The 84,076-nt window shown below is 36.4% G+C and carries 79 protein-coding genes, 9 tRNA genes, 3 rRNA genes, 1 pseudogene and 2 other annotated features; of the genes and pseudogenes, 75 read left to right on the top strand and 17 right to left on the bottom strand.

What is annotated here, in order from left to right:
- Nucleotides 1-532 precede the first annotated feature (532 nt).
- From rpmH to jag, 4 genes are all read left to right on the top strand, one after another.
- Entirely contained in the window at nucleotides 533-667 is a 135-nt protein-coding gene (gene rpmH / locus AC806_RS11585; RefSeq protein WP_014125892.1) for a 50S ribosomal protein L34, read from the top strand.
- Between the two features lie 133 nt (nucleotides 668-800).
- A complete protein-coding gene (rnpA, locus tag AC806_RS11580) occupies nucleotides 801-1,136 on the top strand; it encodes a ribonuclease P protein component (RefSeq protein WP_014125891.1) in 336 nt (111 codons plus the stop codon).
- A gap of 19 nt (nucleotides 1,137-1,155) precedes the next feature.
- Nucleotides 1,156-1,998 carry a YidC/Oxa1 family membrane protein insertase gene (locus AC806_RS11575; protein WP_014125890.1) on the top strand — a complete coding sequence of 281 codons (843 nt, stop codon included), beginning with the start codon at nucleotides 1,156-1,158 and terminating at the stop codon, nucleotides 1,996-1,998.
- 20 nt (nucleotides 1,999-2,018) lie between these two features.
- Nucleotides 2,019-2,792, top strand: a complete 774-nt coding sequence (jag, locus tag AC806_RS11570) for an RNA-binding cell elongation regulator Jag/EloR (RefSeq protein WP_069029351.1) — start codon at nucleotides 2,019-2,021, stop codon at nucleotides 2,790-2,792.
- Between the two features lie 219 nt (nucleotides 2,793-3,011).
- Here jag and AC806_RS11565 read toward each other — a convergent pair whose 3' ends face one another.
- Complete coding sequence (locus tag AC806_RS11565; RefSeq protein ID WP_014125888.1) at nucleotides 3,012-3,323, bottom strand: heavy metal-binding domain-containing protein; 312 nt, start codon at nucleotides 3,321-3,323, stop codon at nucleotides 3,012-3,014.
- A 241-nt stretch (nucleotides 3,324-3,564) separates the two neighbouring features.
- On the opposite strand from AC806_RS11565, the gene mnmE reads away from it, so the two are divergent.
- The 5 genes from mnmE to AC806_RS11540 all read left to right on the top strand — a co-directional run bounded on the left by mnmE (nucleotide 3,565) and on the right by AC806_RS11540 (nucleotide 8,737).
- Nucleotides 3,565-4,959 (top strand): tRNA uridine-5-carboxymethylaminomethyl(34) synthesis GTPase MnmE, encoded by a 1,395-nt coding sequence (gene mnmE, locus AC806_RS11560; protein ID WP_014125887.1) that lies wholly within the window; start codon nucleotides 3,565-3,567, stop codon nucleotides 4,957-4,959.
- Between the two features lie 13 nt (nucleotides 4,960-4,972).
- Nucleotides 4,973-6,868 (top strand): tRNA uridine-5-carboxymethylaminomethyl(34) synthesis enzyme MnmG, encoded by a 1,896-nt coding sequence (mnmG, locus tag AC806_RS11555; RefSeq protein ID WP_061840910.1) that lies wholly within the window; start codon nucleotides 4,973-4,975, stop codon nucleotides 6,866-6,868.
- Nucleotides 6,869-7,008: 140 nt separating this feature from the next.
- Complete coding sequence (locus tag AC806_RS11550) at nucleotides 7,009-7,509, top strand: phosphatidylglycerophosphatase A family protein (protein ID WP_069029350.1); 501 nt, start codon at nucleotides 7,009-7,011, stop codon at nucleotides 7,507-7,509.
- Nucleotides 7,510-7,632: 123 nt separating this feature from the next.
- On the top strand, nucleotides 7,633-8,256 hold the full coding sequence (locus tag AC806_RS11545; RefSeq protein ID WP_069029412.1) for a phosphoribosyltransferase: 624 nt from the start codon (nucleotides 7,633-7,635) through the stop codon (nucleotides 8,254-8,256).
- A gap of 22 nt (nucleotides 8,257-8,278) precedes the next feature.
- Nucleotides 8,279-8,737 carry a GNAT family N-acetyltransferase gene (locus tag AC806_RS11540; protein ID WP_014125883.1) on the top strand — a complete coding sequence of 153 codons (459 nt, stop codon included), beginning with the start codon at nucleotides 8,279-8,281 and terminating at the stop codon, nucleotides 8,735-8,737.
- 72 nt (nucleotides 8,738-8,809) lie between these two features.
- On the opposite strand, the gene AC806_RS11535 is transcribed toward AC806_RS11540, so the two are convergent.
- The gene (locus tag AC806_RS11535; protein WP_014125882.1) at nucleotides 8,810-9,706 is read right to left on the bottom strand and encodes a LysR family transcriptional regulator; all 897 of its coding nucleotides are present in this window, start codon (nucleotides 9,704-9,706) and stop codon (nucleotides 8,810-8,812) included.
- A gap of 207 nt (nucleotides 9,707-9,913) precedes the next feature.
- On the opposite strand from AC806_RS11535, the gene AC806_RS11530 reads away from it, so the two are divergent.
- The 3 genes from AC806_RS11530 to AC806_RS11520 are packed head-to-tail and all read left to right on the top strand — an operon-like array spanning nucleotide 9,914 to nucleotide 12,171.
- Nucleotides 9,914-10,297 (top strand): CidA/LrgA family protein, encoded by a 384-nt coding sequence (locus AC806_RS11530; protein WP_014125881.1) that lies wholly within the window; start codon nucleotides 9,914-9,916, stop codon nucleotides 10,295-10,297.
- On the top strand, nucleotides 10,290-10,994 hold the full coding sequence (locus AC806_RS11525; protein WP_069029349.1) for an LrgB family protein: 705 nt from the start codon (nucleotides 10,290-10,292) through the stop codon (nucleotides 10,992-10,994). Before AC806_RS11530 ends, AC806_RS11525 begins: the two co-directional genes overlap by 8 nt.
- Nucleotides 10,995-11,025: 31 nt before the next feature.
- Nucleotides 11,026-12,171, top strand: coding sequence for a lactate oxidase (locus tag AC806_RS11520; protein ID WP_069029348.1), 1,146 nt, complete (start codon nucleotides 11,026-11,028; stop codon nucleotides 12,169-12,171).
- A gap of 72 nt (nucleotides 12,172-12,243) precedes the next feature.
- Here the strand turns inward: AC806_RS11520 and AC806_RS11515 are convergent, their stop codons facing one another.
- Entirely contained in the window at nucleotides 12,244-12,609 is a 366-nt protein-coding gene (locus tag AC806_RS11515; protein WP_069029347.1) for an MFS transporter, read from the bottom strand.
- 599 nt (nucleotides 12,610-13,208) lie between these two features.
- On the opposite strand from AC806_RS11515, the gene AC806_RS11510 reads away from it, so the two are divergent.
- The 13 genes from AC806_RS11510 to guaB all read left to right on the top strand — a co-directional run bounded on the left by AC806_RS11510 (nucleotide 13,209) and on the right by guaB (nucleotide 25,454).
- Nucleotides 13,209-13,568, top strand: a complete 360-nt coding sequence (locus AC806_RS11510; protein WP_014125875.1) for an ArsR/SmtB family transcription factor — start codon at nucleotides 13,209-13,211, stop codon at nucleotides 13,566-13,568.
- A gap of 116 nt (nucleotides 13,569-13,684) precedes the next feature.
- The gene (arsB, locus tag AC806_RS11505; RefSeq protein WP_069029346.1) at nucleotides 13,685-14,764 is read left to right on the top strand and encodes an ACR3 family arsenite efflux transporter; all 1,080 of its coding nucleotides are present in this window, start codon (nucleotides 13,685-13,687) and stop codon (nucleotides 14,762-14,764) included.
- A gap of 525 nt (nucleotides 14,765-15,289) precedes the next feature.
- Nucleotides 15,290-15,796, top strand: a complete 507-nt coding sequence (locus AC806_RS11500) for a hypothetical protein (RefSeq protein WP_014125873.1) — start codon at nucleotides 15,290-15,292, stop codon at nucleotides 15,794-15,796.
- Entirely contained in the window at nucleotides 15,793-16,587 is a 795-nt protein-coding gene (locus AC806_RS11495; protein ID WP_069029345.1) for a DUF6681 family protein, read from the top strand. Before AC806_RS11500 ends, AC806_RS11495 begins: the two co-directional genes overlap by 4 nt.
- A 110-nt stretch (nucleotides 16,588-16,697) precedes the next feature.
- Nucleotides 16,698-18,014, top strand: coding sequence for a C1 family peptidase (locus AC806_RS11490; protein WP_014125871.1), 1,317 nt, complete (start codon nucleotides 16,698-16,700; stop codon nucleotides 18,012-18,014).
- A 173-nt stretch (nucleotides 18,015-18,187) separates the two neighbouring features.
- A complete protein-coding gene (locus AC806_RS11485) occupies nucleotides 18,188-19,012 on the top strand; it encodes a glycosyltransferase family 8 protein (protein ID WP_014125870.1) in 825 nt (274 codons plus the stop codon).
- Between the two features lie 203 nt (nucleotides 19,013-19,215).
- A complete protein-coding gene (gene rsmG, locus AC806_RS11480) occupies nucleotides 19,216-19,932 on the top strand; it encodes a 16S rRNA (guanine(527)-N(7))-methyltransferase RsmG (protein WP_069029344.1) in 717 nt (238 codons plus the stop codon).
- 66 nt (nucleotides 19,933-19,998) lie between these two features.
- Complete coding sequence (locus AC806_RS11475) at nucleotides 19,999-20,769, top strand: ParA family protein (protein ID WP_014125868.1); 771 nt, start codon at nucleotides 19,999-20,001, stop codon at nucleotides 20,767-20,769.
- Entirely contained in the window at nucleotides 20,753-21,637 is an 885-nt protein-coding gene (locus tag AC806_RS11470) for a ParB/RepB/Spo0J family partition protein (RefSeq protein WP_014125867.1), read from the top strand. Before AC806_RS11475 ends, AC806_RS11470 begins: the two co-directional genes overlap by 17 nt.
- Nucleotides 21,638-21,651: 14 nt before the next feature.
- Nucleotides 21,652-21,840: a DUF951 domain-containing protein gene (locus AC806_RS11940; RefSeq protein ID WP_014125866.1), complete on the top strand. Its 189-nt coding sequence runs from the start codon at nucleotides 21,652-21,654 to the stop codon at nucleotides 21,838-21,840.
- A gap of 6 nt (nucleotides 21,841-21,846) precedes the next feature.
- Nucleotides 21,847-22,947 (top strand): redox-regulated ATPase YchF, encoded by a 1,101-nt coding sequence (gene ychF, locus AC806_RS11460; protein WP_014125865.1) that lies wholly within the window; start codon nucleotides 21,847-21,849, stop codon nucleotides 22,945-22,947.
- Nucleotides 22,948-23,032: 85 nt separating this feature from the next.
- Complete coding sequence (locus tag AC806_RS11455; protein WP_069029343.1) at nucleotides 23,033-23,728, top strand: DUF1129 domain-containing protein; 696 nt, start codon at nucleotides 23,033-23,035, stop codon at nucleotides 23,726-23,728.
- Nucleotides 23,729-23,969: 241 nt separating this feature from the next.
- The gene (guaB, locus tag AC806_RS11450) at nucleotides 23,970-25,454 is read left to right on the top strand and encodes an IMP dehydrogenase (RefSeq protein ID WP_061841390.1); all 1,485 of its coding nucleotides are present in this window, start codon (nucleotides 23,970-23,972) and stop codon (nucleotides 25,452-25,454) included.
- Between the two features lie 63 nt (nucleotides 25,455-25,517).
- Here guaB and serS read toward each other — a convergent pair whose 3' ends face one another.
- From serS to croR, 3 genes are all read right to left on the bottom strand, one after another.
- Nucleotides 25,518-26,789, bottom strand: coding sequence for a serine--tRNA ligase (serS, locus tag AC806_RS11445; RefSeq protein WP_014125862.1), 1,272 nt, complete (start codon nucleotides 26,787-26,789; stop codon nucleotides 25,518-25,520).
- A gap of 58 nt (nucleotides 26,790-26,847) precedes the next feature.
- Nucleotides 26,848-27,051 (bottom strand) — a binding site (T-box leader).
- A 34-nt stretch (nucleotides 27,052-27,085) separates the two neighbouring features.
- Nucleotides 27,086-28,255, bottom strand: coding sequence for a sensor histidine kinase (locus AC806_RS11440; RefSeq protein WP_061841389.1), 1,170 nt, complete (start codon nucleotides 28,253-28,255; stop codon nucleotides 27,086-27,088).
- A complete protein-coding gene (croR, locus tag AC806_RS11435) occupies nucleotides 28,245-28,934 on the bottom strand; it encodes a response regulator transcription factor CroR (RefSeq protein ID WP_014125860.1) in 690 nt (229 codons plus the stop codon). Before croR ends, AC806_RS11440 begins: the two co-directional genes overlap by 11 nt.
- A 592-nt stretch (nucleotides 28,935-29,526) precedes the next feature.
- Here croR and AC806_RS11430 point away from each other — a divergent pair.
- The 18 genes from AC806_RS11430 to AC806_RS11345 all read left to right on the top strand — a co-directional run bounded on the left by AC806_RS11430 (nucleotide 29,527) and on the right by AC806_RS11345 (nucleotide 41,066).
- Nucleotides 29,527-31,085, top strand: a 16S ribosomal RNA gene (locus tag AC806_RS11430).
- A gap of 68 nt (nucleotides 31,086-31,153) precedes the next feature.
- Nucleotides 31,154-31,226, top strand: a tRNA-Ala gene (locus tag AC806_RS11425).
- Between the two features lie 182 nt (nucleotides 31,227-31,408).
- Nucleotides 31,409-34,321 (top strand): 23S ribosomal RNA (locus AC806_RS11420).
- Nucleotides 34,322-34,402: 81 nt separating this feature from the next.
- A 5S ribosomal RNA gene (gene rrf / locus AC806_RS11415) occupies nucleotides 34,403-34,518 on the top strand.
- The 16S, 23S and 5S rRNA genes sit together here with 9 tRNA genes alongside, the layout of an rRNA operon.
- Before the next feature lie 7 nt (nucleotides 34,519-34,525).
- Nucleotides 34,526-34,598 (top strand) — tRNA-Val (locus AC806_RS11410).
- A 2-nt stretch (nucleotides 34,599-34,600) separates the two neighbouring features.
- A tRNA-Lys gene (locus tag AC806_RS11405) sits at nucleotides 34,601-34,673 on the top strand.
- Between the two features lie 13 nt (nucleotides 34,674-34,686).
- Nucleotides 34,687-34,768, top strand: a tRNA-Leu gene (locus AC806_RS11400).
- Between the two features lie 11 nt (nucleotides 34,769-34,779).
- A tRNA-Thr gene (locus AC806_RS11395) sits at nucleotides 34,780-34,852 on the top strand.
- An 11-nt stretch (nucleotides 34,853-34,863) separates the two neighbouring features.
- Nucleotides 34,864-34,935, top strand: a tRNA-Gly gene (locus tag AC806_RS11390).
- A 15-nt stretch (nucleotides 34,936-34,950) separates the two neighbouring features.
- Nucleotides 34,951-35,036, top strand: a tRNA-Leu gene (locus AC806_RS11385).
- Between the two features lie 13 nt (nucleotides 35,037-35,049).
- Nucleotides 35,050-35,123, top strand: a tRNA-Arg gene (locus AC806_RS11380).
- 3 nt (nucleotides 35,124-35,126) lie between these two features.
- Nucleotides 35,127-35,200: transfer RNA gene (locus tag AC806_RS11375), tRNA-Pro, on the top strand.
- 138 nt (nucleotides 35,201-35,338) lie between these two features.
- Nucleotides 35,339-36,217, top strand: coding sequence for a ribosome small subunit-dependent GTPase A (rsgA, locus tag AC806_RS11370; protein ID WP_061841192.1), 879 nt, complete (start codon nucleotides 35,339-35,341; stop codon nucleotides 36,215-36,217).
- A 10-nt stretch (nucleotides 36,218-36,227) separates the two neighbouring features.
- The gene (gene rpe, locus AC806_RS11365) at nucleotides 36,228-36,878 is read left to right on the top strand and encodes a ribulose-phosphate 3-epimerase (protein WP_061841191.1); all 651 of its coding nucleotides are present in this window, start codon (nucleotides 36,228-36,230) and stop codon (nucleotides 36,876-36,878) included.
- Nucleotides 36,878-37,516 (top strand): thiamine diphosphokinase, encoded by a 639-nt coding sequence (locus tag AC806_RS11360; RefSeq protein WP_061841190.1) that lies wholly within the window; start codon nucleotides 36,878-36,880, stop codon nucleotides 37,514-37,516. Before rpe ends, AC806_RS11360 begins: the two co-directional genes overlap by 1 nt.
- 126 nt (nucleotides 37,517-37,642) lie before the next feature.
- Nucleotides 37,643-38,500, top strand: coding sequence for a rod shape-determining protein MreC (gene mreC, locus AC806_RS11355; RefSeq protein ID WP_061841189.1), 858 nt, complete (start codon nucleotides 37,643-37,645; stop codon nucleotides 38,498-38,500).
- Nucleotide 38,501: 1 nt separating this feature from the next.
- Entirely contained in the window at nucleotides 38,502-39,008 is a 507-nt protein-coding gene (gene mreD / locus AC806_RS11350; RefSeq protein WP_061841188.1) for a rod shape-determining protein MreD, read from the top strand.
- 189 nt (nucleotides 39,009-39,197) lie between these two features.
- On the top strand, nucleotides 39,198-41,066 hold the full coding sequence (locus AC806_RS11345; RefSeq protein ID WP_069029342.1) for a C40 family peptidase: 1,869 nt from the start codon (nucleotides 39,198-39,200) through the stop codon (nucleotides 41,064-41,066).
- Between the two features lie 65 nt (nucleotides 41,067-41,131).
- Here the strand turns inward: AC806_RS11345 and AC806_RS11790 are convergent, their stop codons facing one another.
- On the bottom strand, nucleotides 41,132-41,821 hold the full coding sequence (locus tag AC806_RS11790; RefSeq protein WP_083207589.1) for a prepilin peptidase: 690 nt from the start codon (nucleotides 41,819-41,821) through the stop codon (nucleotides 41,132-41,134).
- A gap of 168 nt (nucleotides 41,822-41,989) precedes the next feature.
- Here AC806_RS11790 and AC806_RS11340 point away from each other — a divergent pair, with 168 nt between their 5' ends.
- The 5 genes from AC806_RS11340 to AC806_RS11320 all read left to right on the top strand — a co-directional run bounded on the left by AC806_RS11340 (nucleotide 41,990) and on the right by AC806_RS11320 (nucleotide 45,542).
- Nucleotides 41,990-42,460: a Dps family protein gene (locus AC806_RS11340; RefSeq protein WP_061841186.1), complete on the top strand. Its 471-nt coding sequence runs from the start codon at nucleotides 41,990-41,992 to the stop codon at nucleotides 42,458-42,460.
- A 215-nt stretch (nucleotides 42,461-42,675) separates the two neighbouring features.
- The gene (gene rplM / locus AC806_RS11335) at nucleotides 42,676-43,119 is read left to right on the top strand and encodes a 50S ribosomal protein L13 (protein ID WP_041591865.1); all 444 of its coding nucleotides are present in this window, start codon (nucleotides 42,676-42,678) and stop codon (nucleotides 43,117-43,119) included.
- A gap of 15 nt (nucleotides 43,120-43,134) precedes the next feature.
- A complete protein-coding gene (rpsI, locus tag AC806_RS11330; protein ID WP_061841185.1) occupies nucleotides 43,135-43,527 on the top strand; it encodes a 30S ribosomal protein S9 in 393 nt (130 codons plus the stop codon).
- 259 nt (nucleotides 43,528-43,786) lie between these two features.
- On the top strand, nucleotides 43,787-44,683 hold the full coding sequence (locus tag AC806_RS11325; RefSeq protein ID WP_061841184.1) for a proline iminopeptidase-family hydrolase: 897 nt from the start codon (nucleotides 43,787-43,789) through the stop codon (nucleotides 44,681-44,683).
- 121 nt (nucleotides 44,684-44,804) lie between these two features.
- Nucleotides 44,805-45,542, top strand: a complete 738-nt coding sequence (locus tag AC806_RS11320; RefSeq protein WP_069029341.1) for an alpha/beta hydrolase — start codon at nucleotides 44,805-44,807, stop codon at nucleotides 45,540-45,542.
- Nucleotides 45,543-45,572: 30 nt separating this feature from the next.
- Here AC806_RS11320 and AC806_RS11315 read toward each other — a convergent pair whose 3' ends face one another.
- On the bottom strand, nucleotides 45,573-46,049 hold the full coding sequence (locus AC806_RS11315) for a GNAT family N-acetyltransferase (protein ID WP_014125845.1): 477 nt from the start codon (nucleotides 46,047-46,049) through the stop codon (nucleotides 45,573-45,575).
- Between the two features lie 164 nt (nucleotides 46,050-46,213).
- Here AC806_RS11315 and AC806_RS11310 point away from each other — a divergent pair, with 164 nt between their 5' ends.
- The gene (locus tag AC806_RS11310; protein WP_069029340.1) at nucleotides 46,214-46,966 is read left to right on the top strand and encodes a DeoR/GlpR family DNA-binding transcription regulator; all 753 of its coding nucleotides are present in this window, start codon (nucleotides 46,214-46,216) and stop codon (nucleotides 46,964-46,966) included.
- 72 nt (nucleotides 46,967-47,038) lie between these two features.
- Here AC806_RS11310 and AC806_RS11305 read toward each other — a convergent pair whose 3' ends face one another.
- Genes AC806_RS11305 through AC806_RS11295 form a run of 3 tightly spaced genes read right to left on the bottom strand, consistent with a single transcriptional unit; the run spans nucleotide 47,039 to nucleotide 49,269 of the window.
- Nucleotides 47,039-48,448: a PTS galactitol transporter subunit IIC gene (locus AC806_RS11305; RefSeq protein WP_061841181.1), complete on the bottom strand. Its 1,410-nt coding sequence runs from the start codon at nucleotides 48,446-48,448 to the stop codon at nucleotides 47,039-47,041.
- Between the two features lie 19 nt (nucleotides 48,449-48,467).
- Nucleotides 48,468-48,773 (bottom strand): PTS sugar transporter subunit IIB, encoded by a 306-nt coding sequence (locus AC806_RS11300; protein ID WP_069029339.1) that lies wholly within the window; start codon nucleotides 48,771-48,773, stop codon nucleotides 48,468-48,470.
- Nucleotides 48,766-49,269 carry a PTS sugar transporter subunit IIA gene (locus AC806_RS11295; protein WP_014125840.1) on the bottom strand — a complete coding sequence of 168 codons (504 nt, stop codon included), beginning with the start codon at nucleotides 49,267-49,269 and terminating at the stop codon, nucleotides 48,766-48,768. The genes AC806_RS11300 and AC806_RS11295 overlap by 8 nt, the downstream gene beginning before the upstream one ends.
- A gap of 183 nt (nucleotides 49,270-49,452) precedes the next feature.
- On the opposite strand from AC806_RS11295, the gene lacA reads away from it, so the two are divergent.
- The 7 genes from lacA to AC806_RS11260 all read left to right on the top strand — a co-directional run bounded on the left by lacA (nucleotide 49,453) and on the right by AC806_RS11260 (nucleotide 55,999).
- Nucleotides 49,453-49,881, top strand: a complete 429-nt coding sequence (gene lacA, locus AC806_RS11290) for a galactose-6-phosphate isomerase subunit LacA (protein ID WP_038024324.1) — start codon at nucleotides 49,453-49,455, stop codon at nucleotides 49,879-49,881.
- 28 nt (nucleotides 49,882-49,909) lie between these two features.
- The gene (gene lacB / locus AC806_RS11285) at nucleotides 49,910-50,425 is read left to right on the top strand and encodes a galactose-6-phosphate isomerase subunit LacB (protein WP_014125838.1); all 516 of its coding nucleotides are present in this window, start codon (nucleotides 49,910-49,912) and stop codon (nucleotides 50,423-50,425) included.
- A gap of 26 nt (nucleotides 50,426-50,451) precedes the next feature.
- Entirely contained in the window at nucleotides 50,452-51,384 is a 933-nt protein-coding gene (locus AC806_RS11935; RefSeq protein ID WP_069029338.1) for a tagatose-6-phosphate kinase, read from the top strand.
- Nucleotides 51,385-51,399: 15 nt separating this feature from the next.
- Nucleotides 51,400-52,353 (top strand): tagatose-bisphosphate aldolase, encoded by a 954-nt coding sequence (lacD, locus tag AC806_RS11930; RefSeq protein ID WP_231960497.1) that lies wholly within the window; start codon nucleotides 51,400-51,402, stop codon nucleotides 52,351-52,353.
- A 94-nt stretch (nucleotides 52,354-52,447) separates the two neighbouring features.
- On the top strand, nucleotides 52,448-52,798 hold the full coding sequence (locus AC806_RS11270) for a PTS lactose/cellobiose transporter subunit IIA (RefSeq protein WP_069029336.1): 351 nt from the start codon (nucleotides 52,448-52,450) through the stop codon (nucleotides 52,796-52,798).
- Nucleotides 52,799-52,800: 2 nt separating this feature from the next.
- Nucleotides 52,801-54,228: a 6-phospho-beta-galactosidase gene (lacG, locus tag AC806_RS11265; RefSeq protein WP_069029335.1), complete on the top strand. Its 1,428-nt coding sequence runs from the start codon at nucleotides 52,801-52,803 to the stop codon at nucleotides 54,226-54,228.
- Nucleotides 54,229-54,292: 64 nt separating this feature from the next.
- Entirely contained in the window at nucleotides 54,293-55,999 is a 1,707-nt protein-coding gene (locus AC806_RS11260; protein ID WP_069029334.1) for a PTS transporter subunit EIIC, read from the top strand.
- A gap of 425 nt (nucleotides 56,000-56,424) precedes the next feature.
- Here AC806_RS11260 and AC806_RS11255 read toward each other — a convergent pair whose 3' ends face one another.
- From AC806_RS11255 to AC806_RS11245, 3 genes are all read right to left on the bottom strand, one after another.
- A complete protein-coding gene (locus AC806_RS11255) occupies nucleotides 56,425-57,747 on the bottom strand; it encodes an IS1380 family transposase (protein ID WP_014124116.1) in 1,323 nt (440 codons plus the stop codon).
- Nucleotides 57,748-57,999: 252 nt separating this feature from the next.
- A complete protein-coding gene (locus tag AC806_RS11250) occupies nucleotides 58,000-58,488 on the bottom strand; it encodes an arginine repressor (RefSeq protein ID WP_069029333.1) in 489 nt (162 codons plus the stop codon).
- A gap of 80 nt (nucleotides 58,489-58,568) precedes the next feature.
- Complete coding sequence (locus tag AC806_RS11245; RefSeq protein ID WP_014125834.1) at nucleotides 58,569-59,054, bottom strand: arginine repressor; 486 nt, start codon at nucleotides 59,052-59,054, stop codon at nucleotides 58,569-58,571.
- A gap of 361 nt (nucleotides 59,055-59,415) precedes the next feature.
- Here AC806_RS11245 and arcA point away from each other — a divergent pair, with 361 nt between their 5' ends.
- The 5 genes from arcA to AC806_RS11220 all read left to right on the top strand — a co-directional run bounded on the left by arcA (nucleotide 59,416) and on the right by AC806_RS11220 (nucleotide 64,960).
- The gene (gene arcA / locus AC806_RS11925; protein WP_069029332.1) at nucleotides 59,416-60,648 is read left to right on the top strand and encodes an arginine deiminase; all 1,233 of its coding nucleotides are present in this window, start codon (nucleotides 59,416-59,418) and stop codon (nucleotides 60,646-60,648) included.
- Nucleotides 60,649-60,663: 15 nt separating this feature from the next.
- Entirely contained in the window at nucleotides 60,664-61,686 is a 1,023-nt protein-coding gene (gene argF / locus AC806_RS11920) for an ornithine carbamoyltransferase (RefSeq protein ID WP_180991272.1), read from the top strand.
- 138 nt (nucleotides 61,687-61,824) lie between these two features.
- The gene (gene arcC, locus AC806_RS11230; RefSeq protein WP_014125831.1) at nucleotides 61,825-62,757 is read left to right on the top strand and encodes a carbamate kinase; all 933 of its coding nucleotides are present in this window, start codon (nucleotides 61,825-61,827) and stop codon (nucleotides 62,755-62,757) included.
- Nucleotides 62,758-62,778: 21 nt separating this feature from the next.
- On the top strand, nucleotides 62,779-63,471 hold the full coding sequence (locus AC806_RS11225) for a Crp/Fnr family transcriptional regulator (RefSeq protein ID WP_069029330.1): 693 nt from the start codon (nucleotides 62,779-62,781) through the stop codon (nucleotides 63,469-63,471).
- Between the two features lie 43 nt (nucleotides 63,472-63,514).
- Nucleotides 63,515-64,960, top strand: a complete 1,446-nt coding sequence (locus AC806_RS11220) for a YfcC family protein (protein WP_069029329.1) — start codon at nucleotides 63,515-63,517, stop codon at nucleotides 64,958-64,960.
- A gap of 251 nt (nucleotides 64,961-65,211) precedes the next feature.
- Here the strand turns inward: AC806_RS11220 and AC806_RS11215 are convergent, their stop codons facing one another.
- Complete coding sequence (locus AC806_RS11215; RefSeq protein WP_014125828.1) at nucleotides 65,212-65,667, bottom strand: MarR family winged helix-turn-helix transcriptional regulator; 456 nt, start codon at nucleotides 65,665-65,667, stop codon at nucleotides 65,212-65,214.
- Nucleotides 65,668-65,672: 5 nt separating this feature from the next.
- A pseudogene (locus AC806_RS11210) lies at nucleotides 65,673-66,142 on the bottom strand (YbaK/EbsC family protein).
- Nucleotides 66,143-66,243: 101 nt separating this feature from the next.
- Between AC806_RS11210 and AC806_RS11205 the strand changes: the two are divergent.
- The 6 genes from AC806_RS11205 (at nucleotide 66,244) to AC806_RS11180 (ending at nucleotide 73,782) form a co-directional block, all read left to right on the top strand.
- Nucleotides 66,244-66,825 carry a B3/B4 domain-containing protein gene (locus AC806_RS11205; RefSeq protein ID WP_014125826.1) on the top strand — a complete coding sequence of 194 codons (582 nt, stop codon included), beginning with the start codon at nucleotides 66,244-66,246 and terminating at the stop codon, nucleotides 66,823-66,825.
- Nucleotides 66,826-66,941: 116 nt separating this feature from the next.
- On the top strand, nucleotides 66,942-68,048 hold the full coding sequence (locus AC806_RS11200; RefSeq protein WP_069029328.1) for an IS4 family transposase: 1,107 nt from the start codon (nucleotides 66,942-66,944) through the stop codon (nucleotides 68,046-68,048).
- A 321-nt stretch (nucleotides 68,049-68,369) separates the two neighbouring features.
- Nucleotides 68,370-68,819 carry a GNAT family N-acetyltransferase gene (locus tag AC806_RS11195; protein WP_014125824.1) on the top strand — a complete coding sequence of 150 codons (450 nt, stop codon included), beginning with the start codon at nucleotides 68,370-68,372 and terminating at the stop codon, nucleotides 68,817-68,819.
- Nucleotides 68,820-68,890: 71 nt separating this feature from the next.
- Nucleotides 68,891-69,084: a binding site (T-box leader), on the top strand.
- A gap of 58 nt (nucleotides 69,085-69,142) precedes the next feature.
- Nucleotides 69,143-70,834: an arginine--tRNA ligase gene (gene argS, locus AC806_RS11190; RefSeq protein ID WP_014125823.1), complete on the top strand. Its 1,692-nt coding sequence runs from the start codon at nucleotides 69,143-69,145 to the stop codon at nucleotides 70,832-70,834.
- 596 nt (nucleotides 70,835-71,430) lie between these two features.
- On the top strand, nucleotides 71,431-72,753 hold the full coding sequence (gene ltrA / locus AC806_RS11185; protein ID WP_231960495.1) for a group II intron reverse transcriptase/maturase: 1,323 nt from the start codon (nucleotides 71,431-71,433) through the stop codon (nucleotides 72,751-72,753).
- 162 nt (nucleotides 72,754-72,915) lie between these two features.
- Nucleotides 72,916-73,782: a GRP family sugar transporter gene (locus tag AC806_RS11180; RefSeq protein WP_014125821.1), complete on the top strand. Its 867-nt coding sequence runs from the start codon at nucleotides 72,916-72,918 to the stop codon at nucleotides 73,780-73,782.
- Between the two features lie 54 nt (nucleotides 73,783-73,836).
- On the opposite strand, the gene AC806_RS11175 is transcribed toward AC806_RS11180, so the two are convergent.
- Nucleotides 73,837-74,847, bottom strand: coding sequence for a helix-turn-helix domain-containing protein (locus AC806_RS11175; RefSeq protein WP_061841020.1), 1,011 nt, complete (start codon nucleotides 74,845-74,847; stop codon nucleotides 73,837-73,839).
- A gap of 305 nt (nucleotides 74,848-75,152) precedes the next feature.
- On the opposite strand from AC806_RS11175, the gene AC806_RS11170 reads away from it, so the two are divergent.
- The 8 genes from AC806_RS11170 (at nucleotide 75,153) to AC806_RS11140 (ending at nucleotide 84,008) form a co-directional block, all read left to right on the top strand.
- Entirely contained in the window at nucleotides 75,153-75,935 is a 783-nt protein-coding gene (locus AC806_RS11170; protein WP_061841019.1) for a sulfite exporter TauE/SafE family protein, read from the top strand.
- Between the two features lie 170 nt (nucleotides 75,936-76,105).
- Nucleotides 76,106-77,527, top strand: a complete 1,422-nt coding sequence (locus AC806_RS11165) for a cytochrome ubiquinol oxidase subunit I (protein WP_061841018.1) — start codon at nucleotides 76,106-76,108, stop codon at nucleotides 77,525-77,527.
- On the top strand, nucleotides 77,520-78,539 hold the full coding sequence (cydB, locus tag AC806_RS11160; protein WP_061841017.1) for a cytochrome d ubiquinol oxidase subunit II: 1,020 nt from the start codon (nucleotides 77,520-77,522) through the stop codon (nucleotides 78,537-78,539). The genes AC806_RS11165 and cydB overlap by 8 nt, the downstream gene beginning before the upstream one ends.
- Nucleotides 78,536-80,254 (top strand): thiol reductant ABC exporter subunit CydD, encoded by a 1,719-nt coding sequence (cydD, locus tag AC806_RS11155; protein ID WP_061841016.1) that lies wholly within the window; start codon nucleotides 78,536-78,538, stop codon nucleotides 80,252-80,254. Before cydB ends, cydD begins: the two co-directional genes overlap by 4 nt.
- Entirely contained in the window at nucleotides 80,247-81,992 is a 1,746-nt protein-coding gene (cydC, locus tag AC806_RS11150; protein WP_069029327.1) for a thiol reductant ABC exporter subunit CydC, read from the top strand. Before cydD ends, cydC begins: the two co-directional genes overlap by 8 nt.
- A gap of 239 nt (nucleotides 81,993-82,231) precedes the next feature.
- Nucleotides 82,232-82,342 carry a putative metal homeostasis protein gene (locus AC806_RS11915; protein WP_094244093.1) on the top strand — a complete coding sequence of 37 codons (111 nt, stop codon included), beginning with the start codon at nucleotides 82,232-82,234 and terminating at the stop codon, nucleotides 82,340-82,342.
- Nucleotides 82,343-82,367: 25 nt separating this feature from the next.
- Entirely contained in the window at nucleotides 82,368-83,348 is a 981-nt protein-coding gene (locus AC806_RS11145; protein WP_014125814.1) for a metal ABC transporter substrate-binding protein, read from the top strand.
- A gap of 219 nt (nucleotides 83,349-83,567) precedes the next feature.
- Nucleotides 83,568-84,008 carry a NusG domain II-containing protein gene (locus AC806_RS11140; protein WP_083207588.1) on the top strand — a complete coding sequence of 147 codons (441 nt, stop codon included), beginning with the start codon at nucleotides 83,568-83,570 and terminating at the stop codon, nucleotides 84,006-84,008.
- Nucleotides 84,009-84,076: the final 68 nt, after the last annotated feature.

The raw sequence follows: 84,076 nt of genomic DNA, 5'->3' as shown, positions 1-84,076 counted from the left end.
AGCAAATCCTCCTATAATAAATTAATTGAGATAGTATTAATTTATCATGGATTTTAAAAGTTTTCCACAGCTATAAAAGAAAAAGGAAAATAATTTTTTCCACACTGTGCACAAAAAGAATAAAGTAAAAATCCTCAAGGTGAAAAATTAATTATCCACAACCATATATTTTTGTGGGCCTTTTCCTCTTTTCTAGTTTTTTTCCACAGCAATAAAAAGAAATAGCTTGTTGATGTAAAAGCATTTATAAGATGTATCCACAAAGTTATTCGCAGCTGTGGATAACTTTGTTCAGGTATGTTTAGTTGTGTATAAACTGGGGAAAATCATGAGGATTTTTTATATGTGGATAACTAAAAAATTTTAGTTTTCCCAAGACTGTAAACAAAAAAATGTGGATAACTAAAGTAAAAAAAAGCAATAATAAGCAAGAAAGATAGGATTTTTTGTTGACAAAATAGGCAGATAGTCGATATACTATCAAAGTATGTCGTATAGACTTAAATTAGAAACCTTGATGGAGGTGGAATAGATGAAAAGAACATACCAACCTAATAAACGTAAACACCAAAAAGTTCACGGTTTTCGTAAACGTATGAGCACAAAAAACGGACGCCACGTCATTGCTAGTCGTCGTCGTAAAGGCAGAAAGGTTCTTTCTGCATAAGCCACTGAGCTTTCAGTGGTTTTTTTTATTCTTTTTTATACAAAGTTTTTTGTATAAGGGATGATTCATCTTTGCAAGTTATGGTATTATTTAGAAGTGAGTAGCTAGAATAGAAGGAATTGATGAAAAGGACATGAGAAAGTCTTATCGCGTAAAAAAAGAAAAAGAGTTTCAATATGTTTTTAAAAATGGAAAATCATATGCGAATAAAAAGTTTGTAGTCTATGTATTAGTGAAAGAGCAACCTCATTTTCGTGTAGGAATTTCTGTCGGTAAAAAAATAGGAAATGCGGTTACACGTAACGCTGTTAAACGTAAGATTCGCGCAAGTATCTATGAAATGAAAGACAGGATCGATCCTTCGCTTGATTTTCTTGTTATTGCACGTCCGTCCGTTTCAAATTTATCTTCCAAGGAAGTGTACTCGAATTTATTACATGTCTTCAAGTTATCGAAGATTATTAAATAAACGAAAGGAAAATTGTTCAGTGAAAAAAAGAAAACGTCTACTACTGATTTTAGGACTTATTTCATTAGTGGTATTTTTATCCGCTTGTGCTATGACAAATGAAGTGACATCTGAAAGTACTGGTTTTTGGGATCGCTACATTGTTTACACTTTTGCTCAAGTAATCCAATGGTTGTCTCTTGGAGGAAACCGTGGCATAGGGATTATTTTATTTACAATAATTGTAAGGATTATTTTATTCCCACTAATGAACTTTCAAACGAAAAGTATGCGAAAAACGCAGGAAGTGCAGCCTAAAATCACTGCATTACAAGAGAAATATTCTTCAAAAGATACAGAAACACAACAGAAATTACGTGAAGAGCAACAAAAATTGTATCAAGAACATGGGGTAAACCCTTATGCTGGATGTTTACCACTTTTAGTACAAATGCCGATCCTTATGGCAGTTTATCAAGCGATCTCTCGCGTACCAGAGTTAAGAGAGGGAAGCTTTTTATGGCTTCGCGTACTAGGAGAGCCTGACCCCTATTATATATTACCTGTTCTTGCCGGGATTTTTACTTTTTTAAGTACATATCTTTCAAGTATGAGTCAAGTAAATCCTAACTCTAGTGTTAAGATCATGAACTATGTGATGCCGATAATGATTTTGGTTATGGCAACAAATTTGCCGGGTGCTTTATCGTTATATTGGGTTATTTCAAATGCTTTTCAGGTTGGACAAACATTGTTGATCAACAATCCATTTAAAATTCGTCGTGAACGTCAAGAGGCAGAGCGTCAAGCAAAACAACGTGAACGCGAGTTGGAAAAAACTAAGTATCCAGGTAAAAAACAACGACATAAAAAACGTAAATAATCCAGAAAGGAGAGTTATTTATGCCAATTTATGAAGGACAAAGTGTGGAAGACGCGATACAAAATGGGTTAAAGGCACTTGGTGTGACTCAAGATGAAGTACAAACTACGATTATTGAAGAAGGTAAAAAAGGTTTTTTAGGTGTAGGTAAAAAGAATGCGCAAGTGTCATTAGAATACATGGCAAAACAAGAAACTGAAAATAAATCTGAGACAGTAAACAAAACAGAAGCAGAAGAAGATAATGAAAAATCGTCAGAAGAAATTGAGACAGTGGAAGAAGTTTCAGATAAGGAAGCTGAACAAGCAGAAAAACTATCTGAAGGTTTAGATAATCAAGAAGCACTAACACAGTTGGGCATTTATCTAACAGATATAACTAAAGAATTGAATGCACCAGCAACGATAAAAACTAGCCGGGATGCTGGCAGAATTGTTTTTGATTTAGATACTTCTAAAAAAGGTCTTTTGATCGGACGACATGGTAAAACACTCAATGCTTTGCAGTATTTGGCTCAAGTATATATTCATCGAATTGCTAAAGATAAACTTCCTATCGTGGTAAATGTAGGAAATTACCGACAAAAACGTGAAGATATTTTAGAAAGTTTGGCTGAAAGAACAGCGGAAAAAGTAGATCGTACAGGTATGCCAGCATTTTTAGAACCTATGCCAGCATTTGAAAGAAAGCACATCCATGCTGTTTTAAGTAAAAAAAGTTACGTTACTACTCATTCTGAAGGAGACGAGCCTTATCGTTACTTAGTTGTTGAACCAGCTAAAAAGTACTATTAAGTCAATTTATCTCTGAAAAACTTATATTGAACGCTTTTCTTATGTCTATAATTTGATCATAAGAGAAGCGTTTTTTGTTATGAACCATAATTAATAGGACATTTTATTAATAGGCGTTTGACTTCATTTCTATTTTTAAGTATAGTTTACCTAGATCATTCTTATCAGAGCTATTACTTTGGTAAAAAAGAGAAGCTGTATTTTCGACAGCTTCTTTTTTTATCCACCAATCGTTGATTGGGTAAATTGAACGACAGTGCCATAGGCAAAAATTTCAAAGAAGGGACCGTTATCACCATTGATTCTTTCATGTTCGAAATGGCAATTGATGACGGCATTTGCTCCATAAGCAAATGCTTTTTCTTTTAATTGGTAGCCGACTTCTTTTAAAGCTTCATTTGGATCAAAATCAGGGTCAAAAATATCAACGGTAAATCTTTCTGCAACAAAAACCAGATCTCTTACGATATAAGGTTTGTTGACATTTCCAGTAGATAATAAAATCCGTTCGACGCGTTCTTCATGTTCCATAATGAACCCTCTTTTCTCCTTATTGTTAATTTTATTTTAGCTTTTTTTTAAGTTAATGGCAAAAGTTTCTAGTAAAAAATCAGAATGCTTGATAACATCACTAAATTATGCTAATCTAAAGCCATAATTTTATAGATAAGCAGTCAAAGTGCGAAGTCTATCCATGTAGAAAAATGGGTGGAGTGGGCACTTTTTTTTGTGCGATTGATACGATAAAAAATGATACATAGGAGGAAGAAACGTGGCAGAAGTATTGCAAGAATTTGACACAATTGCAGCGATTTCTACACCACCGGGTGAAGGAGCAATTAGTATTGTTCGTTTGAGTGGCGAAGAAGCTATCTCTGTAGCAGATGGTATATTTAAAGCAAAAGATGCATTAGCTCAAGCGTCTAGTCATACGATTCATTATGGTCATATCGTGGATCCTAAAACTGAAAAAACCCTAGATGAAGTAATGGTATCTGTAATGCGTGCACCTAAAACATTTACTAGAGAAGATATTGTCGAGATCAATTGCCACGGAGGCATGATTGTCGTTAATCAGATCTTGCAATTGCTCTTAAGAACTGGTGCACGTTTAGCTGAACCAGGCGAATTTACCAAACGAGCTTTTCTAAATGGCAGAATTGATTTATCACAAGCTGAAGCGGTGATGGATTTAATTCGGGCAAAAACAGATAAAGCGATGAATGTGGCTTTAAATCAACTAGATGGCGACTTATCTCGTTTGATTCGAACTTTAAGACAAGAAGTATTAGATACGCTAGCGCAAGTTGAAGTGAATATTGACTATCCTGAATATGATGATGTTGAAGAAATGACAAGTCAATTATTATTAGAAAAAGCAGGACAAGTTAAACAGCAGATACAAAGCTTGTTGGAAACAGCGCAGCAAGGAAAGATTTTACGAGAAGGATTGAATACTGCAATTATCGGTCGTCCTAATGTCGGCAAATCTAGTTTACTTAACCAGTTATTAAAAGAAGAAAAAGCAATTGTTACAGAAATTGCGGGAACGACAAGAGATGTCGTTGAAGAATATGTCAATGTCCGAGGCGTACCGCTTCAATTGATTGATACAGCTGGTATTCGTGATACTGAAGATACCGTTGAAAAAATTGGTGTTGAAAGAAGTCGTAAAGCATTGAGTGAAGCGGATTTAGTGCTTCTAGTCTTAAATCAAAGTGAACCCTTGGCAAAAGAAGACAGACAATTACTTGAAATGACAAAAGGTAGTAAAAGAATCATTCTGCTTAATAAAACAGATTTAATACCACAATTAGATCTTAATGAGTTAAATGATCTGCTGCAAGGTGACCCGATGTTTGAAGTTTCTGTTACCAATAACCAGGGGTTGGATCAGTTAGAAGAAGCAATTTCTGCTTTATTTTTCGGTGGCCAAACCCAAGATAAAGATGCTTCTTATCTGTCTAACACACGACATATCTCATTGCTTGAAAATGCTTCTTCTGCTTTAGATGAAGTGATTGCAGGTATTAAAGCAGGGATGCCGGTAGATCTTGTACAGATTGATATGACACGTTGCTGGGATTATTTAGGAGAAATTGTTGGTGATAGTGTGCAAGATGAATTAATTACGCAGCTATTTAGTCAATTTTGTTTAGGAAAATAGGAGGAAAAACGTAATGCAAGAATATCAAGCTGGTTCCTATGATGTAATTGTTATTGGCGCAGGACACGCTGGAGTAGAGGCTGCTCTTGCAGCTAGTCGCATGGGAAAGCAAACATTACTGTTAACAATAGATTTGGGAATGGTGGCCTTTATGCCATGTAATCCCTCCATTGGCGGTCCGGCTAAAGGTGTCGTTGTAAGAGAAATTGATGCCTTAGGCGGTGAAATGGGCAAAAATATAGATAAAACATATATTCAAATGCGTATGCTTAATACAGGAAAGGGGCCCGCAGTAAGAGCTTTACGGGCACAAGCAGACAAACATGCTTACTCTACAGAAATGAAGCATACAATTGAAAAAACAGAAAATTTAACTTTAAGACAAGGTATTGTTGAACGTTTAATTGTAGAAGATAATGTTTGTAAAGGTGTGGTGACAGCAACTGGCGCACGTTATGCTGCTAACGCAGTAATCATTACAGCTGGAACTGCTTTAAGAGGGGAAATTATTATTGGGGAATTGAAGTATTCTTCTGGACCTAATAACTCACAACCTTCTATCAGTTTAGCAGATCATTTGGAAGAATTAGGATTGGAGATTGATCGCTTTAAAACAGGCACGCCCCCTCGTATAAAATCGTCGTCTATCGATTATGAAAAAACGGAAATCCAACCAGGAGACAAGGCAGCTAACCATTTTAGTTTTAGTACGCCAGATAGTATTTATAAAAAAGAACAAATTCCTTGTTGGCTAACTTACACTAATCCAGGGACACATCAGATTATTCGCGAGAATTTAGACCGTGCACCCATGTTTACTGGTATTGTTGACGGAGTTGGCGCAAGATACTGTCCATCGATTGAAGATAAGATTGTTCGCTTTGCTGATAAGAAACGACATCAACTCTTTTTAGAACCTGAAGGAGCTGACACAGAAGAAATTTACGTTCAAGGTCTTTCGACTTCTTTGCCTGAAGGTGTTCAAACCGATGTTCTTCATTCCATTGAAGGTTTGGAAAAGGCAGAAATGATGCGCACAGGTTATGCTATCGAATATGATGTTGTGCTGCCTTATCAATTACGTCCTACTTTAGAAACGAAAGTTATTGATAATTTATTTACTGCTGGTCAAACAAATGGTACGAGTGGTTATGAAGAAGCGGCAGGACAAGGTTTAATAGCAGGAATTAACGCTAGCTTAAAAATACAAGAAGATGAACCATTTATTATGAAGCGTAGTGACGGTTATATTGGCGTTATGATCGATGATCTAGTGACCAAAGGAACCAACGAACCTTATCGCTTATTAACATCACGTGCAGAATATCGCTTATTATTACGTCATGATAATGCGGACTTACGTTTGACTCAAAAAGGCTATGATATGGGTCTTGTTGGAGAAGATCAGTATCAAGTATACTTGAAGAAGAAAACAGCGGTTGAACAAGAAATTGAACGTTTAAAATCGATCCGTATTAAACCAGCAGAAGTTCGAGATTTCTTAGAAGAAAAAGGTTCAGCGCCTTTAAAAGACGGCGTATTAGCCAATGAATTTTTACGCCGTCCAGAAGTAAGTTATCAAGATTTATTGCAATTTATAGCAAGGAATGAAGAGCTAACTGATAAAGAAGTTGAACAAGTTGAAATCCAAATTAAATACGAAGGCTATATTAATAAGGCCATGACCAAGGTTGATAAATTAAAACGAATGGAAGCCAAACGCGTGCCTGAAAATATAGATTATGAGGCCATTGATGGTTTAGCTACAGAAGCGAAGCAAAAATTACAAAAAATTCATCCCGAAACCATCGCGCAAGCAAGTCGTATTAGCGGTGTGAATCCTTCTGATTTGAGTATTTTGATGGTGTACATTCAAGAAGGAAAAGTTGCAAAACATTCTTCTATTTAATAATTTTAAACTTACTGTTTCTGTATAATATAGAGCAGTAAGTTTTTTTATATCAGAAAGTAATGGTTTAGCTCATATAAAAGTTTTCTTTGGAAAAAACACTTGTTTTCCTAGTATAATGAAAAGTAGGAGGGAAATGTATGAGAGAAGAAACATTTAAATATCCAGATACAGAGGCGTTTGAATTTGTCGAAAGGGAACTAAATAAGCGTGATATCACCTCTCAAGATATTGCTAAAATGGCTTATGATGTAGCTTATGAATTTATTCCTGAAGCAAAATTAACAGAATTTGAAACAGCAACGGTTGATGTGTTGCATAAAAGAGAAGTCTTGAATAATGCTATGGTGGCTTTAGATTTGGATCGCTTAGCAACAGAAGAACAATTGAGTCAGCCGTTACAAAAAATTATCGAGAATGATGCTGGCGTTTTTGGTGTAGATGAGACACTTGCTGTAAGTATCGCTAGTATTTATGGAACAATTGGTGTGACTAATTTTGGTTATCTTGATCGTGTAAAAAGCGGTGTCATTCGAAAATTGGATACCGAAAAAGAAGGACGAGTAAATACATTTATTGATGATTTGATTGGTGCGTTAGTTGCAGCTGTTGCAGGAAAAATGGCTCATAAATATGCCTAATTATATTTAATGTAGAAAACTTTCTGTTAAGTGTTAAGTAACAAAATGATGCAGCTTTTTGTCTTGAAGTTTGAAAGAAGAATTTTTGCTAAAACTTTTATACTAAGAAAGGGGCGTTTTGCTGTGTTATTTCGAGACCGGATGGATGCAGGTGAGCAACTGGCAGAGGCTATTGGTTTATTGGATGTTAAAAATGTCGTCATTTTAAGTTTACCTAGAGGTGGCATTCCTCTTGGAAAAATCATAGCTAAAAAACAAGGTGCGCCATTGGATATTATCTTAGCAAAGAAAATTGGTCATCCAACCAATCCTGAATATGCAATTGGTGCTATTGCAGAAGGTGGGATACCTATTTTAGGAGATGGTTATGTTGAGAAACTCCATGCACAATGGGTACAAAAAGAAATTCCTTTCATTCGAGTAGAAATGGCACGTAAACGAACGCTTTATAGAGAAAGTTTAAAAGATAGCACGCTAAAAGATAAAAATGTCGTTATTGTTGATGACGGTATTGCAACGGGCTTAACGATGTTTGCGGCAATAAAAGCTGTAAAAGAGGCGGGACCCAAAAGTGTAAGCGTTGCTGTTCCAGTAATCCCTAAAACAATATACGAACAGTTAAAACAAACAGTGGATAAAGTTTACGCTGTAAAAGCCCCTGATGATTTCTTAGGCGGGGTTGGCGCTTATTATGCAAGTTTTCCGCAATTAAAAGATGAGCAAGTTAAAGAAATATTAAAAAGCTAAGGATTGGTATCAAGGGAGAAAAATGGAAATCTATTTAAAAAGTATAGAAAAAGAGGCAGTTTTAGTTACTGAAATTATGACGGATGCGTTTAATTATGATGCTGAAATATATTTTGGTAAAGGAGCTGAATTCGGACCGCCTGGCTATTCGGACGGAACGCTAGCGCGTAAAGTTCTGCAAAACGTTCATGTGAATAATTATTTTATTTATTTATCCAATAAACAACTCGTAGGTTTCCTTAGTATTGATATAAAAAATGGTCAATTAGACTATTTTTGTATTCGATCAAATTTTATCAACCAAGGGATTGGCACAGCAACTTGGTCTGAAATTGAAAGAATATTTCCTGAGAAAAAATGGCAGGTTGAAACGCCTGCCTATTCTTTAAGGAACCATCGTTTTTATGAAAAATTAGGATTTAAAAAAATCGGAGAAAAACCCTATGACTCAGAAACTGCAGCTTTCTTATTCGAAAAATAGTTTGTTTAATTATTTAGGTGCTTTTTCTTATTATCTAAACACTTAAAGTTCTAGGTATTAAATTTCTGCCTTTTAAAAAGCTTCTTCAGATTGTTGCATAGCAATATCAAGTAGCTTTTGATTAAATTCCTTTTGCAGCGGGTTTATAGCTGCATTTTTATTTATGATTAGGTTAATATAAAATTTTGGCGCATTTTCTAAAGGTAAGCTAATAATATCTGTACGATTTTTGACTAGTAAATCAACCATAATTCCTACAGAAATGCCAGAAGCAATGAATGACCCCGCTGTCTGTATTTCTTTTGTATAAGAGATTTGTTTGGAATTAATCTGATTGTTTTTTGCCCAATGATCGAATATTGCATAATGTGTATATTCTTCATCTAAACTAATAAAAGAATAGTCTGAAAGCATTTCAGCTGTAACCAAAGATTCTTTAGCTAAGGGGTGGTTTGGCGCTACACATACTTGTAAAGGGCGTTCGTCTATTAAGTACTGCTCTAGCCAAGTTTCTTCAACGTTTGGAGAATCACTGCCACTAATTGCAATTGATAACTTATTCTCGTGTAACAAGTCCATCATGATTTTTGAACTTTCTTCTTCAACCAATTGTAAATTTGCAATAAATTGATTCATAGAGGGAAGCAAGTCTGATAAATAAGCACCACCGATGGTTGGTAAAAAACCTAATTGAACCGTATTTGTTTCAATATTAGCCATCTCTTTTTTGGTTGCTGTTAATAAATCAATAACTTTGCCTGAATTTTTATATAAGATTTCTCCGGCAGCTTCTAAATGAAAACTTCTTTTTGAGCGATCACGTGTAATTAATTTTGTATTAAACTCATTTTCTAATCTTTTCAAAGAAAGAGAGATTGAGGGCTGGGAGACATAAAAAGCTTCGGCTGTTTTAGTAAAACTAGAACTTTCTACTAGATGTTTAAAGTAAACCAAGTCTTGTATTTTCATCGTTTTTAACCTTCTTATAAATTTTATTTATAATAGCATAACAAAACTATATTTCACAAAGAAGTTGTTCGATGATATATTGAATCTAAGCTTAAAAAAAGCGATTACAAAGCTGATTTAAAAACATCTTTAGCTATTTGCTTTCAGAAAAACGAAAAGTTTGTTCATTTTTTAATTGTTTTGGTAAAAATAAGAAAGGAGAATTTTGTGGAGTATATCAAACAGATTTTTTTGATCTTTTTGTTTGCGCTTGCAGGAGAAGCTTTATCCTTACTTATTCCCATTGCTATTCCTGGAAGTGTCATTGGCATGGTACTATTATTTTTTTCCTTACACTTTGGTTGGTTAGAGATGGAAAAAGTTGCTGATGTAGGAAATTTTTTAACTAATAATATGGCGATCTTTTTTGTTCCAGCCGGCGTAGGTTTAATGTCTCATTTAGATATTTTAGCTTCAATTTGGGGGCGGCTTTTAATCATTATCTTTATTTCTTTAATTACTGTTTTAACTTTAGTGGGTATTATAGTGCAAAAAATAAAAAATAAGGCTGAAAAAAGTGCTTCTGTAAAGGAGGTAGAAGAAAATGCTTGAGGAATTTGTTAATGATCCTTTTTTTGGGATTTTTTTAACTCTTTTTTTCTATCTCATGGGTTTAAAATTGCATAAAAAATGGCAACTTGCTATTTTTACACCATTGATTTTTGCGATTGTTTGTGTAATCATTTTCTTATTGGTCTTTAGTATTCCTTTGACAGCCTATGATAATGGTGGGCAATTTATAAGTATATGGATCACGCCTGCTACTGTTTGTCTAGCAATAAAATTAGAAAATAATTTTCAATATTTAAAGGATAATTATATTCCCATACTTACAGGACTTATCTCTGGGGTATTGATACATACTGCTTTGATTTTAGCTCTTTGCTTACTTGTATCATTTAATGGTGATTTGTTTGCAACACTTTATCCAAAATCAATTACTACAGCAATTGCCGTAGGTGTCTCAGAATCTCTAGGTGGCATTGAATCATTGACGGTTGCCGTGGTTGTTTTCACTGGTATTTTAGGAGCTGCGATTGCTCCGGGCCTGTTTAAACTGATGAAAATTAACGATCCAGTAGCTCAGGGGATTGCGCTTGGTTCAGGAGCGCATGCTATGGGTACAACAAAAGCAATTGAAATGGGAGAAGTGCAAGGCGCAATGTCAAGTTTATCTATTGTTGTAACCGGTATTACTGTGGTATTGATTTCCCCAGTTGCCGAGGTTTTACTGAATGTGTTTTTTTAAATTAAATTATTTGTAGAAGGAGAAATTATAAATGGCAAAAAAAGATATTACAGAAGAAAATAAAGAAGACGTAAATAACGGCGGTTATGATGCGCCAAGTAATGTAAATGAAGTCGAAGTGATCAATACTTATGAACTAGAAGAAAAGGCGAAAGAAGTGGTTCCTAAAGGCGGCTTTGATTATATGTCAGGAGCATCTGGGGATGAATTTACTTTACAACAAAACACGAAAGTATGGGATAAAAAAGGCATACTACCTCGTGTGTTAGCAGACGTTGAATTCCCGGAAACGAGTACATCGATCTTCGGTCAAGAATTAAAAGTTCCCTTTGTTATGTCGCCGATTGCCGCTCATGGGCTAGCACATCAAACGAAAGAAGCTGGAACAGCAAGAGGGATCGCAGAGTTTGGTGGTTCTATTATGTCCATTAGCGCTTATTCTGGCGCTAGTTTTTCTGAAATAGAAGAAGGACTAAAAGATAATAAGCGTTGGTTCCAAATTTATATGTCAAAAGATGATGAAATGAATAAAAACATTATTGATGAAGCTAAATCCGATGGTGCCAGTGCCATTATTTTAACAGCAGACGCAACTTTAGGTGGGAACCGTGACAGAGATGACCGTAACAAGTTTGTGTACCCATTTGGCATGCCCATTGTTTCTCGTTATTTAAAAGGTGATGCAAAAAATATGTCGCTAAATAATATCTATGCGCAATCTAAGCAAAAAATTAGTACAGATGATGTTCACTTCTTAAAAGAGTATTCTGGCTTGCCCGTATTTGTCAAAGGAATACAAACGCCAGAAGATGCGATGTCAGCGCTTGGCGCAGGGGCTGATGGCATTTGGGTATCCAATCATGGAGGTAGACAGTTAGATGGTGCACCAGGTTCTTTTGAAGCTTTAGAACCAATCAGCCAAGCAGTTCAAGGACGCGTACCGATTGTTTTTGACAGCGGCATCCGTCGTGGCGAGCATATGTTTAAAGCCTTAGCTTCTGGTGCGGATATTGTAGGTATCGGAAGACCTGTCTTGTACGGCTTAGCCTTAGGTGGGTGGAAAGGCGTCCAATCTGTTTTTGAATACTTTGAGAATGATCTAAGACGAGTAATGCAATTAGCCGGCACGCAAACAATTGAAGATATCAAAAAAGCACGTTTATTTGATATTAAATAATGAAAAAGATATAACTTAGAAGTATATAGCGGAGGATTACGTATTTTAGTAACCCTCCGCTATTTCACTGTTTTAATTATGTTTTTTTATAAATAAATGATCTTTTTTCACTGATTTCACTACCCTTGGAAAAACCAAAAAACCAAAAATAATACACAAAACACCATTTCCCATAAATATATACGAGCCAAACGTTATACTATCAAATAAAAAAGTATAAATTAAAGAGCCGATGGGCAAAAGAGCCCGGTTAGCTATAGTAAGAATGGACATGACGCGACCAAGAAATTCCGTTGTGATTGTTTTTTGTAAGTAAACCATATTATTCACTTCTATGATAGCTAATGAAAAACCAATGAAAAATGAAACAACGCCTCCGTATAAAGTGATTGAGAATAGTTGATTCATATTTTGGAAAAGAATTCCTAATAATAACACTTCTATCCCCAAGGAAAATACTGGAATCATTATTTTAAAAATAAATGAACACCAGCTTGATTTAGAAGGAAAAATCAAGCTAAAATTTTGGTTGGCAATATATGAGCTTTATTTTGGTGATTTTGAAAGTGGTGAGGAAATGGTCCATCAATTAGAAAATGTCCAAAGATTACTTTCCGATAGGGGGAAACTAAACTTAAGAACTATTTTTGACATTCGCAGAAAAGATGCAATAAATTACAGAAAAAATATTCAGTAATCCATTATTATTTTGGTATTTTAATCTTTTTAACTTCTTTTAGCCTGATAAAAATGAACGCGATGATTTATAAGATCAGTTTGACAAGTTATGTTAAGTATCCGAATCTATCAATTATGGTCGTAATTTAAATTGCTCTATGACTGCTCGAATCTCATCTCTAACACGTTGAAAATCTGACCAATCTTTACCTGCTGGGTTATCGAATTTTCAGCTTGTGAGTAAAGAAATTTATATTGTCTTTTTTCTCTCATGAGCTTTTTTATGATAACTATTGACGTAAGATAGATAAACATCTATATTATATATAGAAAAACTTCTATATATGGAGGGGAAGAAAATGGATTATGGATTAACTGCGAATGTTTTTAAAGCTTTAGGTGATCCGAAAAGGGTACAGATTGTAGATATGTTATCTTGCGGTGAAATGTGCGCATGCGATTTATTAGAACGTTTTAACTTTACTCAGCCTACACTATCGCACCATATGAAAGTATTGATCAACGCAGGTATTGTACAAACTAGAAAAACAGGGACTTGGCATAATTATTCATTGAATGAAGAGAATATGAAGTTTCTTTCCAACCTTATTCAAAACTTGATTCAAAATACTGAAGAATGCCGTTGTCATACAATAGAAAAAAGTGATTGTTCCTCTAGTAATGAAAGTAAAGAGACATGCAACGCTATCAACCAGTAATTGTTAAGCTGTAGTCAAATGGCATCCAGAAGAAATTACTGGTGCAGCTTTGCATAATATTTTAGTTTAGAATCCTAGTTTTTTAACCGAATAGTTTGTTTAAAGGAGAAAAAAACATGAAAAATGATGTAGCTCAAGAACCAACTTTACAAGGAAGTGGCGGTATGGGACTATGGGAACGCTATTTGTCCCTTTGGGTGGCACTTGCTATGATCGCAGGGGTTTTATTAAGCCAACTTTTACCAGTAGTTCCAGAATTTTTAAATCAATTTGAATACTATAATGTCTCCATTCCCACGGCGATTTTGATTTGGCTGATGATTTTTCCAATGATGTTAAAAATAGACTTTAGTAGTCTGTTACATGCAGGAAAAAAACCGAAAGGACTCATGCTAACAACTACAATTAATTGGTTAGTCAAGCCTTTTACCATGTTTGCAATCTCTGCTTTCTTCTTTTTAGTTGTATTTAGACCATTCTTAAGCCCCGAGTTAGGTAGAGAATACATAGCTGGAGCCGTCCTTTTAGGTGCAGCCCCTTGCACAGCAATGGTGTTTGTATGGAGCAGTTTAACCAAAGGGGACCCAGCATACACGTTATTACAAGTTTCTATTAATGATGTTATTGTCCTCTTTTTATATGCGCCTATCGTTGCTCTTTTATTAGGCGTAGGAAATGTTTCTGTACCGATGGGAACTCTTTTTCTTTCAATCTTTGTATTTATTGTAATCCCACTTGTGTTGGGAATTATTGTCAGAAAGTACGTAGTAAAAAATAAAGGGAAAGATTATTTTGAAAATACGTTTGAAAATAAGTTTGACGGAACAACAAGAGTAGGTTTGTTATTAACGTTAGTTATTATTTTTTCCTTTCAAGGAAATCAAATTATAAGCAATCCTTTTCATATTCTATTGATTGCCATTCCGTTAATTATTCAAAACATCGCTGTTTTTTTCCTTGGATATGGAGGAGCGAAAGCATGTAAGTTACCATTTTCTATAGCAGCACCAGCGGCAATGGTTGGAACAAGCAACTTTTTTGAACTTGCAGTAGCTGTCTCGGTTTCTTTGTTCGGGTTAAATTCTGGTGCGACATTAGCAACTGTAGTTGGTGTTTTAATAGAAGTTCCTACCATGTTATTACTTGTTAAATTTGCTAATAAAACAAAGCATTGGTTCGATGGATATACGTATTAGTAATACATTTTTATAGATGAAATGGAAACGAAAGGAAGATAAAGCTTTAAAAATCAGTTCTAATCCTCTTTTTCTAAGAATTTCCAATATTTGTTTTCCTCTTGCTCAGATATTGCTTCTCGATTACCCGGTATTAGACCAGTAAAGACAGGAAACATCCTTTCTATTTTCAGTTATTTTTGTTCAACTGTTTTTGATTCTTTAGGAAATCATCTTACTTTGTGGTGGACGGTTTCCTTATTTTTTAGTTATTATAGGGACCAGCTCCGTTTTTCCATGTATCGTGACATAATCAATCAATTTATCGACTAAATCTTTGGTTCATTGATAGTTTTCATTCGGTGATATAAGTGTGGATAAATTGCTGTTTATATGGAAAATTGAATAAATGGCATTCAATTAAAATATTTAGCAAACCCTTATTATTTTGTTATTTTTCATGAAATAAACAAATTCTTCAAATATTCGTAAGAAAAAAATAATCTTTGGGTGCTATAATGAAAGAAATAAAGGAGGAACATTTACATGAAAAAGCTACCACCGATTCTAAAGCCATTTGCGCTGGTGACTTTTTCTCTTATCATTGCAACGGCTACAGGGGTTGTAAATGGAAGGAGTTATCGTCAACCAGTGGCAGAAACAGAGACAACGACTACTGAAACCACTACAGAAGGTTCTGTAAGTACAGATGGAACAATGGAAACCTCCGATACAGCACCTTTGAATGAAGGCGAAAATAGTAGCTTACAACAAACACATGAAACGGATAACGACCTTGAAGAGGGTTCTGCAAATTCGGATGAAGGTGTACAAGAAGGAACGCAATCAAGTTCAGCCGTTGAACAAACGCCAGATAATGGGGAACAACCTGCAAGAGATCAACAGGAATCTCCTAATCAGCAAGATACGCCAGAACAAGGAAATGAACCACAAGAACAAGAGGAACAGAGTGGTCAGCAACAAAATCAACAAGACGTGCCTGATAACCAACAAAATCAACAACAGACACCTGAAGAAGGTGATGAACAATGACGCTTCTATTAGATATTATTAATGGATTTCATAAGTTTTTGTGGTATTTGAACATTAGTCCGAAGTATTTAAATCGTGCGTATACGATATTAAGCCTATTTCCTACACTTTATATTTTACGTATCGTGTATGGGCTATGGGTTAATCAAAATTATATTCAATTTAGTTTATATCTTCTTGTTTTTGTTATTTTGCTTTACTTTGTGGTTTTAAATTTCATCTACTATTTTTTTGACAAAAATGTTAAGGGTGATGTTACGCGATTATTTGCTAAGTATTTACCAGAAGATGTCTTTAATATCGAAGGTGATAATCAAATTTCACACAATTTGATGCCGAATACAAGCGAAGTGGCAATAGACTTTGTCGATCATTTTGAATTACAACTAGAAGAAAATATCCAAACTTTGATCAGTGAAGATAAGATACCTACAAATAATTTAACAAACAGCGATGGCTTTTTACTTATGAAAAATACCTTGCACCCTTACTATTACTTGAAAAAGGTAGAAGAAGATCAATATGAACTACAAATCGGTACAAGCTATCGGGATTTAGAAAAAATTGGGACAATTCATCAAAAAGAAGCATTAGATCCGGTGGGTTTGTTTATTGTAGGCGGAGATTTTGTTAAAGAGGGCGTTCGCTATCATGAGCGTTATCATCTGAAATTATTGGTAAAAGATAATCCAACTCAGGATGTAAGTGCTGAAAAAATAAAGAATGAAGCAGAAACAACGAGTGAAGTGGGTAGTCGTAGCCAACGTCATAAAAAGAAAAACGCTAAATAAACCTATGCCCATGAATGTCTAACTCTGACATTTGTGGGTTTTGTGTTTTTTATTGGACAATGATAGACTTTATTCAGTATTAAAAATAATAAGTAGAAAAGAGTGAAAAGATGACGAAAGATTTGACTCTTACAGATTTATCTAATTTTTCCAATGATTTAAAAGAAGTACCAGCTAGCAATGTAATCGCTCGTGCTGTTCAAGAAAACGGTGTGGATGCTGCTAGTAAAAATTTTGCTGCAAAAAAAGCGTTAAACCGAGTCTTTTCTATTGAAGTAGAAACTGGAGAAGTGACTCATCAAAAACAAAGCGGACGTTGTTGGTTATTTGCTACTTTAAATACATTGCGCCATGATTTTGCTAAAAAATATCAGTTAAAAGATTTTCAGTTTTCACAGAACTATCTGTCTTTTTACGATCGCCTAGAAAAAGCCAATAAAATGCTAGAATGGGCTATTCGTTTGATTGACCAAGCAGAAGATGATCGTGAGTATTTAGCAATGCTTGAATGGGGCGATGAAGATGGCGGCCAATGGGCGAACGGTCCTGCTTTGATCAATAAATATGGATTAATTCCGCAGAGTGCGATGCCAGAAACCTATAATAGCGATAAAACAGCAGAGATTTCTAGAGTAATCAATTTGAAATTACGTAAAGCTATTGCTCATATGAAGACAATGGTGATCACGCCTAGCCATGAAGCGGATTTGCGTACTTATAAATTAGAATGTTTAAATGAAATTTATCGGATGTTAGTTTATGCTTTCGGGCAACCTCCAGCTTCTTTTGATTTTGAATATCGTGATAAAGATAATAATTATCATAATGTGCGTAATCTGACCCCAAAAACCTTTTTTACTGATTATGTAGCTGTTGACTTTGATCAATATACGGATTTAATTGATGCGCCTGATCATGAATACGGTAAAAATTATGGTCTGCCAAATCAGGATTATATATTTGACGGTAAAAAAATTGAGTTAGCTAACGTTGGCCTAACTGCTATGAAAAAAGCTGCTATTGCTTCTTTAAAAGATGGGCAAACAGTTTGGTTTGGTTGTGATGTAATAAGGGATATGGATCGAAAAGAAGGTATCTTGGATCCAAATTACTTTAAAAAAGGAGAACTTTTTGCAGCAGATCTCCAATTAGATAAAGCAGAGCGCTTAGCAACACGTGATGCTGAAGTCAGTCATGCGATGACATTAACTGGTGTAGATATTGTGGATGGTCAACCTACGAAATGGAAAGTTGAAAATAGCTGGGGGGATAAAACCGGCGATAAAGGCTATTTTATAATGTCAGATGCATGGTTTGATGAGTATGTATATGAGGTAGTTGTTCAAAATCAATATTTACAAGAAGAAGACAAACATGTTGCCTCTAAGGAAAAAGAAGACTTGACACCATGGGATTCTTTAAACTAATAGAAGGTGCTTGGGAATGAACCCAAGTATCTTTTATTGTTTTTAATTTTAAGCAGATAAAAATAAGTAATGAAAAGTGTTGAATAAATTTTTGTTTCACGTGAAACGTATTTAGCTGCTAATGCTTATTAAAATGAAGCTAAATTTTGATTTTAGAGCCAAGGAGATAAGTAATGAAGATAAACTTACTTTTTTCAATTGATGATCAATTTGTTGAGCAAATGAAGACTACATTGTTTTCTATTTATCAAAATACAGATGCTAGTCATCAATTTACAGTTTATGTTTTACAAAAAAAGTTACTAGAACAAAATGAAGCGATAAAGAGTTTTTGTACTCAGTGGGGTATGAACTATGTCCCGCTTGTAATTGGCGATGATTCTTTATTTGAATATGCTCCGGTTTCCTCACGTTATCCAGAAACCATTTATTATCGATTAATGGTACATAAATTTCTTCCTTGTAGTGTAGATAAAATTCTTTATTTAGATGCAGATATTCTTTGTATTAATGACTTCTCAGATTTGTATCAGCTTGATCTTAAAGAGTATTTGTATGCAGCAGCAAGCCATAAAAAGCTGACAAATATGACGAAAATGATCAATCAAGTACGATTAAAGACTTACGAGGCTGAAGGGTATTATAACTCAGGTGTTTTACTAATTAATGCGAAAAAAGCACGAGAAGAGGTTCAAGCAGAGGATATTTTTCATTTTATTAAAGAAAATCAATACAATCTTTTATTACCTGATCAAGATATTTTAAATGGTTTATATGGAAATAAAATTTTGCCTATTCCAGATGAAATTTATAATTATGATGTAAGAAAGAATGCTACTTATGATGCAATTAGTATGGGAGAATGGGATTTAGACTGGGTTAGCCGCAACAGTGTTTTTTTACACTTTTGCGGAAGAGAAAAACCTTGGGAAGACAAATATCGTGGCCGTTATGCTGCTTTGTACAAACATTTTTGGTATAAAGCAAAGAATGAATAGTATAAATACACTTGTTTTTAATGCAAGTGTATTTATTTTTAAAAGGAATAACTTTTAGACAGTTGATGGTAGTGTTTTCTTGTTATAAAAAAAGTAAAAAGCTTTTGTAAAAGACTATCAAACTATTGCATAGCTAGCTATTTTGCGTTACAGTAGAGGATAGTCCGTGAAACATTTCTGTTTCACAAGAGAAAGGAAATCCTATGTTAGCTGAAGAATTTCAACAAAAGCTTTATCAACATCATATTGAGTTGTCACAAAAACAAATACAGCAATTTGAACATTATTATAAGCTTTTGATAGAATGGAATCAGAACATAAATCTTACTGCAATAACGGATAAAAATGAGGTCTATTTAAAGCATTTTTATGATTCAGTGGCGTTAGCTTTTTCAGTCAATCTGGATAAAAAAGCCTCAATATGTGATATCGGTTCTGGCGCAGGTTTTCCTAGTATTCCCTTAAAAATTGTTTTTCCTGAATTAAAAATAACCATCGTTGATTCATTAAATAAACGGATCAATTTTTTGCATACATTAGTTAAAGAACTAGGGCTAACAGAAGTTTATTTATTTCATGATCGAGCAGAAAATTTTGGTCAAGATTTAAAAAATCGGGCTTCTTATGATTATGTAACTGCAAGAGCAGTTGCACGTCTAGATGTTTTATGTGAACTTTGTTTGCCACTTGTAAAAAAGAATGGCTATTTCTATGCTTTAAAAGCTGCCAAAAGCCAAGAAGAATTGACTGAAGCCCAAAAAGCAATAGCAATTTTAGGGGGTAAATTCATAGAAGATAAACAATTGATTTTACCTAACACACAAGATGAGCGAAATATCTTAGTCATTGAAAAAACAAAAGAAACCCCTAAAAAATATCCAAGAAAACCTGGCTTACCAAACAAAAAGCCTATAAGGTAAAATTATAAAGGCAGTGATGGGAGGAAAACCTTCTTTTATCAGCTTCTAACAGAGGAGGAAAGTTTAATGGTTCGTATTATTTCCGTAGCTAATCAAAAAGGTGGCGTAGGAAAATCGACTACAGCGGTTAACCTAGGTGCTTGTCTAGCTTACCTAGGTAAAAAAGTTTTGCTAGTAGATATTGATGCACAAGGAAATGCCACCAGCGGCGTGGGTATACGAAAACCCGACGTGGCACAAGATGTGTATGATGTATTAATTAATGAAATTAAGTTAGAAGATACAATTTTACCTAGTTCCCGTGCCAATTTGGATGTCGTACCGGCAACGCTTCAACTAGCTGGCGCAGAGATTGAGCTAACAGCGATGATGGCTAGAGAGTCACGTTTGAAAACAGCGATAGATGAACTCAAGGAACAATATGATTTTATTTTAATTGATTGTCCACCATCACTAGGGCATTTAACGATTAATGCCTTTACGGCAAGTGATGGCATTTTGATACCTGTTCAGTGTGAATACTATGCTTTGGAAGGCTTAAGTCAACTGTTAAATACTGTTCGTTTAGTACAAAAGCATTTTAATCCTGAGTTGGAGATTGAAGGTGTCTTATTGACGATGTATGATGCTCGTACCAATCTAGGGGTAGAAGTTGTAGAAGAGGTTCGTCGTTATTTCCAAGAAAAAGTTTATCAAACGATTATCCCAAGAAATGTCCGTTTATCTGAAGCACCCAGTCATGGTTTATCAATTGTTGATTATGACTTACGTTCTAAAGGTTCTGAGGTCTACCAAGCACTAGCAAAGGAAGTGTTGGCTCGTGAAAAAGCAAAATAAAAGTTTAGGTAAGGGCATAAATGCTTTGTTTCAAGATCTTTCAGATATTGAAGAGGTTGAAGCAACGGAAAAAATTGTTGAGTTATCCTTGAATGAATTACGGCCGAACCCTTACCAACCACGAAAAACATTTGAAGAAAAATCATTACAAGAATTAGCAAATTCGATTGAAAAATCAGGTGTTTTTCAACCAATTATTGTACGTAAATCAAAGGTAAAAGGCTATGAAATTATTGCTGGTGAGCGCCGCTTCCGTGCTTCTAAGTTGGCCAAAAAAGAAATGATCCCAGCGATCGTTCGCGACTTTGACGAAGAAGCAATGATGCAAGTAGCTGTTCTAGAAAATTTACAAAGGGAAGATCTGAACCCCTTAGAAGAAGCAGAAGCCTATGAAATGTTAATGAACAACCTGCATTTAACGCAAGCTGAAGTAGCTGAACGTTTGGGAAAAAGTCGTCCTTACATAGCGAATTACCTTCGTCTTTTAACTTTGCCAAAACTAGTAAAAGAAATGGTGCAAGAAGATCGCTTATCGATGGGGCAAGCCCGGACTTTACTGGGTTTAAAAAACAAAGAGCAGATGCTAAAACTTGCGAACCGTTGTGTAAAAGAAAACTTGACCGTACGACAATTAGAACAGTTAGTCGTCGATGCAAATGAAGCAAAAGATAAAAAGAAAGTACCTCGTGTGGTTAAAGAAAAACCTTACTATCTACGAGAAAGTGAAGACCGTTTAATGGATAAGTTTGGAACGAGTGTACAGATTAAAGAGAAAAAAGGCAAAGGAAAAATTGAGATTGATTATTTGTCTCAAAATGATTTAACACGTATCTTGGACATTTTGAATATTCACTTTGATGAAGAATAATAAGGAGAATGCTTATGTATGATCTAGGGGATACTGTAGAAATGAAAAAGCCTCATGCTTGTCAAACAAATCGTTGGCAAATTATCCGTATGGGTGCTGATATTAAAATAAAATGTGAAAATTGCGGACATATTGTTATGATGACACGCCGTGAATTTGAAAAGAAAATGAAAAAAGTTATAGAAAAGAAAAAGGAAGAGTGAAATTAGATGGCATTGACCGCTGGAATCGTAGGTTTACCTAATGTAGGGAAGTCTACTTTATTTAACGCAATTACAAAAGCTGGTGCAGAAGCAGCGAATTATCCGTTTGCCACGATTGATCCTAATGTAGGAATTGTCGAAGTGCCTGATTGGCGTTTGCAACGCTTGACGGATTTATTTCAACCCAAAAAGACAACTCCTGCAAGTTTTGAATTTACTGATATTGCAGGTATTGTTAAAGGAGCAAGTCAAGGCGAAGGGTTAGGAAATCAATTTTTAAGTCATATACGTCAAGTAGATGCTATCTGTCATGTAGTACGTTGTTTTGATGATGACAATATTACTCATGTTGATGGAAAAATTGATCCTTTGGCTGATATTGAAACAATTAACTTAGAACTAATTTTGGCTGATCTAGAATCTGTTAATAAACAATATAACCGTGTTGAAAAAGTAGCTAAGACAAAAGATAAAGCAGCGATGGCAGAATTAGCAGTTTTAGACAAAATCAAGCCGGTTTTAGAAGCAGGAAAATCTGTTCGTACAATTGAATTTTCAGAAGATGAACAAGCGATTGTTAAGGGCCTATTCTTATTGACGGCTAAACCTGTTTTATATGTGGCTAATGTGGCAGAAGATGATGTTCAAGATCCAACAAGTAATCAATATGTTCAAAAAGTACAAAATTTTGCTGCAACTGAAAATGCTGAAGTTATTACTGTTTGTGCTCAAATTGAAGAAGAGATTGCTGAATTAGATGATGAAGATAAAGCAGAATTTTTAGAAGATTTAGGTATTAAGGAAAGTGGTTTAGATCAGTTGATCCGCGCATCATTTAATCTATTAGGTCTAGCAACCTACTTTACCGCTGGGGAACCCGAAGTTCGTGCTTGGACCTTCCATAAGGGAATTAAGGCGCCACAAGCAGCAGGTATTATTCATTCGGATTTTGAACGTGGTTTTATTCGTGCTGAGACGGTATCTTTTGCTGATCTTGATAAGTATGAAAGTATGCATGCAGCAAAAGAGGCTGGTCGTGTTCGACTTGAGGGCAAAGATTATGTGGTTCAAGACGGTGATGTTATGTTATTCCGTTTTAATGTATAATAAACCGCCAATTTATAAATAAACTATGTTAAAATAATTCTTGTCAAATGCTTGTTTACCAGGCAAGAAGGGAGAAACGACGAACATGGAAGCAGAAAAACTGCGAGAATACGTTGCCCAAAACCGTGAATGGGAGAAGCAACTAACAAAAAGAAACCAACAATATATTTTTGATTTAAACAAAGCACTTGATGCTGCGAATTTACCAGAAGAAGAAAAAGTACAAGTTTTACATGAAATGTTGCCAGTGTTGGTAAAAGAGCAAAAAGACGGTCGAACCGCGCGGCAACTTTACGGAACAGTCTCAGAACGAACGGAAGCTATTTTAGCTGAACCTACCAAAGTTGAAAGTTCCAGACCTGTTTTGATGTGGGTAGATAATACCTTGCTTATCTTAGGGGTATTTGGTTTAATGATGGGAATCATAGGAGTGCTGTCTTCACAAAACAACCAAGTTTACGGCATTGTCACATTAATATTAATGGCAATGGTTGGTGGTTGGGTCTTTTACTTGATGTATAAATATATGTATCAATATGAACGACCAGGAGCGGATAAAAGCAAGCGTCCTAAATTATGGAAATCGATATTGATTTTAATAGGTTCTTTTTTCGTATGGACCGCTGTGATCTCTTTATCAGCCTTACTTCCAGACGTGATCAATCCGGTTTTAGATCCGTTCTTTTTAGTTATCATTGGTGGTGCTTCATTGTTACTTCGTTATTATTTAAAGAAGAAGTACAACATTATTGGCAGTTTATCAATGCCTAAAAATAAGTAAAAAAATTGTAAGATAAACTTTTATAATAAATCATCCGAACTATAATGAGACGATCCTTGTGTTTTAAGGTTCTTGTCGTAATCTTGCGACAATTTAGAGTCTTATCAAATATAGTTCGGGTATTTTTGTCTTTTTCTTATATCATAGTATGTTTCTTATTGTGAAGCTTGACTTCATGCATGTTTTTTGCTATTTTCATTAAAATATATTGATTTTATAAAATAAAGGAGTGTTATAACAAATGACTAATTGGGAAACTAAGTTTGAAAAAAAGGGGATAACATTTGATGATGTATTACTTGTCCCGCAAGAAAGTCATGTGTTACCCAATGATGTTGACATGAAGGTAAAATTAGCCAAAAATATTCAGCTTAATATCCCGATTTTAAGTGCCAGTATGGATACTGTAACAGAAAGTAATATGGCTATTGCTATGGCCAGACAAGGCGGACTTGGCGTAGTTCATAAAAATATGTCGGTTGAAGCACAGGCCGATGAAGTAAGAAAAGTAAAAAGGTCTGAAAGTGGCGTAATTATTGATCCTTTCTTTTTAACACCAGAACATTCAGTTTCTGAAGCAGAAGAATTGATGAGTCGTTATCGAATTAGCGGCATACCAGTAGTGGAAGCGATGAAAAACCGAAAACTAGTGGGGATTATGACCAACCGTGATCTACGCTTTGTTACTGATTATTCAATCTCTATTGGCGAAATTATGACCAAGGATCATTTGATCACAGCTCCTGAAGGCACTTCTTTAAAAGATGCAGAGAAAATTTTACAGGCTCATAAAATTGAAAAATTACCTATTATTGATAATAAAGGTAGCCTAAGTGGGTTAATTACAATAAAAGATATTGAAAAAGTGATCCAATTTCCTAATGCGGCTAAAGATGAACATGGAAGATTGTTGGCTGCGGCAGCTGTCGGGATCACTAGTGACACCTTTGAACGAACCCAAGCCCTATTAGAAGCAGGTGCTGATGCTATCGTCATCGATACAGCGCACGGTCATAGCTCAGGTGTACTGCGTAAAATTAAGGAAATCCGTGCAGAATTCCCTCAAACAACTTTAATTGCTGGTAATGTGGCAACAGCACAAGGAACAAAAGCTTTGTATGATGCTGGCGTCGATGTGGTAAAAGTAGGCATCGGTCCTGGTTCAATTTGTACAACCCGGGTTGTTGCTGGTGTAGGCGTACCACAATTGACTGCGATTTATGACGCAGCTTCTGTTGCTCGTAAGTACGGTAAGACAATTATCGCAGATGGAGGAATTAAATTTTCTGGTGATATTGTAAAAGCTTTAGCTGCTGGTGGTTATGCGGTAATGTTGGGTAGTATGCTTGCAGGAACAGAAGAATCGCCAGGTGAATTTGAAATCTATCAAGGTCGACGTTTTAAAGCTTATCGAGGTATGGGCTCATTAAGTGCGATGGAAAAAGGCTCAAGTGATCGTTATTTCCAAGGTGGTGTCAATGAAGCAAATAAATTAGTTCCAGAAGGTATTGAAGGGCGCGTTGCTTATAAAGGTAGTGCATCTGACATTATTTTTCAAATGTTAGGTGGATTAAAATCTGGTATGGGCTACGTTGGGGCAGCGGATTTAAAAGCTTTACGCGATGATGCTCAATTTATTCAAATGAGCGGTAATGGTTTAAGAGAATCCCATCCTCATGACATTCAAGTGACAAAAGAAGCGCCCAACTATTCAGTAGAACAATAATTCAATTTAATATAATAATTAAAAGACGCGACAAAATAATTAACGTTGTCGCGTCTTTTGTGTTTATCCAATTTTAGTCATGCCGCCCATGTAAGGTACGAGAACTTCAGGAATTGTTACAGAACCATCTTCATTTTGATAATTTTCTAAAATAGCAGCTACTGTACGACCTACTGCCAAACCAGAGCCGTTTAATGTGTGTGCATAATGGAGTTTACCTTCTGTATCGCGGTAACGAATCATTGCACGCCGCGCTTGAAAATCTTCACAGTTTGAGCAAGAACTGATTTCTCTATAAGTATTTTGTGCTGGAATCCATACTTCAAGATCATAAGTTTTTGCTGCGGAAAAGCCCATATCTCCTGTAGATAAAGTCATTACTCGATAAGAAAGTCCTAATTTTTGTAGGATAGATTCTGCGTCAGCTGTCATTTTTTCTAACTCATCATAAGAATGCTGGCTATCTGAAAACTTAACCATTTCTACTTTATTAAATTGATGTAAACGGATCAGGCCTCGAGTATCGCGGCCAGCACTTCCTGCTTCTGAACGAAAAGCTGGGCTTAAGGCAGTGAAATAGACTGGTAATTGACTTACATCTAAAATCTCGTTGCTATAGTAATTTGTTAGAGGAACTTCAGCTGTCGGGATCAAAGTTAAGCCACTATCTTCTAACTGAAAGACATCTTCAGTGAATTTAGGAAACTGGCCAGTACCAAACATCGCTTGACTATTGACTGCATAGGGAGTAATCATTTCTGTATACCCTTGTTGGTATACATGTTGGTCTAACATAAAATTGTATAGTGCACGTTCTAGACGAGCGCCCAGTCCTTTGTAGTAAACAAAACGGCTACCAGAAACTTTTGCTCCTCGTTCAAAGTCGAGTATATTTAAGTTTTCACCAATCTCCCAATGATTTTTAGGTTCAAAAGAAAAAGTTTGAGAAGCTCCCCATTTGCGAATCTCGACATTGTCCTCTTCATCTTTTCCAACGGGTACACTGTCATGAGGGAGATTAGGTAAAGTTGTAGCGATGGTGTTTAATTTTTCGTCAATTGTTGCAATCTCTTTATCCAACGCTTTAATTTTGCTACCTACTTCACGCATTTCAGCGATTTGTTCAGAAGTATCTTCTTTATTACGCTTTGCTTGCGCAATTTTTTCGGATACATTATTACGATTCTTTTTCATTTCTTCTGTTTCCACTAACAAACTACGGCGTTTTTTGTCCAAACGGAGAAATTCGGTTAGCGTTTCTTCTGGAACATCCCTAGTTTGTAATTTTTCTTTTACTTGTTCGAAATTCTCACGAATCATTTTAATATCTAACAATATTTTTTCCTCCTTAAAAATTATAAAATAAAAAAACTATTTCATCCTAAGCGAGTATGCTTGGGACGAAATAGTTTGCTTCGCGGTGCCACCCAAGTTCGGCTAAATTGCCGCACTTGACTCTTGTAACCAAAGAGTGCAGGTTCTTTTTTTAAAAGAAACATTAAAAACTGGATTCTACCGTTTTTCTTTACTGATTCACACCTACCATCAGCTCTCTGAAAAGAATAAACGATATACTAGGTTTTTTGCTTGTTGATATGACGCTTTTAGCATAGCTGAAAAAAATTGTTTCGTCAACTAGAAGATTGATTATTACCAACTAACGGTAGATGGATAATAAATGAAGTCCAATCGGGATTAGACTTGGCATAAATATAACCACCATGCAAAGCAACAATGCTTTGAGCAATAGCTAATCCTAAGCCGGTCCCACCTGTTTCTTGTGAGCGTGATTCTTCCACGCGATAAAAGCGATCAAATAAAGAATCTAATGATTGTTTGGGAATCATTTTACCATTATTTTTCACTGAAATAACAGCTTCAGTGCCCGTTTTTTCAAGTTGGATAACTATTTTATCAGCACCTTCACCATATTTTAAAGCATTTGAAAGTAAGTTATTGAATACACGGACTAGTTTTTCTGTGTCGCCTTCCATTTCAAGTTGCTGAGGTTGTGCAGTTGTTTCAATGCTGATCCCCTTATTACGTGCTTCAAGTTCAAAGTCAGCAGCGAGTTGCTCTATTAATTGAACCATATCAAAGGTGACTAAAGTGACCGGACTACTTGGTTGGCGAGCTTTAGTATACTCAAATAAATCGTCTACCAGAGATTTCATCTGCTTTGTTTTGACAAAAGCAGTATGAGTATATTTTAATAACTCTTCTTCTGAATGATACTGCCGGTCTTCAATCAGTCCCAAATAACCTATGATTGAAGTTAAAGGTGTCCTGATATCATGACTGATATTTGTTATCAGTTCATCTTTTGACTTTTCAATACGCCGCTCTTCTTCAATAGCTGTTACTGTACTATCTACTAAACCATTAATACTATCAACTAAACGTGCTAGGTCACCACGTAGTTCAAAAGGAATACGATGCCCGTAATTTCCATTTGCAATATAATGAAGCTCGCTAATAATATGACGTTGTTGCATTTGACGGTAACGACGAATTAACCGCCAATATAAGAAAATAATATCTAAGATAAGTAAAACAGGAATTAAGATATTTTTTCCACTAAGAAAGATATCTGTATTAAGATTTCTTACAAAACTCGTTCGTGATTCAAAAACTGCTTCGTTTAAAGCTGGTGTATTACTTATTATAGAAGAAAGCATCACCAATATTGCTATATTAACAATAATCAACAAAATAATTGTAACGATTGCTTCAACGAATAATTCACTAATTTCTTTTGAGGTAAGAATAACTTTGTTTTTTGGTTCTTTTTTATTTCGCATCGATCTTGTAGCCAACTCCCCATACGGTTTGAATGATTTTTTCTCCTCCAGTGGCTTCTTCAATTTTATCACGCAAGTGGCTCACATGTACCATGACTGTTTTTGCCGAGACGACACTTTCTTGTTTCCAAACACGTTCAAAGATTTCATCAGCACTGAAAACGCGATTTGGATGTGAAGCCAACAAGTAAAGAATACCAAATTCTAAAGCAGTTAACTGAATTTCTTTTCCACCAATGGTTCTTACTTCATGAGAGTCCCGGTTAATAACCAGTGAACTAATTTCTAAAATATCAGGTTGTTCTGAAGATATTTGTGTTTGTGTTCTCCTTAGTAAGGATTTAACACGAGCCATAACTTCCAATGGATTGAATGGTTTTGTCACGTAATCGTCGGCACCAGCGACTAACCCTTTAATTTTATCCATATCTGTAGTTTTAGCGGTTAATAATATGATTGGAATCTGCGACTCTTTCCTTAATGTTTTAACAATTTGCATTCCATCTAATTCTGGCATCATAATATCTAAAATGACCAGTTCTATATCAGAAAGAGTATGTATCTTGGAGAGTACTTCTTTCCCATCGTAGGCTACAATGGGTTCATAACCTTCATTGTGTAAATAGATACTTAATAATTCAACAATTTCTTTATCATCATCGGCAACTAATATTTTCATTTAGAGCCCTCCTTTTATAATTAAAGGTAATTCTTAATTACATTTTACCAAAAAACGAAACAATTTGATAAATTTATACTTATTCTTTAGAGAATAATAGAAATTATTTGTACAAGAATTTAAAAAAAGCGAACATTGTTATTCAAAAAGAAGGAATTTTAACCAAATTTTTTATTGGAAACGAACAAAAGTCAGCTATAAAATAAAAGAAAGCGAAATAACTAGAAACGTTGGCAGAAAGACATTTCGTTGTTGACGGATCGTTATTTTATTGGTATATTATATTTTGTCTTCAGGCAAGCCATTATCTTTAAGTTAATAAATAATAAGACATTTCTTTTTAAAAAAAGAAAATAAAATAAAAATTAGCTAACTTGCAAAAAGATATTGACAAACACTTGTCGAATTGATAAGATATAAAAGTTGCTACGGCAACAAGCAGTAGACCTTTGAAAACTGAACAAAGCAAGCAAACGAACCAATGTGTCGGGCGCTTCTTTGAAAGAAGAAGCAACCAAGCAATAAACGCGAACAACACGCGAGCAAAAAGTTGAAGAGCTAAGTACGATCAACGGTGTTGATCGATCAAATTCAAGATGAGAGTTTGATCCTGGCTCAGGACGAACGCTGGCGGCGTGCCTAATACATGCAAGTCGAACGCTGCTTAAGAAGAAACTTCGGTTTTTTCTTAAGCGGAGTGGCGGACGGGTGAGTAACACGTGGGGAACCTATCTATCAGCGGGGGATAACACTTGGAAACAGGTGCTAATACCGCATATGGCTTTTTTTCACCTGAAAGAAAGCTCAAAGGCGCTTTACAGCGTCACTGATGGCTGGTCCCGCGGTGCATTAGCCAGTTGGTGAGGTAACGGCTCACCAAAGCAACGATGCATAGCCGACCTGAGAGGGTGATCGGCCACACTGGGACTGAGACACGGCCCAGACTCCTACGGGAGGCAGCAGTAGGGAATCTTCGGCAATGGACGCAAGTCTGACCGAGCAACGCCGCGTGAGTGAAGAAGGTTTTCGGATCGTAAAGCTCTGTTGTCAGCAAAGAACAGGAGAAAGAGGCAATGCTTTTTCTATGACGGTAGCTGACCAGAAAGCCACGGCTAACTACGTGCCAGCAGCCGCGGTAATACGTAGGTGGCAAGCGTTGTCCGGATTTATTGGGCGTAAAGCGAGCGCAGGCGGTGATTTAAGTCTGATGTGAAAGCCCCCAGCTCAACTGGGGAGGGTCATTGGAAACTGGATCACTTGAGTGCAGAAGAGGAGAGTGGAATTCCATGTGTAGCGGTGAAATGCGTAGATATATGGAGGAACACCAGTGGCGAAGGCGGCTCTCTGGTCTGTAACTGACGCTGAGGCTCGAAAGCGTGGGTAGCAAACAGGATTAGATACCCTGGTAGTCCACGCCGTAAACGATGAGTGCTAAGTGTTGGAGGGTTTCCGCCCTTCAGTGCTGCAGTTAACGCATTAAGCACTCCGCCTGGGGAGTACGACCGCAAGGTTGAAACTCAAAGGAATTGACGGGGGCCCGCACAAGCGGTGGAGCATGTGGTTTAATTCGAAGCAACGCGAAGAACCTTACCAGGTCTTGACATCCTTTGACCGCCCTAGAGATAGGGTTTCCCCTTCGGGGGCAAAGTGACAGGTGGTGCATGGTTGTCGTCAGCTCGTGTCGTGAGATGTTGGGTTAAGTCCCGTAACGAGCGCAACCCTTATTGTTAGTTGCCAGCATTGCGTTGGGCACTCTAGCAAGACTGCCGGTGACAAACCGGAGGAAGGCGGGGATGACGTCAAATCATCATGCCCCTTATGACCTGGGCTACACACGTGCTACAATGGGAAGTACAACGAGCGCGCCAAGCCGCAAGGCCGAGCGAATCTCTGAAAGCTTCTCTCAGTTCGGATTGCAGGCTGCAACTCGCCTGCATGAAGCCGGAATCGCTAGTAATCGCGGATCAGCATGCCGCGGTGAATCCGTTCCCGGGCCTTGTACACACCGCCCGTCACACCACGAGAGTTTGTAACACCCAAAGTCGGTGCGGCAACCCCTAGGGGAGCCAGCCGCCTAAGGTGGGACGAATGATTGGGGTGAAGTCGTAACAAGGTAGCCGTATCGGAAGGTGCGGCTGGATCACCTCCTTTCTAAGGAAAAACACGGAAGGTCGACACATCGTTTGCGCTTTGTTCAGTTTTGAGAGGTCTACCCGTAGGGGGCCTTAGCTCAGCTGGGAGAGCGCCTGCTTTGCACGCAGGAGGTCAGCGGTTCGATCCCGCTAGGCTCCATAAACGATCGATTTTGGGTCGTTTGTTTGGTTCTTTGAAAACTGGATAGAAAAACAACAATCAACACCAACCGAGAATCCGCGTTGAACACGTTTTTTAACGAAGTTTACGCACATGTTCGAAGGGCTTTGATCGCTCAAAGCAAGAACCTTCGAGAAACCCTTGACCGCAAGGTCAAGTCAGGTTAAGTAAGAAAGGGCGCACGGCGGATGCCTTGGCACTAGGAGCCGATGAAGGACGGGACCAACACCGATATGCTCTGGGGAGCTGTAAGTAAGCTAGGATCCAGAGATTTCCGAATGGGGAAACCTCGCATTTTTCATCGAATGCGGCTTGTTCTGTGAATAGATAGCAGGCAAGCGGAAGACGCAGTGAACTGAAACATCTTAGTAACTGCAGGAAGAAAAAGAAAAATCGATTCCCTGAGTAGCGGCGAGCGAAACGGGAATAGCCCAAACCAGGATGCTTGCATTCTGGGGTTGTAGGACGTTTATGAACGGATGGGAATGTTAGCCGAAGGCTTTGGGAAAAGCCGCCGAAGCGGGTAAGAGCCCCGTAGGCGAAAACAGTTTTGTCCGTAAACGGATCCTGAGTACGACGGGACACGTGAAATGCCGTCGGAAACCGGGAGGACCATCTCCCAAGGCTAAATACTCCCTAGTGACCGATAGTGAACCAGTACCGTGAGGGAAAGGTGAAAAGCACCCCGGAAGGGGAGTGAAAGAGATCCTGAAACCGTGTGCTTACAAGGAGTTAGAGCCCGTTTATGGGTGATAGCGTGCCTTTTGCAGAATGAACCGGCGAGTTGCGCTGGCTGGCGAGGTTAAGTCTGAAAAGACGGAGCCGCAGCGAAAGCGAGTCTGAAATGGGCGTTGAGTCAGACGGCGCAGACCCGAAACCAGGTGATCTACCCATGTCCAGGTTGAAGGTGCGGTAAAACGCACTGGAGGACCGAACCCACGTACGTTGAAAAGTGCGGGGATGAGATGTGGGTAGCGGAGAAATTCCAAACGAACTTGGAGATAGCTGGTTCTCTCCGAAATAGCTTTAGGGCTAGCGTCAAGGAAGCAATGATGGAGGTAGAGCACTGTTTGGACGAGGGGCCCGTCTTGGGTTACCGAATCCAGATAAACTCCGAATGCCATTGATTGCCCCTTGGCAGTCAGACGGTGAGTGATAAGATCCATCGTCGAAAGGGAAACAGCCCAGACCACCAGCTAAGGCCCCTAAATGTATGTTAAGTGGAAAAGGAGGTGGGGTTGCTTAGACAACTAGGATGTTGGCTTAGAAGCAGCCATCATTGAAAGAGTGCGTAATAGCTCACTAGTCGAGTGACCCTGCGCCGAAAATGTACCGGGGCTAAACATACTGCCGAAGCTGTGGAAAACACCATAGGTGTTTTGGTAGGAGAGCGTTCTAAGGGCGGTGAAGGTCGACTGAAAAGACGGCTGGAGCGCTTAGAAGTGAGAATGCCGGTATGAGTAGCGAAAGACAGGTGAGAATCCTGTCCACCGTAAGACGAAGGTTTCCTGGGGAAGGCTCGTCCGCCCAGGGTTAGTCGGGACCTAAGCTGAGGCCGAAAGGCGTAAGCGATGGCCAACAGGTTGATATTCCTGTACCTGTTATCTTCATTTGAGTGATGGAGGGACGCAGGAGGCAAAAGAAAGCAGACGAATGGAAAGGTCTGTCCAAGCAGTGCATCGGAGAAAGAGTGAAAGGCTTTTTCTTGTCAACGATAAGCTGTGACGGGGAGGGAAATTGAAGTACCGAAGTTCTGGCGTCACACTGCCAAGAAAAACTTCTAGCAAGAAGGTAATGGCCCGTACCGCAAACCGACACAGGTCGTCGAGGAGAGTATCCTCAGGTGAGCGAGCGAACTCTCGTTAAGGAACTCGGCAAAATGACCCCGTAACTTCGGGAGAAGGGGTGCTGCTCTAACGAGCAGCCGCAGTGAATAGGCCCAAGCGACTGTTTATCAAAAACACAGGTCTCTGCAAAATCGTAAGATGACGTATAGGGGCTGACGCCTGCCCGGTGCTGGAAGGTTAAGAGGAGTGCTTAGCGTAAGCGAAGGTACGAATTGAAGCCCCAGTAAACGGCGGCCGTAACTATAACGGTCCTAAGGTAGCGAAATTCCTTGTCGGGTAAGTTCCGACCCGCACGAAAGGCGCAACGATTTGGGCACTGTCTCAACGAGAGACTCGGTGAAATTTTAGTACCTGTGAAAATGCAGGTTACCCGCGACAGGACGGAAAGACCCCATGGAGCTTTACTGTAATTTGATATTGGGTGTCTGTGACGCATGTACAGCATAGGTAGGAGCCGTAGAATTCGGGACGCGAGTCTCGAAGGAGGCATCCGTGGGATACTACCCTTGCGTTATGGCCACTCTAACCCGCGCCACTGATCGTGGCGGGAGACAGTGTCAGATGGGCAGTTTGACTGGGGCGGTCGCCTCCCAAAAAGTAACGGAGGCGCCCCAAGGTTCCCTCAGAATGGTTGGAAATCATTCAAAGAGTGTAAAGGCAGAAGGGAGCTTGACTGTGAGAGCAACAACTCGAGCAGGGACGAAAGTCGGGCTTAGTGATCCGGTGGTTCCGCATGGAAGGGCCATCGCTCAACGGATAAAAGCTACCCTGGGGATAACAGGCTTATCTCCCCCAAGAGTCCACATCGACGGGGAGGTTTGGCACCTCGATGTCGGCTCGTCGCATCCTGGGGCTGTAGTCGGTCCCAAGGGTTGGGCTGTTCGCCCATTAAAGCGGCACGCGAGCTGGGTTCAGAACGTCGTGAGACAGTTCGGTCCCTATCCGTCGCGGGCGTAGGAAATTTGCGAGGCGCTGTCCTTAGTACGAGAGGACCGGGATGGACCTACCGCTGGTGGACCAGTTGTCGTGCCAACGGCATCGCTGGGTAGCTAAGTAGGGCAGGAATAAACGCTGAAAGCATCTAAGCGTGAAGTCCCCCTCAAGATGAGATTTCCCTTTTCTAAAAGAAAGTAAGATCCCTGAGAGAAGATCAGGTAGATAGGTTCGAAGTGGAAGACCCGTGAGGGTTGGAGCGGACGAATACTAATCGATCGAGGACTTAACCACAAAGGTTTGGATTGTCGGTTAATTGAAATTGTTTTTCATCCAGTTTTGAGGGAACCAAAAGGTTCACTCAACGTCAAGTTGTGTGGTGATGATGGCAAGAAGGAGACACCTGTTCCCATGCCGAACACAGTCGTTAAGCTTCTTAGCGCCAATTGTAGTGAGGGGCTTCCCCTTGTGAGAGTAGGACATCGCCACGCAGCAAGCGGAGGTTTAGCTCAGCTGGGAGAGCATCTGCCTTACAAGCAGAGGGTCATAGGTTCGAGCCCTATAACCTCCATTGAGTCGTTAGCTCAGTTGGTAGAGCATCTGACTTTTAATCAGAGGGTCACAGGTTCGAATCCTGTACGACTCATTACACAAAATCAGCGGGTGTGGCGGAATTGGCAGACGCACTAGATTTAGGATCTAGCGCCGCAAGGCGTGGGGGTTCAAGTCCCTTCACCCGCATGTAGGAAAAAGCCGGCTTAGCTCAGTTGGTAGAGCATCTGATTTGTAATCAGAGGGTCGAGGGTTCAAGTCCTTTAGCCGGCATCCGACAAGTTGCGGAAATAGCTCAGCGGTAGAGCACCACCTTGCCAAGGTGGGGGTCGCGGGTTCGAATCCCGTTTTCCGCTTGATGCCAAAACCACGCCGGGGTGGCGGAACTGGCAGACGCACAGGACTTAAAATCCTGGGGTAAGTAATTACCGTACCGGTTCGATTCCGGTCCTCGGCATTGAACAACATATGCGCCCATAGCTCAACTGGATAGAGTGTCTGACTACGGATCAGAAGGTTGAGGGTTCAAATCCTTCTGGGCGCGTAACGGGAAGTAGCTCAGCTTGGTAGAGCACTTGGTTTGGGACCAAGGGGTCGTAGGTTCGAATCCTGTCTTCCCGATGGATTTGATTTTTCATTTAAAAAGGCGTTAGAAGAAGAGAATTTTCTTTTTTTCTAGCGTCTTTTTTTGAATGAAATAAAATATAATAGACAGTTAATATGATACAATATGATTAAAAAGATAAAGGAGGAGGATTTTTGAAAGGACAAATCCAAAAAGCACTAAGTGGATTTTATTATATTTATTCAGAAGGTGAAATTTACCAAACAAGAGCTCGCGGAAATTTTCGCAACCGAAAAATCACTCCTTTAGTAGGTGATTATGTTGTTTTTGAAAGTGAAAATTTGACAGAGGGCTATTTACTTGAAATTTTGCCAAGAAAGAATAAATTGTTACGTCCACCGGTGGCAAATGTCGATCAAAGTGTTATCGTAATAAGCTTAACTGAACCTCAATTTTCTTATTTTTTATTGGATCGTTTTCTGATAAGTATTGAGTATGAAGATATTGAACCGCTCATTTATTTAAGTAAGGCTGATTTATCGGTAGCACCTGAGTTGATTGAGGAAGTTGCCACGACCTATAGGAAAATAGGTTACACAGTTATTGTCTCAACCGAAGAAAAGGCAATGTCAAATTTACAAAATTTATTTTCTAAACGTTTAACTGTTTTTACTGGTCAGTCTGGTGCAGGAAAATCTGCTTTGTTAAATCGTTTAATGCCCCAGTTAAACTTGGAAACAGCAGAAATTTCTGATGCGCTAGGACGTGGCCGTCATACAACTCGTCATGTTGAATTACTTCCTGTTGCAGACGGATTAGTTGCTGATACGCCAGGTTTTAGTGCCATTAATTTTTCTACAATTACGGAAAAAGAGTTAGCAAAACAGTTCCCCGAATTTGTGCAAGCCTCAAGCTATTGTCGTTTTCGGGAATGTCTACATTTAAACGAACCTGACTGTGAGGTTAAACGGCAAGTAGAAACAAATGATATTGCTAAGAGTAGGTATGATAATTATGTGTATTTTTTAGATGAAATAAAAAATAGAAAACCTGTTTATAAAAAGAAAAGGTAGGGATATAAAGATGAAAATTTCACCGTCTATTTTAAGCGCTGATTTTGCAAATTTACAACGGGATATTGAACTAGTAGAGGAAAATGGAGCAGATTATATTCATGTAGATGTCATGGATGGACATTTTGTACCTAATATTACATTTGGTCCAGATGCGATCAAAGCGATTCGACCTGTAACTAAATTACCATTAGATACGCATTTAATGATTGAAAATCCGGAAAGTTATATAGATGACTTTGCTGAGGCAGGAGCTGATATCATTGGTGTGCATGCTGAAGCGACAGCCCATATTCATCGCGCGTTACAAATGATAAAAAATAAAAATGTTCAAGCAGAAGTGGTTATCAACCCTGGCACATCTGTTGATTCTATTTATCATGTATTATCTATGGTGGATCAAATACTTGTTATGACAGTTAACCCGGGTTTTGGCGGTCAATCTTTTATTAAAGAAACGCTTTACAAAATTGAGCAATTAGCTAAGTTAAAGGTTGAAAACGGTTATAAATACGATATAGAAGTCGATGGTGGAATTGTTCCTGAGACCGCAAAGCAATGTAAAGCAGCAGGCGCAAATGTCTTTGTTGCTGGTAGTTATATTTATAGTGCAGAGCAACCTAAAAAACAAATTCAACTTTTGAAAGAAGCGGTTGAATAATGAATATTTTACTAGCAGCGGGAGGTCCAATTTCTAAGTGGCCAGATATAGAGACAAATTATGATTTGTATGTCGGCGTTGATCGGGGAAGCTTTTTTTTACAACAAAAAGGATTGCCTCTAGATGTTGCTGTTGGTGATTTTGATTCCTTGGATTCACAAGAGCAAACGGATGTTTTTGATTTAGCTAAAAAGGTAATAACTTCCCCTGCGGAAAAGGACGATACAGATACACAGCTGGCTTTAGAAATGGTCTTAAAAGAATATCCAAATGCTAAAATTACAATAGTTGGCTCAACCGGTGGAAGAATTGATCATTTTTTAGCAAATTTATGGATAGTGTTAGAACCACGATTTGCCAAATATTGTCAAAATATTTATTTACAAGATAGACAAAATACAATTGCCTTTTTACTACCGGGAGAGCATACAATTACAAAAGAAGTTGACAAGCAATACTTAGCTTATTGCTGTCTAACACCGGTCTCTGATCTAACGTTAACTAAAAGTAAGTATACCTTGGATAATCAACAAGTGCTATATCCCACTTCTTATGCAAGTAATGAGTTTATGGGAAGTCAAGCAGGTGTTACTTTTTCAAAAGGAATTATTGCTGTTATTCAAAGTAAAGATGGATGATAAATGCAACACATTATTTTCTATAAAAATAGTTTAAAAAAAGTTAAGAGTGTCTAGTTATCTTTTGTTTAGTGCTATTTAGTGGTACAATCTATCCATTGAGTTTGAAGTAATTGAGGTGCACTTGTGAAAAAATTTAATCCAAATAAAAATATTATTATTACCTTAATTATCGTAATTATTATCGTTACTGTTTTAAGTATCACTATGGCTAGACGTGCTGTTGCTCAAAAGACTTCTTTTGCGCAGGTAATTGTCAATGATACTGTTGCTGTGGTGGATAAAACTTTGTATACCCCGGTGCGTTGGTTTGAAAATGGTGTGGCGTCTATTCAAGATTTGTTTGTTACCTATCAAGAAAATGAACGTTTAAAGGGTAAAATCGATAATTACGATGAAGTTGTTCAGCAAAATGAAAGTCAGAAAAGAGAGATTTCAAATTTAAAGGAAGAATTAGATTTGAATGAAACGCTGACAAATTATGAAAAAAAACCGGCTAATGTGATCTCGCGTTCACCAGATTCTTGGCAAGATATGATGATTGTTGATCAAGGTTCAGAAGAGGGGATCAGCGACAATATGGCTGTCATGGCCAAAAATGGCTTAATTGGTCGAGTTCTTGAAGTTAACGCACATTCTTCAAAAGTAGAATTATTAACTTCTGATAACCAGACGAGTAATCATTTCCCAGTTCGAATAACAACTGAAGATGGAGATGCTTTTGGTTTGCTAAAAGGCTATGATCGGCGTAATCAAGCATTGGTTGTTGAGGAATTGACTGGTGAAAGTGATATTAAAGAAGATGATACAGTGCAAACATCTGGACTTGGTGGTAATTCTCCATCAGATCTGAATGTTGGAAAAGTCATTGAGGCAGAGCCTGATGATTTTGGCTTAGATAGAAAAGTTTATGTTCAACCTGCAGCTGATGTTAATGATGTGTCAGTTGTTACAATCATCGAGCGCACAGTAGGTGAAGACTAATATGGATAAAGTTAAAAAACAATATGTGGCAGCTCCGATTTTCTTTTTGGTTATGTTATTAGATAGTCACTTGACTCGTACCTTTTTGGCTTGGAGTAGTGAGGCTAATATTTGGAAGACACATTTACTATTATTGATATTGATGTTTTGTGTTCCAAAATTTTCAAAACGCTATATGATAACAACAACTATTATCCTGGGGACTATCTTTGATTTATATTACATAGGAGTCTTAGGGATTTATGCGGTTAGTTTACCGTTAGCTGTTTGGGGGATGTATCTATTATACGATCTTCTTTACCAAAATATTTTTACTATGTTTTTTGGCTGGATTATTTTAGTAACAGCTTATGAATTAGCGGCGGCGGGTATACAAGTCGTTTTTAAAATTTCGATGATCAACCCTGTTTTTTTTGCTACCAACTTTTTAGGTCCAACTTTGTTAGTTAATATTTTATTCTTTTTCATTATTTATTACATTGTCAAGGTGCTATTCCGCTGGGAGTAGCACCTTTTTTAAGTCAAAATTATGACGAATGGTTAAAATATATTTCAGAATTGAAATATATTTGTAACAATTCTTTTATTGTAATGTCATATTGCTGTGTTACAATCATTTTATCGGTGAAAAAGAGTTTAAGAATTCTTATACTTCTTAAGCAATTATAAAATAAAGTTAAGGTTGGAGGAATGAAAAGTGAAGAGACGTGTATTGACGGCGTTACTATCATGCTCATTAACACTTGCTGCAGTTGCAGCTCCAAGCGTAGTCTTGGCTGATGATTTTGACCAGCAAATTGAAGAAAAAAGTAAAGAAATTGATGACTTGCAAGGAAAACAAGCAAGTGTTCAATCAGAAATTGATTCATTAGAAGGAGAAATTTCTGGTATTAATGAAAAGGCACAAAACTTGCTTGCAGAGCAAGAAGAATTGGATGAGCAATCTAAGCAATTGGAAAATGAAATTGCTGATTTGCAAAAGCGTATCGACAAACGCGAAGAAGCAATTCGTGAACAAGCTCGTGATGTACAAGTGAATGGTTCAGATACCAATATTGTTGATGCAGTTTTAAATTCTGATTCATTAACAGATGCATTCGGACGTGTACAAGCAATGAACACGATCGTAGATGCTAATAATGATTTAATAGAACAACAAAAAGAAGATAAAAAAGCTGTTGAAGATAAAAAAGCTGAAAATGATGAGAAGCAAAAAGAAATTCAAGCTAATCAAGCAGCTTTAGAAGAACAAAAAGGTCAATTGCAACAAAGCCAAGCAGATTTAGATTATAAAAAAGCTGATTTAGCTTTACAAGAATCTTCTAAAAATGACGAAAAAGAAGATCTTCAAAAACGTAAAGATGAAGCAAAAGCGGAATTAGCACGCATCGCTGAAGAGCAACAACGCGCTGAAGAAGCACGTCAACAAGCTGAAGCTCAACAAGAAGCTGATAAAGCAGCTGCTCAAGAAGCAGAGCAAACTGAAGCTCCTGCAGAAGAAGCAGAAGTACCAGCTGAATCAAGCGAAGTAGAAGCACCAGAAACTACTGAAACTTCTGAAGAAACAGTTGAAGAACCAGAAGCAACAGAAGAAACAACGACAGAAGAAAGTGAAGAAGCAGAAGTACCAGCTGAATCAAGCGAAGTAGAAGAGCCAGAAACTACTGAAACTTCTGAAGAAACAGTTGAAGAACCAGAAGCAACAGAAGAAACAACGACAGAAGAAAGTGAAGAAGCAGAAGTACCAGCTGAATCAAGCGAAGTAGAAGAGCCAGAAACTACTGAAACTTCTGAAGAAACAGTTGAAGAACCAGAAGCAACAGAGGAAACAACGACAGAAGAAAGTGAAGAAGTAGAAGTACCAGCTGAATCAAGCGAAGTAGAAGAGCCAGAAACTACTGAAACTTCTGAAGAAACAGTTGAAGAACCAGAAGCAACAGAGGAAACAACGACAGAAGAAAGTGAAGAAGCAGAAGTACCAGCTGAATCAAGCGAAGTAGAAGTACCAGAAACTACTGAAACTTCTGAAGAAGTAGTAGAAGCACCAGAACCTTCTACGCCGGTTGAAGAAAATATTCAACCAGAAGCACCAGAAAGTTCTGAACCAGAAACACCTAATAACGATAATCAAGGTAACTCTGGAAACCAAGGAGCTTCTCAACCAACAGATGTATCACAACCTAAAGAAGAAACATCAGAACCTTCTGCAAACGCTGATAGTTCAGCAATTTTGGCTGAAGCACAAAAACATATGGGCACACCATATGTGTGGGGTGGAAGAACACCAGACGGTTTTGACTGTTCAGGCTTTACACAATATGTTTATAAACAAGTAACAGGCAAAGATATTGGTGGCTACACTGTACCGCAAGAAAATGCTGGTCCTCAAATTTCTGCTAGCCAAGCAAAACCAGGAGATTTGTTATTCTGGGGCTCTAAAGGAAGCACTTATCACGTAGCAATTTCTATGGGTGGAAGTTCATTCATCCATGCACCAAAACCAGGTGATACTGTGAAAGTTGGAGATACACAATACTTCACACCAGATTTTGCAGTAAGCATGTAAAATAAAGTTAAAGCTGACGAAATTTCGTCAGCTTTTTTTTCGTTTTAAAAAGCAAATCTCATTTATTATAAAAAATGAATTATAAATAAACTCAGACTTAAAAAAGGAACAAAAGGTAGTTTTAACTTTTTTATTTCGTGTGAAGTTGTAATAGAAATAAAGCAATAAGTTATCAAGGCAGTGAAACTAGCGAAAAATAAGAGTTGTGACACCTCAAGGGGCGTAAGCCAAGGGATCCAAAATAAGAGTAAAAGTAAGTCACCCATTCCCATCGAATTTCGTAAAAATAGAGCGATAATGATGCAGATAAATAAATAAAGTAAGAGGCTTTCCCAATAAAAATGAGCATGGGAGTATAGTAATAAAGCAATCAAAATAAAGTGTGTTGGATAAAAAATTTTTGGTTCGATAATTAAGTAATAGACGTCTGTTAATGAAAGTAATAGAGCAATTGTTAGCCAATATAAAGTGATCATACATTCTAGTGTTGTTGATTGGTTAAAGCTAAATACGAAAATAAGGCCATATAAGATTTCAGTAACAAAGTAAGTTATTGGAATTTTTTTATGACACGTTCTGCAGCGAAAGTTTAGTAATAGAAATGAGAAGATCGGAATCATTTCCCAAAATTTTAACGTTCGCTTACAATGTACGCAGTGTGACCTACTTATAATAAACGGTTGTTTAATAGGTATGCGTTCAGCAATAACGCATAAAAAAGAGCCTAGACAGCTTCCCAATAAAAAATAAAACATATATTTTTTCCTCCCTTTCTTTTCTAATGATAATTACGCAAAAAAACCATATTTCTATTATTTTATGAGGTTGTTATTTGAGAACCCTTCTCAAATAATGGAATCTATTTTACTTTTCCATTGATTCATATTAAGCTTAATATATTGAGAAAGAAGGAGGAATTATAAATGAAGTTCGGAAGAACAAAAGAAACATTGAATCAATTGGTAGCCGATTTAAGTCAGTTTGCAGCAGTTATTCATCAAACTCATTGGTATATGAGAGGCCCAGGATTTTTAACACTGCATCCGATGATGGATGACTATATGGATGAAATCAATGATCAATTAGACGTCATCGCAGAACGTTTGGTTGCATTAGATGGTTCACCTTACTCAACACTTCAAGAGTTTGCAGATCATACTGGTATCAAAGACGAAATCGGTACGTGGGATCGTTCAATGTCTGAAAGACTAGAAACGCTAGTATCTGGTTATCGTTATTTAGCTGATCTTTATCAAAAAGGGATTGAAATTTCTGGTGAAGAAGGCGACGATAGTACGCAAGATATCTTTATTGCACATAAAACGGATATTGAAAAGAACATATGGATGATACAAGCACACCTTGGTTATGCACCAGGTAATGATCCGGAATAGCTAATAAACTTTATTAAAATCATTTTTTATGAAACCTATGACTGCTTGTCGTAGGTTTCTTTTCTTTATTTACAATTTTTTCTTATTATTGAGAGAAAAACATTGACTTTAAGCTTTTTTATAGGTATTATATTAAATGGTATTGTTTGCCCCACGAGAGCCCCGGAAACTCAAGTGTATGTCAAACATTCGAAATTGAATTGGAGGAAAAAATCTTGCGTACAACATATATGGCTAAAGCAAGCGAAGTAGATCGCAAATGGTATGTAATTGATGCAACTGATGTTCCTTTGGGACGTCTTTCTACTGTAACAGCATCAATCCTTCGCGGAAAAGATAAACCAACTTATACACCTCATGTGGACACAGGTGATAATGTTATTGTAATTAATGCAGATAAAGTGAAATTAACAGGACATAAAGCGACTGATAAAAAATATTACCGTCATTCTCATTATCCAGGTGGTTTAACATCAACTACAGCTGGTGAAATGCGTGCTAAGAATTCTCGTCGTTTGATTGAAACTTCTGTGAAGGGTATGCTTCCTAAAAATTCTTTAGGCCGCGCTCAAGGAATGAAGTTACATGTTTATGGTGAAGCAACTCATCCACATGCTGCTCAAAAACCAGAAGTATTGGACATTACAAACTTAATCTAATAGGAGGAAATTTTATTGGCACAAGCACAATATATCGGCACCGGCCGTCGTAAAAATGCAGTTGCCCGTGTACGCTTAGTACCAGGAACTGGTCAAGTTACTGTAAATAAAAAAAATGTTGAAGATTATATTCCCCATGCTGACTTACGTGAAGTAATCAATCAACCGTTTGCTACTACTGAGACATTAGGTACGTATGATACTTTTGTAAATGTAGACGGCGGGGGTTACGCAGGGCAAGCTGGTGCAATCCGTCATGGGATTGCTCGCGCTTTGTTGGAAGTAGACCCTGACTTTCGTTTAGCGTTAAAACGTGCTGGTTTACTTACTCGTGATCCACGTATGGTGGAACGGAAAAAAGCCAACCACAAGAAAGCACGTAAGTCTCCACAATTTTCAAAACGTTAATCAATTTCTTATTGTATCAACGTTTACGATTAATTTTTGGTTCAAGTTGGGTCAAATGATTAATTTGATAAAGAATTTAATAGATTTAAAGCATCAGCATCTTGCTGGTGCTTTTTTTAAGCCCATTTTGAGATAAAATAGCGTTAAATATCCATAAAAAAACTTTTTTGCCAGTTCATTTCAATTAGTGTTATGATAGTTTTGTAACGTTGTTTTATACTAACAAATATCTCAAATTTTATAGAAATTAGGTGAGTAAATGGTACGTGAAGGAAATACGATTCTTACTTTGGATAATGGTTATCATTTATGGACGCGTACAGATAATGCTGGCGGTGATATAAAACTCCTTTGTTTACACGGAGGCCCTGGTGGTAACCATGAGTATTATGAAAATTTTGCTGAAAAACTAAGTGATTTAAATGTACAAGTGACGATGTATGATCAGTTGGGTTCATGGTACTCGGATCAACCCGATTTTACGCAACAAGACAACATCGACAAATTTTTACACATGGATTATTTTGTGGACGAGATCGAAGAGGTTCGGCAAAAACTTAATTTAACTGATTTTTATTTGATTGGACAGTCATGGGGCGGCGCATTGGTACAAGAATATGCCTTAAAATATCCTCAGCATTTGAAAGGAATTATTATTTCGAGTATGACAGATAATATCCAAGAGTATATGGATAATATCAATGCGATTCGTGCAAAAGAGTTTACTGATGAAGAATTGGCGTTCTTGCAAGATTGTGAAGCTAGAAATGATTTTAACGAACAGTATGAAGAATTGATTGATAGGTTAAATCGAGACTATATTGATCGTAAACAACCTCCAGCAATTCGTCATTTGACTTCAACAATAGGTGAACAAGTTTATAATTATTTCCAAGGAGATAATGAGTTTGTGGTAACAGGCAAATTAGCTGGTTGGGATCGCAGTCAAGATATTCATAAAATTCAATTGCCTACGCTCATCACTTATGGAGAACATGAGTCGATGCCATTAGCTGTTGGCAAACGAATGGCTGAAACAATTCCGTATGCACGTTTTGTTACAACTCCAAATGGTGGACACCATCATATGGTGGATAATGCGCCAGTTTATTTTGAGCATTTGATACAATTCTTGCAAGATGTTGAAAAAAAATAAAGTGATTTCGTAGAGAATAACCCAGGTAGGATGCCTTAGCTAAACATCATATCTGGGTTTATTTTTTATAAAAAAAAGATTCGTATGAGCAGGAACAGTATGGAGAAGGGGGTATAATTTTATGAAAAAATGGGCATTATGGCAAAAGATCATAGGAATTATTTTATTGACTGGGATTATTTTATTTAGCACTGGTGCCATTTACGTATATCAAAGTACATACACAGCTTCTGAAGTAGCACAGAAGCAAAGTGAACAAGCAACACATGAAAAAGACTATGATCTTTACTCTGATGGCAAGTCAAGTGAACTAGGGGTTATCTTCTATCCTGGCGCTTTTGTCGCGGCTGAGAGTTATAGTCAGTGGGCCTCACAAGTCGCTTCAGCAGGTTATAGTGTCTATGTATTACATATGCCCTTAAATCTAGCTGTTTTTTCAAAAAATGCTGCACAACCAATCATGGATGACCATCCAAACCAGTCTTTTATCTTAGCCGGTCATTCCCTTGGTGGAGTAATCGCTAGTCGCTTTGTAGCAGAACACCCAAAAGAAGTAGCAGGTATGATTTTTTTAGCCAGCTATCCAGGTGAGAAAGGAAGTTTGCAAGATACAAATTTGCCTGTTCTTTCTATTACTGCTTCAAAAGATGGGGTGCTAAACTGGGAAAAATATCAAAAGGGGAAAAACTACTTACCAGAGAAAACAGACTATATTGAAATAAAAGGAGGCAATCATGCTGGTTTTGGAATGTATGGCGCACAAAAGGGTGATTCTAGTGCAACAATTACAAAAAAGGCACAGCAAACGAAAATCAGCATATGTATTACTGAATGGTTAGACAAATTAAAGGAAAAATAGCTTCAATATTTAGTCAGAAGAGATAAGTTATCAGTTTAATTCTTTATAATACCAGAGATCCATAGCATTGTGCTCACTATTAATTAAGGGTTGTTTTAATTGTTTAAATTCGTATTTTTCATATAAATGCCAAGCGTTTGTTAATGTTGTATGTGTTTCAAGATAACAAGCTTCATAGTGTTTATATGCATAATCTAAAGCAGTATCCATTAACTTTTTAGATAGACCTTGTCCTTGAAAGTTACTATCAATATATAATTTTTGTAATTCACAAACTTTAGACATCGCCTCTAGTGGAGCAATACCAATGCCACCGATAATTTTATTTTGATATTCGATTACCCAGTAGCAAGCATCGGAAAGTTGCTCATAATAAGAAGATAAATATTTTAATTGGGGATCATAATAAGCTGTACCTGCTTTATCTAATCCTAAAGAAGCTAAGGAAGTTTGGATTAATAAAGCTAATTGTTCATTATCGTTTTGTTGTAAAGTTCGTATAGTCATTAAGATAAGCCCCTCCTTACTTTGTACTTTTCTAGTATAGTATGCAATGAATCAATATTTGTCAATAATTATGTAAATTTGTTCTAAAAATGTTTATTTTTGTTTTCAATTTTTGTTTGCTTTTGTAAAATATAAATTAAAGAGAAAACGTGAGGAGTAAATTAATGTTAAAAGAAGAACGTTTAGATGCAATTGTTACCTTAGTCGATCAAAAAAGAGTGATTAAAGTAAATGATATTGTAGATAGGCTGGGTGTTTCTGATATGACTGTGCGTAGAGACTTGACTGAATTAGAAAAAGCAGGTCGTTTAAAAAGAGTCCACGGTGGTGCACAGACTTTGAATGTATATCGTCCAGAAGAATTATCACATGCTGATAAACAAATTATCAATAAAAGTGAGAAAAAAGAAATTGCTCAAAAAGCGCTTAAGTTGATCCAAGAAGATGAAACAATCTACTTGGGCCCGGGAACCACCATAGAACTGTTAGCCGAGATTATGAACTTTGATAATTTGCGTGTAGTGACTAATTGCCTACCAGTGTTTCAGACTTTAAGACAAAAAAAGGGTAATATTAAGGTTTATTTGCTAGGTGGAGAAATGCGAGAATTAACGAAAGCCTTTTTTGGAGAAATAACGAATAAAGCATTACAAGATATGCACTTTCATCGCGCTTTTTTCAGTTCTAATGCAGTCAAAGGAAATGAAATTATGACTGCGACAATAGAAGAAGGTCAGACACAAGCGATTGCTTTAGATAACTCGGTAAATCGATATTTACTAATTGATTCATCAAAAGTAGAAAAAGAAGATTTTTATACCTATTATAATCTAAGTGATGTTACAGCCGTGGTAATGAATCAAGATGATTACGACATGTATCAGAAAGTGGAAAAAGAGGTACAGGTGATTGTTTGAACTCCTTTAACAAAAATAAAACGCCCGGTCTTTTGACGTATATGTCAGAAGACCGGGCGTTTTAAATAGCTTTTAACTTTCACTTTTTTCAGCTGCATAAGCTGCGTTTCGTTTATTCATTTCACGACGATACCACATAAATATTAATAAGTAGGCAATAAGTGCAAGGACTGCATAAATAATAAATTCGATCTCTCCTTGGGAAGCATTCCCAACAAGATAACCTAAGAATTTTTCCATAGGACCTTCCATCGTTGTTTGAGAGATCAATTGGTTGGATGCAACGCCTTCGGGAAAGGCACCAATGTTTTTAGCCATATTGGTAACAAATGGTGCTACTAAGGTACCAGCCCATAAAAATACAGGTAATTCAATGGCGCCAATGACGATCATACGGATGATTCTACCTCGGGTTACCACAAGTAATGCCGGGGTAATTCCCATGGCTATAATACCTCCTAAGGGTAACAAGTAATTTCCAGGAAGTATTACAGCTTCTAATAGCATAATTGGTGCTAAAATGTTAGCTGCTGCCCAAATTTCAGCGCGACCAGCCAAGAAAGGCCAATCAAGTCCGATATTTAGCGTGCGTCCTTTTAGTCGCTTGGAAGCAAAATCAGTAATCCCTTGTGACAGAGGTTCGATAGAATCAATAAACCACTGACCAATAAGGGAGAACAATTCTAAACTTACTGCAGCCGTGAAGGCTAATTCAAAGATTTCGGTTGGATTTTGACCGGCAAGTAAACCTACGAATATACCTAGGTAAATACCTATAGCAAATTTAGAACCCCAAAAACCAACTTTATTGTTTAATTTGGCTGCGTCAAAATCATATTTATCCAACCAGGGAAATATTTTGTCAAAAATTTTATCAAAAACCATGATAATTGGATTCATCATATAGTTCATGTGGGTCGTAGTCATTGGATTGTTTTCAGGTGCGTCTAATAGATCATTAAACGTTGGTTTCATCAGATCGGAATTGATAATTTTTAAAATACCAATGAAAACAACTAAGACTGTAGCTATTAATAAATTTGCCCCCGACCAAATAGCAAATAAGCCAACAAAAGCTAAATGCCAAACGTCGAATATATCAACATCTAACGTATTTGTTTTTTTCCATATAAGCATAATGACATTTACAATAACTAGAACTAATAGAAAATAAAGTGTATAAGGTGAACCCCAGGTAATTGTTGCTAAAGGTGCCCAACCAACATCAGTAATATTTAATGAAAGTCCCGTTCGTGCGACAAAATCAGCCATAGCTTGAGAAAATGAACTTGTCAACATATCAATAATTGCGCCGATTCCGGTGATAGCAATCCCAAGTTTTAACCCACCTTCTAACGCCCGAGAAGGTTTAACCTTAAAAACTAAAGCAATTAAGGTTAAAACAATGGTCATCATCGGTGCTGCACCTAGGTCAATCAGTGGTTGAAATATTTTATTCGCTATTTCTATAATAGCACTCATACTATGTCCCCCTGTCTAATCACTGTTTATCAAGTTTTTTGATTGTATCTTCTAGTTCTTGATATACCGGTTCGGCCATTGCAGGGATACGATAAAGGATCGGTCCAGCATCAACCACAGGAATATCAATGTCAAAACCTAAATTCGAATTGGCGATCTGGGTAAAGATATCATAGTTTTTCAATTTGTCTTGATTGATATCTTTGATCATAGTGGTATCGACTTTTATTTGATAACCACGATTTTTCATTTCATTTTCCAATGCACTTTTGATTTGGTGACTAGAATTTACACCAGCACCGCAAGCCGCTAAAATTTTAATCATTTGTAATTACCCCTTTAAAATTGTTTTTTAGAAAATTGAATAATTCGATAGCGTCTTCTGTATGGAAAAAGTTTATTAATTCATCTTTTTCACATGAGTTAATGAAATCCATAATTGTAGCGAGTAGCCCAGCTTGTTCTTGTCCGTTTTGGTTTAAAATCATAAATAAAAACAAAACATCTAATTCTTCCTCTGGTGCAATCATATTGTGGAAGTTAACTGGTCTGATTAGCTTAATTGGTATAATCCCATTTGTTTTAACAAACTGACTTTCTGTGTGTGGAATAGCAATGTTAGCTAGTTCAGGGTCAATTGGCGCTAAACTAATGCCAGTAGGATAATGTTGCTCTCTTTCTAGTAGATTCGCTAAAAAATCTTCTGTTACGCAATCTTGTCTTAGTAAATCCTGATAAACTTCTGCAAATACCTCCTTTTGAGTTGTCTTATTTGAGATATATATACGGTCTGTTGTAAATAAAGTTTCAAATGATGGCATCAATATCCTTCTTTCGTTTGTTAATGTTTAAATACAACCGCTTTCAATTCTTATTATAAATTATTTTGTTTGTCAACAAAAAATAAAATAAAATAAACATTTTAAAACTTTTTATGTTGAAAAATGTTTATTTATGTTTTATTATGAAACTGAATTAAGAAATAATATGAAGGAGGAAATAAGATGAGAGTTGTAATCGGTTCAGATACAGCGGGGATGGAACTAAAGGAATATATTAAGGATTATTTATTGGAAGAAGGTTATGAAGTTGTTGATAAAAGTGAACAAGCCTCAGTTGATTTTGTTGAAGCAACTTTAGCCGTGGCACAAGATTTGTTAAAAAATGAAGATAGTTTAGGTATTGCTATAGATGCCTATGGTGCCGGAAGTTTTATGACGGCAACCAAGGTTAAAGGGATGGTTTCTGCTGAAGTTTCTGATGAACGATCAGCCTTTATGACGCGAGAACACAATAATTGTCGTTTGATTACCATCGGGGCTGAAATTACAGGAAAAGATCTAGCAAAAAATATTGTGAAAGAATTTTTGAATGCAAGCTATGACGGTGGAAGACATCAAATTCGTGTCGATATGCTCAATAAAATGGCATAAACATCTTTAAAGAAAGAAGGACTTATTTATGAAAATTGCATTAGGAAACGATCATATTGTGACAGACACAAAAATTGCGGTTTCAGATTTTTTAAAGGACAAGGGTTATGAAGTATTAGATGTAGGTGCCTATGATTTTACACGCACCCATTACCCTATCTACGGGAAAAAAGTAGGAGAAGCTGTTGCTAGTGGAGAAGCGGATTTTGGTGTATGTATTTGCGGTACAGGTGTGGGTATCGCTAATGCTGCAAATAAAGTACCTGGTGTTCGTTCCGCTTTGGTACGCGATATGACAAGCGCAATATATTCAAAAGAAGAACTAAATGCTAATGTGATCAGTTTTGGTGGAAAAATTACAGGTGAATTTTTGATTTGCGACGTTATCGAAGCTTTTCTTAAGTCAGAATATAAAGAGACAGAGGAAAATAAACAATTGATTGCTAAAATTAATCATGTGGAAGAAAATCATCCTGAACAAGAAGATCCTCATTTCTTTGATGAATTTATTGAAAAGTGGGAAAGAGGGGAATATCACGATTAATAAAAATGTTTGGGGAGGTTGGAAGATTGATTATCTCTATTACCATGAATCCTTCGATTGATATTTCTTATCCCTTGGAAACTTTGCATTTGGATACTGTCAATCGTGTGACAAATGTCACCAAAACCGCAGGGGGAAAAGGATTGAATGTTGCTAGAGTATTACATCAAAGCGGTGCAGATATTCTAGCAAGCGGTCTAGTTGGGGGACATTTTGGCGCCTTTATCCAAGAAAAACTTAGCAAGGAAGGCATTTGCCATCATTTCTTCATGATTGAGGGAGAGACTCGCAATTGTATTGCCATATTACATCAAGGAAAACAGACAGAGATTTTAGAACAAGGGCCTAGTATTACTAATGATGAAGCAAAAGAATTTTTAAGTCATTTTGACCAGATGATTGAACAAGCCAGTATGCTAACTTTTTCCGGAAGTTTGCCTGCTGGTTTACCTGATGATTATTATAAAGACATGATAGATTTATGCCATAAGAAACATAAATCTGTGGTGTTAGATTGCTCAGGTAGGGCTTTGCAAAATGCTTTAAAAGGTCAAATCAAACCATTATTAATCAAACCCAATAGAGAAGAACTAGCCGCTTTGCTAGGAAGAAATGTAAAAAATACAATTACAGACTTAAAAGAAGCGCTTATGTCACCTTTGTTTGATGGTATTGAATGGGTTGTAGTTTCCTTGGGGGCAGACGGTGTATTTGCTAAACATTACGATACATTTTATCAAGTAAAGATTCCTCCAATCGAAGTAGTAAACCCTGTAGGCTCAGGAGATGCTATGCTCGCAGGTCTAGCTCAAGCTTTAGATTATAAGCAAAGTGATGAAAAGGTATTAAAACACGGCAATGTGTTAGGCATGTTAAATGCCCAAGAAAAAGTGACTGGACAAGTGAATATGCAAAATTATCGGGTGTTGTTTGACCAGATCCAAATAAAAAAGGTTTAAGTGAGGGATGTAGTAGTGAAAGCATTAAAACCGTTAGTTGATGAAAACCATATTATTAGTGCTCTTGCAATTGATCAGCGAGGTGCATTGAAAAAGATGATGGATAAGTTTCAAGCGCAAGAAGCAACGGATCAACAGGTAAAAGATTTCAAAGAAATTATAGCCTCTGAATTGACCCCATATGCTTCGGCGATTTTATTGGATCCAGAATATGGGTTACCTGCCACAAGAGTAAAAGATCGTCATGCAGGAGAATTATTAGCCTATGAGCAAACCGGTTATGATACGAGTGCTCCCGGCCGTTTGCCAGATCTTTTACCTACTTGGTCAGTAAAACGTATTAAAGAACAAGGAGCCGATGCCTGCAAGTTTCTATTGTACTATGATGTTGACGAAACAGTTGAAATCAATGAACAAAAGCGAGCTTTTATAGAACGTATTGGAGCAGAATGTATTGCTGAAGAACTTCCCTTCTTTTTAGAGTTAATCACTTATGATGCTTCTATTGCGGACAATAAAAGCAAAGCGTTTGCACTAAAAAAACCACATAAAGTAAATAGTGCTATGAAGGAATTCTCAAAAGATCGTTATAAAGTGGATGCGTTAAAGGTTGAAGTACCGGTTAATATGGCTTATGTAAAAGGATATAACGAAAAAGAAATCGCATATACGCAAAAAGAAGCCTGTGAGTATTTCCAAGAACAAAGCAATATCAGTCAACTGCCCTTTATTTTCTTAAGTGCAGGTGTTAGTACAGAAATGTTTCAGGAAACCTTACGTTTTGCAAAAAAAGCTGGGTCCGCTTTTAATGGCGTTTTATGCGGACGTGCAACTTGGGCAAATGGGGTTGAAAACTTTATAAAAGAAGGTGAAGACTCCGCTAGACAATGGATGCGAACCCAAGGAAGAAAAAATATAGAAGAACTGAATGAGTTATTACAGGAAACTGCTACACCAATTAACTTTTAATAAATACTGGGATAGGGAAATATTCTTTTTTAAGAACATAAAGTAATAAATCTAATAATTTTATAAGACTGATTAAATCAGGGGAGGATAATAAATGATTAATAAGGAAGAAATCTCGAAAGTAGGTTTTGCTTTAGTAGCTTATGCTGGGGATGCTAAAGCTGATTTATTTGATGCATTAAAGCAAGCACGTCAAGGTAATTTTAAAAAAGCACGAGAACTCGTTGAAGATGCAAATGAAAATATTAATGAGGCACATAATCAGCAAACTAGTTTATTAACTCAAGAAGCGGGGGGTGCAGAATTAGATGTGACTTTTATTATGGTTCATGGACAGGACACATTGATGACCACGATGATGTTAAAAGATGAAATTGATTATATCATCAATCAATATGAACGTATTACAGCACTAGAAAAAAAAGTAGAAAGAGGAGGGCTATAAAAATGACTTTATTAAACCATGTGAAAGCACTACCGGAAAACTTTGTTTGGGGAGGGGCTACTGCAGCTTATCAAGTCGAAGGTAGTACAGAAGTAGATGGAAAAGGGAAAACGATGTGGGACGATTATTTAAAAAAACAAGGACGTTTTTCACCAAATCCTGCAAGTGACTTTTACAATCGTTATGCTGAAGATATCAACTTATCTAAAGAGCATGGCTTAAATGCTATACGTGTTTCTATTGCGTGGACTAGAATTTTCCCAGATGGTTATGGAGAACCCCTTAAAACAGGTATTGATTACTATCACGATCTTTTTAAAACCTGTTTAGATAACGGTATAGAACCATATGTAACATTACATCATTTTGATAGTCCTAAGAAGTTGTTTGACCAAGGAGAATGGTTGAACCGTCAAAATATTGATTATTTTGTCGATTATGCTCGTTTCTGCTTTGAAGAATTTAATGAAGTTACTAATTGGTTTACAATCAATGAGCCGGTGCCATTAGCGTATTCTCAATTCATTCAAGGTAATTTTCCACCTAATCATCATTTTGATGTGACAAGAGGTATTCAAGCACAACATAACGAAATGCTTGCTCATGCTCGAGTAGTTAATTTGTATAAAAATGAATTGGAAAAAGAAGGTAACATTGGTGTGATACATAATTTGACGCCAGTTTACCCTATTACCGATACTCCCAAAAACCGCCATGCAGCGAAATTAAAAGATGCTTTCATGAATAAGTTTGTTTTGGATGCTACTTTTCTAGGATATTATTCTGAAGATACGATGAATTCGATCAATGAAATCTTACAGCTTAATGGCGCATCATTAAAGGTTGAAGATGGTGATTTTTCTATTATGAAACAAGCTGCATCTCAAAACGATTATTTTGGTATCAATTATTACCAAAATGAATTTATTCAAAGTTATGAAGGCGAAAGTACTAGTCATTTTAATGGTACTGGAGAAAGGGGAACTTCTACCTTTAAATTCAAAGGAGTAGGAGAATCTGTTAAAAAAGAAGGTGTTCCGCAAACTGATTGGGATTGGAATATTTACCCTGAAGGACTATATGACATTTTGAAACGTGTATCGCATGACTATAAAAATTGTAAAACGATCTATATTACAGAGAATGGTATGGGATATAAAGATGAAACACCTACACGAGAAGACGAAGTTATTGATGACACCCCACGTATTGACTATATTGATCAACATTTAGAGGCATTACTGAAAGCTCGGTCAGAAGGAGTAGACGTGCAAGGATATTTTGTATGGTCTTTACAAGATCAATTTTCTTGGGCTAATGGTTATAACAAACGTTACGGATTATTCTATGTTGATTTTGAGACACAAAAACGTTATATCAAAAAAAGTGCGCTATGGTTTAAAGAATTAGCAAAAACAATGGAGAAATAATAAAGTTATAGCCTTTTCGGAGAGAAAAGTTTATCCGAAAGGCTATTAGATAGGGGGTTTTTTATTGAATAAGATTATCAAATTACTTGAAAAAAATCAGGGAACATTCGAAAAAATATCGCAAAATATCTATTTGCAAGCAATTAAAGACGGCTTTCTTAATGCAATGCCAGTTATTTTATTTTCCAGTATCTTTTTACTTTTAGCTAATGTTCCCGAAGTTATCGCAACAGGTTTAGGAATTGATTTTGCTTTACCAGAAACATTAACAGAATGGTTTAATAAAATTTATGAGTATACCATGGGTATTGTAGGCTTGATGGTAGCTGGAACTACTGCTAAAAATTTAGCAGTTTCGATGAACCGAAGAATGCCCGACGGAAAGGTTATTGGGGAAACTTCCGTAATGTTAGCTTCCCTATCTGGGTTCTTACTATTGGCTGTTTCTAAAACCAGTGAAGGAAACTTCGAAGCTGTTAATATGGATACTCATGGCTTGTTATCTGCTTTTGTATCCGCTTTTTTAACAGTGAACATGTTTAAGTTTTGTATCACTCATGATATTACAATTCGTTTGCCAAAAGAAGTGCCAGGAACGATATCACAAAATTTTCGTGATATATTTGCTTTTTCATTTTCCGTATTAGGTTGTGCATTAATTGATATTATTGCAAGAGTAGCTTTCAAAGTACCTTTTGCTGATATTTTAACACAAGTGTTCGCGCCATTGTTTGGTGGGGTGGAATCTTACCTAGGAATGAGTATTGTTTGGTTGTTGATTCCAATGTTTTGGTTTGTTGGCGTTCATGGACCAAGTGTTGTTAAGCCGGCCATTACTGCTGCTTTAATAGGAAATACTTCAGAAAATTTGGAACTATTTCAATCAGGCGAGTTTCCTCATCATGCTTTAACAGAAAATTTTGGTAATTTTGTTGGCGAATTAGGTGGAACAGGTGCAACTTTAGTTGTTCCTTTCATCTTTATGTTTGCTATGCATTCTAAACAATTAAAGGCTGTGGGTAAAGCTTCTTTTATACCCGTCTTATTTTCCGTGAATGAACCTTTATTGTTTGCAGCGCCTATTATTTTAAATCCCTATTTTTTCATACCGTTTTTAATAGCGCCAGTAGTTAATGTTGTTATTGGTAAATTATTTATTGATGTTTTAAGTATGAATGGAATTATGTATGTTCTACCATGGGCTTCACCAGGACCATTAGGATTATTTTTAGGGACGAATTTTGATTGGTTATCACTTGTTCTGAGTGTGGTTTTGATTATTGTAGATATTCTGATTTACTATCCATTCTGTCGTGCTTATGATAGAACTCTTATTCAAGAAGAAACTGAGAAGACAGGGGAAATTGAAGAAAACTATTATAACGAAGAATCTGAAATGGTTGTAGCAGAAAATAATGAAAATATAGCCACAGAAAAGGTAATTGATACAAATAAAGGAAATCGAATTTTAGTTATTTGTGCAGGCTCTGGAACGAGTGAACAATTAGCTGGCGCGCTCAATGAAGCTGCTGAAAAAGATGATATACCAATTACAGCTAAAGGAGCAGCTTATGGTTCTCATTATGATTTATTACCTAATTATGACGCAGTTATTTTAGCTCCGCAAGTGAAAATGTATCGTGATGATATACAAGAAGATGCAGATAAATATGGTGTTAAAGTTATTATTGCTAGAGGTAAAGAATATGTACAAATGACACAAGCTCCACAAGAAGCGTTGAATTTTGTCTTAAAAAGTTTAAACGAGTGACAAAAGAAAAATGATTAAAATATAGCTTGAATTTTATTAATAAGGATTACCAAGATAATACCACGGTAATGTCTAAGCGATGGACAGAGATACAAAAAGAGCTTATTGCCTAAACTCTAAGCATAGCAACTGTAGACCTAGATTCGTAAAAAAATATTTATTAACTAGGGAACTGCCTATGTAACTACAATTTAACTTTTTGATAGTTGTTAAAATGATAAAATTAACCTGAATGATTTATAAAAATTTGTGGATAACGCATTCGACCGCTCAACGAGGTGACTTTGATGTTATTTTCCCTTTTTATTGCCACTTTTTAATAAAGAATAGGAAGGGACGATCGAACGACGCTAAAAAAAGATAAAATTCTTCCTAGAAAATGAAAACCAAGCCTTTTTTATCAAGAGGAGAAGGGTAAAAGTAAACTAGAGATTCAATCGCTGAATTCGTGTAAGGACTTCCCAAAACAACGTGTTGTAAACATTCGTACTTGATAAGTGAATTTGCACTTGACGCGCGTGTTCTGTGACTTTTCCAGCAATATGAAATAGTTGAAAACGGATCGTGTCAATCACCGTCGTCTTTTTCTCTTGCGGAAAAGTCAGCTGTTTCATCAAGTGGATGATATTATAGGCGATAAAACTTAGGGCTAAGCGAGCCTTATTCGCTAAAAAGGAAGGACTATCCGTTTTATCAGCGAAAAATCCGGTCTTCATTTCTTTGATGAAGTTTTCCATATTCCCACGTTTTTGATAGAGCTGAAAAATGGTTTGGGGCGAAAGATGAGCGAAATCGGACACCACAAATTGAAATTCGGAAAAAAGTAAAGTTTCGGCTTTTCGGGTAGCCTTGATGGCTACTGTCCGAGATCGGTCCCAAGAATCTGCTTGATAAGCCATCTTAAAATATTGATGTTCGGTCTTTGTGTAGTCCGTACCGTTGGTATATTGGACAAGATGTTGCGCATAATGAATCAACCGTACGTTATTTTTCAATTTAATCACATAATGGGCGCCTCGACACTCACATTGTTTATAAATTTCCGGTTTGGCAAAGCCACTATCCCCGCGTACAAGCATTGTGGGATCACTCGAACGTTGTTGGTAATGCGCCAACATTTCTACGAGATAATCTTCGGCGTGGGTGGAGGTATAAGATTTGCCATGACGATGGCGAACATCTAATGCCAATCCGGTTAAACCTTCAAATGCCACAAATGGATGATACCCATTGAGGCCATAGTGGTAAATATATTCCCCTGCTTCTTGCTTTCCGTAAGTGGGACAACAGGTGGAATCCAGATCAAGCACGAGTTGTTGGCTGTTTTGCTGGTCCATGCCTAAATCGCCAAGTTTTTTCGCCACTTGTAATAGTTGATTAACATTTTCTTCTGTCAAGGTATGAAGCAAAGTAGACATCATAAATTGCGAACTGAGTCGCTCTTGTTTCAATGCTTCCTTAAAAAGGCGATCATATTGTAAGGTATTGGCGTCTCGGTCTCGAGAATAACCAGCGATCAATTGATATAGCCATTGTTTTACGACATCCAGCCATTCATGTTGGGCGAAGGCACGATACTCTGGAATATGAACGTATTGCGCTAACAGGGAATCAAAACGAATTTGATTTAGAAACTCCGAAAGTAAGACGAGCCCCGCGTCATTGGTTAAGGTGCCACCATCATTGGCGATCGAGATGGCTTTTTGCTCATTGAATGTAAGAGAATTTTGTTGTAAAGTGAAAGACATAAGAACGCACTCCTTATTGTTATGTTTTGTCGACTTTACAATAACACGAAGTGCGTTCTTTTTGTACACCCAGAAGGTGAAGCAACTAAACTTTTAGAAAAATGAGCATACCAAGGATTGATTCATCCTTGGAAAAATTTATAAATCATTCAGGATTAATAATGAGCTTTAACAAAACATAATCTTATCCATATACAATTTTCTAGTTTGATTAAAAAGCAACAGGCATGTCATTTTGCTGCCTGTTGCTTTTTAGTTTTCTATCTGTTCATTTGTTTGTTTTTGCCAAATTTCATTAAAATAATTTTCCACTTCTATAGCATGAGCTTCGTCTGCAACAATCAAAACAACAGTATCAAAACCAGCAAGGGAGCATTTTACTTCAGGTAAATGTATCTCATCAATCATCGACGCTAATAAGGAAGCATTATCAGGAAGGGTATGGACAATTGTTAGGAATTGAACGTGTTCGATCTTAGTAACGATATCATTAAATATACTAATTAATTTCTCCGTTTCTCCTTGTTTTTGTAAGGAAGAAGTATCATATAGTACAAATTTAGGTTTTCCCTTCTCATCAATTGTTTTAATTATTTTTAAGTCACGTATATCTCTAGAAATAGTTGCCTGTGCAATAGTTATATCTTTTTTTTGTAGTCGCTGTAATAACTCTTCTTGAGTCCGAATTGTATTTTGACTAATTATTTGTTTAATTAAACTTTGCCGTTCATTTTTATGCAATTTTTTCACCTCTTAATGTATCTTAATTCATATTAATTATATCAAAAATAAAACTAAAGGACTACTTAATAATATTTTTATTAAGAAACGTGAAATAAATATTGTTGAAAGTATTCATTCACCATGCGAGCGTCCTCTTCATTTTTAGAAAGTATTAAAATGGTATCATCACCAGCAATACAGCCAACAATTTTGCTATTAACTTCTACACGAACTTTATCGATTAAAACACCAATCGCGTTACCATTGCCAGGAAGGACTGTTAGTAGGTTGGTAAACTCTATTTGAGTTAAAGAGACTCCAGTTTCCATAATAATATCGCTCAGACGTTCTTCTTCTGACTTCTTTTTTGTTCCTAAAACAGAATTGTTTAATATACGATAATATGATTTTCCACTATTATCTTCTACTTTTGTAATATTTAATTCCCGTATATCGCGAGAGATGGTTGCTTGTGTAGTAAGAGCCTTTTCTTTTTCAAGTAGACTTAATAATTCGTTTTGAGTAGAAACTTCATTTTCAGTAACAATTTTTTTTATGATAGCTTGACGTTGTGTACGGTTCATTTGTTCACCACCTTCACTTAACTAATTTTAGACCTTCTATTATTATTATTATAACAAGTACTACACATTTTTTCCTTATAAAATGTAGTTAAATGAGCTAGTGGGAAACGATTGTGTTAAGGTGAATAAGCGTTTCAAATTAAAGAATAAAAAAAATTATGTATAAAATGAAAAATTAATGATAAATATACAGCAAAAATTTGCATTTTAAAAAGAAAGCGCATTCTATTTCGTTGAAAATATACTAATAATTGAATAACGTTGTATAATTTCCTTTTTATTTGCTGAATATTTCACAATTGGTGATTGGATAATTTATTATCCTTATGTTGTAAGTTAAATAAAGAGGAGGACTTAAGTTATGAGTAAGCCAATTAATGTTTTTTCAGAAATTGGAAAGCTTAAAACGGTTATGTTACACAGACCTGGGAAAGAACTGGAAAATTTAATGCCTGATTATTTGGAAAGACTACTATTTGATGATATTCCATTTTTAGAACAGGCTCAAAAGGAGCATGACCATTTTGCAGGCATGCTTCGTGATAAAGGAGTAGAAGTTGTTTATTTGGAAGATTTGGCAGCGGAGTCATTGATTAGTGAAGAAGTTCGTATACAATTCATTGATCAATACTTAGATGAAGCAGGTATTCGTAGTCATGCGGTAAGAGAAAAAGTAAGAGAAATGCTGATTGCAATTGAAGATAATCGTGAGTTGATTGATAAAACGGTTGCCGGGATTCAAAAGGTTGAAATGCCAGAATACCAAATTGAAGGTTTAGCTGACATGATAGAAAGCGCTTATCCATTTATAATTGATCCAATGCCGAATCTATATTTTACTCGAGATAATTTTGCTACAATGGGTAACGGGGTCTCTTTAAACCATATGTATTCGGTAACAAGACAAAGAGAAGCTATCTATGGGCAGTATATTTTTGAATACCATCCACGTTTTGCAGGCAATGAAGTCCCTAAAGTTTATGATCGTAATGATACAACTCGTATTGAAGGTGGTGATGAATTAGTACTTTCTAAAGACGTTTTAGCCGTAGGAATTTCTCAACGGACAGAAGCTACTTCTATTGAAAAACTAGCAAAAAATATTTTTAAACAAGAATTAGGTTTCAATTGCGTTTTAGCCTTTAATATTGGTGAATATCGTAAATTCATGCACTTAGATACTGTCTTTACGATGATAGATTATGATAAATTTACAATTCATCCAGAAATTGAAGGTGAGTTAGAAGTTTATTCAATTACACCAAAAGCAGATGGCGAATTAAATATTGTGCGAGAAGAGGACACATTGGAACACATTTTAGCAAAATATTTAAACCGTGATTCTGTACAATTAATTCGTTGTGGTGATGGCAATGTTACTGCTGCTGCAAGAGAGCAATGGAATGATGGTTCAAACACTTTAACAATTGCTCCAGGGGAAGTGGTTGTATATGACCGTAATACGGTAACTAACAAAGCGTTAGAAAAAGCAGGGGTAAAATTAAATTATATTCCTGGTAGTGAACTAGTGCGTGGACGTGGCGGTCCTCGTTGTATGAGTATGCCTTTATATCGTGAAGACCTTACAAAATAAAGAACAGGAGAGTTTATAATGACATCAGTATTTCAAGGACGTAGCTTATTAGCTGAAAAAGATTTTACTCGTGGAGAATTAGAGTACCTTATTGATCTTAGTTTGCATTTAAAAGATTTGAAGAAACGTGGCGTACCGCATCATTATTTAGAAGGAAAAAACATTGCGTTACTATTCGAAAAAAATTCAACAAGGACACGTTCTGCATTTACAACTGCAGCTATTGATTTAGGGGCTCATCCAGAATTTTTAGGTGCAAATGATATTCAATTAGGAAAGAAAGAATCTGTTGAAGATACTGCAATTGTATTAGGTAGCATGTTTGATGGTATTGAATTTCGTGGTTTTAGTCAGGACACAGTCGAAGAGTTAGCACAACATTCTGGTGTTCCCGTGTGGAATGGATTAACTGATCAATGGCATCCTACTCAAATGATCGCTGATTTTATGACTGTTAAAGAAGCTTTTGGACAATTAGAAGGTATTACTCTTGTCTATGTTGGTGACGGACGTAATAATATGGCAAATAGTCTTTTAGTAACAGGGGCAATTTTAGGAGTAAACGTACGAATCTGTTCACCTAAAGAACTTTCACCTACACAAGAGGTAGTAAATTATGCCGAAAAATTTGCTAAAGAATCGGGCGCACAATTGATGGTTACTGATGATGTAGCAAAAGGTGTTAAAGATGCAAATGTTTTATATACTGACGTTTGGGTTTCTATGGGTGAAGAAGACAAATTTGAAGAACGAGTTAATTTATTGAAACCTTATCAAATTAATATGGATATGATCCAAAAAACAGGTAACCAAGATAATAATTTAATCCTTCTCCATTGCTTACCTGCTTTTCATGATACTAAAACACAATATGGAAAAATGGTTTCTGAGGATTATGGAATTGATGAAATGGAAATTACTGATGAAGCATTTAGAAGTAAATATGCACGACAATTTGAAGAAGCAGAAAACAGAATGCATTCAATTAAAGCTATCATGGCTGCAACGTTAGGTAATTTATTTATCCCTCGTGTGTAAATAAGCAAACGTTTTACTGTTTTAAATTTAAAAGTAAAAAATAGTTTGTGGTTATTATATAGTTTAATTAATGTTAACTGCAGACTATTTTTTACTAATAATTTTTATTTATTAAAGGAAAGGAAGGACATAATAATTATGGGTAAAAAAGTTGTCGTAGCTTTAGGAGGAAATGCGATTCTTTCAGATGATGCCAGCGCGAAAGCGCAACAAGAAGCGTTGGTTCAAACTTCTAAATATTTAGTTCAATTAGTCCAAGCTGGTAATGATTTGATTATTTCACATGGAAATGGACCACAAGTAGGTAACTTATTATTACAACAACAAGCTGCTAATAGTGAAAAAAATCCAGCTATGCCGTTAGATACTTGTGTAGCTATGACACAAGGTAGCATTGGTTATTGGTTGTCAAATGCTATGAGTAACGAACTAGCTAAGAAAGAGATTGATAAACAGGTTGCTACCGTGTTAACACAAGTTGTTGTTGATGAGAATGACCCCGCTTTTAAAAATCCGTCAAAACCAGTAGGCCCATTTTTAACTAAAGAAGAAGCAGATGAGGAAATGAAATCTGGAGCAACTTTTAAAGAAGATGCAGGCCGAGGTTGGCGTAAAGTTGTACCTAGCCCTAAACCCACTGATATCCATGAAGCAAGTACAATTAATAAGCTAGTAAATAGTGATGTTGTTACGATTTCATGTGGTGGTGGTGGCATCCCAGTTGTAGGAAAATCTTTACAAGGCGTAGAAGCTGTTATTGATAAGGATTTTGCTTCAGAAAAACTAGCTGATTTAGTTCAAGCTGATACTTTTATCATTCTAACAGGTGTAGATAATGTATATATAAATTATGGCAAAGAAAATGAGAAAAAATTAGAACAAGTAACAGTTGCAGAATTAGAAGAATATAAAGAACAAGGTCATTTTGCACCAGGTAGTATGTTACCTAAAATTGAAGCTGCTATCTCGTTTGCGAATAATAACCCGGAAAAACAAGCGATAATTACATCTTTAGAAAATTTAGGTAAAATGGAACAAAATGAGACTATCGGTACCGTTATAACTAAATAAAAGCTTTTTAGGAGAGTTAAAATGGAGATAGAAGAAGTGATTACGAGATATAATAAATACTTTCAATATTTTTCTGATCAAGAAATTAATTTGATTCAGCGTAATAGTTTAGTGAGAAATTACCGGAAAAGGCAAGTATTGTATAGTCCAGGAGATAGCAGGTCTCATCTTTATCTTTTGAACTCAGGTACAATTAGAATTGAAAAATCCGACATCAACGGGGAATTCATGTATTTACAGTTCATACCTAGCGATGAACTGTTTCCCTTAATTGGATTGTTTTATGATGAGACTTATACCTTTTCAGCAATCGCGCAAACGGATATTGAAGTCGTTATTATACCAGTAAAATTCTTTGAGCAACTTCTTAGTAATAATGCGAAACAATTAGTCAAATATTTACAGATACAATCTGAGGCCTTAAAAACTAAAAATATGAAAATTCAAAAGGGCATAATAAGTAATACTTATGATCGTGTTATTACTTCTCTTGCAATTTTATTTAGTGATTTAGCAGAACGGAATCAACGGACCGGAGAAATAGAACTTGCCTCTCCGGTAACGATTACGGATATTTCGACAATGAGTGGTACAACTCGGGAGACCACTAGTAGCATAATTAAACAGCTCGTTCAATCAAAACTGATTCGCTATAATCATAAACGGTTGATTTTCTTAGACAGTACTTTTTTTGTTGAACGACTAACAAACTAAAAAGAAAGAAGGTCGGACACAGTCTCTAACTGTGAAAAATAAAATGGCAAAAAAAAAGAAAAGAAAAGAATTATCGTCATTTAGTATTTTATTTATTATTCTTATTGCTTTAGGTATACTAACAATAATACTAAATGGTCAGACATTTTCTCCGCAGACGGTCGATGGCGAGACGGTTAATCAAGTAGTTGGCGCTAAAATATCAGATATTGTGATGGCTCCATTTAATGGTTTCCGTGATGCAATTGAAATTAGTGTGTTTATTTTAGTGCTAGGTGGTTTTTTGAATATTGTTACTCAATCAGGCGCACTTGAATCTGGCATACAAACGGTGGTAAAAAAGTTAAAGGGAAATGAATTAATTATAATTCCCATTTTAATGGTATTATTTTCAATTGGTGGATCTACTTATGGTATGGCTGAAGAAACAATTCCTTTCTATAGCTTATTAACTGCTACGCTAGTAGCAGCAGGTTTTGACACAATTGTTGCTGTAGGTACTGTGTTACTCGGTTCTGGCTCAGGGGTAATTGGTTCAACTGTTAATCCATTTTCAACAGGCGTAGCAATGGATGCTTTGAGGGGAATCGGTATTCAGCCTAACACAGGGGTCATTTTATTAATAGGATTTATGCTTTGGGCTGTTTCTACTGCTTACTCTATTTTTATTGTGATGCGTTACGCTAAAAAAGTAAAAGAAGACAAGGGTTCAACAATTCTTTCACTGCAAGAACAAGAGGATATGAAAGAAAACTTCGGGCAAGAAGATAAAAAAGATTTGTCTTTTACGAAACGTCATAAAATTATTTTATCTATCTTTGCATTTTGTTTTCTAGTTATGATTGTATCATTGATTCCTTGGGGAGATTTTGGGGTTACGATTTTTGATGGATGGACTTCCTTTTTAACAGGAGAAAGTTTCGGCGATTGGTATTTTGGAGATTTAGCAATGTGGTTCTTCATTATTGGTCTAATTTGTGCAATTGTTGGAAGATTCTCTGAGAAGGAAACAGTAGATTCTTTTGTTGAAGGTAGTAAAGATATGTTATCTGTTGTTTTAATTATCGTAGTAGCGCGTGGTGCTTCAGTATTAATGTCTACTACCTATTTAGATCTATTTATTTTGGATAAAGCTGCAGGGTTATTACAAGATTTCTCTCCAATTTTATTCGTAATTGGTGCTTATGTATTGTATTTAGGTCTATCTTTCATAATCCCTTCTACTTCAGGTTTGGCCTATGTTTCTATTCCTGTTATGGGTGGATTAGCAAATAACATAGGTTTAAGTCCAGATGTGATGGTTATGATTTTTGCCTCTGGTTGTGGTTTAATTAACCTAATTACGCCTACTTCGGGTGTTGTAATGGGTGGATTGGAAGTATCAAAAGTAAATTACTCTACTTGGATAAAATTTATGCGTAAACCAATAATTGTTTTAGGTGTTTTGAACTTACTTATTTTGATTATTTCAATGCTAGTAGCTAGTTGATTATTAAAAAAACTTGGGTGTTCAAATAAAGGTACCCAAGTTTTTTTAATTTAGTACTTTATTGCAGTGACGCAATTGAGAATAAATTTTTAATGATTATATTAACAAAATCAGCCAGTACTTTCGTAAAAAAGTTGCTGGTTTTTTTGTAATAAAAGGTTTTAGATAATCTATATTAGTTTATAACTTGCTACTCTAACTTTCTTTTACTAATGTAGATGAGTTTTCTAATTAGCAAGAATAAAACAGTTCTATTCGTAATTTCTTTTATAACCTTGCCGAACAAAGTCCCAATCGAATGAAACATTTGAGCTCACTATTTTCAATAAGTTCAATAATTGCTTTTGTTCTTTTAAGGAAAGATTAGCTAATGCTTGTTTACTTGAATATTTCTCTTCTCGTTGCAGATAATCATGTAATTTTTCTCCCTTTTGTGTGACAAAAAGGCATCGAATTTTTTTATTTGTTGAATCAGCTTTTTTTAAAATCAGCTGCTCCTGTTCAAGATGTTTTACTGTTTTAGCTACAGCTGTGCGATCATTTTTGACTAACTTGGCTAAGTTATCATTGATAATACCTGGGTTTTCATAAATTCTACTTAGATAAAGGTATTGCCCTTTATTCAAATGGATATCTTTAAATTCAACATTACTAATATAGTCTAAGGCGCGTGCGATGTTTCCTATTTCTCGTAAAATTTGAGACAATGATTTCACTCCTTGGGATAAATGTAGTATTTATTTTTAAATAAACCGATAATAGTAAGCAAATCTTTTGCTAAAATAACCATTGTTTGGTCTGGTCTACCTGGAGCAAAACTAATTTCTCCTGGTTAAATAACTCTTCGTCAACAATGATCGTGATGTTTGAATCATAGCCTAGCGGGGAAACAGCGCCAGCTCTTTGTCCAGTTGTCTGTTCCATTTCATTTTTTGCAACAATTTTTAATCGTTTTCCTGTTAATTGGTGAATTTTTTTAAAATCCGCTTTTTTTGTTGTGAAAGTGAAAAAGATATAATATTTGTCATAGGAATCTTTTAAAAATAAGCTTTTTGTTTCAGTACCTGAGAAACCCTTTTTTGCTTTAACAACTAAGGCATCCTCGTTACTGAAGATTTCTTGGTGTTGATATAATTCGTAATACAACCCTTGTTTATTTAATGTAGTTACCAAATTTAGCATTGAAATTCCACCTCTTTTTACTACAGTACAATAATAATGTTGAATATTCAACATTATTATTGTACGATTAATGAAAAATATGACAAAGGAGTTAACTTAATATGAAGCAAAAATTTATTGTGAGAGATTCATTCTGGGAGCTTTTCCCAGAAACAGAAATTGCCGTTTTATTAGCAGATGACGTGAGTAATCGTTCATACGAAAATATGCCTAAAGATCTTTTAAAACAAGCAAATTCACGTGCAATAAAATGGGTAGAAGAAGATCCTATCAGTGCAAATCCGGTTATCAAAGATTGGCGAACGGCTTATCAAAGATTTAAAACTAAAAAAGGCGCACGTTGTGCTGTTGAAAATTTGTTGAAGCGTGCTAAGCAACAAAATGGTGTCAAATCAATTAATCCTGTAGTAGATATCTATAATTCCGTTTCCTTAGAGTGGGCTTTTCCTGTTGCTGGAGAAGATAGAGATTTTCTTAAAGGAGATCTTGAACTAACGATTGCACAAGGAGGAGAAATATTTGTTCCAATTAGTGAAGAAAGGACAGAAGAAGCACTTACAGGAGAAGTAGTGTATAAAGATTCTGAGTCTATTATTAGTCGTTGTTGGGCTTGGCGAGATAGTGCTCGCGTACAAGTTACAGAAGATACTACAAATTTAGTTTTTTATATGGAAAATCACTAGTGGTGCATGAAACATTTTAAATTCACTCATTATGTTTCACACTATTTCCATCCATAAAAAAATCCTTTATACTGGTCTTGGATGACTTATCCAAGACCAATACAAAGGACAAACACATGGATAAGTATAAAACAATTTCAGCTTTTAATAAATGGCTTTCGAACATAAATTTCAAAAATTTACCTTTTTCTATTCGTGAGAAAATTTCGCAAGCCGACAAGTATCATAAAAAGTTTGATTTTGAACACTTTTTGAAAGTGTTTCTCTATGGCATCGACAATGAGTGCGAAAGTTTACGTGAAATAGATACAGCGTTTGTTTCGCCTGATCTACAACAGACCATGGCGTTAGATTCGATTAGTCATTCGCAGCTTTCCCGTGAGCTCGCCCAGATGGATGACGAAATTTTGTGGGCGATCTTCGCCCAATTACTGGAGAAAGTACGGTCAAAAATACCGGTGACCAAACGAAACGCACTCTATCTCGTGGATTCTTCCACCTTTCCGTTAAATACCACTCGGTACCCTTGGGCGGACTTTCGCTCAACCAAAGCGGGGATCAAACTGCACTTAAAACTCTGTTTTATGGATAAAGAACACTTGTATCCGGATCAGTTTGAAGTCACGAATGCGGTAGAACATGATGACAATCACTTAGAAGTTTTTGTCAATCAACCGGAAGCGACCTATATCTTTGATCGTGGCTATATTGATTACGAGCGACTGGACGAGATGGAAGCTGACGGCTACTTTTTCGTCACAAGAGTGAAGAAAAACGCCAAAGTTCATGTCCTAGAAACTTATGAACCTTCTCAGAGTAAAAACATTTTGCGTGACCAAATGGTAGTGTTAGGCACTCAGGTTTATTTCACTTCCCCGTTTCGCTTGGTCACGATTCAGGATGAAAAAGGAAAACAATTACGCTTTGTCACCAACCGTTTTGATGTGACCGCCCAAGAAGTGGCCGACATGTACAAAGCGAGATGGCAAATTGAACTATTTTTTAAGCATATCAAGCAACATATGACGATTAAAAAGCTATTTTCACACAGTGAAAAAGGGGTAAGCAATCAAATCATTCTCGCCATGATTGCCAGTCTATTGACGTATTTACTCAAAGTAGAGACAGGAAGTAAGAAATCCCCGTTCCAAATCAAGCGCCTATTAAAACATCTGCTTTTTCAACCTTTTGAAGAATTGTGGGTATTACTCGTTCCTACGTGACGAAATAGCATTTGTCGTCGTTGCAACAGTATTCAGATAAATAATGAAAAAATTTTTTCTGGAAAAGTCATCCCTTGCGTAAGCATTTGATTTTTTTGTCATTTTTTAGAAAAAGTTAAAATCTGAATATTCTGATTATATTAATGCACCACTAGTGATGGAAAATATAAACCCTGAACGTAAAGCTGAACACAAACAGGCCATTCAGTTATTACAAAGTAGGCTAAAGCAATACCTATCCATTGAAACCACTTTTGGTCTAATCACAAAACAACAACCAGAGATAACGCTTTGATTTTACTTAGAAAGAGAGTGTGTAGTTTGCAGACAAAGATAAAAAAGTTTTCTGAATTAACTCTTCATCAATACCATTACTTAATGGCAAACCGAGTGGCTGTGTTTGTAGTGGAGCAAGCTTGTCCGTATCAAGAAATTGATGCTATTGATATGCAAGCCTATCATTTTTGGTTAGAGGATGAACAAGCTAACTTACTTGCTTATGCTCGTGTTTATTCTGAAGAACATTTGGTTCATTTCGGTCGAGTACTTGTTAAAAAGAAAGAACGTGGGAAGGGTCTAGGCAAAGAGTTGGTGCGACAAATAATTGAATGGATCCAAGTTTATTTTCCCGGGGGAAAAATGCATATTGAGGCACAAACTTATTTATATAATTTTTATACTTCGTTTGGGTTTGAAGCAGTATCGGAAGAATACTTAGAAGATGGTATTCCTCATATTAATATGGAAAAAAATGATTATGCGACTTCTTAATAGAAAAGGTTGTTAAAGAAGTCATACTGGTAAAAGATAAGAAAGTTTGTTATAATCTTCCTAAATATTATAAAAAATTAGAGATCAAGAGATTATCTTTTCAAAGTTCTTATAAGCGAGTTCGGAAATGGTGGAAGCCGAATGGATATGAAAAGGGAAACGCACTTGTGAAATTTTGCTTAGCAAACGGAGTCTGCCGTTACCAGATAGAGTTGGTTTGAAAACAAACAATAAGAGTGGTACCGCGGGAAATCTCGTCTCTAGCGTTTAAAATGCTAGAGGCTTTTTTTGTGGAAAATAATAAAGAAATTTGGAGGATATAAATGAATAATAAAGAAGTTGTAGCAAAAATAATCTTTGATGTCGTACACGATGATTTAACACTTGATCAAGTAGAGTATCTACTAGAAAACCCTAAGTCAGCAGCACATGGTGATGTGGCTTTTCCTACGTTTTCTTTGGCTAAGATTTATCGTAAGGCCCCGCAACAAATCGCCAGTGAATTAGCTGAACAAATTGACGATACTGCTTTTGAAAAGGTGGAAGTTGTAGGCCCTTATATAAACTTTTTCATGGATAAGAAAAAAGTTTCTCATGATGTATTAACAACAGTGATCGAACAAGGCGAACATTATGGTGATTTTAATATAGGCAATGACGATAATGTGCCTATTGATATGTCTTCACCTAACATTGCCAAACCTATTTCTATGGGGCATCTTCGTTCAACGGTAATAGGAAATTCAATTGCACTTATTTTGCAAAAAGTTGGTTATCAGCCTGTTAAAATTAATCATTTAGGTGATTGGGGCACCCAATTTGGTAAGTTGATCGTAGCTTATAAAAAATGGGGAATAGAAGAAAAAGTACGTAATAACCCCATTGAGGAGTTATTGAATCTTTATGTTGAGTTTCATGAAAAAGCTGAAGAAGAACCGGCATTGGAAGAAGAAGGAAGAGCTGCTTTTAGGAAGTTAGAAAATGGCGATCAAGAAGCTGTTGATTTATGGAAATGGTTCCGCTCAGAATCGCTAAAAGAATTTGATAAGATATATGATATGTTAGGAATAACTTTCGACTCTTACAAAGGGGAAGCTTTTTATGAAGATAAGATGGATGAAATTGTTGAATTGTTGGAAGAAAAACATTTATTGAAAGAAGACCGAGGCGCTGAAATCGTTGATTTGTCTGCTTATGATCTTAACCCTGCTTTAATTAAAAAACGTGATGGCGGTACGCTTTATATTACGCGGGATATGGCAGCTGCTTTATATCGTAAGCGTACTTATGACTTTGCGAAGTCTTTATATGTGGTAGGAAATGAACAAAGTTATCATTTTAAACAATTAAAAGCAACATTAAAAGAAATGGGTTATGATTGGTCAGATGACATGATCCATATTCCATTTGGATTAATTACAAAAGATGGTAAGAAATTATCTACACGTAAAGGTAAAGTGGTTCTTTTAGAAGAAGTTTTAAATGATGCGATCCAGTCAGCACAAAATCAAATTGCTGAAAAAAATCCTTCTTTAGAAAATAAAGAAGAAATAGCCAAGCAAGTAGGTGTAGGGGCTGTTATTTTTCATGATTTAAAAAATGATCGTTTGAATACATTTGATTTTACTCTAGAAGAAGTAGTACGTTTTGAAGGTGAAACTGGGCCTTATGTACAATACACTTATGCTCGCGCAATGAGTATATTAAGAAAAGCAGGGTTTACCCCAGATAAGAATAAAAATTATGCTTTAGATGATGAAGGAAGCTGGGAGATTGTTAAATTTATTCAAGGTTATCCTGAGATGGTTTTAGAAGCGGCAGATAAATACGAGCCTTCTGTTGTAGCTAAACACGCAATTAGGTTGTCTCAAGCATTTAATAAATATTATGGGAATACTAGAATCTTAGCTGAAGACAAACAACAAGAAGCTCGCTTAGCTTTGGTATATGTGGTAACAGTCTTGTTAAAAGAGGACCTACATTTATTGGGATTGCAAGCTCCCGAGAGGATGTAAAAAATGATCATTAAATAAAAGTGTATTTAAACTTACATTTTGTAAACATTATTATTTAAAAGATAGCAAAAGCATTGAAGCGCTGAGTAGCTTCGATGCTTTTTTATATGCATCGAAATTTTTGGTGCGCTCGGCATGGGCGATAACTTGGTGGTGAAAGTCCACTACAGGCTTGGCAGTAGGAACTGTTAGCCAAAAGCAAGGGTGTCCACTGCGAAGTGGAATCTGAAGGAAGCTGGAGGCAAACACTCGCGCTGACGAACAGAAACCTCATAGGAAGGCTGGATTGGGACGGATGAGCTTGCCAAACAAAGCAAAGTCCAATACTGCCCGAACCCCATACAGTAAATGAGGCAGCGGCATGAGTGGAAGGTTATCACTCCTTACCCGAGGATATCTATCTAGCGACAGCTGTCGTAGTAATAACGAATAGATAGAAGTCAGCTGAGGTCATAGTAGGGAAAATGTACCGAAGGACCGAACAATATTCATACAAAGTATAGATTGGAGGTTAGAGGAAGCAAAGAAGACAGAAAACAACCATAAGGTTGGCAATCTACAGAGGGATAAGGTGGAACCTGAAAGCGTATGTAGATGTGTCGAGTTATCCTCTAGGAGAAATGAAAGAAATGTATCGTAAGTCTTCATCTTTGATGAAGTCCGTTGTAAGAAAAGAAAATCTTAAGACAGCCGCAACAAGGGTCCGACGTAATAAAGGAGCCGCTGGTGTCGATGGTATGGCTGTGGATGAAGTAGAAGACCACATTGAGAAGTTGTATGCGCCACTAAGGCAGAAATTGCTTCAAGGGACCTACCAGCCACAACCGGTCAAACAAGTCGAAATACCGAAACCCAATGGTGAAAAACGCCAATTGGGAATCCCATGTGCGCGTGATCGCGTAGTTCAACAAGCGATTCGACAAGTCATTGAGCCCATCATTGACCCATATTTTCTTCCACAAAGCCACGGATTTCGCCCGAATAAGGGAACACACACTGCTTTGAAGCAATGTGTCGCCTATTATGAGGAAGGCTATAAAGTGGTGGTCGATTGTGACTTGAAACAATGCTTTGACACACTAAATCATGACAAGCTCATGTATCACTTAGAGCAGTTTATTCAAGATAAGGCAATTCTCAAGGTTATTCGTAAGTTCTTGACGAGTGGTGTGATTAACCTGTCTAGCGAATACGTAGAAAGAAAGTCGGGTGCACCTCAAGGGGCGGTCTTATCGCCTCTTCTCTGTAATATTTACTTACATGAACTGGATAAAGAACTTGAGAAAAGAGGACACCAATTTGTTCGTTATGCCGATGACTTCGTCATCTATGTCAAGTCAAAACGTGCGGGCGAACGAGTGTTAAAAAGTGTGACCCGTTTCATTGAAAAAGATCTTAAACTCATTGTTAATCAAGACAAGAGTCAAGTGGGGGCACCAACGCGTTTAAAATTCTTGAGCTGTCTGATAATGAAAGTCAATGGCACCTGTCGTTTTATCCCTACCAAAGAAGCCAAGAAGAAATTCAAAGCCGAATTGAAACGTCGAACAAGCCGTAAGCGTGCGGGTGATTTTCGAACGATCATAGAGGAAATCAATCAAGTCACGCGTGGCTGGATAGGCTATTTCGGATTGGGATTTATTCGAGGTTTTATTCAAAAGGAAATTGAACCATGGTTACATCACCGCATCAGGCAGCTGATCCTCAAACGTTGGAAAGTTCCCAAAACGAAAATAACGAAGTTATTGTCTTATGGTTTAGATTTAAACGGCGCCAAGAAAATCGGATCCTCTAGAAAGAAATATTGGCGACTGTCCAAAACGTCTGAAGTTCATCGGACACTTACAAACGAAAGACTCCACCGATGGGGCTTAGTTTCACTAAGCGCCTTGGTAGAGTCTGCTTACGCAAGATATTGAACCGCCGTATACGGAACCGTACGTACGGTGGTGTGAGAGGTCGACTAGCCAATTAATGGCTAGTCACCTACTCGATTTCTTTTATTTCAAAAGCGTTAGCATGACTTGTGGAACATTTTTTGAAAAATAAAATAAGTATAAATAACGGGAGGTCTTTTATTTATGGGTAATATTTTACTTGCGCTTGTACCCGCAGTAATGTGGGGGATTCAACCCTTAATTTTACAAACAATCGGTGGAAAAACTTCAAATCAACAAATGGGAATGTCTCTAGGGGCATTGATCTTTTCTATTGGTGTTTTATTTTTCCATCAACCTGTGTGGTCATGGCATTTAATACTTGCTTCATTTGTCTGTGGGTTAGCCTGGGCCTTTGGTCAAATTACACAGATTGAAAGTTTCCATATTATCGGAGTGTCAGCTGCAATGCCAATTTCAACCGGCATGCAATTGATTGGAGTAACGTTATTCGGTATTTTTTACTTCCATGAATGGACAAGCACTATGGACTATGTATATGGGATCAGTGCTTTGATCGTTATTATTCTTGGTGTATTTTTTACCGCTTATAGAGAAAAAGGCGACAACAGTGGTAAACAAGGGGCTATGCAAAGAGGACTTTTTGTTTTAGTTTTATCAACGATTGGTCAAGTAACATACAATGTTATTCCACGTATGGCTGATCTTAACGGTTGGGATGTATTATTCCCGCAAGGAATCGGTATGGCAATCGGTGCAATGGCTTTTAGCTTCTTCTTTGATAAAAAACCAGAGCTTTTCAGCAAGAAGTCATTTCAAAATATTGCTGCAGGCGCCGCTTTTGCTATCGGAAATATTGGTATTTTACTTTCCAATAAAGTAAATGGTGTAGCAGTAGGATTTACCTTATCCCAAATGAACGTCATTGTTAACACTCTGGGTGGTCTTATACTCCTTAAAGAATCCAGGACTTCAAAAGAATTAAAATTAACGATTGGTGGCTTAATCTTGGTAGCTGCCGGTGGTATTTTGATTGGTTTAACGAAATAATAAAGTATAGCATTACTATGTCGGGATACAGCGTATTTTTGTATCCCGACTTTTTTAGTCTTCGGCAATGATTTGGCTACTATTTTTGCTAGAAGACTCATACTGTAATATTTTTTCATAAAAATAAGGTAACTCTGGATGAGTGGTTAATATTTGCTGATAATTTGGTAAAAGCTTTGTAAAACTTTGGGTCAGTCTTTTAGCGTCTTTTACAAAGAAAAAAGGATTATAGGTAAATAAGAAACTACCCGAATAAAGATCGCATAAACTATGTAAGCGATGGAGTTTCTGAGATAAAGAAATAAGCTTTAACTCATTTAATTCCGTATGAGCATGCAAAGCAAAATCTAAGCCGCTGGTCAATGAAGGCTTTAACCAAATATTTTCTATACCAGAGAATTGTTTCCATAGAAATAATAGACTAGTGTCGTTTATTTGAAATGGGATCGGGTAATACTTAGTTGTGGGTGTGAATACAGCTTTACTAAGGAGAAAGCCCTGACTATTTCGATATTGCTGTACTTCTTTATAACGTTCATATAACATTTGCTTATTGTGTGTAAAAGGTGGATCGTATAACAAAGATACTAATAAGGAAAAGTATCGAATCTGTAACTCGTTTCCCTTTAATGTAGGCGCAGATGTGAAAGAAACGGTTAAATCATAACCGGATAATAGCGGTTTCATTTTTTGCATACGTCGTTGCATAGTGGCTTTAGACAGATAAAATTCATTTTCTAACTTTTTGAATGTACAAAAAGGATTTTCTATTATTTTGACTAGTATTTGAAAAGAAAAACTTCGTGCTAACAATGAACTTAAAAAAAGATTAGCATCTTCTGGAGAATAGATTGCTGTGATTTTCGGCCCTTTTATATAAAAAGAAATCCCCATGGAAGCATTACTGTCGCTTTGTTGCCAAATAAAGATATAACGTTTCAAAGATTTTAAACTAAGTCCTAAATGAATCGTAATTTCTTTTAGCGGACAAGGATTTTTTATCTGTAAATACTGGAACACTCGGAATATAATCTTATCTTGTTTTTCTAATAAAATATCAAACATATCATCACCTCTGCACGAAGGTATCATAAAATTTAGATTGGAAAAAATTTCAAATTGGTAAAAAAGCAGTAATATTGCCGTGATCGAGTTGAAATAAACCATTTTTCTGTGGAAAACTATTTACTTTTATTCTTCTAAAGCTGGAAGTAACAAGCTTTATCCCTTAGTTTAGTTATCCACACATGTTGGTTTTTTCTACTTAAAAATGTAATTATATACATGTTTATGTATTTTGTGTGAATGTTTGCTTTTCTTTTTATTGAGGGTATTATGTGAATATAAGTAAAAATAGAAAGGGAAAAACGATGTTTAAGGGTTTTGTTTATTTTTTAGTCATTGTTTTGGCGAACACAGTAGGTGCTATCTCTGGTATGGGCGGTGGCGTAATCATTAAACCTGTGCTGGACTTTATTGCAGCAGATCCTGTAGGGGCTGTTTCCTTTTATTCTTCAGTTGCTGTATTTGTCATGTCTATTACTTCCACAGTGCGACAAGTTAGAGCTGGCGCTAGTGTTTCATGGCGTTTTGTCCTCTGGATTGCGGGTGGATCGATTTCGGGCGGCTTTCTTGGGAATCATACATTTGATTTTTTCCTCAATAGTTTTTCAAGCGGGACAGGTGTGCACCTGCTTCAAATTATTTTGACTATGATAACTTTACTCTTTGCGCTCTTTTATAATCATTTCAATTTTGGTAAATTCTATTTAAGGGGTAGAATTTGGTATTTGATTTGTGGCCTTATTTTAGGCTTTTTAGCTAGTTTATTGGGCATTGGGGGCGGTCCGATTAATGTGGCACTTTTGATCTTAATGTTTGGTGTGACGATCAAAGAGGCAACTGTTTATTCGATTTGTACGATTTTTTTCTCACAACTATCCAAGCTAGGGACGATTACTTTGACTACGGGTTTTGCTCTTTATGACTTATCTATACTTTTTTATGTTATTCCAGCGGCAATCATTGGTGGGTTTCTTGGTGCAAAGGTTAGTCGATTGATTTCGGCTAAACAAGTTTCTAGGGTTTTTGAAGCCGTGATTCTTATTGTTTTATTGATTAATTTGTATAATGGTTTTCGTCTTTTTCTATGAGAATATTTTTAGTGAAAAAATAAGCAGAATAATTGCATTTCGCGCAAAAAAGCATATGATTAAATTGAATAAACTTGTTGTCATACAAGAAATAAGCGAGTATACTGTATAAGGTTTTTTGCATTTATTTATAAAAGATATTAAGTAATGAAAGTATTGGAGGAGTAAAAATGGATATTGTTACATTGGCGCGGTTCCAATTTGCAATGACAACGATTTTTCACTATTTTTTTGTACCTTTTTCCATTGGAGTGGCTTTGCTCGTTGCAATTATGGAGACATTATATGTGACAAAAAAGGATGAAAGTTACAAAAAGATGGCAAAATTTTGGGGAAATATTTTCCTATTAAGTTTTGCTGTGGGTGTTGTAACGGGAATTATTCAAGAATTTCAGTTTGGCATGAACTGGTCAGATTATTCACGCTTTGTAGGGGATATATTTGGTGCGCCCCTAGCTGTAGAAGCATTATTGGCCTTTTTCTTAGAATCCACCTTTTTAGGTTTATGGATGTTCACCTGGCAAAGAGTAGGGCCAAAATTGCATGTCTCTTTCATGTGGTTAGTGACGCTAGGCTCAATTCTTTCGGCTTTTTGGATTTTGGTTGCCAACAGTTTTATGCAGCACCCTACCGGCTTTACCTTCCGTAACGGACGGGCAGAGATGAACGATTTTGGTGCATTGATCAAAAATCCACAAGTTTGGTATGAATTTTCTCATGTCATTTTAGCTGCCTTTTTGATGGGTGGTATTTTGATTGCCGGCATGTCTGCATTTCGCTTATTAAAACAACGTTCTTTGAGCGAATTAAGTACGGGTATTTTTAAAAAATCATTGCGTGTTGGTTTAGGTGTCGCTTTATTTGGCTCTTTGGGCATATTAATTTCTGGAGATATGCAGATGCAAGCCTTAGTTGAAGACCAACCGATGAAATTTGCTGCGACAGAAGGTTTATATGAAGATTCTGATGATCCAGCTTCTTGGACGGTGATTGGTTGGATGGATGAAGCTGAACATAAACGAGTCTTTGGTATTCACGTACCTTATGTTTTAAGTATTTTATCTTATCATAGCCTTTCTGGGGGCGTCGAAGGGATGAATTCACTTAATGAATCGATGACAGCAGAGTATGGAGATGACAATTACTTCCCACCTGTTAATGCGATGTTTTGGAGCTTTCGTATTATGGTAGGGTTTGGTATGTTGATGTTGTTGGTCTCTGTATTGGGGTTATTTTTCACGCGTAAGAAGAATCCATCGCTTTATAAGAAACCTTGGATGCTATGGGTTGTCGGTTTAATGACCTTTACTCCTTTTATTGCCAATACCTGTGGATGGCTAGTTACTGAACTTGGTCGTTATCCTTGGACCGTTTATGGTATGTTTAAAATTCAAGATAGCGTGTCTCCCAATGTGACCCCAGCTTCATTATTATTTTCTAATATTGTTTATTTCTTGCTATTTGGTGGTTTAGCAGTTGTTATGATTTACTTAGTTGTTCGTGAGTTACGTAAGGGTCCAGATGTGCAAGAAGAACAAGAAAAAGAAGAGCCTGCGACGGATCCTTTTGACGGAGGTGCTTTTAATGAGTAGTCTACAATTATTTTGGTTTATTTTAATCGGTGTTTTATTTGCTGGTTTTTTCTTTTTAGAAGGTTTTGATTTTGGTGTTGGGATGTCAGTAAAAACTTTAGCAAAAAATGATCAAGAAAAAGATCAAGTGATACAAACCATTGGACCTGTTTGGGATGGCAACGAAGTTTGGTTAATTTCTGCAGGAGGAGCGATGTTCGCTTCATTTCCTATGTGGTATGCTTCGTTATTTAGCGGCTATTATTTGATTTTATTTATCATTTTAGCAGGCTTGATTATTCGTGGTGTTTCTTTTGAGTTTCGTAGTGGAATGCCGGGAAATAAAAAATGGATTTGGGATTGGACATTAGCAATAGGTAGCTTTATTGTTCCTTTTTTCTTTGGCATCTTGTTTATCAGTATGATTCAAGGAATGCCAATGGATGCTAACGGCGATATGATGGCGCGTTTTACTGACTATATTAATTTATTTTCTGTTGTGGGCGGTATTGCTTTATTGTTACTATGTTATTTACATGGGATGAATTATATTTCTTTGAAAACGACAGGCCCTATCCGAGAACGTGCTAAAAAATATGCGCAAACATTGTATTGGGTGTTATATGTTGGATTGGTTGTCTTTGCCGTTTTAATGTATTTCCAAACGGACTTTTTCACATTACATCCTGTTTCAACTATAAGTTTATTAGCAGCGATTGTTTTATTAACTGTAGCGGCGAATTATTGTTCTTATACAAACAAGGAATTAACTGCATTTTTAACAAGTGGGTTTACGCTCATCGCTTTAGTTGCTCTTTTATTTACGGGTATGTTCCCACGTGTATTGATCAGTTCAACCAACGCTGCTCACGACTTATTGATCGCCAATGCTTCCTCTTCGCCGTATACACTTAAAATTATGAGTTATACTGCTATTGGTCTGTTACCTTTTATTTTAGCCTATATTGCTTGGACGTATTATATATTTAGAAAACGAGTGAAACATACTGAGATCGCGGGGTATGGTGAATGATTGATAAAGCCGTAATGGTTTTACCAAATAGTAAAAAGATTATGGGGATGCTTGCAGGGCTTGCAGTTTTGCAAGCTCTCTTTATCATTGGTCAAACTTACATGTTGTCAGCAGCCATTACACATTTATGGAATGGTGGAAAGATCACTGACCAATTGTTTGAAATCTGTGGTTTTATTATTATCTTTTCTGCTCGACATGGTATTAGCTTTTTGCGGGATAAACTGTTGGATCGTTATGCAGGCGAGCAAGCTGTATCTCTACGTAAACAGTTATTAGAAAAAGTTTTTCGCGTGGGTCCAAAGATCGTGCAAAAACAAGGTTCTGGGAATATGACAACAATGGCATTAGATGGGATTGAACAAGTAGAAAATTATATTCATCTTATTTTTTCTAAAATGATGAATATGATGATCATTCCGTGGCTTATTTTAGCGGTTATTTTTTACCTAGATATTCAATCTGGTGTGATATTATTGTTGATCTTTCCTCTGATTATTATTTTTATGATTGTCTTAGGCTATGCTGCACAAGCAAAAGCGGATAAGCAGTACAAAGCTTTTCAACTTTTATCAAATCATTTTATTGACTCATTGCGTGGCCTGGATACCTTGAAGATGTTTGGCTTGAGTAAGAAGTATGGGAAAAGTATTTACAATACAAGTGAAGAATTTCGTAAATCAACCATGAGTACTCTGAAAATGGGGATTTTATCAACTTTTGCGCTCGACTTTTTTACTACTTTAGCGGTCGCAATCGTTGCTGTGATGCTTGGCTTACGTTTAATCAATGGGCTGATTCCGCTTTTTCCGGCCCTGGCAGTGTTAGTGTTAGCGCCTGAATACTTTTTACCTGTTAGAGAGTTTGCCAATGATTATCATGCGACATTAGATGGTAAAAATGCAATGACTGCTATTAATAATGTACTTAATGAAGCAGAAATGAAACAAGAATCCATTGATTTAAAAACATGGGATGAAAATAGTCGTTTATCTTTAGAAGGCGTGTCAGTTTCTTATGAGGGGAAAACGGTATTGTCCGCAGATTTTTCTGTTAAGGGTTTAAAGAAGATTGGTATTATAGGAATGAGTGGTTCTGGAAAATCGACTTTGATTAATACTTTAAGTGGTTTTTTACAACCAACGGAAGGAAAAATTGAGCTAGGTGATCAAAGGGTTGCGAATTTTGCTTTAGAACAGTGGCAAAAACAAATGATTTATATTCCGCAAGACCCCTACGTTTTTCAACTATCTTTAAAAGATAATTTGGCTTTTTATACACCAGAAGCAAGTGAAGCAGATATTTTAGAAGCGGTAAGAGTCGCGGGCTTGAGCGAGTTAGTAGCTGAACTACCAGAAGGATTAGAGACACAGTTAGGAAGTGGCGCTCGCAGGCTAAGCGGGGGACAAGCCCAACGAATTGCATTAGCACGGGCATTTTTGGATAAAAAGCGCAAGGTTTTAATGTTTGACGAGCCGACAGCCCACTTAGATATTGAGACAGAAGTCGAATTAAAAGAAAGAATGTTGCCTCTAATGAAAGATCGTTTGGTCTTTTTTGCAACACACCGGCTGCACTGGATGGCTCAGATGGATGAAATCATTGTACTTGATCAAGGAAAAATTGTTGAAGCTGGAACTTTTAGCGAATTATCTGCTAAAAAGGGTTATTTTTATCGTCTGTCACAACAAATGAGGGGGAAAGAACATGCATAATATTCCTTTATTTAAAGCACTAGCTAAAGACAGTTGGATACGTCCCTTTTTAAAACGATATAAAAAGACGATGATTGTGGCTTTGGTATTAGGATTTATGACGTTCTTTTGTGCAGGTGCTTTGATGTTTACCTCAGGATTTTTAATTAGTCGGGCTGCTTCTATTCCAGAAAATATATTACTTATTTATGTTCCCATTGTTTTAACAAGGGCTTTTGGAATCGGGCGTCCGGTTTTTCGCTATATTGAGCGTTTAGTTAGTCACAACTGGGTTTTAAAGATGACCTCACAATTACGTTTGAAATTGTATAATACCTTAGAAAAAGATGCGATTTTTTTCAAAAACCGTTATTCTTTAGGAGATATTTTAGGACTATTAGCTGAAGATATCAATCATATTCAAAATCTTTATTTACGGACAATTTTTCCGACAATCATTGCCTGGATTTTATATATTTTTGTTGTTATTGCACTTGGGGTATTCTCTATTCCTTTTGCTTGTTTAATGGCTTTGTTACTTTTTAGTGTTATTATTGTGCTTCCTTTGTGGTCGGTTGTTGTCAATGGCGCAAGACAAGAAAGAGAAAAACAATTAAAAAATGAGCTTTATACTGAACTAACAGATAATATTATTGGGGTTTCTGATTGGATTTTTAGTCAACGTGGACATGAGTATGTCAATTGGCATGGCCGATCAGAAAAACAATTACAAGACACACAAGCAGGCTTACAAAAGTTTAATCGACGTCGTGACTTTTTACTGCAAGTAATTATGGGCATTATTGTTGTGGCCTTGTTATTTTGGACCAGTCAACAATTTCCTGGAAATCACGGAGGCGCAGCAAATTGGATTGCAGCTTTTGTTTTAAGTGTTTTTCCTTTAGTAGATGCCTTTAGTACTTTGCCTGATGCTGCACAAGAAACAAATATTTATAAGGATTCTATTAAACGATTAAATGCTTTACCGACAATGACAGAGCAATCTACTGAAAAAGCATTAGAAGGTTCCTTAGATATCAAAATTGAAGATCTTGTTTTTCGCTATGAAAAAAATAATCGGAAAATATTAGATCATTTGAATATAACGATCCCTCAAGGTGAGAAATTAGCTATTTTAGGACGCAGTGGCTCAGGAAAGAGTACTTTAGCTTCATTGATTCGCGGGGATTTAACGCCAACAAGTGGAAATGTTCAACTAGCAAATCTTTCTACTGAGCAAATGGGTGATGATATTTCAGAGTATATTGGCGTCATTCAACAAACGCCTTATCTATTTCATACGACGATTTTAAATAATCTACGTATTGGCAATGAGCAAGCAACAATTGATGCTGTGTGGGAGGTATTAAGACGGGTTGGCTTAAAAAAATTGGTAGAAGAGCTTCCTGATGGCTTAAATACTATGGTAGATGAAGCAGGTCTACGCTTTTCGGGTGGAGAACGACATCGTATGGCACTAGCGAGAATTTTACTAAAAGATGTTCCTATTGTATTACTGGACGAACCTACAGTTGGTTTAGACCCGATTACAGAACAAGCATTGATTGATACTTTCTTTGAACAGTTAACAGATAAAACGATTATTTGGATTACGCATCACTTGCAAGGAATCGAAAAAATGCGGCATGTCATATTTATTGAAGACGGACAGTTGGAAATGTCGGGAACACCAGAAGAATTGGCTAAAAGCAATACACGCTATCAAAAATTAAAAGCAATCGATGAAGGGAAATTTTAAAGATGAAATTTCTTTTCTCTGCGAGGCCAGAAAGAGATGCTTTCTGGCCTCCTTTTGTTATTTATCTTTTAGAATGAAAGTGATAAATAGGAATGAACAGTCACATGAAAGAAATTTCATGTTTTTTTATATTGACATTGAGTGTTCTTTTTGCTAAATTGTTTAATGGCAAATCGAAATAATTTCGGTTTATAAAATAATAAAAGCGTAACAATTATAAGCTTGTTTAGAGGTGGAGAATGGAAAAAACGGATTTAAGTAGTGCATATCGTCGGATGAAAAGTCCTAATATTAAAACAAGAAAACGTGCACTAAAAATTATTTATGCATATAAACGAAATAAAAAATAAATAATTTATACGAGAGGATTGGAAAATGAAGAAGAAAATTTTGTTAGCTGTAATAACTTTGTTTACCACTAGTGCATTAGCTGCTTGTAGTAATGACGAAGGTAGTGATAATAATGCAGATGATGGAAAACTTTCAATTGTTACCACATTTTATCCAATATATGATTTTACACAAAATGTTGTTGGAGATGAAGGTGACGTAGAATTATTGATTCCAGCAGGTACGGAACCACATGATTTTGAACCTTCTGCCCAGCAAATTGCTAAAACACAAGATGCAGATGCATTTGTTTATCACGATGATAACATGGAAACTTGGGTGACTGATACGATTGAAGGTTGGGAAGATGGTAATCCAGAAATTATAAAAGGAACCGAAGATATTGAATTAATGACAACTGCAGAGGATAGTCATGAAAAAGAAGAAGGTCACGATCAAACTCATGAGTATGATCCCCATACTTGGGTAGATCCGAAGTTGGCTATCAAGGAAGTGGAAGCTATCAATGAGCAGTTAAGCCAAGCCTATCCGGATAAAAAAGAGACTTTTAAAGAAAACACAGAAAATTATGTAAAAGAATTAGAAGAATTAGATCAAGAATATGAAGATAGTTTAGCCAATGCGCAGCAAAAAAGTTTTGTTACTCAGCATGCGGCTTTTGGCTATCTAGCTGATGCATACGACCTAAATCAAGTGTCTATTTCAGGCTTGTCTCCAGATGAAGAACCTAGCCCAGAACGACTAGCAGAACTAAAAGATTATGTAGAGGATAATGATATTCAATATATTTACTTTGAAGAAAATGCATCTGACAAAATAGCAAAAACTTTATCTGATGAAGTTGGCGTAAAACTAGAAGTATTGAATCCATTGGAAAGTTTAACAGATGAACAAATGGATAATGGAGAAGATTATATTTCTGTGATGAAAGATAATCTGCAGGCTTTAGAAAAAACAACTGATTCAAAAGGTAAAGAGATTCAATCTGAAGAGTCAGGTGAATAGTTCACATAATGATTTTTATGAGTGAAGTGTGCGTTGTGTGATGTTTAAATCCTCCATAAGTTGTATTGGGGATAATTGATTTTGTAGCTTATGGCAAGTATTATATGGGTAAATGCATTGGTATTAATTTTGATTATAAAGTAGATAACTTGTAGGACAGATAGTTATTGATCTTTCTAATTTTTTCTGATGTTTAATTACCTAGGAGCTGTGTGCACATTGTTTAAAAAGAAAAAGTTAAAAGCATTTAGCCATAAAGCGCACATGAAAATAGGCGATGTAATTATTATTGCTATATTGGTGCTTGCATCTTTTTTGCCTATTGTTATATTTTATTTTCAGCAAGACCAAAATCAAGGCCAAGCAGAAGAAGCGACTGAAAAATCTGCTATCGTTCGTATTGACGGAAAGGAAGTCGATCGTTTTTCCTTGAATAAGGACAATGCTGTTCAAAAAACCTATCATCCAGCAGATGGCAAATATAATATTGTCGAAGTTAGAGACGGGCAGGCGCGCGTAAAAGAAGATAACAGCCCAGACCAAATTGCTGTTAACACCGGTTGGATTTCTGAGCCTGGTGAAACAAGTATCTGTCTTCCCCATAAGTTAGTTATAGAAATCTATGAAGAAGATGCTGAAGATACCCTGAATGATTTATAAAAATTTGTGGATAACGCATTCGACTGTTCAACGAGGTGACTTTTATGTTATTTTCCCTTTTTATCGCC

The organism is Tetragenococcus halophilus, from assembly GCF_001712815.1.
GTDB classification, from domain to species: domain Bacteria; phylum Bacillota; class Bacilli; order Lactobacillales; family Enterococcaceae; genus Tetragenococcus; species Tetragenococcus halophilus.
This window is presented reverse-complemented; position numbering and strand designations above follow the sequence as displayed.

Coding starts and splice junctions, on each gene's coding strand:
- rpmH (WP_014125892.1), top strand. CDS start 533: ATGAAAAGAACATACCAACCTAATAAACGTAAACACCAAAAAGTTCAC.
- rnpA (WP_014125891.1), top strand. CDS start 801: ATGAGAAAGTCTTATCGCGTAAAAAAAGAAAAAGAGTTTCAATATGTT.
- jag (WP_069029351.1), top strand. CDS start 2,019: ATGCCAATTTATGAAGGACAAAGTGTGGAAGACGCGATACAAAATGGG.
- AC806_RS11565 (WP_014125888.1), bottom strand. CDS start 3,323: ATGGAACATGAAGAACGCGTCGAACGGATTTTATTATCTACTGGAAAT.
- mnmG (WP_061840910.1), top strand. CDS start 4,973: ATGCAAGAATATCAAGCTGGTTCCTATGATGTAATTGTTATTGGCGCA.
- AC806_RS11550 (WP_069029350.1), top strand. CDS start 7,009: ATGAGAGAAGAAACATTTAAATATCCAGATACAGAGGCGTTTGAATTT.
- AC806_RS11540 (WP_014125883.1), top strand. CDS start 8,279: ATGGAAATCTATTTAAAAAGTATAGAAAAAGAGGCAGTTTTAGTTACT.
- AC806_RS11535 (WP_014125882.1), bottom strand. CDS start 9,706: ATGAAAATACAAGACTTGGTTTACTTTAAACATCTAGTAGAAAGTTCT.
- AC806_RS11525 (WP_069029349.1), top strand. CDS start 10,290: ATGCTTGAGGAATTTGTTAATGATCCTTTTTTTGGGATTTTTTTAACT.
- AC806_RS11520 (WP_069029348.1), top strand. CDS start 11,026: ATGGCAAAAAAAGATATTACAGAAGAAAATAAAGAAGACGTAAATAAC.
- AC806_RS11510 (WP_014125875.1), top strand. CDS start 13,209: ATGGATTATGGATTAACTGCGAATGTTTTTAAAGCTTTAGGTGATCCG.
- arsB (WP_069029346.1), top strand. CDS start 13,685: ATGAAAAATGATGTAGCTCAAGAACCAACTTTACAAGGAAGTGGCGGT.
- AC806_RS11500 (WP_014125873.1), top strand. CDS start 15,290: ATGAAAAAGCTACCACCGATTCTAAAGCCATTTGCGCTGGTGACTTTT.
- AC806_RS11495 (WP_069029345.1), top strand. CDS start 15,793: ATGACGCTTCTATTAGATATTATTAATGGATTTCATAAGTTTTTGTGG.
- AC806_RS11490 (WP_014125871.1), top strand. CDS start 16,698: ATGACGAAAGATTTGACTCTTACAGATTTATCTAATTTTTCCAATGAT.
- AC806_RS11485 (WP_014125870.1), top strand. CDS start 18,188: ATGAAGATAAACTTACTTTTTTCAATTGATGATCAATTTGTTGAGCAA.
- rsmG (WP_069029344.1), top strand. CDS start 19,216: ATGTTAGCTGAAGAATTTCAACAAAAGCTTTATCAACATCATATTGAG.
- AC806_RS11475 (WP_014125868.1), top strand. CDS start 19,999: ATGGTTCGTATTATTTCCGTAGCTAATCAAAAAGGTGGCGTAGGAAAA.
- AC806_RS11940 (WP_014125866.1), top strand. CDS start 21,652: ATGTATGATCTAGGGGATACTGTAGAAATGAAAAAGCCTCATGCTTGT.
- ychF (WP_014125865.1), top strand. CDS start 21,847: ATGGCATTGACCGCTGGAATCGTAGGTTTACCTAATGTAGGGAAGTCT.
- AC806_RS11455 (WP_069029343.1), top strand. CDS start 23,033: ATGGAAGCAGAAAAACTGCGAGAATACGTTGCCCAAAACCGTGAATGG.
- guaB (WP_061841390.1), top strand. CDS start 23,970: ATGACTAATTGGGAAACTAAGTTTGAAAAAAAGGGGATAACATTTGAT.
- AC806_RS11440 (WP_061841389.1), bottom strand. CDS start 28,255: ATGCGAAATAAAAAAGAACCAAAAAACAAAGTTATTCTTACCTCAAAA.
- croR (WP_014125860.1), bottom strand. CDS start 28,934: ATGAAAATATTAGTTGCCGATGATGATAAAGAAATTGTTGAATTATTA.
- rpe (WP_061841191.1), top strand. CDS start 36,228: ATGAAAATTTCACCGTCTATTTTAAGCGCTGATTTTGCAAATTTACAA.
- AC806_RS11360 (WP_061841190.1), top strand. CDS start 36,878: ATGAATATTTTACTAGCAGCGGGAGGTCCAATTTCTAAGTGGCCAGAT.
- mreD (WP_061841188.1), top strand. CDS start 38,502: ATGGATAAAGTTAAAAAACAATATGTGGCAGCTCCGATTTTCTTTTTG.
- AC806_RS11790 (WP_083207589.1), bottom strand. CDS start 41,821: ATGTTTTATTTTTTATTGGGAAGCTGTCTAGGCTCTTTTTTATGCGTT.
- AC806_RS11340 (WP_061841186.1), top strand. CDS start 41,990: ATGAAGTTCGGAAGAACAAAAGAAACATTGAATCAATTGGTAGCCGAT.
- AC806_RS11325 (WP_061841184.1), top strand. CDS start 43,787: ATGGTACGTGAAGGAAATACGATTCTTACTTTGGATAATGGTTATCAT.
- AC806_RS11320 (WP_069029341.1), top strand. CDS start 44,805: ATGAAAAAATGGGCATTATGGCAAAAGATCATAGGAATTATTTTATTG.
- AC806_RS11315 (WP_014125845.1), bottom strand. CDS start 46,049: ATGACTATACGAACTTTACAACAAAACGATAATGAACAATTAGCTTTA.
- AC806_RS11310 (WP_069029340.1), top strand. CDS start 46,214: ATGTTAAAAGAAGAACGTTTAGATGCAATTGTTACCTTAGTCGATCAA.
- AC806_RS11305 (WP_061841181.1), bottom strand. CDS start 48,448: ATGAGTGCTATTATAGAAATAGCGAATAAAATATTTCAACCACTGATT.
- AC806_RS11300 (WP_069029339.1), bottom strand. CDS start 48,773: ATGATTAAAATTTTAGCGGCTTGCGGTGCTGGTGTAAATTCTAGTCAC.
- AC806_RS11295 (WP_014125840.1), bottom strand. CDS start 49,269: ATGCCATCATTTGAAACTTTATTTACAACAGACCGTATATATATCTCA.
- lacA (WP_038024324.1), top strand. CDS start 49,453: ATGAGAGTTGTAATCGGTTCAGATACAGCGGGGATGGAACTAAAGGAA.
- lacB (WP_014125838.1), top strand. CDS start 49,910: ATGAAAATTGCATTAGGAAACGATCATATTGTGACAGACACAAAAATT.
- AC806_RS11270 (WP_069029336.1), top strand. CDS start 52,448: ATGATTAATAAGGAAGAAATCTCGAAAGTAGGTTTTGCTTTAGTAGCT.
- lacG (WP_069029335.1), top strand. CDS start 52,801: ATGACTTTATTAAACCATGTGAAAGCACTACCGGAAAACTTTGTTTGG.
- AC806_RS11255 (WP_014124116.1), bottom strand. CDS start 57,747: ATGTCTTTCACTTTACAACAAAATTCTCTTACATTCAATGAGCAAAAA.
- AC806_RS11245 (WP_014125834.1), bottom strand. CDS start 59,054: ATGAACCGTACACAACGTCAAGCTATCATAAAAAAAATTGTTACTGAA.
- arcA (WP_069029332.1), top strand. CDS start 59,416: ATGAGTAAGCCAATTAATGTTTTTTCAGAAATTGGAAAGCTTAAAACG.
- arcC (WP_014125831.1), top strand. CDS start 61,825: ATGGGTAAAAAAGTTGTCGTAGCTTTAGGAGGAAATGCGATTCTTTCA.
- AC806_RS11225 (WP_069029330.1), top strand. CDS start 62,779: ATGGAGATAGAAGAAGTGATTACGAGATATAATAAATACTTTCAATAT.
- AC806_RS11220 (WP_069029329.1), top strand. CDS start 63,515: ATGGCAAAAAAAAAGAAAAGAAAAGAATTATCGTCATTTAGTATTTTA.
- AC806_RS11205 (WP_014125826.1), top strand. CDS start 66,244: ATGAAGCAAAAATTTATTGTGAGAGATTCATTCTGGGAGCTTTTCCCA.
- AC806_RS11200 (WP_069029328.1), top strand. CDS start 66,942: ATGGATAAGTATAAAACAATTTCAGCTTTTAATAAATGGCTTTCGAAC.
- argS (WP_014125823.1), top strand. CDS start 69,143: ATGAATAATAAAGAAGTTGTAGCAAAAATAATCTTTGATGTCGTACAC.
- AC806_RS11180 (WP_014125821.1), top strand. CDS start 72,916: ATGGGTAATATTTTACTTGCGCTTGTACCCGCAGTAATGTGGGGGATT.
- AC806_RS11175 (WP_061841020.1), bottom strand. CDS start 74,847: ATGTTTGATATTTTATTAGAAAAACAAGATAAGATTATATTCCGAGTG.
- AC806_RS11170 (WP_061841019.1), top strand. CDS start 75,153: ATGTTTAAGGGTTTTGTTTATTTTTTAGTCATTGTTTTGGCGAACACA.
- AC806_RS11165 (WP_061841018.1), top strand. CDS start 76,106: ATGGATATTGTTACATTGGCGCGGTTCCAATTTGCAATGACAACGATT.
- cydB (WP_061841017.1), top strand. CDS start 77,520: ATGAGTAGTCTACAATTATTTTGGTTTATTTTAATCGGTGTTTTATTT.
- cydD (WP_061841016.1), top strand. CDS start 78,536: ATGATTGATAAAGCCGTAATGGTTTTACCAAATAGTAAAAAGATTATG.
- cydC (WP_069029327.1), top strand. CDS start 80,247: ATGCATAATATTCCTTTATTTAAAGCACTAGCTAAAGACAGTTGGATA.
- AC806_RS11915 (WP_094244093.1), top strand. CDS start 82,232: ATGGAAAAAACGGATTTAAGTAGTGCATATCGTCGGATGAAAAGTCCT.
- AC806_RS11145 (WP_014125814.1), top strand. CDS start 82,368: ATGAAGAAGAAAATTTTGTTAGCTGTAATAACTTTGTTTACCACTAGT.